102 protein-coding genes, 1 tRNA gene and 2 pseudogenes (2 of these 105 only partly in view) are annotated in these 113462 nt (G+C 66.0%); 61 read left to right on the top strand and 44 right to left on the bottom strand.

Annotated elements, in window-relative coordinates:
• Nucleotides 1–3817 carry the 5' portion of a DNA-directed RNA polymerase subunit beta' gene (gene rpoC / locus C8J44_RS08825; RefSeq protein WP_121904662.1) on the bottom strand. It extends 470 nt beyond the left edge of the window, so 3817 of the gene's 4287 nt are visible here — the first part of the coding sequence; it begins with the start codon at nucleotides 3815–3817; its stop codon lies beyond the left edge, outside the window.
• Nucleotides 3818–3948: 131 nt separating this feature from the next.
• A complete protein-coding gene (gene rpoB / locus C8J44_RS08820; RefSeq protein WP_056051380.1) occupies nucleotides 3949–8103 on the bottom strand; it encodes a DNA-directed RNA polymerase subunit beta in 4155 nt (1384 codons plus the stop codon).
• Between the two features lie 548 nt (nucleotides 8104–8651).
• Between rpoB and C8J44_RS18215 the strand changes: the two genes are divergently transcribed.
• Nucleotides 8652–8963, top strand: coding sequence for a hypothetical protein (locus C8J44_RS18215; RefSeq protein ID WP_133030371.1), 312 nt, complete (start codon nucleotides 8652–8654; stop codon nucleotides 8961–8963).
• A gap of 209 nt (nucleotides 8964–9172) precedes the next feature.
• Here C8J44_RS18215 and C8J44_RS08810 read toward each other — a convergent pair whose 3' ends face one another.
• Nucleotides 9173–9940, bottom strand: coding sequence for a M15 family metallopeptidase (locus tag C8J44_RS08810; protein ID WP_259466785.1), 768 nt, complete (start codon nucleotides 9938–9940; stop codon nucleotides 9173–9175).
• A 30-nt stretch (nucleotides 9941–9970) separates the two neighbouring features.
• Between C8J44_RS08810 and C8J44_RS08805 the strand changes: the two genes are divergently transcribed.
• The 4 genes from C8J44_RS08805 (at nucleotide 9971) to C8J44_RS08790 (ending at nucleotide 13144) form a co-directional block, all read left to right on the top strand.
• Entirely contained in the window at nucleotides 9971–10690 is a 720-nt protein-coding gene (locus tag C8J44_RS08805) for an RluA family pseudouridine synthase (protein WP_121904210.1), read from the top strand.
• Nucleotides 10691–10711: 21 nt separating this feature from the next.
• Complete coding sequence (arfB, locus tag C8J44_RS08800) at nucleotides 10712–11137, top strand: alternative ribosome rescue aminoacyl-tRNA hydrolase ArfB (protein ID WP_093399511.1); 426 nt, start codon at nucleotides 10712–10714, stop codon at nucleotides 11135–11137.
• A 320-nt stretch (nucleotides 11138–11457) separates the two neighbouring features.
• Complete coding sequence (locus tag C8J44_RS08795; RefSeq protein ID WP_121904661.1) at nucleotides 11458–11949, top strand: GAF domain-containing protein; 492 nt, start codon at nucleotides 11458–11460, stop codon at nucleotides 11947–11949.
• Between the two features lie 118 nt (nucleotides 11950–12067).
• On the top strand, nucleotides 12068–13144 hold the full coding sequence (locus tag C8J44_RS08790; RefSeq protein ID WP_121904660.1) for an RcnB family protein: 1077 nt from the start codon (nucleotides 12068–12070) through the stop codon (nucleotides 13142–13144).
• Between the two features lie 16 nt (nucleotides 13145–13160).
• Here the strand turns inward: C8J44_RS08790 and C8J44_RS08785 are convergent, their stop codons facing one another.
• From C8J44_RS08785 to C8J44_RS08765, 5 genes are all read right to left on the bottom strand, one after another.
• Nucleotides 13161–14585: a hypothetical protein gene (locus C8J44_RS08785; RefSeq protein WP_121904209.1), complete on the bottom strand. Its 1425-nt coding sequence runs from the start codon at nucleotides 14583–14585 to the stop codon at nucleotides 13161–13163.
• Nucleotides 14586–15029: 444 nt separating this feature from the next.
• On the bottom strand, nucleotides 15030–16424 hold the full coding sequence (gene lpdA, locus C8J44_RS08780) for a dihydrolipoyl dehydrogenase (RefSeq protein WP_056051366.1): 1395 nt from the start codon (nucleotides 16422–16424) through the stop codon (nucleotides 15030–15032).
• Nucleotides 16425–16439: 15 nt separating this feature from the next.
• Nucleotides 16440–16781, bottom strand: a complete 342-nt coding sequence (locus tag C8J44_RS08775; RefSeq protein WP_060526802.1) for an acyl-CoA thioesterase — start codon at nucleotides 16779–16781, stop codon at nucleotides 16440–16442.
• Between the two features lie 44 nt (nucleotides 16782–16825).
• A complete protein-coding gene (locus C8J44_RS08770) occupies nucleotides 16826–17038 on the bottom strand; it encodes a hypothetical protein (RefSeq protein ID WP_056052935.1) in 213 nt (70 codons plus the stop codon).
• A 116-nt stretch (nucleotides 17039–17154) separates the two neighbouring features.
• A complete protein-coding gene (locus C8J44_RS08765) occupies nucleotides 17155–18507 on the bottom strand; it encodes a pyruvate dehydrogenase complex dihydrolipoamide acetyltransferase (protein ID WP_121904208.1) in 1353 nt (450 codons plus the stop codon).
• Between the two features lie 122 nt (nucleotides 18508–18629).
• On the opposite strand from C8J44_RS08765, the gene C8J44_RS08760 reads away from it, so the two are divergent.
• Nucleotides 18630–19085, top strand: a complete 456-nt coding sequence (locus C8J44_RS08760; RefSeq protein WP_121904207.1) for a universal stress protein — start codon at nucleotides 18630–18632, stop codon at nucleotides 19083–19085.
• Here C8J44_RS08760 and C8J44_RS08755 read toward each other — a convergent pair.
• A complete protein-coding gene (locus C8J44_RS08755) occupies nucleotides 19078–19734 on the bottom strand; it encodes a PAS domain-containing protein (RefSeq protein WP_121904206.1) in 657 nt (218 codons plus the stop codon). The two genes, C8J44_RS08760 and C8J44_RS08755, sit on opposite strands and share 8 nt — an antisense overlap.
• A 211-nt stretch (nucleotides 19735–19945) precedes the next feature.
• On the opposite strand from C8J44_RS08755, the gene C8J44_RS08750 reads away from it, so the two are divergent.
• Nucleotides 19946–21262 carry a M20/M25/M40 family metallo-hydrolase gene (locus C8J44_RS08750; protein ID WP_121904205.1) on the top strand — a complete coding sequence of 439 codons (1317 nt, stop codon included), beginning with the start codon at nucleotides 19946–19948 and terminating at the stop codon, nucleotides 21260–21262.
• Between the two features lie 56 nt (nucleotides 21263–21318).
• Here the strand turns inward: C8J44_RS08750 and C8J44_RS08745 are convergent, their stop codons facing one another.
• Nucleotides 21319–23676 carry a bifunctional diguanylate cyclase/phosphodiesterase gene (locus C8J44_RS08745; protein WP_259466784.1) on the bottom strand — a complete coding sequence of 786 codons (2358 nt, stop codon included), beginning with the start codon at nucleotides 23674–23676 and terminating at the stop codon, nucleotides 21319–21321.
• Nucleotides 23677–23813: 137 nt separating this feature from the next.
• Entirely contained in the window at nucleotides 23814–25601 is a 1788-nt protein-coding gene (locus C8J44_RS08740; protein ID WP_121904204.1) for a fatty acyl-AMP ligase, read from the bottom strand.
• Between the two features lie 275 nt (nucleotides 25602–25876).
• Here C8J44_RS08740 and C8J44_RS18445 point away from each other — a divergent pair, with 275 nt between their 5' ends.
• The 5 genes and pseudogenes from C8J44_RS18445 to C8J44_RS18865 form a co-directional block, all read left to right on the top strand.
• Complete coding sequence (locus C8J44_RS18445) at nucleotides 25877–26377, top strand: regulatory protein RecX (protein WP_259466783.1); 501 nt, start codon at nucleotides 25877–25879, stop codon at nucleotides 26375–26377.
• A 94-nt stretch (nucleotides 26378–26471) separates the two neighbouring features.
• Nucleotides 26472–27056, top strand: coding sequence for a cold-shock protein (locus tag C8J44_RS08730; RefSeq protein WP_121904203.1), 585 nt, complete (start codon nucleotides 26472–26474; stop codon nucleotides 27054–27056).
• A gap of 71 nt (nucleotides 27057–27127) precedes the next feature.
• On the top strand, nucleotides 27128–27550 hold the full coding sequence (locus tag C8J44_RS08725; protein ID WP_404969208.1) for a DUF192 domain-containing protein: 423 nt from the start codon (nucleotides 27128–27130) through the stop codon (nucleotides 27548–27550).
• Nucleotides 27551–27828: 278 nt separating this feature from the next.
• Entirely contained in the window at nucleotides 27829–28221 is a 393-nt protein-coding gene (locus tag C8J44_RS08720) for an NADH:ubiquinone oxidoreductase subunit NDUFA12 (RefSeq protein ID WP_056051356.1), read from the top strand.
• Between the two features lie 119 nt (nucleotides 28222–28340).
• Nucleotides 28341–28652 (top strand): annotated as a pseudogene (locus tag C8J44_RS18865) (DUF2155 domain-containing protein); the annotation flags it as partial.
• A gap of 35 nt (nucleotides 28653–28687) precedes the next feature.
• Here the strand turns inward: C8J44_RS18865 and aat are convergent.
• From aat to C8J44_RS18440, 4 genes are all read right to left on the bottom strand, one after another.
• Nucleotides 28688–29434, bottom strand: a complete 747-nt coding sequence (aat, locus tag C8J44_RS08710) for a leucyl/phenylalanyl-tRNA--protein transferase (RefSeq protein WP_121904201.1) — start codon at nucleotides 29432–29434, stop codon at nucleotides 28688–28690.
• Nucleotides 29431–30141: a ParA family protein gene (locus tag C8J44_RS08705; protein WP_121904200.1), complete on the bottom strand. Its 711-nt coding sequence runs from the start codon at nucleotides 30139–30141 to the stop codon at nucleotides 29431–29433. The genes aat and C8J44_RS08705 overlap by 4 nt, the downstream gene beginning before the upstream one ends.
• A gap of 124 nt (nucleotides 30142–30265) precedes the next feature.
• Nucleotides 30266–30649, bottom strand: a complete 384-nt coding sequence (locus C8J44_RS08700) for a hypothetical protein (protein WP_056051347.1) — start codon at nucleotides 30647–30649, stop codon at nucleotides 30266–30268.
• A 139-nt stretch (nucleotides 30650–30788) separates the two neighbouring features.
• A complete protein-coding gene (locus C8J44_RS18440; RefSeq protein ID WP_156364198.1) occupies nucleotides 30789–30941 on the bottom strand; it encodes a hypothetical protein in 153 nt (50 codons plus the stop codon).
• A 190-nt stretch (nucleotides 30942–31131) separates the two neighbouring features.
• Here C8J44_RS18440 and C8J44_RS08695 point away from each other — a divergent pair, with 190 nt between their 5' ends.
• The 20 genes and pseudogenes from C8J44_RS08695 (at nucleotide 31132) to C8J44_RS08600 (ending at nucleotide 55462) form a co-directional block, all read left to right on the top strand.
• Nucleotides 31132–32100 (top strand): cysteine synthase A, encoded by a 969-nt coding sequence (locus C8J44_RS08695; protein WP_056052922.1) that lies wholly within the window; start codon nucleotides 31132–31134, stop codon nucleotides 32098–32100.
• A 58-nt stretch (nucleotides 32101–32158) separates the two neighbouring features.
• Nucleotides 32159–32428, top strand: coding sequence for a hypothetical protein (locus C8J44_RS08690; RefSeq protein ID WP_259466782.1), 270 nt, complete (start codon nucleotides 32159–32161; stop codon nucleotides 32426–32428).
• Between the two features lie 353 nt (nucleotides 32429–32781).
• Complete coding sequence (locus C8J44_RS08685) at nucleotides 32782–33309, top strand: division/cell wall cluster transcriptional repressor MraZ (protein WP_183128744.1); 528 nt, start codon at nucleotides 32782–32784, stop codon at nucleotides 33307–33309.
• A complete protein-coding gene (rsmH, locus tag C8J44_RS08680; RefSeq protein ID WP_121904198.1) occupies nucleotides 33306–34271 on the top strand; it encodes a 16S rRNA (cytosine(1402)-N(4))-methyltransferase RsmH in 966 nt (321 codons plus the stop codon). Before C8J44_RS08685 ends, rsmH begins: the two co-directional genes overlap by 4 nt.
• Nucleotides 34268–34957 carry a hypothetical protein gene (locus tag C8J44_RS08675; protein WP_121904197.1) on the top strand — a complete coding sequence of 230 codons (690 nt, stop codon included), beginning with the start codon at nucleotides 34268–34270 and terminating at the stop codon, nucleotides 34955–34957. The genes rsmH and C8J44_RS08675 overlap by 4 nt, the downstream gene beginning before the upstream one ends.
• A complete protein-coding gene (locus C8J44_RS08670) occupies nucleotides 34954–36672 on the top strand; it encodes a penicillin-binding protein 2 (protein ID WP_121904196.1) in 1719 nt (572 codons plus the stop codon). The genes C8J44_RS08675 and C8J44_RS08670 overlap by 4 nt, the downstream gene beginning before the upstream one ends.
• A 10-nt stretch (nucleotides 36673–36682) precedes the next feature.
• The gene (locus C8J44_RS08665; RefSeq protein ID WP_121904195.1) at nucleotides 36683–38098 is read left to right on the top strand and encodes a UDP-N-acetylmuramoyl-L-alanyl-D-glutamate--2,6-diaminopimelate ligase; all 1416 of its coding nucleotides are present in this window, start codon (nucleotides 36683–36685) and stop codon (nucleotides 38096–38098) included.
• Nucleotides 38099–38225: 127 nt separating this feature from the next.
• A complete protein-coding gene (gene murF / locus C8J44_RS08660) occupies nucleotides 38226–39617 on the top strand; it encodes a UDP-N-acetylmuramoyl-tripeptide--D-alanyl-D-alanine ligase (protein ID WP_121904194.1) in 1392 nt (463 codons plus the stop codon).
• The gene (gene mraY / locus C8J44_RS08655) at nucleotides 39618–40688 is read left to right on the top strand and encodes a phospho-N-acetylmuramoyl-pentapeptide-transferase (protein WP_056051331.1); all 1071 of its coding nucleotides are present in this window, start codon (nucleotides 39618–39620) and stop codon (nucleotides 40686–40688) included.
• On the top strand, nucleotides 40685–42085 hold the full coding sequence (murD, locus tag C8J44_RS08650; RefSeq protein WP_121904193.1) for a UDP-N-acetylmuramoyl-L-alanine--D-glutamate ligase: 1401 nt from the start codon (nucleotides 40685–40687) through the stop codon (nucleotides 42083–42085). The genes mraY and murD overlap by 4 nt, the downstream gene beginning before the upstream one ends.
• A gap of 59 nt (nucleotides 42086–42144) precedes the next feature.
• The gene (locus C8J44_RS08645) at nucleotides 42145–43326 is read left to right on the top strand and encodes an FtsW/RodA/SpoVE family cell cycle protein (RefSeq protein ID WP_060526809.1); all 1182 of its coding nucleotides are present in this window, start codon (nucleotides 42145–42147) and stop codon (nucleotides 43324–43326) included.
• Nucleotides 43323–44465, top strand: coding sequence for an undecaprenyldiphospho-muramoylpentapeptide beta-N-acetylglucosaminyltransferase (murG, locus tag C8J44_RS08640; protein WP_121904192.1), 1143 nt, complete (start codon nucleotides 43323–43325; stop codon nucleotides 44463–44465). The genes C8J44_RS08645 and murG overlap by 4 nt, the downstream gene beginning before the upstream one ends.
• Nucleotides 44462–45892, top strand: a complete 1431-nt coding sequence (gene murC, locus C8J44_RS08635; protein WP_121904191.1) for a UDP-N-acetylmuramate--L-alanine ligase — start codon at nucleotides 44462–44464, stop codon at nucleotides 45890–45892. The genes murG and murC overlap by 4 nt, the downstream gene beginning before the upstream one ends.
• A 50-nt stretch (nucleotides 45893–45942) precedes the next feature.
• A pseudogene (gene murB / locus C8J44_RS08630) lies at nucleotides 45943–46896 on the top strand (UDP-N-acetylmuramate dehydrogenase); the annotation flags it as partial.
• 137 nt (nucleotides 46897–47033) lie between these two features.
• Nucleotides 47034–47972 (top strand): D-alanine--D-alanine ligase, encoded by a 939-nt coding sequence (locus tag C8J44_RS08625; protein ID WP_121904190.1) that lies wholly within the window; start codon nucleotides 47034–47036, stop codon nucleotides 47970–47972.
• Nucleotides 47969–48943, top strand: a complete 975-nt coding sequence (locus tag C8J44_RS08620; protein ID WP_121904189.1) for a cell division protein FtsQ/DivIB — start codon at nucleotides 47969–47971, stop codon at nucleotides 48941–48943. Before C8J44_RS08625 ends, C8J44_RS08620 begins: the two co-directional genes overlap by 4 nt.
• 1 nt (nucleotide 48944) lies before the next feature.
• The gene (ftsA, locus tag C8J44_RS08615; RefSeq protein ID WP_056051322.1) at nucleotides 48945–50207 is read left to right on the top strand and encodes a cell division protein FtsA; all 1263 of its coding nucleotides are present in this window, start codon (nucleotides 48945–48947) and stop codon (nucleotides 50205–50207) included.
• A 113-nt stretch (nucleotides 50208–50320) separates the two neighbouring features.
• Nucleotides 50321–51892, top strand: coding sequence for a cell division protein FtsZ (ftsZ, locus tag C8J44_RS08610; RefSeq protein WP_121904188.1), 1572 nt, complete (start codon nucleotides 50321–50323; stop codon nucleotides 51890–51892).
• 235 nt (nucleotides 51893–52127) lie between these two features.
• The gene (locus C8J44_RS08605) at nucleotides 52128–54299 is read left to right on the top strand and encodes an SPOR domain-containing protein (RefSeq protein WP_121904187.1); all 2172 of its coding nucleotides are present in this window, start codon (nucleotides 52128–52130) and stop codon (nucleotides 54297–54299) included.
• The gene (locus C8J44_RS08600; protein WP_121904186.1) at nucleotides 54296–55462 is read left to right on the top strand and encodes a deoxyguanosinetriphosphate triphosphohydrolase; all 1167 of its coding nucleotides are present in this window, start codon (nucleotides 54296–54298) and stop codon (nucleotides 55460–55462) included. Before C8J44_RS08605 ends, C8J44_RS08600 begins: the two co-directional genes overlap by 4 nt.
• 216 nt (nucleotides 55463–55678) lie before the next feature.
• On the opposite strand, the gene C8J44_RS08590 is transcribed toward C8J44_RS08600, so the two are convergent.
• The gene (locus C8J44_RS08590; protein ID WP_121904655.1) at nucleotides 55679–55972 is read right to left on the bottom strand and encodes a hypothetical protein; all 294 of its coding nucleotides are present in this window, start codon (nucleotides 55970–55972) and stop codon (nucleotides 55679–55681) included.
• Between the two features lie 218 nt (nucleotides 55973–56190).
• Between C8J44_RS08590 and C8J44_RS08585 the strand changes: the two genes are divergently transcribed.
• The 4 genes from C8J44_RS08585 (at nucleotide 56191) to C8J44_RS08570 (ending at nucleotide 61734) form a co-directional block, all read left to right on the top strand.
• Entirely contained in the window at nucleotides 56191–57732 is a 1542-nt protein-coding gene (locus C8J44_RS08585) for a DUF1800 family protein (RefSeq protein ID WP_056051319.1), read from the top strand.
• 2 nt (nucleotides 57733–57734) lie between these two features.
• Nucleotides 57735–58889, top strand: a complete 1155-nt coding sequence (locus C8J44_RS08580) for a DUF1501 domain-containing protein (RefSeq protein WP_121904184.1) — start codon at nucleotides 57735–57737, stop codon at nucleotides 58887–58889.
• Between the two features lie 401 nt (nucleotides 58890–59290).
• Nucleotides 59291–61015: an arginine--tRNA ligase gene (gene argS / locus C8J44_RS08575; RefSeq protein WP_121904183.1), complete on the top strand. Its 1725-nt coding sequence runs from the start codon at nucleotides 59291–59293 to the stop codon at nucleotides 61013–61015.
• Nucleotides 61015–61734, top strand: coding sequence for an SPOR domain-containing protein (locus C8J44_RS08570; protein WP_121904182.1), 720 nt, complete (start codon nucleotides 61015–61017; stop codon nucleotides 61732–61734). Before argS ends, C8J44_RS08570 begins: the two co-directional genes overlap by 1 nt.
• A gap of 409 nt (nucleotides 61735–62143) precedes the next feature.
• Here the strand turns inward: C8J44_RS08570 and C8J44_RS08565 are convergent, their stop codons facing one another.
• Nucleotides 62144–62413 (bottom strand): hypothetical protein, encoded by a 270-nt coding sequence (locus tag C8J44_RS08565; RefSeq protein ID WP_121904181.1) that lies wholly within the window; start codon nucleotides 62411–62413, stop codon nucleotides 62144–62146.
• A gap of 285 nt (nucleotides 62414–62698) precedes the next feature.
• Between C8J44_RS08565 and rnr the strand changes: the two genes are divergently transcribed.
• The 3 genes from rnr to C8J44_RS08550 are packed head-to-tail and all read left to right on the top strand — an operon-like array spanning nucleotide 62699 to nucleotide 65607.
• Entirely contained in the window at nucleotides 62699–64930 is a 2232-nt protein-coding gene (rnr, locus tag C8J44_RS08560; protein ID WP_121904180.1) for a ribonuclease R, read from the top strand.
• Between the two features lie 49 nt (nucleotides 64931–64979).
• On the top strand, nucleotides 64980–65276 hold the full coding sequence (locus C8J44_RS18210; RefSeq protein ID WP_147453161.1) for a hypothetical protein: 297 nt from the start codon (nucleotides 64980–64982) through the stop codon (nucleotides 65274–65276).
• 31 nt (nucleotides 65277–65307) lie between these two features.
• The gene (locus tag C8J44_RS08550) at nucleotides 65308–65607 is read left to right on the top strand and encodes a hypothetical protein (protein ID WP_121904178.1); all 300 of its coding nucleotides are present in this window, start codon (nucleotides 65308–65310) and stop codon (nucleotides 65605–65607) included.
• Here C8J44_RS08550 and C8J44_RS08545 read toward each other — a convergent pair whose 3' ends face one another.
• Entirely contained in the window at nucleotides 65608–66765 is a 1158-nt protein-coding gene (locus C8J44_RS08545) for a trans-acting enoyl reductase family protein (protein WP_121904654.1), read from the bottom strand. It lies immediately after the preceding gene.
• A 111-nt stretch (nucleotides 66766–66876) separates the two neighbouring features.
• Between C8J44_RS08545 and C8J44_RS08540 the strand changes: the two genes are divergently transcribed.
• Nucleotides 66877–67215, top strand: a complete 339-nt coding sequence (locus C8J44_RS08540) for a TfoX/Sxy family protein (protein WP_121904653.1) — start codon at nucleotides 66877–66879, stop codon at nucleotides 67213–67215.
• Here C8J44_RS08540 and C8J44_RS08535 read toward each other — a convergent pair.
• A complete protein-coding gene (locus tag C8J44_RS08535) occupies nucleotides 67212–68987 on the bottom strand; it encodes an ABC transporter transmembrane domain-containing protein (RefSeq protein WP_121904177.1) in 1776 nt (591 codons plus the stop codon). The genes C8J44_RS08540 and C8J44_RS08535 overlap by 4 nt on opposite strands.
• A 162-nt stretch (nucleotides 68988–69149) precedes the next feature.
• On the opposite strand from C8J44_RS08535, the gene C8J44_RS08530 reads away from it, so the two are divergent.
• A complete protein-coding gene (locus C8J44_RS08530; RefSeq protein ID WP_121904176.1) occupies nucleotides 69150–70382 on the top strand; it encodes a polyhydroxyalkanoate depolymerase in 1233 nt (410 codons plus the stop codon).
• A gap of 38 nt (nucleotides 70383–70420) precedes the next feature.
• On the opposite strand, the gene C8J44_RS08525 is transcribed toward C8J44_RS08530, so the two are convergent.
• The 5 genes from C8J44_RS08525 to C8J44_RS08505 all read right to left on the bottom strand — a co-directional run bounded on the left by C8J44_RS08525 (nucleotide 70421) and on the right by C8J44_RS08505 (nucleotide 75335).
• Nucleotides 70421–70903 carry a pyridoxamine 5'-phosphate oxidase family protein gene (locus C8J44_RS08525; protein ID WP_121904652.1) on the bottom strand — a complete coding sequence of 161 codons (483 nt, stop codon included), beginning with the start codon at nucleotides 70901–70903 and terminating at the stop codon, nucleotides 70421–70423.
• A 397-nt stretch (nucleotides 70904–71300) separates the two neighbouring features.
• Complete coding sequence (locus C8J44_RS08520; protein ID WP_121904175.1) at nucleotides 71301–72479, bottom strand: acetyl-CoA C-acyltransferase; 1179 nt, start codon at nucleotides 72477–72479, stop codon at nucleotides 71301–71303.
• A 131-nt stretch (nucleotides 72480–72610) separates the two neighbouring features.
• Nucleotides 72611–73045 (bottom strand): MaoC family dehydratase, encoded by a 435-nt coding sequence (locus C8J44_RS08515; RefSeq protein ID WP_183128769.1) that lies wholly within the window; start codon nucleotides 73043–73045, stop codon nucleotides 72611–72613.
• A 155-nt stretch (nucleotides 73046–73200) separates the two neighbouring features.
• Complete coding sequence (locus C8J44_RS08510) at nucleotides 73201–74367, bottom strand: mechanosensitive ion channel family protein (protein WP_121904173.1); 1167 nt, start codon at nucleotides 74365–74367, stop codon at nucleotides 73201–73203.
• Nucleotides 74368–74378: 11 nt separating this feature from the next.
• The gene (locus tag C8J44_RS08505; protein WP_121904651.1) at nucleotides 74379–75335 is read right to left on the bottom strand and encodes a DNA topoisomerase IB; all 957 of its coding nucleotides are present in this window, start codon (nucleotides 75333–75335) and stop codon (nucleotides 74379–74381) included.
• 182 nt (nucleotides 75336–75517) lie between these two features.
• Here C8J44_RS08505 and C8J44_RS08500 point away from each other — a divergent pair, with 182 nt between their 5' ends.
• The gene (locus tag C8J44_RS08500) at nucleotides 75518–76081 is read left to right on the top strand and encodes a type 1 glutamine amidotransferase domain-containing protein (RefSeq protein ID WP_056065353.1); all 564 of its coding nucleotides are present in this window, start codon (nucleotides 75518–75520) and stop codon (nucleotides 76079–76081) included.
• A gap of 91 nt (nucleotides 76082–76172) precedes the next feature.
• Here the strand turns inward: C8J44_RS08500 and C8J44_RS08495 are convergent, their stop codons facing one another.
• The 3 genes from C8J44_RS08495 to C8J44_RS18435 are packed head-to-tail and all read right to left on the bottom strand — an operon-like array spanning nucleotide 76173 to nucleotide 78715.
• Complete coding sequence (locus C8J44_RS08495) at nucleotides 76173–77210, bottom strand: acyltransferase (protein WP_310886162.1); 1038 nt, start codon at nucleotides 77208–77210, stop codon at nucleotides 76173–76175.
• A gap of 10 nt (nucleotides 77211–77220) precedes the next feature.
• Nucleotides 77221–78576, bottom strand: a complete 1356-nt coding sequence (locus C8J44_RS08490; protein WP_121904171.1) for a putative O-glycosylation ligase, exosortase A system-associated — start codon at nucleotides 78574–78576, stop codon at nucleotides 77221–77223.
• Nucleotides 78569–78715 (bottom strand): hypothetical protein, encoded by a 147-nt coding sequence (locus C8J44_RS18435; protein ID WP_183128742.1) that lies wholly within the window; start codon nucleotides 78713–78715, stop codon nucleotides 78569–78571. Before C8J44_RS18435 ends, C8J44_RS08490 begins: the two co-directional genes overlap by 8 nt.
• A 97-nt stretch (nucleotides 78716–78812) precedes the next feature.
• Here C8J44_RS18435 and C8J44_RS08485 point away from each other — a divergent pair, with 97 nt between their 5' ends.
• The 3 genes from C8J44_RS08485 (at nucleotide 78813) to C8J44_RS08475 (ending at nucleotide 82522) form a co-directional block, all read left to right on the top strand.
• Nucleotides 78813–80033: a TIGR04063 family PEP-CTERM/XrtA system glycosyltransferase gene (locus tag C8J44_RS08485; protein ID WP_121904650.1), complete on the top strand. Its 1221-nt coding sequence runs from the start codon at nucleotides 78813–78815 to the stop codon at nucleotides 80031–80033.
• A complete protein-coding gene (locus C8J44_RS08480; protein ID WP_121904170.1) occupies nucleotides 80033–80833 on the top strand; it encodes a hypothetical protein in 801 nt (266 codons plus the stop codon). The genes C8J44_RS08485 and C8J44_RS08480 overlap by 1 nt, the downstream gene beginning before the upstream one ends.
• 87 nt (nucleotides 80834–80920) lie before the next feature.
• Nucleotides 80921–82522, top strand: coding sequence for an MFS transporter (locus C8J44_RS08475; protein ID WP_121904169.1), 1602 nt, complete (start codon nucleotides 80921–80923; stop codon nucleotides 82520–82522).
• Between the two features lie 249 nt (nucleotides 82523–82771).
• Here C8J44_RS08475 and C8J44_RS08470 read toward each other — a convergent pair whose 3' ends face one another.
• Nucleotides 82772–83308 (bottom strand): superoxide dismutase family protein, encoded by a 537-nt coding sequence (locus C8J44_RS08470; protein ID WP_056065335.1) that lies wholly within the window; start codon nucleotides 83306–83308, stop codon nucleotides 82772–82774.
• Nucleotides 83309–83352: 44 nt separating this feature from the next.
• Entirely contained in the window at nucleotides 83353–83910 is a 558-nt protein-coding gene (gene thpR, locus C8J44_RS08465) for an RNA 2',3'-cyclic phosphodiesterase (RefSeq protein WP_121904168.1), read from the bottom strand.
• 122 nt (nucleotides 83911–84032) lie between these two features.
• Here thpR and C8J44_RS08460 point away from each other — a divergent pair, with 122 nt between their 5' ends.
• The 4 genes from C8J44_RS08460 to C8J44_RS08445 all read left to right on the top strand — a co-directional run bounded on the left by C8J44_RS08460 (nucleotide 84033) and on the right by C8J44_RS08445 (nucleotide 86896).
• The gene (locus tag C8J44_RS08460) at nucleotides 84033–84782 is read left to right on the top strand and encodes a Bax inhibitor-1/YccA family protein (RefSeq protein WP_121904167.1); all 750 of its coding nucleotides are present in this window, start codon (nucleotides 84033–84035) and stop codon (nucleotides 84780–84782) included.
• A gap of 88 nt (nucleotides 84783–84870) precedes the next feature.
• A complete protein-coding gene (locus tag C8J44_RS08455) occupies nucleotides 84871–85662 on the top strand; it encodes a transglutaminase family protein (protein ID WP_121904166.1) in 792 nt (263 codons plus the stop codon).
• 143 nt (nucleotides 85663–85805) lie between these two features.
• A complete protein-coding gene (locus C8J44_RS08450) occupies nucleotides 85806–86105 on the top strand; it encodes a hypothetical protein (protein WP_056051272.1) in 300 nt (99 codons plus the stop codon).
• A gap of 236 nt (nucleotides 86106–86341) precedes the next feature.
• Nucleotides 86342–86896, top strand: coding sequence for a hypothetical protein (locus tag C8J44_RS08445; RefSeq protein ID WP_121904165.1), 555 nt, complete (start codon nucleotides 86342–86344; stop codon nucleotides 86894–86896).
• 8 nt (nucleotides 86897–86904) lie between these two features.
• Here the strand turns inward: C8J44_RS08445 and C8J44_RS08440 are convergent, their stop codons facing one another.
• From C8J44_RS08440 to C8J44_RS08430, 3 genes are all read right to left on the bottom strand, one after another.
• A complete protein-coding gene (locus tag C8J44_RS08440; protein WP_121904164.1) occupies nucleotides 86905–87654 on the bottom strand; it encodes an extensin family protein in 750 nt (249 codons plus the stop codon).
• Between the two features lie 4 nt (nucleotides 87655–87658).
• Nucleotides 87659–88423, bottom strand: a complete 765-nt coding sequence (locus tag C8J44_RS08435) for an NUDIX domain-containing protein (RefSeq protein ID WP_121904163.1) — start codon at nucleotides 88421–88423, stop codon at nucleotides 87659–87661.
• 271 nt (nucleotides 88424–88694) lie between these two features.
• The gene (locus tag C8J44_RS08430) at nucleotides 88695–89699 is read right to left on the bottom strand and encodes a LacI family DNA-binding transcriptional regulator (protein ID WP_121904162.1); all 1005 of its coding nucleotides are present in this window, start codon (nucleotides 89697–89699) and stop codon (nucleotides 88695–88697) included.
• Nucleotides 89700–89830: 131 nt separating this feature from the next.
• Here C8J44_RS08430 and C8J44_RS08425 point away from each other — a divergent pair, with 131 nt between their 5' ends.
• From C8J44_RS08425 to C8J44_RS08385, 9 genes are all read left to right on the top strand, one after another.
• The gene (locus C8J44_RS08425; RefSeq protein ID WP_121904161.1) at nucleotides 89831–91075 is read left to right on the top strand and encodes an MFS transporter; all 1245 of its coding nucleotides are present in this window, start codon (nucleotides 89831–89833) and stop codon (nucleotides 91073–91075) included.
• Nucleotides 91072–92136: a sugar phosphate isomerase/epimerase gene (locus C8J44_RS08420; RefSeq protein ID WP_121904160.1), complete on the top strand. Its 1065-nt coding sequence runs from the start codon at nucleotides 91072–91074 to the stop codon at nucleotides 92134–92136. Before C8J44_RS08425 ends, C8J44_RS08420 begins: the two co-directional genes overlap by 4 nt.
• A complete protein-coding gene (locus C8J44_RS08415) occupies nucleotides 92133–93278 on the top strand; it encodes a Gfo/Idh/MocA family protein (RefSeq protein ID WP_220683101.1) in 1146 nt (381 codons plus the stop codon). Before C8J44_RS08420 ends, C8J44_RS08415 begins: the two co-directional genes overlap by 4 nt.
• Nucleotides 93275–93661 (top strand): cytochrome c family protein, encoded by a 387-nt coding sequence (locus C8J44_RS08410; RefSeq protein WP_121904159.1) that lies wholly within the window; start codon nucleotides 93275–93277, stop codon nucleotides 93659–93661. Before C8J44_RS08415 ends, C8J44_RS08410 begins: the two co-directional genes overlap by 4 nt.
• Nucleotides 93662–93674: 13 nt before the next feature.
• Nucleotides 93675–94598, top strand: coding sequence for a hydroxypyruvate isomerase family protein (locus C8J44_RS08405; protein WP_121904158.1), 924 nt, complete (start codon nucleotides 93675–93677; stop codon nucleotides 94596–94598).
• Nucleotides 94599–94609: 11 nt separating this feature from the next.
• Nucleotides 94610–95428 carry a DUF1080 domain-containing protein gene (locus C8J44_RS08400; RefSeq protein WP_259466781.1) on the top strand — a complete coding sequence of 273 codons (819 nt, stop codon included), beginning with the start codon at nucleotides 94610–94612 and terminating at the stop codon, nucleotides 95426–95428.
• Nucleotides 95425–96006, top strand: coding sequence for a gluconate 2-dehydrogenase subunit 3 family protein (locus C8J44_RS08395; protein ID WP_121904157.1), 582 nt, complete (start codon nucleotides 95425–95427; stop codon nucleotides 96004–96006). Before C8J44_RS08400 ends, C8J44_RS08395 begins: the two co-directional genes overlap by 4 nt.
• A complete protein-coding gene (locus tag C8J44_RS08390) occupies nucleotides 96003–96836 on the top strand; it encodes a sugar phosphate isomerase/epimerase (RefSeq protein ID WP_121904156.1) in 834 nt (277 codons plus the stop codon). Before C8J44_RS08395 ends, C8J44_RS08390 begins: the two co-directional genes overlap by 4 nt.
• Nucleotides 96837–96903: 67 nt before the next feature.
• The gene (locus tag C8J44_RS08385) at nucleotides 96904–98583 is read left to right on the top strand and encodes a GMC family oxidoreductase (RefSeq protein WP_121904155.1); all 1680 of its coding nucleotides are present in this window, start codon (nucleotides 96904–96906) and stop codon (nucleotides 98581–98583) included.
• 139 nt (nucleotides 98584–98722) lie between these two features.
• Here C8J44_RS08385 and C8J44_RS08380 read toward each other — a convergent pair.
• The 4 genes from C8J44_RS08380 to cysS form a co-directional block, all read right to left on the bottom strand.
• Nucleotides 98723–98797, bottom strand: a tRNA-Glu gene (locus C8J44_RS08380).
• Nucleotides 98798–98896: 99 nt separating this feature from the next.
• On the bottom strand, nucleotides 98897–100270 hold the full coding sequence (locus tag C8J44_RS08375; RefSeq protein ID WP_121904154.1) for a class II 3-deoxy-7-phosphoheptulonate synthase: 1374 nt from the start codon (nucleotides 100268–100270) through the stop codon (nucleotides 98897–98899).
• A 97-nt stretch (nucleotides 100271–100367) separates the two neighbouring features.
• Nucleotides 100368–101306, bottom strand: a complete 939-nt coding sequence (locus C8J44_RS08370; RefSeq protein WP_121904153.1) for a D-2-hydroxyacid dehydrogenase — start codon at nucleotides 101304–101306, stop codon at nucleotides 100368–100370.
• 211 nt (nucleotides 101307–101517) lie between these two features.
• Nucleotides 101518–102951 (bottom strand): cysteine--tRNA ligase, encoded by a 1434-nt coding sequence (gene cysS / locus C8J44_RS08365; RefSeq protein WP_121904152.1) that lies wholly within the window; start codon nucleotides 102949–102951, stop codon nucleotides 101518–101520.
• A gap of 178 nt (nucleotides 102952–103129) precedes the next feature.
• Here cysS and rpsU point away from each other — a divergent pair, with 178 nt between their 5' ends.
• Together rpsU and C8J44_RS08355 are read left to right on the top strand one after the other, a co-directional pair.
• The gene (gene rpsU / locus C8J44_RS08360) at nucleotides 103130–103336 is read left to right on the top strand and encodes a 30S ribosomal protein S21 (protein ID WP_055878578.1); all 207 of its coding nucleotides are present in this window, start codon (nucleotides 103130–103132) and stop codon (nucleotides 103334–103336) included.
• Nucleotides 103337–103466: 130 nt separating this feature from the next.
• Nucleotides 103467–104063, top strand: coding sequence for an FKBP-type peptidyl-prolyl cis-trans isomerase (locus C8J44_RS08355; protein ID WP_121904151.1), 597 nt, complete (start codon nucleotides 103467–103469; stop codon nucleotides 104061–104063).
• A gap of 114 nt (nucleotides 104064–104177) precedes the next feature.
• On the opposite strand, the gene wecC is transcribed toward C8J44_RS08355, so the two are convergent.
• Complete coding sequence (wecC, locus tag C8J44_RS08350) at nucleotides 104178–105461, bottom strand: UDP-N-acetyl-D-mannosamine dehydrogenase (RefSeq protein WP_121904150.1); 1284 nt, start codon at nucleotides 105459–105461, stop codon at nucleotides 104178–104180.
• Nucleotides 105451–106611 (bottom strand): non-hydrolyzing UDP-N-acetylglucosamine 2-epimerase, encoded by a 1161-nt coding sequence (gene wecB, locus C8J44_RS08345; RefSeq protein WP_121904149.1) that lies wholly within the window; start codon nucleotides 106609–106611, stop codon nucleotides 105451–105453. The genes wecC and wecB overlap by 11 nt, the downstream gene beginning before the upstream one ends.
• 147 nt (nucleotides 106612–106758) lie before the next feature.
• On the opposite strand from wecB, the gene galU reads away from it, so the two are divergent.
• Nucleotides 106759–107631, top strand: a complete 873-nt coding sequence (galU, locus tag C8J44_RS08340) for a UTP--glucose-1-phosphate uridylyltransferase GalU (RefSeq protein WP_121904148.1) — start codon at nucleotides 106759–106761, stop codon at nucleotides 107629–107631.
• 308 nt (nucleotides 107632–107939) lie between these two features.
• Here the strand turns inward: galU and C8J44_RS08335 are convergent, their stop codons facing one another.
• The 6 genes in view from C8J44_RS08335 to ubiB are tightly spaced (at most 10 nt apart) and all read right to left on the bottom strand, a layout consistent with a single transcriptional unit that may run on beyond the window.
• Nucleotides 107940–108701, bottom strand: a complete 762-nt coding sequence (locus tag C8J44_RS08335) for a molybdopterin-synthase adenylyltransferase MoeB (protein ID WP_121904147.1) — start codon at nucleotides 108699–108701, stop codon at nucleotides 107940–107942.
• Nucleotides 108698–109162: a hypothetical protein gene (locus C8J44_RS08330; RefSeq protein WP_121904146.1), complete on the bottom strand. Its 465-nt coding sequence runs from the start codon at nucleotides 109160–109162 to the stop codon at nucleotides 108698–108700. Before C8J44_RS08330 ends, C8J44_RS08335 begins: the two co-directional genes overlap by 4 nt.
• A complete protein-coding gene (dut, locus tag C8J44_RS08325) occupies nucleotides 109159–109596 on the bottom strand; it encodes a dUTP diphosphatase (RefSeq protein WP_121904145.1) in 438 nt (145 codons plus the stop codon). The genes C8J44_RS08330 and dut overlap by 4 nt, the downstream gene beginning before the upstream one ends.
• Nucleotides 109593–110780 carry a bifunctional phosphopantothenoylcysteine decarboxylase/phosphopantothenate--cysteine ligase CoaBC gene (coaBC, locus tag C8J44_RS08320; RefSeq protein ID WP_056051232.1) on the bottom strand — a complete coding sequence of 396 codons (1188 nt, stop codon included), beginning with the start codon at nucleotides 110778–110780 and terminating at the stop codon, nucleotides 109593–109595. Before coaBC ends, dut begins: the two co-directional genes overlap by 4 nt.
• A gap of 10 nt (nucleotides 110781–110790) precedes the next feature.
• A complete protein-coding gene (locus C8J44_RS08315) occupies nucleotides 110791–111936 on the bottom strand; it encodes a hypothetical protein (protein ID WP_121904144.1) in 1146 nt (381 codons plus the stop codon).
• A 4-nt stretch (nucleotides 111937–111940) separates the two neighbouring features.
• A protein-coding gene (gene ubiB, locus C8J44_RS08310; protein WP_121904143.1) for a 2-polyprenylphenol 6-hydroxylase crosses the window boundary here: on the bottom strand, nucleotides 111941–113462 show its 3' portion. Its footprint extends 11 nt past the window's final position; 1522 of the gene's 1533 nt are visible here — the last part of the coding sequence; the start codon falls outside the window, past its right edge; the stop codon is at nucleotides 111941–111943.

Here is a 113462-nt window from a genome sequence, read left to right as displayed (position 1 = left end):
CCATTTCCTCGCGATCGACCTGCTCGCCCTTCAGCAGCGTGGTGTCGCCGCCGTCGGTGATCTCGACCTTCTGCAGCATCTGACGAACGATCGTCTCGATGTGCTTGTCGTTGATCTTCACGCCCTGGAGACGATAGACCTCCTGGATTTCCGACACGAGATACTCGGCGAGGGGTTCGATGCCCATCGTCTCGAGGATGTCGTGCGGATCGGGCGAACCGCCGATCAAATTGTCGCCGCGCTTGACGTAATCGCCTTCCTGCACGTCGATGACCTTCGACTTCGGCACCAGATACTCGACGACGTCACCGCCATCCTCGGGCTGGATGCCGATCTTGCGCTTCGCCTTGTAGTCCTTGCCGAACACCACGCGGCCCGAGATCTTGGCGATGATCGCCGAGTCCTTGGGGATGCGTGCCTCGAACAGCTCGGCAACACGCGGCAGACCACCGGTGATGTCGCGCGTCTTGGCGCTCTCGCGGCTGACACGGGCCACGACGTCGCCGCCGAACACCTGTGCGCCATCCTCGACCGACAACGTCGCGCCGATCGCCAGCATGTAACGACCGGTCTCGCCCGACGTCTCGTCGAGCAGGGTCATGCGCGGACGCAGATCCTCCTTCGACTTGGTCGCCGCACGATATTCGATCACGACGCGCTGGGCGATGCCCGTGGCTTCGTCGGTCTGCTCGGTAAGCGTCTTGCCCTCGATCAGGTCGACATACTTGATCGTGCCCGGGTTCTCCGTGATCACCGGCATGGTGAACGGATCCCACTCAGCCATCCGATCGCCGCGCGACACGATGTGACCATCGTCGAACAGCACGTATGCGCCGTAAGGGATGCGATCGACCGAGAGTTCGCGGCCGTCCATGTCGACGATCGCGATTTCGCCCGAGCGGCTGAGCACCACGCGACGGCCACGCTGGTCGACGATGATACGCAGATCGCGGAACTGCACCGTACCGTCGGCATGCGCCTCGAGGTTCGACGTTTCGTTGAGCTGCGCCGCGCCACCGATGTGGAACGTACGCATCGTCAGCTGCGTGCCCGGCTCACCGATCGACTGTGCGGCGATGACGCCGACAGCTTCACCGATGTTGACCGGCGTACCGCGGGCGAGATCGCGCCCGTAGCACTTGCCGCAGACGCCGATCTTCGACTCGCAGACCAGCGGGCTGCGGATCTTGCACGACTGCGTGCCGAGGCCTTCGATCGTCGTGATCATCGGCTCGTCGAGCAGCGTGCCCGACGGGATGACGACCTTGCCGGTCTTGGGATCGACGATGTCCTCCGCGGTCGTACGACCGAGGATGCGCTCGCCGAGGCTAGCGATCGTCGAACCACCCTGAAGAATGGCCTTCATCTCCAGCGCGCGGGTCGTGCCGCAATCCGGTTCGATGATGACGCAATCCTGCGACACGTCGACCAGACGACGCGTCAGGTAGCCCGAGTTGGCCGTCTTCAACGCCGTATCCGCGAGGCCCTTGCGAGCGCCATGGGTCGAGTTGAAGTACTCGAGGACGGTCAGGCCTTCCTTGAAGTTCGAGATGATCGGCGTTTCGATGATCTCGCCCGACGGCTTGGCCATCAGGCCGCGCATACCGGCAAGCTGCTTGATCTGCGCCTGCGAACCACGAGCACCCGAATGGGCCATCATGTAGATCGAGTTGATCGGCTTTTCACGGCCGGTCTCCTCGTCGACCTTCACCGCACGGATCTCGTCCATCATGGCGTTCGCGACCTGGTCGCCGCAACGGCTCCAGGCGTCGATCACCTTGTTGTACTTCTCCTGCTGCGTGATCAGACCGTCCTGATACTGCTGCTCGAAGTCCTTCACGAGCGCCTTGGTGTCGTCGACCAGACCAACCTTGGCGTCCGGAATGATCATGTCGTCCTTGCCGAACGAGATGCCGGCGCGGAACGCGTGGCGGAAGCCGAGCGACATGATCGCGTCGGCGAACAGCACGGTCTCCTTCTGGCCGGTGTGACGATAGACCTCGTCGATCACGTCGCCCACGTCCTTCTTGGTGAGCAGGCGGTTGACGGTGTCGAACGGCACCTTGTGGCTGTGCGGCAGGCACTCGCCCAGCAGCATACGGCCCGGGGTTGTCTCGTACCGCTTGAGGTACTGCTTGCCCTTCTCGTCGGTCTGCGGAACGCGGCTGATGACCTTGGTGTGCAACGTGACCGCCTGAGCGTTCAGCGCCTGGTGCACTTCGGCCATGTCACCGAGCAGCATCCCCTGGCCCGGCTCGTTCTCCTTCATCATCGACAGATAATAGAGACCGAGGACCATGTCCTGCGACGGCACGATGATCGGCTTGCCGTTGGCGGGCGACAGGATGTTGTTTGTCGACATCATCAGGACGCGCGCTTCGAGCTGGGCCTCGAGGCTCAGCGGAACGTGCACGGCCATCTGATCGCCGTCGAAATCGGCGTTGAACGCGGAGCAGACCAGCGGGTGAAGCTGGATCGCCTTGCCCTCGATCAGAACCGGCTCGAACGCCTGGATGCCGAGACGGTGAAGCGTCGGCGCACGGTTCAGCATGACCGGATGCTCGCGGATCACCTCGTCCAGGATATCCCAGACTTCCTTGCGCTCCTTCTCGACCCACTTCTTCGCCTGCTTCAGGGTCATCGACAGACCCTTCGCATCGAGACGTGCGTAGATGAACGGCTTGAACAGCTCGAGCGCCATCTTCTTTGGCAGGCCGCACTGGTGCAGCTTCAGCTCAGGACCGGTCACGATGACCGAACGACCCGAATAGTCGACGCGCTTGCCGAGCAGATTCTGGCGGAAGCGGCCCTGCTTGCCCTTGAGCATGTCGGACAGCGACTTCAGCGGACGCTTGTTGGCACCCGTGATCGTGCGACCGCGGCGGCCGTTGTCGAACAATGCGTCGACGGCCTCCTGAAGCATGCGCTTCTCGTTGCGGACGATGATGTCCGGCGCGCGGAGCTCCATCAAACGCTTGAGACGATTATTGCGGTTGATCACGCGGCGATACAGATCGTTCAGATCCGACGTCGCGAAACGACCACCGTCCAGCGGCACCAGCGGGCGCAGCTCGGGCGGGATGACCGGAACGACCTCGAGGATCATCCACTCGGGGCGGTTGCCCGAATCGATGAAGCTTTCGACGACCTTCAGGCGCTTGATGATCTTCTTGGGCTTCAGCTCGGACTTGGTGACCGCGAGCTCTTCGAGCAGCGCGGTGCGCTCGCCGACGAGATCGAGCGATTCGAGCATGATGCGGACCGCTTCGGCACCGATACCGGCCGAGAACGCGTCCTCGCCATACTGGTCCTGCGCGTCGAGGAGCTCGTCCTCGGTCATCAGCTGGTACTTCTCGAGCGGGGTCAGGCCCGGCTCGATGACGATGTACGCCTCGAAGTACAGCACGCGCTCGAGCTGCTTCAGCTGCATGTCGAGCAACAGGCCGATGCGCGACGGCAGCGACTTCAGGAACCAGATGTGCGCGACCGGGGCGGCTAGCTCGATATGGCCCATCCGCTCGCGGCGGACCTTCGAGACGGTAACCTCGACGCCGCACTTCTCGCAGACGATGCCCTTGTACTTCATGCGCTTGTACTTGCCGCACAGGCACTCGTAGTCCTTGATCGGACCGAAGATGCGCGCACAGAACAGGCCGTCACGCTCGGGCTTGAACGTGCGGTAGTTGATGGTCTCGGGCTTCTTGATCTCGCCGAACGACCACGAACGAATCTTGTCCGGGGACGCGATGCCGATCTGGATCTGGTCGAACGTCTCGGTCTTGGCGACCGGATTGGCGAAGGGGGTCATCTCGTTCATTTTATTCTCCATTCCCCTTCCGCATGGCGGGAGGGGCTAGGGGAGGGGATGTCGTAGCCTCTCGGGGTGGTGCCTGCGGGGACAGGCCCTCCCCCGACCCCTCCCGCAAGCGGGAGGGGAGGAGTTGAGGCTTACTCCGCCGCGATCTGGATGCCGTCGCTGTCGAAGCCGGGCTCCGACTGCTTCAGGTCCACATTCAGGCCGAGCGAGCGCATTTCCTTGACGAGCACGTTGAAGCTCTCCGGGATGCCGGCCTCGAACGTGTCGTCGCCCTTGACGATCGCCTCGTAGACCTTGGTGCGTCCGACCACGTCGTCCGACTTCACCGTCAGCATTTCCTGCAAGGTGTACGCCGCGCCGTAGGCCTGGAGTGCCCAGACCTCCATCTCGCCGAAGCGCTGCCCACCGAACTGCGCCTTACCACCCAGCGGCTGCTGCGTGACGAGGCTGTACGGCCCGATCGACCGTGCATGGATCTTGTCGTCGACCAGATGGTGGAGCTTCAGCATGTAGATGTAGCCCACCGTCACCTTGCGATCGAACTGATCGCCGGTGCGGCCGTCGAACAGGTCCGACTGACCCGACGTGTCGAGGCCCGCCAGCGCCAGCATCGCCGAGACGTCGGCTTCGCGGGCACCATCGAACACCGGCGTCGCCATCGGCACGCCACCCTTGAGGTTCTTGGCCAGCTCGACGATCTCGTCACCCGTGCGGGCGTCGATCTCGGCGTGATACTGCTCGCCGTACACCGTCTTGAGGCGATCCCGGACCGCCTCCGGCATCGCACCCGGCTTTGCGTCCGGATTCTCTTCACGCCACGTCTCGAGAGCCGCGGTGATCGACTGACCCAGGCCACGTGCGGCCCAGCCCAGATGCGTCTCGAAGATCTGCCCGACGTTCATGCGCGACGGCACGCCGAGCGGGTTGAGGACGATATCGACCGGCGTACCGTCAGCGAGGAACGGCATGTCCTCCGCCGGCAGGATGCGGCTGATGACGCCCTTGTTGCCGTGACGGCCGGCCATCTTGTCGCCCGGCTGCAGCTTGCGCTTCACCGCGACGAACACCTTGACCATCTTCAGCACGCCCGGCGACAGCTCGTCACCACGCTCCAGCTTCTCGCGACGATCGTGGAACTTGTCCGTGATCAGCTTGGCTGCATCGTCATACTGGATCTTGACCGCTTCCAGATCGCTCTGGACCTTGTCGTCGGCGACCGCGAACTTCCACCACTCGTGGCGGTCGACGCTGTCGAGCAGATCCATGTCGATCACGACGCCCTTCTTGACGCCCTTCGGCGCCGAGGTGGCGGTCTGGTCGAGCAGCATCTCGCGAAGACGCGACCAGGTCGCCCGGTTCAGGATCGAACGCTCGTCGTCCGAATCCTTCTTCAGGCGCTCGATCTCCTCGCGCTCGATCGCCATCGCGCGCTCGTCCTTGTCGATGCCGTGACGGTTGAAGACGCGAACGTCGACGACCGTACCCGACACGCCCGGCGGCAGGCGAAGCGACGTATCACGCACGTCGCTGGCCTTCTCACCGAAGATCGCACGGAGAAGCTTCTCCTCCGGCGTCATCGGCGATTCACCCTTCGGCGTGATCTTGCCGGCGAGAATATCGCCCGGCTCGACCTCTGCACCGATGTAGACGATGCCCGCCTCGTCGAGGTTGCGAAGTGCTTCCTCGCCGACGTTCGGGATGTCGCGCGTGATGTCCTCAGGCCCAAGCTTCGTATCGCGAGCCATCACCTCGAACTCGTCGATATGGATCGACGTGAACACGTCGTCCTTCACGATCCGCTCGGAGATCAGGATCGAATCCTCGTAGTTGTACCCGTTCCACGGCATGAACGCGACGAGGCTGTTGCGACCCAGCGCCAGCTCGCCGAACTCGGTCGACGGGCCGTCGGCGAGCACGTCGCCGGCACGAACCGCATCGCCCACCTTCACCAGCGGACGCTGGTTGATGCAGGTCGACTGGTTCGAGCGCTGGAACTTCATCAGCGTGTAGATGTCGACGCCTGACTTGCCGGCATCGATCTCGCCGGTTGCCCGGATCACGATACGCGCCGCGTCGACCTGGTCGACGATGCCCGCACGCTTTGCCGAGATTGCGGCGCCGGAGTCACGTGCCACGGTCTCTTCCATGCCGGTGCCGACGAACGGCGCCTCGGCCTGGACGAGCGGCACGGCCTGACGCTGCATGTTCGAACCCATCAGCGCGCGGTTGGCGTCATCGTTTTCCAGGAACGGAATGAGCGATGCGGCGACCGAGACGAGCTGCTTGGGGCTGACGTCCATCAACGTGATGTTGTCGGGCAGCGCCATCAGGAATTCGCCAGCCTGACGCGACGACACCAGCTCCTCGACGAAGCCGTTCGACGAATCGAGCTCGGCGTTGGCCTGCGCGATCGTGTGCTTGGCCTCTTCCATTGCGGACAGGTACACGACGTCGTCGGTCACCTTGTGGTCGACGACCTTGCGGTACGGGGTCTCGATGAAGCCGTACTTGTTGACGCGCGAGAATGACGCGAGGCTGTTGATCAGACCGATGTTCGGGCCTTCCGGCGTCTCGATCGGGCAGATGCGGCCGTAATGCGTCGGATGAACGTCGCGGACTTCGAAGCCAGCGCGCTCACGCGTCAGACCACCTGGTCCAAGTGCCGATACGCGACGCTTGTGGGTGACTTCCGACAGCGGGTTGGTCTGATCCATGAACTGCGACAGCTGCGACGAGCCGAAGAATTCGCGGACCGCGGCAACCGCAGGCTTCGCGTTGATCAGGTCGTTCGGCATGACGGTCGAGACGTCGACCGACGACATGCGCTCCTTCACGGCGCGCTCCATGCGGAGCAGGCCGACGCGGTACTGGTTCTCGAGCAGCTCGCCGACCGAACGGACACGACGGTTACCGAGGTTGTCGATATCGTCGATTTCGCCCTTGCCGTCCTTGAGGTTCACGAGAGTCTTGATGACCTCGAGAATGTCCTCGGTGCGCAGCGTCGTCACGGTGTCCTCGACGTCGAGGTCGAGACGCATGTTGAGCTTCACGCGACCGACGGCCGACAGGTCGTAGCGATCCGGATCGAAGAACAGGCCCGAGAACAATGCCTCGGCGGTCTCCAACGTCGGCGGCTCGCCGGGACGCATCACGCGGTAGATGTCGGACAGCGCCTGCTCGCGCTCTTCGGCCTTGTCGACCTTGAGCGTGTTGCGGATCCACGGACCCGTCGCGACGTGATCGATGTCGAGCAGGTCGAGACGCTCGATGCCTGCCTGGTCGAGCAGTTCGAGGTTCTCGGCGGTCACTTCGTCACCGGCTTCGATGTAGATGCGGCCGGTCGACTCGTCGATCAGATCATATGCCGAATAGCGGCCGAAGATTTCCTCGGTCGGGATCAGCAGGTCGGTGAGGCCGTCCTTGAACGCCTTGTTGGCAGCGCGTGGGCTGATCTTCTGGCCGTTCGGGAACACGACTTCGCCGGTCTTCGCATCGACGATGTCGAACATCGGCTTCTGGCCACGCCAGTTCTCGACCTGGAACGGAACGATCCAACCACCCTGGCCGCGGACGAACGTCACGCGGTTGTAGAAATAGTTGAGGATCTCTTCCGACGTCATGCCGAGCGCGTAGAGCAGCGCCGTGACGGGCAGCTTGCGCTTGCGATCGATGCGGACGTTGACGATGTCCTTCGCGTCGAACTCGAAATCGAGCCACGAACCGCGATACGGGATCACGCGTGCTGCGAAGAGGTACTTGCCCGATGCGTGCGTCTTGCCGCGATCGTGATCGAACAGCACGCCCGGCGAACGGTGCATCTGGCTGACGATGACGCGCTCGGTGCCGTTGATGAAGAACGTGCCGTTCTCGGTCATGAGCGGCATGTCGCCCATGTACACGTCCTGCTCCTTGATATCGATGACCGACTTGGCCTCGGTATCGGGATCGACCTCGAATGCGGTCAGGCGCAGCGTGACGCGCATCGGCGCGGCGTAGGTGATACCGCGCTGGCGGCATTCCTCGACGTCGAACTTCGGCGGCTCAAGGACGTAGTCGTCGAAATCGAGATAGGCGGTGCCGGCGAAATCCTGGATCGGGAACACGCTGCGCAGCGTCTTCTCAAGACCCGAAACGTGGCCGATCGACTTGTCCGAGCGCAGGAACTGCTCGTAGCTCTCGCGCTGGACTTCGATCAGGTTCGGCATCTGCACGACTTCGTGGATGTTGCCGAAAACCTTGCGGATACGGCGCTTTGCAGTGCCGTGTTCGATCGCCTTGGAAGCCATAGGTTTTGTTTCGCCCTATAAAAACTGACGGATCAGTCGTAATTTCGTGCTTGGGAACCCCCAAGCGGGACGCACGTTCACGCAAAAAGGCCGCGCGCATCAGGTGCGGCGGCTCTCAGCGTATGAAACCTCGGTATCCAATACGATCGACACGCTGCGCGACGGCATGTCATTTCCCGGATACTGTGGTGAGATGCGGATATAGGCGCGCCGCGGCGTCATGTCAAAGGGTGGACGCGATACGGTCGTTTCGACACGGCCGCACTGCCGGAAATACTATAGCTATGGTCAAACGCCTGACGCTATTGCATCTTTGGTAATATTTGACGCGTATATTCAGTGTTACCGTTTGGCATTCGCAGGGGAGTAGCGACGTCATGAACGCGAAGATCGCAGAGCGAGAAGTATCCGATCAGGACCGTGCGAATTGGATTCGGTTGATCGAAGATCACGAGAAGATTGCCCGGCAATGTTCGGAACTCGTTAATTTATCACGAGAATCTAATACGCAAAGCGCGATCGCGTCGCGCAAGCTGATCGAGCTGGCAGTGACCGTCGCCGATCATCTGGGCGTCGAGGACGAGGTCATCGATCGCACCGTCGTGGCGATGGAAGCGCGCTGCTCGGCCGATACGATCGCGATGATGGAAGAGGATCTCGACATCCTCCGCTCGGACTGGAAGGCGTTCATCGGCCACTGGCTGCCGACGATTTCCCCCGACGACTGGGCCGCGTTCGGCGTGCAGGCGGAGTCGATGCTCGACCGGCTGTCGCTCCAGGTGAAGCTCGAGACCGAATTGCTGTACGACCACGCGTTACAGGACGGCGTCGTGCGTACGGGCGGGCTCGTGCTGCACTGATTGCGTAAAGTGGGGCATCCAATCGGCTCGTAATTCAAAGGTGCCCCCCAAAAAAACTACCACCCCGGCGAAGGCCGGGGCCCAGTTGGAAAGGTGGCAGTAACGAAGCGCTGGCTGTCGTCAGCAGCGTTCCCCAACTGGGCCCCGGCCTCCGCCGGGGTGGTACCGCTCTCAGGGACACATAGCCCCGATCAAACCAGTCTTTACTTCTACCGCCGCTTCTTCTTCGACGGCACTACCACCACCGGCACCGGCACCGGCACCGGCGGTTGCGCCGACACCTTCACCACCAGCGGCAGCACGGCGGGGTCCGCCGGATACAACCGCCGCGCCCGCGCAAACACGAACCGCGCCTTCGCCGCCCCGGGCGCACTGCCGCTCGTGCCCACCCAGCGCCAGTGCCAGGGCTCCCATTTCACGTTCTGCTTGTTGCCGCCGGGAAAGCTCTGCTCGAACCCGAACCGGGGCGCGTTCAGCCGCAGCCAGCGCGCGGCAGGCGTCGCGGCCATGCACGCCTCCGCATCGGGGCACCCGTTCGCAGGGCGCACCGCGAAATCGAGCGCATAGCCGGTCGAATGCTCGCTATATCCAGGCGGCGCGACCGAGATCGCCCGGTCGGCCGCGGTGCTGATTTCGCCGCGGCAGAACACGCTGCGCTGGCGCGCGATCGACCGCTGACACGAGAGCGCGCGGAGCTGGCCCATCACCGAGGGATCGCCCTGCGCCGCTGCGAACAGCCGCAACAGATCGGGCAGGATATCGGCGCGTACGACGCATGGATTGCCGACCGAGTATTCGGACGGCAGCGTGACCAGTTCGGTTTCGGCGGCGTCGCCGTACGGCAGATGCCCGAACGCGCGACCGTCGGGCGAGATCGCCGCGCTCTGGCCTTCGCACAATTGGGCCTCCGCGATCGTGGGGGTGAAGAGGAGCGCGAGGGCCAGCGTGCGGTGCAACATCGACGCGGGCTCTGGCACGCAGGCGCTAATGATGGCAAGGGCGGCGCCATGCATGGTGAACGCGTACTCTTCCTCGACGGCGAGGCCCTGGTGATCGACAAGCCCGCAGGGCTGCCGGTCGATCCGCCCCGCGATGGCTCGCTGAGCCTCGAAAATCATCTCGAAAGCCTGAAGTTCGGCTTCCAGCGCTGGCCGAAGGCGGTGCACCGGCTCGACCGCGACACGAGCGGCTGCCTGCTTTTGTCGCGCAACCCCAAGGCGCATGCCCGGTTGCAGCAGGCGTTCGAGCAGGGCCTCGTCTCGAAACGCTACGTCGCCCTCCTCGACGGTGAGGTTAACGGTGAATCGGGCCTAATCGAAATGCCCCTCGGCAAAGTCAGCACGGCCGAGACCGGTTGGCGGATGGTCGAGGATCCCGAGGGCAAGAAGTCGCGTACAAAATGGCGCGTGCTGGAGATTAAGGACGGCCGCTCGCTGGTCGAATTCCTTCCCGAAACTGGCCGCACGCACCAGATCCGCGTCCACGCCGCCAGCGGCCTTGGTGCGCCGGTGGTCGGTGACGGCGTGTACGGCAAAGCGGATGGGTTCGGCATGATGCTTCACGCTCAGCGGCTGATCGTCCCGCGCCCGGGCAAGCCCGACGTGCTCGCCGAAGCGCCGCTGCCCGAGCGCTTCGCCAAGGCGGGTTTTGCCGACGAGGCTGTTCCGGTTGCCGACGTTGCTCCGACTGCCGACGCGGTAACGACGCTCGACTCTACCGGCGACTGATCGAGCCGAGGGCAGGGGCTGATGGTCGCGATCCCGATCACCCGATCGATCTCGATCGACGACAGCGAACTGATCGAGAGCACCACGCGATCGGGCGGTCCGGGTGGTCAGCATGTCAACACCACCGACAGCGCGGTGATCCTGCGCTTCGACGTCGGCCTCTCGCCCGGCCTCCCACTGGCGGTGAAGAACCGCATCGCCGTGCTGGCCGGATCGCGGCTGACGCGCGATGGCGTGCTGGTGCTCCGCAGTGAGGGATCGCGGTCGCAGCTGCTCAACCGGCAGGAAGTCCGCGAACGCCTCGTCGCGCTGATCAAGGAGGCGACGATCGTCCCGAAAGCGCGCCGCGCGACCAAGCCGTCCAAGGCGGCGAAGGCGCGGCGGGTCGATACGAAGAAGGTGCGGAGCGGCGTGAAGGCGGGCCGGGGAAAAGTGCGCGACGACTGAGCGGGCGTGAGCGGGGGGGGCAAGCTCGCCCAATTTCAGCGAACCCTGGGTGGACTCGGCGAAAACCTGATCCGTCGAGCGCCTCTCTACCGTTCCCCCGCGCAGGCGGGGGGCCAGGATCTCAAAGAGCAGCGCTTGCGACCCTCGCCGCACGTTTGGTTTTTCGAGGTTGCACGTCATAAGTCCCATCCGTCACCCCGGCGAAAGCTGGGGTGTGCTTGAGGAACGGGCTTTCGAAGCCAATATGGCAGACCTCAGTTTGCGTTAGGATGACGGACGGGATTCCCAGCCTATCGCCGCCGACGACCAAGGACGATCACATGTACCAGTTCGATATCTCCGCCGGCACCAAGGCCGACCTCTACCGCGACCTGCTCGCCGCGCTAGACGCGCTGACCGCGGACGAGACCGATCCGATCGCCAACATGGCGAATGCGTCGGCGCTGGTCTGGGAGTATCTGCCCGATCTCAATTGGGCAGGCTTCTACCGACTAGTACCCGAAGCGCAGGGTGGTGAGCTTGTACTTGGGCCATTCCAGGGCAAGGTCGCGTGCATCCGTATCCCGGTCGGCAAGGGCGTCTGCGGGGCCGCTGCCGCGACGCTAACCACGCAGTTGGTCGAGGACGTGCACGCATTCCCAGGACACATCGCCTGCGACGCGGCAAGCCGGTCGGAACTGGTGGTACCAGTGATCAAGGACGGCACGCTGATCGCCGTGCTCGATCTCGACAGCCCGGAGCCGGCGCGGTTCGACGCGGAGGATGCGGCAGGGTGCGAGGCGCTCGCCGCATTGTTGGCCCGGCGGCTGTAGGCGCTGCTCCGTTTCGGGACGGTACGCTTGCTGGTGACTCGCCCCCGGCTTTGGTAAGCAACCCCTCAAGACATCCGGCGTTTGCGCGGGATAGGGTGGCGGAACCAGGGAGATGAACATGCGGAGCCTTATTCTCGCGAGCGCAGGGCTCGCCTTGGTCGGCGGCGGCCCGGCGCACGCGCAGCAGCGGCCCGGTGCCAGCTACGGCATGCCGGGCGCGACGATGCAGGCACCGATGGCAAATCCCCGCCGGCCCGGTCCGATCGCCGCCAATGCTCCCATCGTGCAGACCGCGTCGCGACAGGCGGGACAGCACCGCCAGCCGCGCTGGGGCAGCAAGATCGGCGGTCGCTGGTGGGCCGGTGCGAACGCGCCGGGCGGTTGGACCGGCTACCGCCGCCCGCATCGCGGCTGGGCGGTTCCCGGCTATTGGAATGCGCCGCGCTTCTACGTGGGCGACTGGTCGACCTACGGTCTTCCGCAACCGCCGCAGGGGTATAACTGGACGCGCTACTACGACGACGCCGTGCTGATCGACCCGCGAGGATCGGTTTACGACACCGTCGGTGACGTCGATTGGGACCGCTATGACTCGGTCAGTTCGGTAACGATAAGTCCTCGGGATTATGCGGCAAACGACACGGTGTACGCCGGGCCTAGCGAACGCGGGTATGCGCCGCCTTATGATGATGGTCGCGCGCCGCGGTCGGACGATGGTCGCTACGGTCGGCGCGACACGGGTCTGGGCGGTGCCGCGATCGGTGCTGTAGCCGGTGGCGTCGCGGGCAACGTCATCGCCGGACGTGGCAACCGTCTCGGCGGTACGCTGATCGGTGCCGGCGTCGGCGCAGCGGCGGGCTACGCGATCGACAAGGCCGAGGATCGTGGCCGTCGCACGCCGCCACCACTCCGTGCGGGATACGGCGCAGGCTATCCGCCGCCCGCGCCGTATGCGGAAGACTACGCGCCACCCTATGGCGCCGGCTATCAGCCGCCGCGTACCTACGCGAGCGAGCCGGGCGAAACCTGGGTTTCGCGCGATGGCGCAACGACGGTCACGACCACCAGCGGCCCTGCCTATCCGGCAGGCTCGACGACGGTGGTCGTTCAGTCCGTCCCGGTGACGACGACCACGACGACCACCGAATATTACGAGACGGTGCCCTATCCGCGGCGCAAGCTACGCCGGCGCTAGGGGCGCTGCCGGTGGCTTACCCCAGCATGCCCGCATAAGACTGGGGCGGGAGGGGTAGCGTCATGCGCGCCGCCAACCCGCTGCAGATCACGATGGTCAGCGCGGTTGCGCCGATCATCACGACACGCAGCGGCGGCGCGCGGTCCGCGAGCAGGACGACGGAAACCGCTGTCGCGATCATCGACCACAGGTGATAGCGCAGGTCGGACGCGATGCTCAGCGCCGCGAAGCTGACCTCCAGCGCTAGGGCGGATACCAGCAACGCGGTGGCGAGTTCGCGGACAGGATCGCGCGGGCGCGACAGGCTTGCGGCAAGCGCGGTGATCGCGACGACGATCCAGGCGATCGGCCAGCCGAACGGGGTCTCGACGATCATCGCGGTCAGCACCTCCCACGCGCTCGCTCCTGCACTGGGGTTGGCGAGCCCGATCGTGTTCGGCTCCGACGCGACGGGCGGCGCGGCGCTGGGCCAGTGGAACGGGACCAGCCACCGGTCGGTCGAGTTCAGATGCGCGAAGCGGTGCCCGGCATAGGCGATCGGATGATGCAGCGCTGCCGACGCCAGCGTGACGTACAGCGTCGCGGTCGGCAGCGCGCGCAGCCGCGCCATCGTCGTCCCGCAATGCGCATCGTCGCCGAGAGGATCCCAGAAGAACGGCTTCGCGCACCGCCGCTGGATCACGGTTGCTGTCTCTTGCCGGGTAAGGCCGATGGTTTTGCCGTCCGGTGTCCGCGCGGCGATCCCCGCTATGTCGTAGAGCGCTTGGGTCGCCTCGACTCCACTGGGCTGCGCGCGAAGCAGCTGGTGGTTCACGATCGGCGCGACGCCGAGCACGGCGACCACCGCGACGAGACCGGCGACGAGCTTGGCCAGGGGGTGTGCCGGGCGCGGGGCGAGCGTCACGATCAGCGGAACGACGATGAACACGGCGTTGGCGCGGACCAGCACGGCATAGGCGAGCAGCAGCGCGACCGGGATGTACATCGCGCGGGGCAGCGGACGCCGCGCGAGCCGCCACCAGCCTATGATGCCGATTGCGGCGAGAAGCGCGCCAGCGAGTTGCGCGTCCTTGAGCACGACGCCCTGCCAGCCGAGAAAGGGTGGGAGCAGGCCGATCGCGAGGATCGCGGCGGCGCCACGGGTGCGACCGATCCGGGCTAGCGCGGTGGCGATCAAACCGAGCCCGAGCCAATAGGTGACGAGTTGCAGGACCAGCATCGGCGTCGCACCGGGCCCGAGCGGCGCAAGCAGCGCCCAGACTCGCGCCATCGCCGGCGGGTGCCAATCGTCGTACACGCCCGACAGGACCTGCTGATATTGCGTGACGGTGTCGTACATCGCGGTGCCCGGCCAGAAGAGCGCGAGCGAGGCGATGCATAGTGCGACCGCCGTTATCGTGATGTGGCGGTGCGTGAGGCGGGAGTTTGGTTCGATCGACATTCGCGGTTCCCGCACCGGTGGCTTATGCGCCGCGAAATCCTGAAAGCAGGACGTCGTGGCCGGCGCGACCCTTTGACGCGTCCCGCGCGAGGGTCAAGAGAGATAGGGCCGAAACGGGATGGTTCGCTCGGATCGGTCGGTCAGACGGATATCAGACTGGTCTCGACTTCGTGCCTGACAACAAAAGGACAACCGACCCGACCGCCTCCGTCATCCTGACGAAAGTCAGGATCCAGAGCCACAAGGGCGGCGGCTGGCGTCCTGGATCCCGACTTTCATCAGGATGGCGGAGGCAAATGGAGTACCAACCTCAAATCGTCCCCGCCAGGGGGAGGTGGCTGGCGCTTGCCAGACGGAGGGGGCGGAACGGATAACCTCGGTTCCGTGTCCTCCCCCTCAGTCACCTTTGGCGACACCTCCCCTTGGCGGGAGAGGATCATTGGGTCAGTAGTGGATTGCCCGGCCGTACGCAGCCAGCACGCTCTCGTGCATCATCTCGGACAGCGTCGGATGCGCGAACACCGTCTCCATCAGCTCGGCTTCGGTCGTCTCGAGCTGCCGCGCGACGACATAGCCTTGGATCAGCTCGGTGACTTCCGCGCCGACCATGTGCGCGCCGAGCAGTTCGCCGGTCTTCGCGTCGAACACCGTCTTCACGAAACCCTCGGCCTCACCCAGAGCAATCGCTTTGCCGTTGCCGATGAAGGGGAATTTGCCGACCTTCAGCTCGTAGCCGGCTTCCTTCGCCTTCGCCTCGGTCATGCCGACCGACGCCACCTGCGGGCGCGAATAGGTGCAGCCGGGGATGTTGGCCTTGTCCATCTGGTGCGGCGAGCCGCCGGCGATCTTCTCGACCGCGATGATGCCCTCATGGCTGGCCTTGTGCGCGAGCCACGGCGCGCCGGTGACGTCGCCGATCGCCCAGATGCCGTCGACGTTGGTGCGGCCGTATCCGTCGGTCTTGATGTGGCCGCGGTCCGTCTCGACGCCCAAAGCCTCCAGCCCGATATTCTCGGTGTTCGGGACGATGCCGATCGCGATGATCGCGTGGCTGAATGTCTCTTCCGAAACCTTGCCGTCCTTCGCCTTGATCTTGGCCGTGACGCCGTTCGCCGAGGGCGCGAGACCCTCCAGACCGGTCTGGGTCAGCAGCTTGATGCCCTGCTTTGTCAGCGCCTTGTCCATGAACGCGGAGACTTCCTCGTCCTCGACGGGGAGGATCCGCGGGAGCATCTCGACGATCGTCACGTCGGCGCCCATGTCGTTGTAGAAGCTGGCGAACTCGACGCCGATCGCACCCGAGCCGATGACCAGCAGCTTGGTCGGCATCTCGGTCGGGACCATCGCGTGTCGGTAAGTCCAGATCCGCTCGCCGTCAGCCTTGGCGAACGGCAGGTCGCGCGCGCGGGCGCCGGTCGCGACGATGATGTTCTTGGCTTCGAGCTCGACGGTCTTGTCGCCCTGCTTGACGCTGAGCTTGCCCTTCGCCGTCACGGTGCCGACGCCTTCGACGACGGTCACCTTGTTCTTCTTCATCAGGCCCTTGACGCCCGCGTTAAGCTGGCCCGCGACCTTGCGCGAACGATCGACGATCTTGGCGAGGTCGAAGCCGACATTGTCCGCCTTGAGGCCGTAGCTCTCGGCATTCTGCATGTAATGATAGATTTCCGACGTCCGCAGCAGCGCCTTGGTCGGGATGCAGCCCCAGTTGAGGCAGATGCCGCCCAAGCGTTCACGCTCGACGATCGCGACCTTTAGGCCGAGTTGCGACGCGCGGATCGCGGCGACGTAGCCGCCGGGGCCCGAGCCGAGGATGACGAGATCATAGGTATCAGCCACGGTAAATCCTTCGATTCAATTGGTTTCGGGCGGCACGGGCCGCGGTTTGCGATCGTCGCCGACCGCTACGAAGATAAAGCGCGCCTGGGTCACCTTGCAGCTGTCGTTGCTGTGACGCGCGCGCCGCCAGGCCTCGACCTCGATCGTCATGGAGGTGCGACCGACCGCGCTCAGCTCGGCGTAGACCGAGACCTCGTCACCGACGACGACCGGCATGTGAAACTTCATCGCGTCCGCTGCGATCGTGACGGCACGGCCGCCGCTACGCCTGGATGCAACCGATCCCGCCGCGAGATCCATCTGACCCATCAGCCAGCCGCCGAAGATGTCGCCATACGGGTTGGCGTCGGCAGGCATCGCGGTGACGCGGATCGTCGGCGCCTTGTTGGGAGGCAGGTCGGTCACGCTTCACTCCTGCGGGTCGTTTGGTCGAGACGGCGGGCGCGGCGCAGCGGTCCCACGCCCATCAGCATGGTCGCCACCATCGCCGCGGCACCGCACGACCAGATCACGTCCTGCCCAAGCGGGTAGGACCATGCCGCCGCCCAGGTGATCGCGATTGCGACGACGAGGCCTGCGAGGATGTGCAGGATCTCAATGGTCGTCTTCTTCATGTCGAACACCCCCCTAAACCGTTCGTGCCGAGCGAAGTCGAGGTACATGAGTCTCATGCCCTTCGACTTCGCTCAGGGCGAACGGGGTTGGGGAGGCGGTGTTCATGTCTCTCAGCTTACGCCAGCATGCCCAGAGGGTTCTCGACGAGGTGCTTGAACGCCTTCATGAACTGCGCGCCGTCCGCGCCGTCGATCGCGCGGTGATCGAAGCTGCCGGTCGCCGACATCACGGTCGCGACGGTCAGCTCGTCACCGACTACGTACGGACGCTTCTCGCCAGCACCGACCGCGAGGATCATCGCCTGCGGTGGGTTGATGACCGCATCGAACTGCGTGATGCCGAACATGCCCATGTTGCTGATCGAGGCGGTACCGCCCTGATATTCCTCGGGCTTCAGCTTGCCGTCGCGGGCGCGGCCGGCGAGGTCCTTCATCTGCGTCGAGATCGACGACAGCGAGGCGGTGTCCGCCCCGACGATGATCGGCGTGATCAGCCCCGACGGCGTGCTCACCGCGACCGAGATGTCGGCACGCTGGAAGGTGATCAACTGGTCGGGCGTGAACATCACGTTGCAGGTCGGCACCTGCATGAGCGCGACGGCCTGCGCCTTGATCAGCAGGTCGTTGACCGACAGCTTCACGCCGCGCGATTCGAGACTCTTGTTCAGCTCGCCACGCAGCTTGAGCAGCGCGTCGAGGCGGATGTTCACGGTCAGGTAGATGTGCGGGACGGTCTGCTTCGACTCGGTCAGGCGACGTGCAATCGTCTTGCGCACGTTGCTGAGCTTGGTCGCCTCGTGCGGGATGTCCGGCACGGTAGCCGGCTTTGCGGCAGGCGCGGGGGCTGCAGCGGCAGTCGGCGCAGCAGCTTCGGTCTTCGCGGCAGCGGGAGCCGCACCCGGCTTCGCGCTCTCGACGTCGGCCTTGACGATACGACCCTTTGGCCCCGAACCCGACACGGCGCCGAGATCGATACCCTTGTCGGCGGCGAGACGACGCGCGAGTGGGCTCGCCTTGACGCGATCACCGCTGGCGGCAGGCTTGGAGGCACCGGCGTCGTCGGGACGACCGTGATCCTCGGCGGACGCCTCGGTCCGCTCGACTGGCTTGGCCTCGGTCCCGGTCTTGTTCGGATCCGTCGGGTCGGGCTTGGCTTCCGATTCCTTCGCGGCCGGTGCAGGCGTCTCGCTCTTCACAGGCGCGGACGAGACCGACGACGCGTCCTCGCCCTCTTCGGCGATGATGGCGATGACCGTGCCGACCTTTACGTTGTCGGTACCCTCGGCGACGAGGATCTTGACCACGGTGCCTTCGTCGACGGCTTCGAATTCCATCGTCGCCTTGTCGGTCTCGATCTCGGCCATCAGGTCGCCGGATTTCACGACGTCGCCCTCCTTGATCAACCATTTGGCGAGGGTACCCTCCTCCATGGTCGGGGACAGCGCAGGCATCTTGATCTCGATCGACATGGATTTCCCCAGGGCGTGACGTAACGGCATGCCTACTCGCGCCCTCGTCCGCTCGGGTCAACCCCGGCGCACTTGCGTATCGACCCGCTGCGGCCCAATTACCGGTAATAACGGGGGCTAAAATGCGCATTTATCTAGTGGTTATCGACGATAGTCCGGAAGCTGGCATCGCGCTGCGGTTCGCGGCCCGGCGCGCGGTAAAGACCGGCGGCGGCGTCGAGATCCTCACCGTCATCCCGCCGCAGGAGTTCATCGCGTTCGGCGGCGTCCAGGCGACGATCGAGGAGGAAGCGCGATTGCATGCCGAGGGGCTGGTCGCCGGCGCCGCGGGTACGTTGCTGGAGGAATCCGGCCTTCGTCCGTCGATTACCGTCCGCGAAGGCGAAGCACCGAAGATCATCCGCGAGATGATCGCGGCGAACCCAGAGATCGCCGCACTGGTGCTCGGCGCGGCCGCGATCGGCGCGCCGGGCGATTTGATCGCGCATTTCTCGGGAACCGACGCGGGGGCGCTGCCGGTCCCCGTCATGATCATCCCCGGGTCGCTGACGCGCGAGGCGATCGATCGTCTTAGCTGACGTCCACCAGCGATCGGGTCGACAACAGCCGTTCGACATCGTCGATGCCGGAGCGTGTCAGCTGGAGTGCTTGGCGCATGCTATCGGGCGGATCGACCAGCGATTTGGCCTCCAGCACACGAATCCAGCGATCCAAGGTCGCGCGATTCAGACCAAGCTGGCTGGCGACCGAGTCGACCGTTGCGATCCGACTCTCGGCCTCCGCCACATAGACGCTCAACAGCAGTGCCCAGGCATGATCGGCGAACAGATCGCCGCCCAGCGTCTTATCGCGTGCCTGCATGACCGCGAGCAGATCCTTTGCGCGGCGCCAAAGACTATGTGGCAGGCGATCGTCGTGACGCGGACCTGCAATCATCGAGCCGAGTGGGGCGGCGGCCGACATCGTACCGACGAGATGGCCGCTCTCGCCGCTGCCGATACGCAAAACCTGGACAGTGAGCGTGATGATACTGCCATCGCCGCCAAGATATCGCTTGCGGATTGATTGCGACTGACCATTCGGACGAAGAGCCTGGACCTGCGATACGTTGCGAGCGATATCCTCAGGGTGCGTGATTGACGTATACGACATGCCGATCAGCTCTGTACGCGTACGTTTCAGCACACGAGCCACCGGTTCATCGATGGCTTGTATGATACCGTCCATATTCGAGATTGAATGGCCTATAATCACTATCGGTCCCGGATTTCGATAAGTACCTCTACGCATTTGATTAAAAAGTATCAAATCTGAATCATGTTCGTGCGATTTATCGATTTGGCCGAAAGTGATCTTCAGCTGAATTCCAGTTTCAGTTGGTTCGTCTCGGAGATATTAAACACTTGAGGCGTGCCTGCGATCCGGGCACGATCATTCCATGTCGACCCTTATCGTTCCACTGCTTCTCGCAGCCGCCGCCCCGCTCGCGCCCCCACCCGCGACCCAATCCGCTACCTCGGCGAAGCCCTCTGCGACCCGATTGAAGGCGGACGTCGCAACGATGGTCGATTTCGGCACACGCCACACGGCGTCGACCACGACCGACCCCAAACGCGGTATCGGCGCCGCCCGGACTTGGGCAGCGCGCCGCTTTACGGAGATCGGTGCATCGTGCGGCGGGTGCATCACGGTTGACCGGATTTCGCGACGTTTCACCGGCCCGCGGGCACCGACCGGCGTGGTGGTAGAAGACGTCCTGGGGATCCAGAAGGGCCGCGATCCGAACCGGGTGGTGATCGTCGGTGCGCATATCGACAGCCGCGTGACCGATGTCATGAACGCGACCTCCGATGCGCCGGGCGCGAACGACAATGCCTCGGGCGTGGCGCTGGTCCTGGAGGCCGCGCGCTTGCTGTCGCAACGTCAGTTCGACGCGACGATCGTCTACGCGGTGTTCTCGGGCGAGGAACAGGGCTTGTGGGGCGCCGAACTGCTCGCCGATACCGCGAAGGCGCGAGGCTGGCAGGTCTCGGCGATGCTCAACAACGACATCGTCGGCAATACGGTCGGTCAGGGCGGCGTCCGGGTCGCGGACAAGGTGCGCGTGTTTTCGGAAGGCATTCGCACATCGGAAGACATGGTCGCGCAACAGGGACGGCGTGCGGAGGGCGGCGAGGACGATGGCCCGAGTCGCGCGCTGGCCAAGGCGATCGATGGGATCGCCGGCGGCATTCCGGGCGGGCTCGACGTGATGATCGATCGGCGGCCGGATCGGTTCGGTCGCGGTGGCGATCACGAACCGTTTCTCAAGCTCGGCTATCCCGCGGTACGGTTCTCGGTCGCGGCCGAGAACTGGGATCGCCAGCATCAGGATCTGCGCACCGAAAAAGGTGTCGTCTATGGCGACACGATTGAGGGCATGGACTTTCCGTATCTGGCCAAGGTGACGGCGATCAACGTGGCGACGATCGCGCAGATTGCCGCCGCGCCGGCGGCGCCCGAAGACGTATCGATCGCGGGTGCCTTGTCGCGCGATACGACGGTCAAATGGACTGTCGTGCCGGGTGCCGCACGCTACCGCGTCCGGTGGCGCCGCGACGATTCGCAGGGCTGGACGGACGTCCGCGACGTGACGGATACGCAAACGGTTCTGGTTCAGGTGCCGGTCGACGACACGTTCGTCGGCGTGTCGGCGCTGTCGACGGATGGCGCCGAGAGCCTGGTCAGTTTCGGTGGGCGGGAGCGCCGCCGGTAAGCGCGGTTGGAGATTACGGTCGGTATCGGGGTTGGCAGTCGATGGCGGCTGTCGGATCAGGCGGCCGCCGACTTTTGCCAACCGCGGTTGGCCAGCGCGCGGGCTTCCTCGACCGGAAGCGGGCGACCGAAATAATAGCCCTGAACCTTGGTGCAGCCGAATTGCCGGACCATCCGGTGTTCGGCCTCCGTCTCGACGCCCTCCGCGGTGGTCGCCATGCCGAGGCTCTCGGCCAGCGCGACGACCGCACGGATGATCGCGATCGCCTCGCGCATCCCCTTGGCCGCGTCCTGGACGAAGCTGCGATCGATCTTGATCGACGAGAACCGCGTCCGGCTGAGATAGCCGAGCGACGAATAGCCGGTGCCGAAATCATCGAGGCTGAGCCGCACGCCGAGATCGAGGACGCGTTCGAGGACCTTGGCGACGCCCAGCCCCTCGTGCATGAACACGCTCTCGGTTACTTCGAGTTCGAGCCGTTCGGCGGACAGGCCGGAGCTGGCGAGCGCGCCGGTGACGGTCGTCACGAACCCGGGGTTCTGCAGCTGGTCGGGCGATACGTTGACCGCGATCCGGATCACCGACGGCCAGCGAGCAGCCTCCTCGCACGCCGTGCGCAATACCCAGGCGCCGATGTTGGCGATCAGCCGGGTTTCCTCGGCGAGAGGGATGAACTTGTCGGGCGACACGATGCCGAATTCCGGACTGTTCCAGCGCAGCAACGCCTCGAAACCCAGCAGGACGCCGGTTTCGGCGTCGACGACGGGCTGGTAGACGAGATGCATCTCGCCATTCTCGACCGCGGTGCGCAGCGCGATCTCGAGGACGCGACGCTCTTCGGCTTGAACATGAAGCGCGGGTTCGTAGCTACGGTAGACGCCGCGGCCGGCATCCTTGGCGCGGTACAGGGCGAGATCGGCCGAACGGATGAGCATTTCCGCGGTCCGCCCATCGCGCGGACCGACCGCGAGGCCGATGCTCGCACCGATATAGAGCGTGTGCGCATCCATTTCATAGGGGAGCGACAGCGAGTCGATGATCCGCTGGGCGAGCGATTCGAGCGCGACCTGATCGCTGGCGTCGCGGACGATGACCGCGAACTCGTCGCCGCCGAGCCGACCGCACAGTTCGTTGTCGGTCATCAACTGGCTCAGCCGTTCGGAGACGCGGCTCAGCAGGCGATCGCCGAACGGATGGCCAAGCGTGTCGTTGACCGCCTTGAACCGGTCGAGGTCGAGCATCATGAACGCGTACCGGCCGCCCCATTGGCCGGCGTCGCCGATCGTCCGGACCAGTGTTTCGTTGACCATCAGCCGGTTGGGCAGCCCGGTGAGCGTGTCGAAGCGCGCCATCCGGTTGATCTTGTCGACCGACTTGCGCTGTTCGGTGATGTCGGAGCCGACCCCGCGGAACCCGCTGAACACGCCGCGATCGTCGAACCGCGGCGAGGCAGCGATCTCCCACCAGCGATCTTCGCCCTTGATCTGCACGGGCAGACGCAGATCGCGAAAGCTCTCGCGTTTCTTCATCTTGTCGGCGAGCGTGCGCAATCCGGTGGCGAAATCACCGGTCTCCCAGGTCGGCCCGGCGAGCAGCTGGAGCAACGGCATGCCGTCGATGCTGGCCGGATCGAGCCCGGCGGCGAACGCGAAACGCGGCGATGCGCGGACGATGCGGCGTGCGGCATCGGTCTCCCACAGCCAGTCGGCGCCAGTCTCCTCGAACTCGCGCAGCAGCAGGCTGACGGTCTCGTCGCGCTCGTCGAGCGCCATCTCGCTGGCGTGGAGCAGCATCAGCGTCCGCGCGCGGCTGAAGCAGACCAGCATCAGCAGCAGGGTGAAGACGAATACGCCGACCGAGGCCGCGATCGTGCCTGCCATCGCTAGCTGGAGCGTGACAGCAGTGCCAAGGTACCCAAGGAAGACCAGGGTTCCGAGCGTCAGCGGCGCCATCGCGAACGCCGCGCCGGTCATCAGTGCGCACAGGGTCAGCCCGAGACCCGCGGTCGTCCCGGACGGCGCATGGGTACAGAACAGCACGGGGACGGTCGACCATGCCAGCGCCAGCAGCAAGCCTTCCCAGCCGGTGTTGCGGACATCGCGCAGCGCGATCTGGCTATCGCCGAGTTGGGGTGCCCTGAGGCGCCGGGCTGCGATGCCGCCGACGACGAGCAGCAGCACGCCGATCCAGCTGGCGATCTGCCATTGCGGCGACGTGTCGTCGACCAGCAGCGCCGTGGCGGTTGCGGCGATACCGTTCGCCGCGAGCATCACCAGCGCCATCCTGCGCCCGCCGTGCAGTTGCGCAGTCCGGATCCGGCTCCATTCGACCGGATCGGAGCCGTCGCGCAGACCTAACAACAAGGGAAGCGTGACTGCGATCCCGCGCAACGGTGAAGGGGTTTTGATGCTCACGGAGCGAACCCTAATAAGCTTTAGTTAGCAGACTGTTGGCGTACCGTCGCCGATATCACAATTCATCGCGGATCTCTGTCCTACCGGCGCGTTCTGCCCAACTAAGAACCGCAGAGCATCGCAATCGAGGCGCTATCTCAGGCTGCGATATCGTATGGTTTGATATCGCCGCTGAGATACAGGTTGCGAGCCTTAGCCCGGCTGAGCTTGCCCGACGAGGTGCGTGGTAGCGTCCGCGGCGGGATCAGTTCGATCAGGCAGTTCATACCCGTCACCGAACGGACGCGCTCGCGGATCTCGTCGCGCAGGCGCAGGCGTTCGGCTTCGTCGGAGCTGCGGCACTGGACCAATACGGCGGGGGTTTCCTCGCCGCCGGGCGTCGTGATCGCGAACGCGGCGATGTCACCGGCCTTGAAGCCCGGGAGCTGTTCCACCGCCCATTCGATGTCCTGCGGCCAGTGGTTCTTGCCGTTGACGATGATCATGTCCTTGGCCCGGCCGACGATGTAGATGTAGCCGTCCGACATATAGCCCATGTCGCCGGTATCGAGCCAACCATCCGCCATGCACGCTTCGGTCGCCGCGTCGTCGCGGAAATAGCCGACCATCACCGACTTGCCGCTGCACCACACCTTGCCGATCGCGCGATCCGGGAGCGGCGTGCCGTCCTCTTCGCGGATCTCGATTCGCATGTCGCGGACCGGCTTGCCGCAATTGACGATCGCCCGGTAGCGCTGGGGACGGTCCCCGCCGCGCGAGCCGCCCGAAAGCTGCGTTTCCTCGACCAGCTCGACCCGAATGCCTTCGCCCGGCGGCATCAGCGATACCGCTAGCGTCGCCTCGGCAAGGCCGTAGCTCGGCAGGAACGCGCTGGCCTTGAAGCCCGCATCGGCGAACGCGTCGACGAACGATTGCATCACGTCGGGGCGGATCATGTCGGCGCCGTTGCCCGCCACGCGCCAGCGCGAGAGGTCGAAGCGATCGCTCGCCTTGGTCTGCGACGACATCCGGCGCGCACAGATGTCATAGCCGAAGGTCGGCGAATAGCTGAGAGTCGTGCCTTCGTTGCGGCTGATGAGATCGAGCCAGGCGAGCGGACGGCGCGCGAAATCCTCGGTCTTGAGGTAGTCGGTCGAGACCTGGTTGGCGATCGGCGACAGGAAGCAGCCGACCAGCCCCATGTCGTGATACCAGGGCAGCCACGAGACGCAGCGATCGGTGTCGCAAACCTCCATTCCGTGGCTATGCGCGGCGAGATTGTTGAGCAACGCCGCGTGCGTGATGATGACGCCGTGCGGGAAGCGCGTCGAGCCGCTCGAATATTGCAGGTATGCGATGTCGTCCGGCTTGGCCTCGGGCAGCGTTGCCTCGGGCGCCTCGCGCGTCGCGAACTCGGACCAGTCGATCCCGACGGTGCCCGACAGGCGCGCGGCCTCGCCCGCCATCTGCGCGAGTTCGGGCGGGAAGATCAGCATTTTCGGGTCGCAGCTCTCGAGCTGGACGCGAAGCTGTTCGATGTACGAATCGCGGCCGCCGAACGAGGTCGGCAGCGGCAACGGCACTGGCCAGGCGCCGGCATAGACCACGCCGAAGAACAGCGCGGCAAACTCGGGACCGGTCTCCGCGACCAGCGCGATGCGATCGGCGGGGGCAACACCGGCGGCGATCAGGCGATCGGCCATCGCGCGCGCGTCGGTACGGAGCTGGCTGTAGGGATAGGGCTGAGCTAGAGTGCCGCGCGCGTCGTGAAAATTAAGACCACGGTTACCGCTTGCCGCGTAGTCGAGGGCTTCGCCCAGCGTGCCGAAGTTGGCGAAGCGGCGCGGCAGGGCGTCTGCGGTCGGCGTGGCGACAGGGGCCGCTACGGTCTGGCCGTGCTTGCCATCGGTGGTGGCCGTGTCGGTCGTTGCCGTTTCGGTCGTCATCGCAGTTCCTGCCTTGCTCCGTCGCGGCGATCGAACACACCACGCCTATCTCTAGTCTAGCCGTTCAACTTCGGGTGTCAGTGTGGCACAATGATGGCGTGGACGACGATGACGATGCCCTCGACCCGCAACGGGATGCTAGCGACTCCGACAGTAGTCGCTCGACGGATGGTCGTGGCACGGCGAAACACGGCGGATGGGGCAAAGGCCAGGACAGGAGCCGATCGCGCGAACGGCCTGCGCCCAAACCACTTGATGCCGCCGCGCTTGAACGTTTGGCGCTCCGCTACGTCGAACGGTTCGCGACGACGCGGGGACGACTGACCGATTACCTCAACCGCAAGATCCGCGAACGCGGCTGGGCCGACGAGGCTGCCGGCGCCGCCGCCGACCCTGCCGAGTTGGCGCACCGTATGGCCGAGCTCGGCTATGTCGACGACCGGGCCTTTGCCGAGCAGCGCGCGGCGGCGATGCAGCGGCGGGGACTGGGGGCGCGACGTGTCGCGGGCGCATTTCGCGAAGCGGGCATCGACGAAAACGATGCGGACTCGGTCGCGCCGGCGATTGCCGACCGGGCGGTCGAATCGGCGCTGGCGTTCGCACGTCGCAAACGGATCGGCCCATACGGCAGCGGGGACAGCGATGGGCACGGGGACCGAAAACTGCACGAGAAGCAACTTGCGGCAATGCTTCGCGCCGGTCACCGTTTCGATCTGGCACGGCGGATCGTCGCCGCCCCGCCGTCGGCTGTTGTAGACGCATCCGATTTCGAGTGATGTCCGTCATGGATTCGTTGCGATTGCGACGAAGCGTGCTAGCTAGGCGGCTAGGGGTGTAATGATGCGTATAGTGACGCAAACAGGGGCGGAAATGCCGATCGAAGCTGCGATCGAAGCCACCATCGACAACGGGGGACTATTGGCCGGACTTGTCGGCGGCGTCGATGTGCGTGCGATAGGCGGCGTCATCAAGTGGTTCGACGTGACCCGTGGGTTCGGCTTCGCCGTCGCTGACGACGACAGCGTTGGCGATATCCTCGTCCATTTCTCCGTCCTGCAGCCTCATGGCCGCCGCAGTCTGCCCGAGGGCGCACGAATCGAGACTCTGTCAGTTCAGCGCGGTCGAGGGTTCCAGGCGCGCGAGATCGTCTCGATAGACATGACCAACGCCGTCGCCGAGGTGGAGCGGACGTCGACATCGTCGCCGGACCGGGTCGATCCGATCGCGATGATCGATGCCGCTGGGCCGTTCGAGCCGGTCGTCGTCAAATGGTTCAACCGCCTCAAGGGCTATGGCTTTCTCGTCCGTAGCGCAGACGGCAGCGATATATTCGTCCATATGGAGACGCTGCGTCGCGCCGGGATCGAATCGGTCGAGCCCGACCAACCGCTCCGCGCGCGGGTCGTCGCAGGACGGAAGGGGCCGCTGGCGGTCGTGGTCGAAGAGGGTTTGTAATGAGCGTACTTGCCAAGGCCGGTCTGGCCGCGGTTCTGATTGGCGGGGCGGGAGCGGGCGGGATCGCGTACATGCATGCGGACACCACGACCGAGAATGCCGCGGTGGTCACACTCACGATCAGAAGCGCGAACGGCCCGCATGTGTTCGTCGTCGAGCGCGCGAAGACGGCGGCCGAACAGGAACGCGGGCTGATGTACCGGACCGATCTTAAACCCGATGGCGGGATGTTGTTCTGGCCCTATCCGGCGGACGGCGGCGCGCCGGTGAACGCGAACTTCTGGATGAAGAACACGCCGAGCCCGCTCGACATTCTCTACATCCGTGCAGACCGGACGATCGCCCGGATCGCGGAAAACACCGTGCCGTTTTCCGAGGCGCCGATCCCGTCGGGCGAACCGGTCGGCGCGGTGCTGGAGCTGATGGGTGGACGGTCTGCGGAATTGGGGATCGCTGAGGGTGATCGCGTAACCTGGGACGAGAGCGCGAAGTAGCGCGGCGGGGGCTGCCGAACCGGCGAGACCGGCTTTGATGGGGACGGCGTCCTCTCTACACAGGGTAGCGTGTTTCCCCGCAAAGGCGGGAACCCAGACTGGGCTCCGTCTTCGCGGGAGAACAAAGAGGAGCGGCATGTCGGTCGAACGCGGGCACATCCTTGTTGCGAAGGGTAAGCACCGGCACGCCTCTCGAATTACACAGGAAGCGAGGCTTCGCCTGACCTCGGCCATCATCATGGTTGAAGCCCGCCCTCACTCGGGTTAAGCGCACCGGCATGGGCTTTCTTGCATCGACTTTCACGTGGTGGAACGGCGCCACCCTCGGCACCAAATTCGGCTTGCGCAGCATGGCGAAGAAGGGCGAGGACGCGCTTGGCAACGTCTATTACGAGGGCGGCAAGGATACTGCCGGCAATCCGCGTCGTTGGGTGATCTATCAGGGCGCGACGGACGCCAGCCGAGTCCCGCCCGCGTGGTTCAGCTGGTTGCATCATCAGGTCGACGACGTTCCCGAGCGCGCCTTGCCGCCGGTTCGCGCCTGGCAAAAGCCGGCGATCCCCAACATGACCGGCACCGCACTCGCCTATCGGCCTTCGGGGGCGCTCGAAAAGGGCGGAACGCGTGCGGCGGCCACCGGTGACTACGAAGCCTGGGTCCCCGAAGGGTGAATTTGCGCTGGCTTGCCGCGGCCTTGCTGGTCGTGTTGCTGGGGGTAGGCGGCTGGTTCGGCTATCGCGCGTTGCAGACGCCGAATAAGCCTGCTGGGGTCGTCCAGCAGGATCTGCCGATGGCGGACGAGTCGGCGAGTTCCTCCGTCGAAACGATCGATACCGGGGCGGCGGCGATCGCGAATGGCGGAACGCCGATGGCGCAACGCGTTGCGGTGATCGGCATCCTGAACAAGCGAAATGGCGAAACGCACGACGTTACGCTGAAGCCCGGTCAGGCGACGCGGATGGGCGATGTGGTGCTGCGGCTGCGCGCCTGCGAACAGACTGCGCCGTGGGAGCAGGAGCAACTGACCGGCGCGTTCGTCCAGGTGCTGGTGCGCGGCGTCGACACGCACTGGCGCCGGACGTTTTCAGGTTGGCTCTACAAGGAACGCCCCGCGCTGAACGCGGTGCAGAACCCGGTCTACGACGTCTGGACCAAGAGTTGCGCGATGACGTTCCCCGCGACCGGGCCCGATACCGCGTCCGATGCCGAGGCCTTGCCCGCCAAGCGATCGAGCGCGCGGAAGTCGCCGGCCGACGCCCCGCCCGCAGCCGCCGATGCGCCGAGCGCACCGTCGAGTGACGCGGCCAGCAGCGCAACGTAATCCGCGCGATCGATTTCGACCGCGCCGAGCGAGGCGAGGTGCGAGGTCTGAAACTGACAGTCGAGCAGCGTGAACCCACCGACGCGCAGCCGTGCGACCAGATGCGCGAGCGCGACCTTCGAGGCATCGGTCGCGCGGCTGACCATGCTTTCGCCGAAGAATGCGCGGCCCAGAGCTAGACCATAGAGCCCGCCGACCAGCTTGCCGCCGTCCCAGCATTCGACCGAATGTGCGAAGCCCATCGTGTGCAGCGTCGTGAAGACGCGTTCGATACTCGCGTTGATCCAGGTTTCGGGCCGGCCAGCGACGCTTTCGGCGCAGAGCCGGAGAATTGGCTCGAATGCGGTATCGACGGTGACCTGAAACCGATCCGCGACGATCGTCTTGCGCAGCGACCGTGATAGCCGGAACGAATCGAGCGGCAGCACGGCGCGGCGACGCGGCTCGACCCAGTAGACGCTGGCGGCATCGCGGCTGTCGGCCATCGGAAAGACGCCGACCGAGTAGGCGCCGAGGACCAGCTGCGGGTCGAGTCCATTTTTCGGATCGAGGGCGTTGCTCATGCGGCCAGCCGCTTTTCGATCCGCCGCCAGAGATCGGCGAACGCGCGCGCCGCTGAGGATCTGGGCAGGAATACGCCGACCGGTGCGCGCCGCGATGCCATCGCCTCGATCCCGCTTGCCATCGGAATCACCGGCCAGTCGGGATGCATGGCCAGCGCCTCGGCATGCAGCGCGCGGCGCTTGTCGACCATGACATGGACCGGCAGCAGCGGCGTCCGGCCGCCGAGATGCGCGACGACGGCATCATAGGCACGAGTCGACAGCGGCGAGGGGATGACCGGGATAACGATCAGGTCGGCGGCGCGCATGACCTGATCGGCGGTCTCGGTCAGACCCGGCGGGCAGTCGAGGACGACGCGGTCGTAGCCGGCGAGGTCGGACACCAGTTTGGCGAGGCGCTTCTTCTTGTCGAGATCGTGGAACAGCTGGTCGAGCCCGCGGAGCGATGCATCGGCGGCGATCAGGTCGAGCTGCGGATATGCGGTCGGCCGTGCCTGCTTGGCGACTGCGATATCCTTCGAGAACATCGCCTGCGCCTGGTCGACCTTGCCCGGCCCCCCGAGCACCCAGGTCGCCGCGGCCTGCGGGTCGAGATCCCAAAGCAGCGTACGTCTTGCCGACAGCGCGGCGGCGCACCAGGCGAGGTTCACGGCGAGCGTCGTCTTACCGACGCCGCCCTTCAGGCTGTATATCGCTAGTGTTGCCATGGATCATACGGTGCCGGCCCGGCGGCGTCCGGGCAAGGGTGCACGACACAAAGAAAAACGGCCGGCGGAAAGACCGCCAGCCGTTTCTGAAACCGTTCACGCCAAAATATTGGCCGATCGAGCCTTATGCGTGGCAGATCTGCGCCGACTTGCCCGGACGAGTCAGCGTGACGCTGTCCTCGTTGCCGGTCATCGACCAGCCGCCCTCTGCGGTCTTCGGCGAACCGGCGACGTCCGACTTCAGCGTGGTTGGCGTGCCGTCCTGCTTGGTGCGGACCACGGCCTGCTTGTCGCCCTGGAAGAACGTCACGTACAACAGGCTGTTGTCCTTGCAACGCAACGTCTTTTCTGACTTGATCGCGGGCGGCAGTTCGACCGGCGCGGCGTTCGCAAGCGTGTTCGCCATCGGATCGGGATTGGTGTCGACCACCTCTGGCGAGGCTGGCTTGGAGTTGCAGGCAGCCAGCACGAGCAGCGCGGCAACGGCGGTGATGGGGATGATCTTCATAGCGGAACCTCGCTTCGCGCATGCAGCATAGGGCGTCAAGGTTTAAGCGCTACCATCGCATCCCCGGACGACGAACAGGTCAGCCTTGCTGACGGGCTGATCAAGGCGCGCGGCATGTCGAGCGCGCGTCGGACGGGGGTCAGGGCTTCTGCATGCCGCGCAATGCGGTGAGACGCGTTTCAATGACGTCGATCGGTGTCGCGATGTGCGCGGCGACCAGCGTGTCGCCGACAGCGAGCATGATCCGCGTTGCTTCCTCCAGCAACGACAGCGCATGTTCGTAGTTTTTCATCACCGATAGCCCTTTTCCTGGCCGCGACTTGGACAGGTGGCGAGGCTAACATGGATCAATCCACCCTGGAAGCACGTTATGGGTTTGCGCGAGAGGCGTTCGGCACGACCTGTCGGCTTGGCGTATCGTGTTTAGCACGCAAAACTTTCGATGGGTTGCCCGCGGCGGATGGCAGCGCCATTTGTCGGCGATGCACACGACATCTGATACGCTCGCCCTGATCGGCAACACACCGCTCGTTCGACTGAAAGGGCCGAGCGACGCAACGGGCTGCGATATCTTCGGAAAGTGCGAATTCGCCAACCCCGGCGCGTCGGTCAAGGATCGCGCGGCGCTGTTCATCGTCGAGGATGCGGAGGAGCGGGGTCTGCTCCAGCCCGGCGGCACGATCGTCGAGGGGACCGCGGGCAACACCGGTATCGGTCTCGCGCTGGTCGCCAACGCCAAGGGCTACAAGACGATCATCGTCATGCCCGAGACGCAGAGCCGCGAGAAGATGGACACGCTCAGGGCTCTGGGCGCCGAACTGGTGCTGGTGCCTGCGGCGGCGTTCTCGTCGCCGTGCCATTTCGTCCATACCTCGCGCCGGATCGCCGACGAGACGCCGGGCGCGATCTGGGCGAACCAGTTCGACAATATCGCCAACCGTCGCGCCCACATCGTCGGCACCGCCGAGGAAATCTGGGCGCAGATGGAGGGCCGGGTCGATGGCTTCACGTGCGCGGCCGGTACCGGCGGGACGATCGCCGGCGTCGGGCTGGGGCTGAAGGCCAAGGACGAGGCGGTCTGCATCGCACTTAGCGACCCGCACGGCGCCGCGCTCTACAACTATTATGCGCACGGCGAACTGAAGTCCGAGGGATCGTCGGTCGCCGAGGGGATCGGGCAGGGGCGAATCACCGCCAACCTCGAAGGCGCGCCGATCGACACCCAGTTCCGGATCTCGGACCAGGAGGGGTATGCCTGGGTTCGCCGGCTGCTCGACGACGAAGGACTCTGCCTCGGCTTGTCGTCGGGTATCAACGTCGCGGGAGCGGTCGCGCTGGCGCGGCATCTGGGTCCGGGAAAGCGCATCGCGACGATTCTGTGCGATACCGGATTCCGATATCTGTCGACGCTGTACGATCCCGAATGGCGCGCAGCCAAGGGCCTGACTTGAGCCGCCCTGCGTCGAGAATCGACAGCGGGACGATGGTCGGGTATCGGAACGCGACAAGATGAAGTCACCCAACGATCCCTATCAGCGCATGCAGCGCATTAAGGTCGGCCTGATCGGCCTTGCGGCCGTGGTGCTTTTGATCGGGCTGGCCAGCGCGATCATCGGCTCTGCAAGCCGCGAGCGGCCGGTTGCGGCGGTAGGGGCCGCCCAGCCAGACGTGGTGGCCAACATGGGCGTGACGAATAGCGTGGACGCTGCCGATCCCACCGAACCCCTGGCCGAAATGGGCGTCGCTCCCAGTGCAAATGGTCAAGGCCCGACTCGCTGAGGCCGATTGCTGCCCTTGATTGGACATCGATGATTGCACATCGCCGGACACGATCCATGGCGCGTTGAACATTCGCGCGTGCCCATCGAGGCTGCCCGTTCGAACCGCCGATTGTGCCTGATCCCCGGAATTCCCCAGCCGAACGTCCCTAACGGCGCGTTAATCCGCGGTGTGGGGTGCAATTTTCCCCGATTTGGTCGACGAAACCTGTCATGGATTCCGTCCAATCCCCAAAAATCCCGTTGCGTCCCCAGTCCGCTATGGTAGATGGAGATTAATACAGGGGCATGTTTCACCGTCGGCGATTGCTGCGGTCGAGGCGCGACGAGGGTCGCGGCTCGGGACGGTGAATCATGTGCGCCATTTCGAAGGGTTTTGGCGTGTCGGTGCGTGGTCGCTATCAAGGAGACGGTATCGGCCTTGTCGACGACAAGGGCCGGGTAGCCATCCCCTCGGCGCTCCGCACCACGCTTTCGGCAAATGCGCCCAAGGCGAACGGCAAGGACGGCGGGACCATCATCATCGGCGCGCATCAGAAGAATCGCTGCCTGGTCGCGTACGATCCCGGTTACGTCGACATCCTCGCCGAGCGCCTCGATCGTCGCGAATCCGAGAACACGTCCGAGAACGGCGAATACGACTACAACATCAAGCGCGCCGCCGCGTCGGGCGAAGCGGTGCCGTTCGACGGCTCCGGTCGCTTCATCATGCCTGCGTTCCCGCGCTTCTATGCGGGCATCAAGGGTCATGCGTTCTTCTACGGCGTGCTCGATTATATCGAGATCTGGGACCCCGCGACGCTGATCGTCACCGACGGCATGCCCACCGTCGTCAAGGAGATGGCGCGCTTCTACATGGCCGAGAAGGGGGTGCAGCTGTGAGCAGTCCCCCCGTTCTCGATACATCCGCGCCACACATCCCGGTACTCCTCGACGAAGTCCTGGCCGCGCTTTCCCCCGAGCCCGGCGAGACGATGGTCGACGGCACGTTCGGTGCGGGCGGCTATACGCTGGCGCTGCTCAAGTCGGGTGCGCGGATCGTCGCGTTCGATCGCGATCCCGACGCGATCGCCAATGGTCGCGCGATGGAAGAAGCCGAAGAAGGTCTGACGCTGATCGCTGCGGACTTCTCGGCGATGGCGTCCGAACTCGAAGCGCGCGGCCTCGCGCCGGTCGATGGTGTGACGCTCGACATCGGCGTGTCGTCGATGCAGCTCGACCAGGCCGAGCGCGGCTTCTCGTTCCAGTCGGATGGCCCGCTCGACATGCGGATGGCGCAGGCCGGCATGTCTGCGGCCGATTTCGTCAACGAGGCGGACGAGAACGAGATCGCCGACGTGCTGTACCAGTACGGCGACGAGCCCAAGTCGCGGCGTGTCGCGCGCGCGATCGTCGCGGCGCGTCCGCTGACGCGGACCGGCGAGCTGGCGCACATCGTCCGCCGTGCGCTCGGCTACAAGGCACACGACAAGAAGGACCCCGCGACCCGCGCGTTCCAGGCGATCCGGATCCATGTGAACCGCGAGCTTGGCGAACTCGCCGACGGGTTGCTGGCGGCCGAACGCGTGTTGAAGCCCGGTGGCCGCCTGGCCATCGTGACGTTTCACAGCCTCGAGGACCGGATGGTGAAGCGCTTCCTGCGCACGCGGTCTGGGGGCTCTCCTTCAGGTTCGCGTCATCTTCCGCAGGTGAAAGCCGTTGCGGAACCTAGTTTTTCTCATGTCGGCCGCGGCGTTCGCGCCGGCGAGGCCGAGATCGCACGCAACCCGCGTGCGCGCTCGGCGACATTACGGACGGCGCGGCGGACCTCCGCGCAACCCTGGACGGAAGAGGTGACGACATGACGGCGGCGTATCGGATGAAGGGTGTGGGCTGGTTCGGGGGCTGCGTGGCCGTCGTGCTCGGTTTCTACCTCGTGTCGCTGCAGGTCGCCGCCGAGCGCAAGAAGCTGGAGGCGGTCAATGGTCAGATCCGCTCCGCGCAGCGCGACATCCGCGCGCTGGAAACCGAGTTCGACACGCGGGGCAACCTGGCCCAGCTCGAGCGCTGGAACGGCGACACGCTGGCGCTGTCGGCGCCGACTGCCGGCCAGTTCGTCGTGAGCGAGGCCGCGCTCGCGGCGCTCGACGTCAACAGCCTGCGCGCGGACGGGGTCCAGACCGCCGCGTTGCTGGTGCCGTCGGGGGCGGGGTCCGTCGTCTCCACGTCGATCGTGCCGGTCACCGCTGCTCCTGCCGTGGTGAAGCTTGCTCCAGTGCAGATGGCGCAGGTTAGCGCACCGCGCGCGATGAACGTTGCGATCCAGGCTGCGTCCAAGACTGCGCTCAAGCCGGTCGTGATCCGCGCGTCGGTGTCGACGCCGCGGTCCGCCGAGGTCGCACTCGTCCGCGCCGCCAAGACAGAGCGCCTCGCCGCCGTCGCGAAGGTCCGTCCGCAGGCGGTCGCGATGCTCGACCGCAAGCTCCTGTCCGACACGACGCTGGGTGACATCATGAGCGGCGCCCGCTCCGAGAGCCGTAAGCGGCGGTGACCGCCTTGGTCGCCCGGCCCGTCTCGCAGCAACGTAGCGCCAACCAGCGTCATGCACTGGTGGCGACGGCGCACACGCGCCTGATGATGCTGATGTTCCTGTTCGGGGCGGCGGTGTTGGTGGTGGTCGGGCGGCTCGGAATGCTGGCGGTGCAGGCGTCGCTCGCCGATCCGCAGGCGCGCTCGGCGGTGATCGCGGCGCGCGGCGACATCGTCGATCGCAACGGCGCGCCGCTCGCGCGGACGATCGATGCGTGGACGATCGCGGTGCACCCGAAGAAGCTGATCGGCGATCCGACCGAGATCGCCAGCAAGCTTGCCGCGCTGATGCCGGAAGCGGGCGACCAGGCGCATTATTATGCGCTGCTGACGTCGGGCAAGAGCTTCATCTATCTCCAGCGGCGCGCGTCGCCGGCTTTGGTCGAGCAGGTCAATGCGATCGGCGAGCCCGCGATCGTGTTCGACCGCGATACGCAGCGGCTCTACCCGCAATCGACGATGGCGGCGCATGCGCTCGGCTTCCTGTCGACCGCGGGCCACGGCATGAGCGGGATGGAGCGCGTGCTCGACGAGCGGCTGACCAATCCTGCACTCAACGGCACGCCCGTCGCGCTGTCGCTCGACAACCGCGTCCAGGCGGCGATGGAGAGCGAACTCGGCCGCGCGATGACGACGTTTTCCGCGCGAGGGGCTGGCGGCATCGTCCTCGACGTGGCGACCGGCGAAGTGATCGCGATGGTCTCGTTGCCGACCTTCAACCCCAACCGCGTCGGCATGTCGGGCAGCGAACAGCTTCGCAACATCACGACGCAGAGCGTGTTCGAGCTCGGCTCGACGTTCAAGCCGATCACGATGGCGACCGCGATGGACACGGGTGTCGTCACATCGTTCGCGCGGCGCTTCGATGCGACGCATCCGCTCCAGGTCGGGCGCTTCACGATCCATGACGAGCGCGGCGATCCCAAGCGCTGGCTGAACATGGCCGAGACACTGATCTACTCGTCCAACATCGCCACCGCACGTGTGGCCGACGAGGTCGGGCCCGCGAAGATGCAGGCGATGTTCAAGAAACTTGGCTTCGATACCAAGCCCGATATCGAACTGCGCGAAAAGGGCCGTCCGTTGTGGCCAAAATACTGGGCGCGGACGACGACGATGACCACCGCCTATGGCCACGGCATCGCGGTGACCCCGCTGCATCTGGCGAGCGCGTACGCCGCACTGGTCAATGGCGGGATCTGGCGGCCGGCGACGTTGCTGAAGGTTGCGCCGGGTCATGCGGTTGCCGGTCGCCGGGTGATCAGCGAGCAGACCAGCGCGCGGATGCGGCAGATGCTGCGGCTGATCGTGCAGCGCGGCACGGGTCGCAAGGGCGATGCGCCGGGCTACCGCGTCGGTGGCAAGACCGGGACGGCCGAGGCTGCCGTCTCGGGCGGCTACGATCATTCGCGCAACGTGGCGACCTTTGCCGCGGCATTCCCGATGGATGCGCCGCGTTATGTCGTACTGGCGATGCTCGATTCGCCGCTCGGCACGAAGGAAACCGCCGGGTGGAAGACCGCGGCGTGGAATACCGCGCCGGTGGTCGGCCGGACGATCTCGCGCGTCGGTGCGATCCTGGGCGTGGTGCCGGACGCGCACCGCGACATCGACGTGTCTGACATCCTGCCGACTTTGTGGCAGGACCCGTCGCGTACACAGCCGACCGGGCAATGAGGACTATTGCATGAAACTCGCAGCGCTGACCGACGGGACGGAAGAGGCGCAGGTGACGGGGTTCGCGATCGATCACCGCAAGGTCGCGCCGGGCACGGTGTTCGGCGCGTTCGAAGGCGCGCGCGTCAACGGCGAGGATTTCGTGGCGGATGCGATCCGGTCTGGTGCGATCGCGGTGGTTGCGCGACCGGGGCTGACGGTCGAGGGCGCCACCTACATCGCCGATGACAATCCCCGCGAGCGGTTCGCGCAACTGGCCGCGAAGTTCTTCGCGCCATTTCCTGAGACGTCGGTGGCGATCACTGGGACCAACGGCAAGACGTCGTGTGTCGAGATGACTCGGCAGCTCTGGCGGATGGCGGGGTTTCATGCGGCGTCGATCGGGACGCTGGGGGTTACGACGGCCGACGAGCGGGTGACGACCGGGCTGACGACGCCGGACGTGGTGACGTTCCTGTCGAACGTGGCGGGGCTTGCACGTGAGGGTGTTACGCATCTGGCGTTCGAGGCTTCCAGCCACGGGCTGACGCAGTACCGCACGGAGGGGCTGAAAGTGGCTGCCGCGGCGTTCACGAACCTCAGCCGCGACCATCTCGACTATCACGGCGACATGGCGGCGTATTTCACTGCCAAGATCCGGTTGTTCTCCGAAGTGCTGTCGACCGACGGGGCCGCGGTGGTGTGGGCGGACGATCCACAATCGGCGCGGGTGATCGACCTGGCCCGCGAACGCGGCAATCGGCTCATTACGGTCGGGACGCAGGGCGAGACGTTGCGGCTGGTAGGGCGCGATCCGACGTTGCTTGGGCAGGGGCTGACGATCGAGGCGGAGGGCCAGACGTACAAGGTCACCTTGCCGCTGATCGGCGCATACCAGGCAGCGAACGCGCTGGTCTCGGCGGGACTGGTGATCGCGACCGGCGGCGATGTGGCCGCGACGATCGCCAATCTCGCGCGGTTGCAGCCGGTCCGCGGGCGGCTGGAACGCGCCGTGATCGCGAAGTCGGGTGCGCCGGTGTATGTCGACTACGCGCATACGCCGGACGCGCTCGAAGCAGCAATCGCTGCGCTCAAACCGCACGCTGGTGGTAAACTGATCGTGGTGTTTGGCGCTGGCGGCGACCGCGACACCGGCAAGCGTGAGACGATGGGGCAGGTCGCGGTGCAACACGCCGACCGCGTTATCGTGACCGACGACAATCCCCGGACCGAGGACGCTCGGGCGATCCGCTGCGACGTGTTGAAGGGCGCGCGCGGGGCTGAGGAAATCGGCGACCGGCGGGCGGCGATCGGGGCCGCTGTGCGCGAGGCTGGGCCCGAGGATATCGTGCTGATCGCCGGCAAGGGGCATGAGCAGGGGCAGATCGTCGGCGACATGGTGCTGCCGTTCGATGATGTGACCGTCGCGCGGGAGTGCGCGGCGTGAAGGGCACGGCATCGTCATTCCCCTCCCGCTTGCGGGAGGGGCTAGGGGAGGGCGCGACGTACGTACTGGCGTCCGCTTTGTTTGGTCAGCCCCTCCCCCGACCCCTCCCGCAGGCGGGAGGGGGGCAGTGAGTCTGTGGACTTCGGCCGAGATCGCAGCGGCTACCGGTGGTGTGGCGTCTGGTGACTTCGCCGTCAGTGGCGTCGCGTTCGACTCGCGGGAGGTTGGCCCCGGCGACCTCTTTATTGCGATGAAGGGCGAGGCCAGCGACGGGCACCTGTTCCTCGATCAGGCCTTCGCACAGGGCGCGGCGGGGGCGATCGTGTCGGAGCCTTGCTATCATCCGCACGTCCTCGTCGAGGACAGCTTTATCGCGTTGCAGGCGCTTGGGCGGGCGAGCCGGGCTCGGAGCGGTGCGAAGATCATCGGTGTCACCGGGTCGGTTGGGAAGACCAGTGCCAAGGAAGCGCTGTTCGCCTGCCTCGACCGCGCGGCGCCCGGCGAGGTGCATCGCTCGGTCAAGAGCTACAACAACCATACCGGCGTCCCGCTCAGCCTCGCCCGCATGCCGCGCGACGCTAAGTTTGGCGTGTTCGAGATGGGGATGAACCATGCGGGCGAACTCGCCGAGCTGACGCTGCTCGTGCGGCCGCATATCGCGATGATCACCGCGATCGCGCCGGCGCATACCGCGTTCTTTGCCGACGAAAGCGCGATCGCCGACGCAAAGGGCGAGATTTTCGCTGGCCTCGAACCGGACGGGACTGCGATCGTGCCCTATGACAGCCCGCACCGCGACCGGCTGCTCGGACACGCCGCGCCGCATGCCGCGCACATCGTCACGTTGGGCAGCGAGAAAGGCGCCGACGTCCGCGCGATCGAGGCGATGCGGCTGCCGACCGGCGGGACGTTCGTCACCGCGCGGATGGGGCAGGGGGCGGAGCATGAGCTGAGCTTCACGATCGCGCAGCCCGGCGCGCATTGGGTGTCTAATGCGCTTGGCGTGCTGGCGTGCGTGCAGGCGGCCGGCAGTGATCTCGGGCTGGCTGGGCTCGCGCTGGCTGAGCTTGGTGGGCTGCAAGGTCGTGGCGCACGGTCGCTGGTTACCGTTGGCGAAGGCCAGGCGCTTGTGATCGACGAAAGCTACAACGCCAACCCAGCCTCGATGCGCGCGACGCTCAGCGTCCTCAGCCACGAGCCGGGCCGCCACATCGCGGTACTCGGCGAAATGCGCGAACTGGGTGAGGGCTCCGACGACTATCACGCCGGCCTCGCCGAGCCCATTCTCGCCGCTCGCGTCGAAATGGCGCTGTTGGTCGGTGAAGCGATGGCGCCGTTAGCGCAGGTGCTTGAGGGACAGATCGAAACCGTCCATGTGGGCGACGCTGCGGCCGCGCTCGCGTCGTTACGGACGATCCTGGCGCCGGGCGATGTCGTGCTCGTCAAGGGATCGAACGGGGTTGGCCTCGCGCGCGTCGTGGCGGGTCTCCAGGCTGGCCTCAAAGGCGGGATTAACTGAATGTTGTACTGGCTCGCCGAGCATCTGGGGTTTCCCGGCCTGCTGAACCTCATCCGTTACCAGACGGTGCGGACCGGTGGCGCGGTCGCGACCGCGCTGATCATCGGCCTGATCATCGGGCCGAAGTTCATCGGCTGGCTGCGCGTGCGGCAGGGCAAGGGCCAGCCGATCCGCGCCGACGGCCCGCAGTCGCATCTGTCGAAGCGCGGGACGCCGACGATGGGCGGGCTGATGATCCTGACCTCGATGTGCCTCGCGATCTTCCTGTGGATGGACCTGAGCAATCCGTATGTCTGGGCGTGCCTGTTCGTGACGCTCGGGTTCGGGACGATCGGGTTTCTCGACGACTATGACAAGGTGCGCAAGGCGAGCACCGCGGGGATCAGCGGGCGCACGCGGTTGCTGCTCGAGTTCATCATTGCCGGTGTCGCCGCGACGATCATCATGTCGCAGAACGGCCCGCATCTGTATCTGCCGTTCACGTCGCGCATGTACCTCGATCTTGGCTGGTTCTTCCCGGTGTTTGCGGCGTTCACGATCGTGTCGTTCGGTAATGCGGTGAACCTGACGGACGGCCTCGATGGGCTGGCGACGATGCCGGTGATCATCGCCAGCGTCGCGTTCATGGTGATCGTGTACCTGGTCGGAAACGTGAAGTTCGCGGACTATCTTGGTATCCCGCACGTCCCTCGCGCGGGTGAGCTGGCGATATTCTGCGGGGCGATCGTCGGCGCGGGGCTCGCATTCCTGTGGTTCAATGCGCCGCCGGCTGCGGTGTTCATGGGCGATACCGGGTCGCTGGCTTTGGGCGGCGCGCTGGGGACGATCGCGGTCGTCGCGCATCACGAGATCGTGCTGGGGATCATCGGCGGGCTGTTCGTGATCGAGGCGCTGTCGGTGATCATCCAGGTGTTCTTCTACAAGCGCACCGGGAAGCGCGTGTTCCGGATGGCGCCGATCCACCATCATTTCGAACAGCTCGGCTGGGCCGAGGCGACGGTGGTGATCCGCTTCTGGATCATTGCGTTGGTGCTGGCGCTGGTCGGCCTTTCGACGTTGAAGCTGCGGTGATTGTTGCTGAGGCCTGGCGCGGGAAACGCTATGCGGTGTTGGGGTTGGCGCGGTCTGGGGCTGCGACGGTGCGGGCGCTTGTTGCTGGTGGGGCGAGCGTTGTCGCTTGGGACTCCGACGAGGTGAAGCGTGACGCAATCCTCCCCGGTACGGGGAGGGGGACCAGCTCTGCTGGTGGAGGGGGGGCTGTTCCAGGCGTTTCGCTTGCGGATGCCCCCCTCCACCACCAGCCTGCGGCTGGCGGTCCCCCTCCCCGTGCCGGGGAGGATTTGATCGTCGCTCCGTTGGATGATCTCTCGGCCTTCGACGCGTTTGTCGTCTCGCCGGGCGTACCGCTGAACACGCATCCTCTCGCCGCCGCCGCGCGTGCGGCAGGCGTCCCCGTCATCGGCGACATCGAACTCTTCGCCCAAGCCCGAGCCGACCTCCCTCCGCACAGAGTCGTCGGCATCACCGGCACCAACGGCAAGTCGACCACCACCGCGCTCGTCCACCACATCCTCAAGACAGCCGGCGTCCCCACGCTGATGGGCGGCAATATCGGCCTGCCGATCCTCGAGCAGCAAGCGCTCCCCGAGGGCGGCGTCTACGTGCTCGAACTGTCGAGCTACCAGATCGACCTGACGCAGACGCTCGATTGCGACGTCGCGGTGCTGCTCAACATCACGCCCGATCATCTCGATCGCTACGACGGCTTCGAAGGCTATGCCGCTTCCAAGGCGCGGCTGTTCGCGATGCAGTCGGCCGAGCATGACGCGGTCATCGGCATCGGCGACACGCTGTCCGCCGAGATCGCGCGCGGGCTGTCGGCGAAGGGCGAGCACCTGACCAAGATCGCCCCGGGCGTGTGCATGGATCAGAGCAACTGGCCGACGCTCCAGGGCCCGCACAACGCCCAGAACGCACTCGCCGCGATTGCCGTGGTCAAGGCGCTGGGCGTGAGCGAAGTGGATATCGACCGCGGCCTGACGAGCTTCACGGGCCTGCCGCATCGTATGGAGCAGATCGCCTCGTACGGCGGCGTCGCCTATGTCGACGACAGCAAGGCGACCAATCCCGAGAGCACCGCGCCGGCGCTGGCCGCGTTCAACCGGGTCCACTGGATCGTCGGCGGCCGCGCGAAAGGCGACGACCTCGACGCGTGCAAACCTGCCTTCGGTCACGTCGTTCGCGCCTACACGATCGGCGAGGCTGGCCCGAAATTCGCTGAAATCCTGAAAGACTTCATGGCTGTCGAGAACGTCGGTACGTTGGACGCAGCGGTCCGCACTGCTGCCGCAAACGCCAAGCCGGGCGACACTGTTTTGTTGTCCCCCGCCTGTGCTAGCTTCGACCAGTTTCGCGATTACGAAGCGCGCGGGGCCGCGTTCCGCGCTGCGGTGGAGTCGCTGGCATGACCGATATCCGCGCTGGAACCATTGACATGGGCACACCGAAGACCAGCATCGTCGCGAAGATGAAGCGGCGCGGCGGGCGGGGCGATCAGTCGCCGCTCGGCACGTGGTTCTGGGATATCGACCGGATGCTGCTGCTGCTGACGCTGTTCCTGATCGCGATCGGGCTGATTGCGGTGGCGGCGGCGTCGCCGGCGAGCGCAGTCCGCTATTCGGGCGAGCACCACAAGATCGCGCCGCTCTACTATTTCTGGCGGCAGTTGATGTGGGTCGGCGTGTCGCTCCCCGTGCTGTTCGGCGTGTCGATGATGCCCGTCTCGATGGCGCGGCGGATGGCGATTGGCGGGTGTGCGCTGTTCGTGCTGATGCTGATGGTGACGCCGTTCATCGGGGTCGAGGCGAATGGCGCACGCCGCTGGCTCGGCGTCGGGTTCGCACAGTTCCAGCCTTCCGAGTTCCTGAAACCGCTGTTCATCGTCACGGTCGCGTGGCTGTTGTCGTTGCGGGCGAAGGATGCCGAGCTGCCGACGGTGCTGATCACCGGCGCGATGACCGCGGGCGTGGCTGTGCTGCTGATGCTCCAGCCCGATTTCGGCCAGACGATCATCTTCTGCTCGGTCTGGATGGCGCTGCTGATGATCGCGGGGACGCCGGCCAAGGTGATGCTCGGCCTCGTCGCGATGGCGCCGGCCGGGCTGATCGCCGCCTATGTGTTCTACGGCGTGGCGCGGTCGCGGATCGATGCGTTCCTGTTTCCGGGTGTCGAGGGCGAGGGCGCAGGCGACCATTTCCAGACGAATGCCGCACATAACACGCTGACCGCGGGTGGCTGGACCGGGACCGGGCCGGGCGCAGGCGCGGCGAAGTTCGGGCTGCCCGAGGCGCATACCGACTATATCTTCTCGGTGATCGGCGAGGAATTCGGCTTGATCGCGTGCTCGGTGATCGCCGTGATCTTCCTTGCGATCGTGGTGCGCGTGTTCGTCAAGCTGCTGGACGAGCAGGATGAATTCAAATTGCTGGCCTCCGCCGGCCTCGCCACGCAGTTCGGTGCGCAGGCGCTGGTCAGCATGGCGGTCAACACCGGCCTCGCGCCCTCTAAGGGTATGACGCTGCCGTTCATCAGCTATGGCGGGTCGTCGATGATTGCGTTGTCGGTCGGCATGGGGTTGCTGCTGGCGTTTACCCGGCGCAATCCGTTTCTCACGCGGAGCCCCTATGTCGTCCGCTGGAGTGGTGAATGAGTAAGCATTACGTCCTCGCAGCCGGTGGCACGGGTGGACACATGGTCCCGGCAGCGGCGCTCGCGGCTGAACTGACCAAGCGCGGCCACCGTGTCGCGCTCGTCAGCGATGCGCGCGGCGTGCGGTTTCCGGGGCTGTTCGAGGATATCCAGACGCATGTCCTGCCAGCGGGACGCTTTACCGGCGGGCCGCTTGGCTGGGCTCGGGCCACGCGCGAGATGTGGCGCGGGCGGGCAATGGCGCGCGAGCTGTACCGGACGTTCAAGCCCGCCGCGGTGATCGGCTTTGGCGGATACCCTGCATTGCCAGCGTTGTTGGCGGCGTTCGCGGACAAGATTCCGACTGCGGTGCACGAGCAGAACGCGGTGCTGGGGCGCGTGAACCGCTTCGTCGCGGGGCGCGTGGACGCGATCGCGACGTCGTCCGAGCCGACCGAACGCCTCGCGCCGAAGCTGCTGGGGAAGGCGCATCTGGTCGGCAATCCGGTGCGGGAGGCGGTGCTGGCGCTGCGCTCGCGGCCGTATCCGTTGCTGGAGGAGGACGGCATCTTCCGTGTGCTCGTGACCGGCGGCAGCCAAGGGGCGAGCATCCTGTCGCAGGTCGTGCCAGATGGTCTGGCGATGCTGCCGGTGACGTTCCGGCGGCGGTTGCAGGTGACTCATCAGGCGCGGATCGAGGATATCGACGCGGTGCGTACCAAGTACGCCGAGCATCATATTCCGGCCGAGCTGGCGACGTATCTGCCGGATATGCCCGAGCAACTGGCCTGGGCGCATCTGGTAATTGCACGCGCGGGCGCTTCGACGATTTCGGAACTGACCGCGGCAGGCCGGCCGGCTATTTTAGTGCCGCTGCCGGGTGCGACCGACGACCACCAGACCGTGAACGCGCGCGAGATCACGCGGGCGGGCGGCGCGCGGACGATCGCGCAGGGAGACTTTACCGCAGTGGAACTGGCCAAGCAGATGCAGAAACTCGGGCTCGATCCGGCGGCGTTGCAGAACGCGGCGGGACGCGCGCGGAGTTGCGGACGGCCGAACGCGGCGAGCGATCTGGCCGATCTGGTCGAGAGCCTGGATGCACCGTTGTCGCGGATTCCGGTCGGTGCGCCCTCCAAGCCCAAGGCGCAGTTCGCATGAAGGGCGTCGCAACGGATATCGGCACGATCCACTTCGTCGGGATCGGCGGGATCGGCATGTCGGGCATCGCCGAGGTGATGAAGAACCTCGGCTACCGCGTGCAGGGCTCGGACGTCGCCGAGGGTTATGTCGTGCAGGGGTTGCGCGACAAGGGCATTCCGGTGGCGATCGGCCATGCCGCGTCGAACATCGGCGACGCCGCGGTGGTGGTCGTCTCGACCGCGATCGTGCGCTCCAACCCGGAGGTCGAGGCGGCTTTGAACGCACGCGTGCCGGTCGTGCGGCGAGCGGAAATGCTGGCGGAACTGATGCGGCTGAAGTCGACCGTCGCGATTGCCGGCACACATGGCAAGACGACGACGACATCGATGGTGGCGGCGTTGCTCGACGCGGGTGGCGTTGATCCGACGGTCATCAATGGCGGGATCATCAACAGCTACGGGTCGAATGCGCGATTGGGCGCGAGCGACTGGATGGTCGTGGAAGCGGACGAGAGCGACGGCAGTTTCCTGCGGCTCGACGGCACCATCGCGGTCGTCACTAACATCGATCCCGAGCATCTCGATCATTACGGTTCGTTCGACGCGGTGAAGGATGCGTTCGTCGAGTTCGTGGAGAACGTGCCCTTCTACGGCGCGGCGCTGCTGTGCCTCGATCATCCGGAGGTGCAGGGAATCCTGCCGCGGGTGCGCGATCGTCGGGTCGTGACCTATGGTTTCTCGGCGCAGGCGGACGTGCGTGGCGTGGAAGTCACGCCGATCCCTGGCGGCAACCGCTTCGACTGCGTGGTGCGCGAGCGCGACGGTGCGACGCGGACGATCTCGGGAATCGAGATGCCGATGCCGGGTCGTCACAATGTGCAGAACGCGCTGGCGGCGATCGGCGTGGCGCTGGAGCTCGGGATCGCGGATGCGACGATCCAGCAGGGGTTCGCCAAGTTCGGCGGCGTGAAGCGGCGGTTTACTAAGGTTGGCGAAGTGGCCGTCGAAGGCGGGGGCGTGACGATCATCGACGATTACGGGCATCACCCGGTCGAAATTCGGGCGGTGTTGGCGGCGGCTCGCGAGGGCGTGAAGGGGCGCGTGATCGCGGTGGTGCAGCCGCATCGCTATTCGCGGCTTGGCAATCTGATGGAGGATTTTCAGACGGCCTTCAACGACGCGGATCGGGTGTTGGTGACGCCTGTCTATGCTGCGGGCGAAGCGCCGGTCGAAGGTGTCGATGCGGCGGCTTTGGTCGAGGGGTTGAAGCGGCGCGGGCACCGGTTTGCGGGTGTTGTTGCTGATGCGGACGCGCTCGCGGTGGAGCTGGCGGCGACGATCGAGGCTGATGACATGGTCGTGTGTCTTGGCGCTGGCGACATTACGAAGTGGGCGGCCGGTCTGGCCGATGCGATCGCGGCCGAGCGCGCTAAGGTGCTGGCGTGAGTGGCGCGTCGCAAATCCTCCCCGGTACGGGGAGGGGGACCATGCAGGGCATGGTGGAGGGGGCTGTCCGCGAGCGTAACGCTCCTGGCAGTGCCCCCTCCACCGCCTTTGGCGGTCCCCCTCCCCGTGCCGGGGAGGATCTGCGTGGTACTCTGACGGCTAATGGCAGCCTGGCAGACTTTATCTGGTTTCGTACCGGTGGCCCGGCGGAGTGGTTGGTGCGGCCTTCGGATGTCGAGGATCTGGCGGGGTTGCTCAAGACCCTAGACCCTTCGACGCCAGTGCTTCCGGTTGGCGTAGGTTCGAACCTGATCGTGCGGGACGGTGGCGTGCCGGGGGTCGTCGTGCGGCTTCCCAAGGCTATGGCTAAGGTTTCGGTGCAGGATGGCCGTGTTCGGGCAGGCGCGGGGGCGATGGGGATTACCGTGGCCAGTGCTGCGCGGGACGCTGGGATTGCGGGGCTTGAGTTTCTGCGTGGGATACCGGGTACTGTTGGTGGTGCGGTTCGGATGAACGCAGGGGCTTATGGTCGCGATGTCAGCGATATTCTGGTCGAGGCTACCGTTGTCACGCGGGACGGTACGGTCGAGACCTGGTCCGCTGAGAAGCTTGGTTTCACCTATCGGCATTCTGACCTCCCCGCGGGAGCCGTCGTGGTCGAAGCCGTGTTCTCCGGCACGCCCGGCGAGCCGGCTGTGATCGGTGCGGAGATGGACCGGATTGCCGCCGAGCGCGAGGCTTCGCAGCCTCTCCGTTCGCGCACCGGGGGTTCGACGTTCAAGAACCCCGAGGGGCACAAGGCTTGGGCGTTGATCGACGCGGCCGGCTGTCGGGGGCTGACTCGCGGGGACGCGCAGGTCAGTGAGAAACATTGTAATTTCCTGCTGAACCTCGGGTCCGCGTCGAGCGCGGAGATCGAGGCGCTGGGTGAAGAGGTACGCGACAAGGTGAAGGCGCATTCGGGGGTGACGTTGGAATGGGAAATCCAGCGGGTCGGCATCGCTGCTCCCTCTCCCCTGCGGGGAGAGGGTCGGGGTGAGGGGCTGCCAAACAGTGCTGCGCCTGCGCGTTCCACCAGCGATGCGGCTGGTGATGGCGGGCGCCCACCCCTCGGTCCCCTCCCGCATGCGGGAGGGGAGGCATGACGGGTCCACTTCACATCGCAGTCCTCATGGGTGGCTGGTCGGCGGAGCGTGAGGTTTCGCTGATGTCGGGTAATGGCTGTGCCGATGCGCTGGAGTCGCTGGGGCACCGGGTTACGCGGATCGATATGGGGCGGGATGTTGCTGCCAAGCTCGCCGAGGCCGAGCCTGACCTGGTGTTCAATGCGCTGCATGGGACGCCCGGCGAGGACGGTTCGGTGCAGGGGCTGCTCGACCTGATGGGTCTGCGATACACGCACTCCGGCCTCGCGACGTCGGTGATCGCGATCGACAAGGTGCTGACCAAGCTGCTCCTCGTCCCCGCGGGCGTGCCGATGCCGGGTGGGCGGATCGTCAAGTCGGCGGATTTGTTCGAGAGCGATCCGATGGCGCGGCCCTACGTGCTGAAGCCGGTCAACGAGGGCTCCTCGGTTGGCGTGGCGATCGTCACGGACAGCGGCAATTACGGAAATCCGATCGCGCGCGATAGCGTTGGGCCGTGGGGCGAGTTCGAGGAATTGCTCGCCGAGCCCTATATCCGTGGGCGTGAACTGACGACCGCTGTGCTCGGCGGCAAGGCACTTGGCGTTACAGAGTTGAAGCCGAAGAGCGGCTGGTACGATTACGACGCGAAATACACCGATGGGATGACGGTGCACGTCTGCCCGGCGGAGATTCCCGACGAGATTACCGACGCCTGCAAAAGCCTCGCGCTCGAAGCGCACCGGTTGCTCGGCTGCAAGGGCGCGTCGCGGTCGGACTTCCGCTGGGATGACGAGCGCGGTGTCGACGGGCTTTTCCTTCTCGAGGTGAACACGCAGCCGGGGATGACTCCCTTAAGCCTCGTGCCCGAACAGGCGCGGCACATTGGCATGAGCTATGCCGAGCTAGTGCAGGCGATCGTCGACGAGGCGCTTCAGGACCATCCTTCTCCATGAGCCGCACGATCAAGCGCGGTCCGCCGCCCAAGCGGCCCGCCCCGCGCCGGAAGGTCGCGGTCAAGAAGGTGTCGGTGATGGACCGGCTGGTCGGGATGCTCCCGGTCAACGAGGACACGCTGCGCAAGATCGCGACGTGGTCGATCCTCGGCGCGGGTGGTGCGGTCGCGATCGCGGCGGCGACGTGGGTCGGCATTCCCGGCATGATCGGCGCGGCGGTGGCCGAGGGTGCCGGGCGTGCGGGCTTCAAGGTCGAGCAGATCGAGGTGACCGGCCTCAAGCGGATGGATCGGATGTCGGTCTACGCGGTCGCGCTGGAGGACAAGCAGAACCAGACGTCGATGCTGTCGGTCGATCTGGAGGCGGTGCGGCAAAAATTGCTGCGCTATGGCTGGATCGCGGACGCGCACGTGTCGCGGCGGCTGCCGAACACGATGCTGGTCGATATCGTCGAGCGGACCCCAGCCGCGGTGTGGCAGGACAATGGCCAGCTGACGCTGATCGACTCATCCGGCGTGCTGCTGGAGCCGGTGCAGCCGGATGCGATCCCGAATCTGCCACTGGTGATCGGGCCGGGCGCGGATCGGCAGGAGGCGTCGTACCAGACGCTGCTCGCCGCCGCGCCCGCGCTGAAGCCGCGCGTGAAGGCAGCGACCTGGGTCGGCAATCGACGCTGGGACCTGACGTTCGAGAGCGGCGAGACGTTGGCGCTCCCCGAAGACGGGGCGCCTCGTGCGCTGGTGAAGTTCGCCGAACTGGATGGGGCAAGGCCGCTGCTGGGGCGCGGCTGGATCCGGTTCGACATGCGCGATCCGACCAAGCTGGTCGCGCGCAAACCGGGCGCGAGCCTGGCGCACAGCGTCGACGTGCCGGCACCAGCCAGCGCAGGGGCAAGCGCGCCGGCGGCAGGCGAAACTACGAATATTCCGTCGCAAACGGCGGGCGCGAACGTAACGGGCGGGGAGGGATGACATGGCGAAGGTGGCACCGGAAGGGCTGATCACGGCGCTCGATATCGGGTCGTCGAAGGTATCGGCGATGATCGCGCAGAAGGGGGACGGCGGCGAGCTGATCGTGCTCGGCACCGGCCAGCGCGAGAGCCGTGGCGTCAAGCGCGGCTATATCGCCGACATGGCGACGACCGAGGCGGCAGTGCGCGAGGCGGTCGAGCAGGCGGAGCGGATCGCCGGGATCAACATCGAGAACGTCTGGGTCGGCTTCTCGGCCGGCGGGCTCGTGTCCGACGTCGCCGAAGTCGAGTTCGAGCTTGGCGGTCACCGCGTCGAGCAGCAGGATATCGATGCGTTGCTCGCCGCCGGGCGCAACTCGATCGATCCGCAGGGACGCATGGTGCTCCACGCGCAGCCGGCGTTGTATACGCTGGACGGGCTGACGGGGGTGAAGACGCCGCTCGGTCTGCACGCGGATCGGCTCGGCGTGCATATCCATGTCGTCGCCGCGGACGGTTCGCCGGTGCGCAACCTCGATCTCTGCGTGCGGTCGGCGCATCTCGAAGTGAAGTCGATCATCGCCTCGCCGGTCGCGACCGGGCTCGCCTGCCTCAGCGACGAAGAGCGTGAGCTCGGCGTCGCGCTGGTCGAGATGGGGGCGGGAATCACCAACGTGTCGCTGTTCGCAGGGGGCATGCTGGTCGGGCTGACCTCGATCCCGATCGGCGCGCAGGACATTACGGACGACATCGCCAGCGCATTCGGCACGCGGCGGCAGAATGCCGAGCGGATGAAGTGCTTCCACGGATCGGCCAACGCCAGTCCCCGCGACAATCACGACATGATCCCGGTCATGCCGATCTCCGCCGAGGACGGCGCGGGCGAGGGGGCTCAGATCACCAAGGCGCAGCTGATCGGCGTGATCCGCCAGCGGCTCGAGCATCAGATGGGCGAAGTGCGCAACGCGCTCACCAAGCTGAAGTTCGAGGGGCCGGTCGGGCGTCAGGTCGTGCTGACCGGCGGCGGCGCGGAGCTCAAGGGCATCGCCGACTATGCGCAACAGGCGCTCGGGCGGTCGGTGCGGATCGGTCGACCGCGTGGTCTGACCGCGCTGCCGGAAGCGCATGGCGGACCGGCGTTCGCGACGCTAGCGGGGTTGGCCTTCTATGCGGCGACCAACCCGATCGACCTTCGCGGGCTCGCGCCGCAGCGGACGACGGTGCATCGGCCAAAGGGTATGGGCATGATGCGCAAGTTGATTCAGGCGGCACGCGCGAATTATTAAGAGTTTCGAGGGCGCTGGCGTTATTTCGGCTGGAACAGGCCGTGACGTTGGTGCACACAGATTAATCAGGGGCCCGGCCGTAGCGTATCTACCGGGTTGTGCGGAGAACGGCGATGAGCATCGAATTCCTTAGTCCCGAAGTGGACGATCTGGCCCCCCGCATCGCGGTGATCGGCGTCGGCGGCGCGGGCGGCAACGCGATCGCCAACATGATGCGGGCCGACGTCCAGGGCGTCGACTTCCTCGTGGCGAACACCGACGCGCAGGCGTTGAAGCAGTCGACCGCACCGCAGCGGATCCAGCTCGGCACCAAGATCACGCAGGGTCTCGGCGCCGGCTCGCGTCCCGAGATCGGTCGCGCGGCCGCCGAAGAGACGATCGACCAGCTCGCCAAGATGCTCGAAGGCGCGCACATGTGCTTCATCACCGCCGGCATGGGCGGCGGCACGGGCACGGGCGCAGCGCCGGTCATCGCCAAGGCGGCGCGCGACATGGGCATCCTGACCGTCGGCGTCGTGACCAAGCCGTTCGCGTTCGAGGGCAATCGTCGCGCCAAGTCGGCCGAGGGCGGCATCGACGAGCTGCAGAAGTATGTCGACACGCTGATCGTCATCCCGAACCAGAACCTGTTCCTCATCGCCAACGCGAACACGACCTTCAAGGAAGCGTTCACGATGGCGGACGAGGTGCTCCAGCAGGGCGTCCGCAGCATCACCGACCTGATGGTGATGCCGGGCCTCATCAACCTCGATTTCGCCGACGTTCGCTCGGTGATGCAGGAGATGGGCAAGGCCATGATGGGCACTGGCGAGGCAAGTGGCGACAACCGCGCGCTCGAAGCCGCGCAGAAGGCGATCTCGAACCCGCTGCTCGAAGGCGTCAGCATGCGTGGCGCGAAGGGTGTCATCATCTCGATCACCGGCGGCGACGACATGCGCCTGCTCGAGGTCGACGAAGCCGCGAATCACATCCGCGACCTGGTCGATCCCGATGCGAACATCATCTGGGGCTCGGCATTCAACCAGGAGCTGGAGGGCAAGATCCGTGTCTCGGTCGTCGCGACCGGGATCGACGCCGATGCACGTCCTCCGGAAGTTGCACCTGAGCCGACCCGCTCGTTCAGCTTCGGATCGCGCAAGACCGACGAGAATACCTCGTTCCGTCCGAGCGAGCCCGCCGCTTCGTCGGCCGCGCCTGCTGCGTCCTCCGCTGACGAAGAGCCGCTGGACCTGAACGCGTCGTCGGAAGTCGAGCCGTCGGCGTCGAAGTCGGATGACGAGCTGGTGCTCGGTGCCGAGACGATCGTGCCACAGGCCGCGCCTGCGCCGGTTGCTCCTGCACCGCAGCCCGCGCCGCGCACGTATAGCGAAGAGCCTTACGGTCGTGGTCCGATCGCGCGTCCGGCTTCGGCATCGTCGGTGCCGCCCGCTCGCGCACCGATCGCGCTGGCTATTCCAGTGCCGACGCCGGCAGCGGACGAGGGTGGTGCACGTCGCCGCTGGCTCGCTCCGGGTGCCGAGGCTGCCCCCGAGGCGGTGCCGGCCGCGCCGCGCGTGAAGCTTGGCGGTACGTTGTTCGAACGCATGTCGAACGCGGCCCGTGGCGCAGCGAAGGAAGACGGCGAAGCGGCTCCCCAGGATCCGCTCGATATCCCGCGCTTCCTGCATCGCCAGAACAACCAGTAGGCCGGGAATAGCCGAAGCTTCTCAATATCTTGCACGATCCAGCCCGGACCTCCCCTCTCCCACCGGGAGAGGGAGAGACGCCAAAGGCGGCGAAGGGTGAGGGCACGCCAGGCAGGGCTTTCGCGCTTGCGTACGCGAAACCCTGCATTCGTCGCCGCCCCAGCCCAGTTCGCCGCGCGCATGCGTGCGAGACATTGCCGGTTCGGTCGGGCTGGCGTCTAGACAGTTGAACCTCATGACCCGGTCCTCCCATCATCTCCTGACCGCCGCGCTGGCCCTCGTGCTCGCGGCCGTGCCAGCCGCCGCGTCTGCGCAAGCCGTCGTGCAGGCGATCCCCGGCACCACCGACGCCGACAAGCTCGGCGACGTGATGCGCCAGCTTGCGAGCAACCCGCGCAACATCGACGCGCTGATCAAGGCGGGCGACCTGTCGATGGGCCTCGGCGATCTCAGCGGTGCGGCAGCATTGTTCGCGCGCGCCGAAAAGGTGAACCCGCGCGATGGTCGCGCCAAGGCGGGGATGGCGTCGATCCTCGTCCGGTCCGAGCGTCCCGGCGAAGCGCTACGCTATTACGCGCAGGCGGAGGGCCTCGGTCTCGACCCGCGCAACTTCGCCGCCGATCGCGGGCTCGCCTACGACCTGATCGGCCAGCAGGATCGGGCGCAGCGCGACTACCGCGTGGCACTCCGCGACGCCCCGGACGACGAGACGACGCGGCGCTATGCGCTGTCGCTCGGTATCTCGGGCAAGCCCGAGCTCGCGGTCCAGCAGCTCAATCCGCTCCTGCTCAAGAGCGATCGCGGCGCATGGCGATCCCGCGCCTTCATCCTCGCCATGAACGGCGACGTCGCCGGGGCCGAGAAGATCGCCACCACGATGATGCCCGCAGGCACCGCGCAAGGCCTGCAACCCTTCTTTCAGCGTCTCCCGAACCTCCCCGCAAGCGATCGCGCCTTCGCGGTGCATTTCGGCGAAGTCCACGCGACGCCCGCCCGCCTGGCCGATGCACGGATGGCGCCACCCTTGGGCATACTCGCCGCAGATCCGACCGCGCCGGTAATGATGGCAGCCGTAACGCCGCAGCCTGCGGTCACGACAAAGACCGGCAAGAAGGACAAACGCGATCGTCGCTCGAACCGCGACCGTGTCCAGATGGCCGCGGTGACGCGACCGTCCTCAACACCAGTACCTGTGACAACGTCGGCACCGGTCCCGCCGGTCGCCACTCCACCACGTACGCTGACGACGGTCCCCGCGCCCGGCACCTATGCCGCCCCCGTCCAGCTCGCAGCAGCGCCGATGCAAATGGTCCAGCCATTGCCGGCCCGCACGGTGCAGCCTGTGCCGCGGCCAAGCTATTCCGCGCCGACCGTGACGCTTCCGGGCGCGCGTACCAACCCGGCCGCGGAAACGAACTCCGTCGTCTCAGCGACCATTCAGCCGAGCGCGTCGCCGGTTATCCGTACGGTCCCGACGCCGTCGCCAGCAGGAACTCTCCCCCCACGCGTGGCCACGCAGATGGCGGCGATCCCGGTAGGGCAAACACGCGCCGATCCGACCCGTACGGCGAATGCGCTCGCAGCATCGGCAGCGGCGGCGCCGTCGGTTTCGCCGCTACCAACTCCGATACAGCAGGCGCCCGTTCAGCAGGTCGCCCCAACCCAGAGTGCCAGCGCCGAGACGCCGACACCCGGCTTCACCAGTTCGTCCACGCCCGCACCGGTAGCCGCGACCTTGCCACCACGGACTCACGCAGTCGCCGCTAGTGAGGACTCTATCCTCGCGCGGATCGTCGCGGGCCTGTCGATCCCCGCGTCCGAGCTCGACGTCGCGCCGATGCATCCCGCGCCGGTCGTAACGCCCGCCACCATCCCGGTTTCCGATGATTCCGAGCGCGTGCTCGCCGAGGCGAAGGCCAAGACCGAACGCGACGCAGCGGCCAAGGCGGTCGCTGCCAAAACGCTGGCTGCGGACAAGCTCGCCGCCGACAAGAAGGCGGCGCTCGACAAGAAGGCCGCGGCGAAAAAGGCCATCGCCGACAAGAAGGCGCTCGCCGAGAAGAAGGCCGCCGCCGCCGAGAAGCTTGCCGCCGACAAGGCTGCGGCCGAGGAAAAGCGGATTGCGCGCGCCAATCCGGCGCGGACCTGGGTGCAGGTGTCGACCGGCGCGACCGAGGGCGACCTGCCCAAGGCGTGGAAGAAGGCGAAGGCCAAGGCACCGACCGTGTTCGGCGCTCGCGGCGGCTGGACCGCACCGTGGAAGGCGACCAACCGCGTGCTCGCCGGCCCGTTCAAGACCGATGCGGAGGCGCGGACCTTCGTCAATCAGCTTGCCAAGGAAGGCGTCCCGACGTTCACCTTCACCAGCGATCCGGGCGAGATCATCACGAAGTTGCCGGCCAAGTGAGTTACCGCGCGCCCTGGGCATCGGACCCGGCGCGCAGCAAGGGACGACTTCACGAGGAACAGAACGGGTCCGTCCGTGGCCCACGCGATGCCTTCCAACGCGACCGCGACCGGATTATCCACTCGATCAGCTTCCGTCGGCTTCGTCACAAGACGCAGGTGTTCATGGCGCCCGACGGCGACCATTTCCGCGTTCGCCTGACGCACAGCCTCGAGGTCGCGCAGATCGGCCGGACGATCGCGCGGACGCTCGCACTGAACGAGGACCTGACAGAGGCGCTTTGTCTCGCGCACGATATCGGCCATCCTCCGTTCGGCCATGCCGGCGAGGATGCGCTGAAGGCGGCACTGAAGGCGCAGGGCGGGTTCGATCACAACGGCCACACGCTACGCACGCTGATGACGATCGAGCGGCCGTATCCGTTGTGGAACGGGCTGAACCTGACGTGGGAAACACTCGAGGGCCTCGCCAAGCATAACGGCCCGGTGCGGCATCCGGGATGGGCTCTGGCCGCGGCGGATGCCGAGTTCGGCCTCGCGCTCACCAGTTTTTCTTCGCTCGAAGCGCAGGTCGCAGCGATCGCCGACGATATCGCCTACGACAATCACGATATCGACGATGGCCTGCGCGCAGGATTGCTGACGCTCGACCAGATGCTCGCGGTGCCGCTGGTGGCGCGCGGCTGGGACGATGTGCGCCGCCGCTTTCCCGACATCGAGCCGAAGCGGCTGGTCGGCGAGCTCGTGCGCACGCAGATCGGGACGATGGTCAACGACCTGATCGCCGAGACGCGCCAGCGGATCGCGGCGAGCGGCGTGACCAGCGTCGACGACGTCCGCGATGCAGGCCAATGCCTGGTCGGATTCTCTCCCGACATGCGCGAGGCGGAGCGCGACCTGAAGCGCTTCATGTACGCCAATCTTTATCACCACCCGCGCCAGCTTGCCGCGGCGGATGCGGCACACGGAATCGTCTCAGGCCTGTTCGCGGTCTATCGCGACGATCCGATGACCATGCCCGAGGAATGGCGCGACCGCCTGCCTGCGGACGATCCCGATCGCAGCCGGCATATCGCCGACTTCATCGCCGGCATGACCGACCGCTACGCCGTGTCGCGCTACCGCGAACTGGTCGGCCCGATCGACCTGCCCGAAGGATTCTGACTTCTGCTCCCCTCCCTGGAAGGGAGGGGCTGGGGGTGGGTAGGCGAGCTTGTGCCGCGTCCGTTCCGCGCTCCGGGAACCGACCCACCCCCAACCCCTCCCTTCCAGGGAGGGGAGTCAAAGGTGCGGAGGTTCATTCAAACGCGAACCTCAAACGCGAAACGGCGGCCGGACCGAAGTCCTACCGCCGTCATGTCGTCCTAGGACAAACTCAGCTCAGCGCGCAACCGCGGCGATGCCACCAGCCGCGCCATTCGCCTCCGCGGTCTTGAACGCGACCGGAACGCCGCCCGACACACCCGATACGCGATCGCCGTGGACGATCAGGTGAAACTTCTGACCCGACGGATAGCGACGGCCATCGATGACCTGGCGGCTGCCGTCCTGCGTCGAGGTATATACATACGTGCTGCCCTCGTGGACGAAGCTCTGCTTTGCGTCGGCGGCCATGCCGATCGTCGAGGTGAGGGCTGCCGCTGCTGCTGCGATGATCTTGATAGCGTTGCGCATGATCGTGTCTCCCGCGTGGTGCATCGAGCCGGATCAAGTCTCCACCCAACTCTCGATCCAATGAAATATTGCGGTGCAGCATCAGTTGCAATTGCAAACCTATCCGTCGCGATTGCGTACCGTGCAACGATGAATTGCCGCCCGGATGCGACGAGCGGCGTGCGTGACATACTTGCACGACATTTGACGCGTACGCCGGGTGACGAAGGAGAAGCGTCGTGTCTGCTTCCAGTATCGCGCTCAATCGGTTTGGCCTCGGCGCACGGCCCGGTGATACCATTGCCGGCGATCCGGCGAAGTGGGTGTTGGCACAGTGCGAAGGGTTCGAGCCGCGGCCGGCGGTGATTGCAACCGCGCCCTCGACTGCCGGGATTTCGGTCGGGCTCGTCGCCTATTATGCGCAGGAAAAGGCGATCAAGGCGCAGTTCGGACCCCGCACGCCGAAAGCTGCGATCGGCATGGATGGGAAGTCTGCGGTTTCCGGTCCCACAATGCCCGGTGCGATGAGTCCCGCCCCCGTGTCCCTGGGCGTTGCCCTCCCCGCGACGGCGCAGCCTCCTGCCATGCCGGGCGCGCTCGATCCCGGAGCGGCCGCGCGGCAGGAGGCGCGACAGGTTATCGGCAAGCAGAGCCGCAACGATTACGGCGCGGCGGTCGCGGCGCGGACGATGGCCGCGCTGACCGGCGAGGCACCGTTCGTCGAGCGCCTCGTGCATTTCTGGGCGAACCATTTCGCGGTCTCGACCGAGAAGTTCGAGGTGATGGCGCTCGCCGGGCCGATGGAGTTCGACGCGATCCGTCCGCATGTGCTCGGCAGTTTCGCCGACATGCTGAACGCGGTCGAGCGGCATCCGGCGATGCTGCTGTATCTCGACCAGGCGGTTTCGATCGGCCCGGACAGTCCATTCGCGGTACGGAAGACCCGGCGTCGCACCGGGCTGAACGAAAATCTAGCGCGCGAGATCATGGAGTTGCACACGCTCGGCGTCCGCAGCGGCTACAGCCAGGCCGACGTCACCGAGTTTGCGCGCGCGATGACCGGCTGGACGGTCGCGGGCATCGGGCGCGGTCCCGGTGCGCGCGTCCAGGACGATTCGCGCGCGGGCGCCTTCCTTTTCCTCGACGACGTTCATCAGCCCGGCGATCGAACCGTCATGGGCAAGCTCTATCCCGCGGCGGGGGAAACGCAGGCACAGGCGGTGCTGTCCGATCTCGCGGTCCACCCCGCGACGGCGACGCACATCGCGACGAAGCTTGCACGGCATTTTGCCGGCGATACGCCGCCGCCTGCGATGGTCGCACGGCTGAAGACGGCCTTCCTGAAGTCGGGCGGCGACCTGCCGACGGTCTATCGCGCGCTTGTCGCGTCGCCCGAGGCGTGGGTGCCGCAGCGGATCAAGTTCAAGTCGCCCTGGGAATGGTATCTCTCCACGCAGCGCGCGCTCGGCACGACTGTTGTCCAGCCCGGCGTCACGGTCGGAATGATGAACCAGCTCGGCCAGCCGATATGGCAGCCGGGGCAGCCGATCGGATATGATGACGTCGCCGCAGCCTGGGCCGGTCCCGACGCGATCCTGCGGCGCGTAGAGGCAGCGGAGCGGTTCGCGGCACGTGCCGGGCCGGTCGATGCGCGGGCGTTGGCGCCGACGCTGTACCCCGCCTCGCTCAGTCCCACCACTGCGCAGGGCCTGTCGCGCGCGGAAAGCCCCGCGCAGGCGCTCGCACTGTTGCTCGTTGCCCCCGAATCGCTGCGGAGATAGTCATGCTTGACCGTCGTTCCTTCCTCACCACCGGGACGCTTGGCGTGCTGGCGTCCGCCTTCGCGCCTCGCATCGCCTTTGCGCGCGCGGCGACCGACAAGCGGTTCGTCTTCATCATCCAGCGTGGCGCGGCCGATGGTCTCGGCACGATCGGCGCGGTCGGCGATCCGGCGTTTGCGGGCGCACGGGGCGATCTCGCGGCGGACTTCGCCACGGGCGCCAAGCTCGACGGCATGTTCACGCTGCACCCGGCGATGACCGCGAGTGCCGGGCTTTACAAACAAGGTCAGGCGCTGTTCGCGCATGCGATCGCCTCGCCCTACCGCGATCGCTCGCATTTCGATGGCCAGAACGTCCTCGAGACCGGCGGCGCGAGCGCATACCAGGTCCGCGACGGCTGGCTCAACCGGCTGCTCGGCGTGCTGCCGGCCGACGAGGCACGCGCGATCGCGGTCGCGGCGACCGTGCCGATGGCGCTGCGGGGGCGGCGCGAGGTGGCATCCTATGCGCCGTCGAGCTTGCCGGACGCGTCCGACGATCTGCTGCAACGCGTCGCGATGCTGTACGAGGGCGATCAGCAACTTCACGGCCTGTGGAGCGAGGCGATGGCCACGCGGCAACTCACCAGCGATCTCGCGCAGGATGGCGGGCGCAATGCAGCGGCGACCGGCGCGCTCGCCGCGCGCTTGCTCAAGCCCGACACCGGCGCGCGGATCGCGATGATCGAGACCGGCGGCTGGGATACGCACACCGGCCAACGCGGCCGACTGACCGCGCAATTGAAGGGCCTCGACGCGATGGTCGCTTCGCTACAGGCGGGGCTGGGACCGTTATGGGCCGACACGATGGTGCTGGTCGCGACAGAGTTCGGGCGGACCGTCGCGGTCAACGGCACCGGCGGAACCGATCACGGCACGGGGACGTCTGCGATGCTGTTCGGCGGCGGCGTGAAAGGGGGCAGGGTAGTGTCCGACTGGCCGGGCCTCGCGCCCACCGCGCTGTACGAGGCGCGCGATCTGAAACCGACGATGCAACTCGACGCGTTCATCGGCGGCGCAGTGTCGTCGCATTTCGACGTCGAGCCGGTCCGCGCGATGGCCGCGTTGTTTCCTGCGAGCGCAAGGACGGCGGTGGTTGAGGGGCTGGTGCGGGTCTGAGTGTTGGGGGGCTGTAGATGCGCCCGACCGAGTCGCCGCTCGCCCGCGCTTCTTTACCGGAAGAGCCGCAACCTTCACCAAGTCCGTCATCCTGACGAAAGTCAGGACCCAGAGCACTACTACGTCGCCCCTTTTAACCCTGGGTCCTGACTTTCGTCAGGATGACGGGGGTGGTCGCCTAAAAATGTGCCTCATCCTATCTGTCATCCCCGCGGAGGCGGGGACCCATATTCTCGGACGGCAGCTACACCTCGCACGGCCAGCCAGTATGGGTTCCCGCCTTCGCGGGAATGACGGTGAGACTGGTCGACACGTATCACGCCGCCCCCCGGCGGGATTAAAATTGAGCGCAAAGCCGCGATGGTCTAGAGCGCGCGTTTCCTTGACGTACCGGGACTGCCATGACGCTCTACACCCGTTTCGCCGCGCATATCGATGCGGCGCTCGACACCCTGACCGACGCGGGAACGCTGCCGGCTGGGCTCGACCGCAAGAACGTCACGGTCGAGCCGCCGCGCGACACGAGCCACGGCGATCTCGCAACCAACGCTGCGATGGTTCTGGCCAAGCCCGCCAAGACCAATCCTCGCGTGCTCGCCGATGCGCTGGTCGTCGAACTGTCGAAGCTCGAGGACGTCGCCTCGGCGAGCGTCGCGGGACCGGGCTTCATCAACATGAAGCTCACGGACGACGCCTGGCGCGCCGAACTGGCCGCGATCCCCGAGGCGGGCGCCGACTACGGCCGGTCGAAGCAGGGCGACGGGATCACCGTCAACATCGAGTATGTCTCGGCAAACCCGACCGGTCCGATGCACATGGGGCATTGCCGCGGTGCGGTCGTCGGCGATGCGCTCGCCAGCCTGCTCGAATTCGCCGGCCACAAGGTGATCCGCGAATATTACGTCAACGATGCCGGTGGTCAGGTCGACGTGCTCGCGCGCTCGGTCCACCTCCGCTACCGCGAGGCGCTCGGCGAAACCGTCGAGATCCCCGAGGGGCTGTACCCCGGCGACTATCTCGTCCCCGTCGGCCAGTCGCTCGCGAAGGAGTTCGGCGACCGCTATGTCGGCGCGCCCGAGAGCGAATGGCTGGTCATCTTCCGCACGCAGGCAGTCGCCGCGATGATGGTGATGATCCGTGCCGATCTGGCCTTGCTCGGGATCGAGCACGAGGTGTTCGCGTCGGAGGCCGAACTTCAGGCTGCGAAGAAGCCTGAGGCAGCCGAGGCGGAATTGCGGTCGCGCGATCTGGTCTATGACGGCGTGCTCGAAGCGCCGAAGGGCGAGACGCCCGACGATTGGGAGCCGGTCGAGCTGCCGCTGTTCCGCTCGTCGCAGTTCGGCGACGACCAGGATCGCCCGATCAAAAAGTCGAACGGGTCGTGGACCTATTTCGGCGCCGATCTCGCCTATCATTTCCAGAAGAGCCAGAGCGCCGATCAGCTCATCGACATCTGGGGCGCGGATCATGGCGGCACAGTCAAGCGGATCGTCGCGGCAGTGGCGGCGCTGACCGGCGGCAAGACGCGGTTTGACGTCAAGCTCGTCCAGATGGTCCGGCTCCTGCGCAACGGCGAGCCGGTCAAGATGTCTAAGCGGTCGGGCAATTTCGTCACGCTGGCGGATGTCGTGCGCGAGGTCGGCAAGGATGTCGTGCGCTTCACGATGCTGACGCGGCGGTCGGATGCGCAGATGGATTTCGACTTCGCCAAGGTGGTCGAGGCGTCGAAGGACAACCCGGTTTTCTACGTCCAGTACGCGCATGCTCGTATCGCATCGCTGCATCGGCGTGCGGAAGAGGCGGGAATCACACCTATTTCTGCGGATTTGTCCCGGCTTGATACGGACGAACTTGCTCTCGTACAGCTTGCAGCGCAGTTTCCGCGGCTCGTCGAGATCGCCTCGACCGCGCGCGAACCACACAGAATTGCGTTTTATCTCTACGACTTGGCGGCAGCGTTCCACGCGCTATGGAATGTCGGAAACGACCGTCCCGATCGCCGCTTCCTGGTGGTCGAGGATCCACAGGCGACCGCGGCACGGCTTTTCTTGGCGTCCGCTATAGGGCAGATTATTCATAACGGCCTCGCCATCATGGGTGTCGAAGCGGTTTCGGAGATGAAGTGATGGCCGAAGACATGGATCTGCGCGAGGAAGACCGGCTCCCCTGGCTCGAAACCGTCGAGCCGGACGAGCAGGACACGGTGGGCATCGGCCGCGTGATCGCGCTGGTCGTGCTCGGCCTGGCGGTGCTCGCCGCAATCATCTTCGGAATCTACAAGCTGCAACAGCGCGCGCCGACCGGCGATGGTCAGCTGATCGCCGCGCAGGAAGGCGACTACAAGGTCAAGCCGGACGACGCCGGCGGCCTGAAGGTCAAGGGCGAGGGCGACTCGGCGATCGCGACCAGCGCTGGCAAGTCGGGCAACGGCGCGATCGATCTGCGCGGCGTCCCCGAAACACCGGTCGCCGGCAAGCGCGCTGTCGCTGCCAAGGCGGACGACGCAGCGGGTCGCAACGCGGTCGCACAGGTTCCTGCATCGGGGGGGCGGCTGGTCGCCACGGCACCGCTGTCAGCGTCGAAGCCGAGTGGCGCTGGCGCGGCTACCGGCGGTTCGCTGGTCCAGCTCGGCGCGTATCCAAGCGAGGCGGTCGCCAACGCGGCCTGGACGAACTTCTCGAAGCGGTTTGCATATGTCGGTGCCCTGGGTAAGTCGGTCCAGCCGGTCGCGACGGGTGGCCGCACGCTGTATCGCCTGCGGGTGAATGCGGGCAGCGCGAATCAGGCGGCGGATATCTGCGGCCGGTTGCGCGTCGCGGGCGAGACGTGCTTCGTCGCGAGCTGAGTATGATGGCTAGCCGGGCGGGAGCCGCCCGGTTGGTGACGGTGAAATGACCTAATCAAGCCGACGTTGGATGATTTGACAGAATATGTCTGTCATGCCGGATTGGTTCGATGTGGATGTGTACGCCTGAAGGCGACGTAAGCATGGTTCCCCGCAAAGGCGGGGACCAGACTGGGCTCACGCTTTTGCGAGCGAACAAGGAAGCGCGGACCGATGCGAAATGGGTTCTTGTCTTTGTCGCGCTGAAACAAGCGTCGACGGCTACGGCTTTCGTCGCGCTACAACCTATGCATCGTCTATCGTGTGCTTCGGTGCAGCCGCTTACGACTATGCATGCCGATCTCTAACCGCCGGCCTTTTCAAGTGCACCCTACGCACGATGCAATGACCGATCTTCGCCCTCTAAGATCTAGAGCGAACGCCGATGCTTCCCGCCGTATTTGCGGCCGATATAGTCGCCGATCTGCGCGACTTCGGTCGCTGCGGCGCGCGCTCCATCCATCTGGCAGGGTAGCGGATCGCTGTCGTGATTGGCGACCCGCGCCTGGACCTTGTCGCACAGCTCTTCGATATCCGCGCGCGAAAGGACGTTCTTCTCGCGCAACAGGCAGATCAGGCTCTGCAGGATGACGAGGTTTTTGTCCTCGGGATCCGCCTCGAGCTTCAGGGACGTTGCCATGATCTCTCTCCTTATGTGTTTCTCACAGACTATGCCGATCCGGATGCGTTGCAAGCGATAAACGCCCTTAGGCATACCTATTGCTCAAATGAATGGCAGTCGGTCTTCGTACTCAAGCCATTCTCATCAGACTCGCAGCAGACGTCTGCATACCCAATTGGGGATATGTCTCTGGCCTGGCTGTTTGGCCGTCGCGCCTGCTCCGCCAGGGTCGGCGCGAAATGAGGACTCCGGGGCGACCGGTTGCGGGGTGACGGAACGGGCCGGCGTGCTTATCTCTGTGCCATGTACAAACCAAAAGCCGGTCTTCCGACGCGCGAGCAGATCCTCGACTTCATCGCCACGTCCGACGTGCCCGCGGGCAAACGCGAGATCGCCAAGGGCTTCGGGCTCAGCGCGCAGGACAAGATCGGGCTCAAAGCGCTGTTGAAGGACATGGCCGACGAAGGCCTGATCGACAGCGCGCCCGGTCGGGCCTTTCACAAGATGGGCGGCATCCCGAAGGTGACGGTGCTGCGGATCGCCGATGTCGATGACGGCGGCAACGTCTGGGCGGTCCCGGAGCGCTGGGAGGCGGAGGGCGTGCCGCCGCCGCGTCTACGCGTGCGCGAACGGAAACGCGGGGCACTGGGCGTTGGCGAGCGGATCCTCGCGCGCACCGAGGAGGCCGGGAATGGCTGGATAGCGCATCCGATGAAGGTGCTCGCGCCGGCGTCCGAGCAGGTCCTGGGCGTGTTGCGCGAAGAGGCCGGGCGGCTCTGGCTGACGGGCGTCGACAAGCGCGAGCGGCGTGAGTTCGCGGTCGCGGACGCAGGCGGCGCGGCGCCGGGCGATCTGGTGTTGGCGGAACTCGCGGGCAAGCCGCCGAAGATTGCCGCACGTGTGGTGTCGAAGCTCGGCGATCCGTTTGCGGCGCGGAGTTTCTCGCTGATCGCGATCCACAAGCTCGGCATTCCGGACGTCTTCTCGCAGGAGGCGCTCGACGAGGCGGAGCGGGTGTCGAAGCTGCCGTTGGGTGAGGGGCGTGAGGATCTGCGCGACCTGCCGATCGTCGCGATCGATCCTGAGGATGCGCGCGATCACGACGATGCGGTGTGGGCGGAGGCGGATGACGATCCCTCCAACGCCGGCGGCTGGAAGGCGATCGTCGCGATCGCCGATGTCAGCTTTTACGTGCGGCCGAAGTCCGAGGTCGACCGCGAGGCGCGGCGGCGCGGGAACTCGGTGTATTTCCCCGACCGCGTCGTGCCGATGCTGCCCGAGATCCTGTCGGCGGAGGTGTGTTCGCTGAAGGAAGGTGCCGACCGTGCCGCGCTCGCGTGCCATTTGCGGATCGGCAAGGATGGCTCGCTCAAGTCGTGGCGCTTTACGCGCGCGGTGGTGCGGATCGCGGCGAACCTGGCGTATGAGGAGGCGCAGGCGATCATCGACGGCGCATCGTCGGTGGTGGACGACCGCGGCGATATGCTGAGCGTATTGCAGCCGCTCTGGGCCTGCTGGCATGCGCTGGCCAAGGCGCGGGATGCGCGGGCGCCGCTCGATCTCGATTTGCCGGAGCGTCGCGTGGTGCTCGACGAGCAGGGACGGATCATGTCGGTGTCGCCGCGCGAACGGCTCGATGCGCACCGGCTGATCGAGGATTACATGATCGCCGCCAATGTCGCCGCCGCCAAGGCGCTGGAGGCGAAGAAGGCGCCGGTCATGTACCGCATCCACGAGCCGCCGAGCCGCGAGAAACTGGCGGCGCTCAAGGAGTATCTGGAGACGTTCGACGTGCCGTTCGCGCTCGGGCAGGTCGTGCGGCCGGCGACGTTTAACCATATCATCGAGCGGATCGGCGACGCGGATTTCCGGCCGCAGGTGATGGAGCAGATCCTCCGCACCCAGACCCAGGCCTATTACGCGCCCGGCAATCACGGGCATTTCGGCCTCAGTCTCGGCAGCTACGCGCATTTCACCTCGCCGATCCGGCGCTATGCCGATCTGATCGTCCACCGCTCGCTGGTCTCTGCCTATGGGCTGGGCGAGGGCGGACTGCCGGCGGACGATGCGGCCAACATGGAGTCGGTCGGCGAGATCATCAGCCGGCTGGAGCGCCGCGCGATGGAGGCGGAGCGCGATACCACCGATCGCTATGTCGCGGCGTTCCTGTCGGAGCGCGTCGGCCAGGTGATGGACGTGCGGATCACCGGCGTGACCAATTTCGGCTTCTTCGCGACGGTCGAGGGGATCGGTGGCGACGGCCTGATGCCGGTGCGTGATCTCGGCGGCGAATATTTCCGCTTCGACGAGGGCGCGCGGACGCTGACCGGCGAGCATAGCGGCGATGTCTTCGCGCAGGGGCAGACACTGGAGCTGCGGCTGGCAGAGGCGAACCCGGTGTCGGGTGCCCTCCGCTTCGAGATGCCCGAGGGAAAGGGGGCCGCACAGCCCCCACGGGGCGGACGCAAACCGGTGCGCGAGATCAAGCGGCGTGGTCGCCCGGCGAACATCCGCCACCAAGGCAAGCGACGTTAGGATTTGCGCAAACCCTCCGCGTTATGCGAGATCGGCGCGGGGGGAGAGTATGCGGGGACTTATACTAGGCCGATCGCGTCGACGGATCGTCAAGGATTTCGTTGCGGCACGGGCCACGTCGGCTGATCGTGCGATCCCCTATGTCGCGAACGACGCGCGGATATTTCGCCAACTTCGAGTCTATGGCGCGATCGTCGACGACGGGGTCGGGCGTTACCATCTCGACGCCCGCAAACTTGGCGCATTTCGCGCTTCGGTACGACTTCGAGCCGCAGCGATCGTCGGCGTATCGGGCGTCGCTGCAAGCGTTGCGGCGGCGGCGACGGTCTTCGCGCTTGCCGAATAAGCTCTTGCCGGTAAATCCGAGCCCATCCGGCATGCCGATGGCGTTGCGTCCGCATCGGATCCGCGGCGTCATCCCGGCGCTGTTTCTGGCGCGACACGCGATCGGACCTGACGATGCGATCGCGTTCCAACCTCGTGATGCTCGGGAGCAGGCGGCGTTCGATCGGCTGCGCGCCAACGGCATCGTCCGCGAAACCGCACCAGGCCGCTTTTATTTCGATCTCGACGCGCATTATGCTGCGATCGAGCGACGCCGACGTCTCGCCGTACCGATCGCCATCATCGTGTCGGTGCTGATCGCCTGGATCGCCACGCGGTTCTTCCGCGGTTGATCACCCGACCGTGAAAGTAAGCCCCGCCTTCGCCACCAGCCGATCGCGCAACTTCGCCCCCATCAGCGCACCCGGTGTCCAGATCCCGCCATCGCCCTCCACGTCCTGAACGAGGCACAACGCCGCCTCGGCGATCATCTTGCTGGTCGAGCCATAGCCGGGATCGCGGTCGCCTGTGACGACCGCGTCGATCCGTTCGCCGCCTGGCATGATGCCGGCGAACAACAGGTCGTAATGCCCGGCGTCGCGCTCTTCCTTCGATGGTCCTTCACCTGGCTTCGGCCCCTTGTCGCCCGAGAATGGATTGAACTTCGCGATCGCCTCCGCCGCGACCTTGCCGATATCGCCCAGCCCCGCGACCATCATTTCGTCATAGACGAAGTCCGCGCCATAGGCCTCGCCGAGCAGGAAATTGGTGCGGTGGACGTTCTTGGTGTTGATAGGCGCCATCACGAACGGCGCGACCCAGGCCGAGAGGGTCGTGTCGTATTCGGGGAGCAGCCCGGTCGGCTGGTGCGGTCCGCTAAAGCCAGGCGTCAGTGCGAACGGGCTGGTCAGCAGCTTGACGATGCCGGGACCGCGCGCGGCGGCCGCGAGCGTCGCCTTGAGGCTGGCCGCGGTGCCGCCCGAGAACGTCCCCTGCATTTTGCGCACGCGGCCTTTTACGCGGGGGGCGGGGATGCCGTATTTGGCCTTTGCCGCATCCTGCAATGTCAGCACGCCGAGATCGAACGGGATCGAGTCGAACCCGCAGGAGAACACGATCCGCGCACCGGTCCGCGTGGCTTCGCCTTCATGTGCGTCGATCATGTGGCGCATCCATGCGGGCTCGCCGCACAGGTCGACATAACCGGTGCCGGTCGCGGCGCAGGCGGCGACGAGATTGGAGCCGTACAGCTGGTACGGTCCGACCGTCGAGATGACCACGGTGGCGCGTTCGGCCATCGCGCGGAGGCTGGCGGGATCGTCGGAGTCGGCAGCGATCAGCGCCGTCTCGGCAGGCGCTCCGATCAGGTCGCGGACCTCCTGCAGCTTCGTGAGCGAGCGCCCCGCCATCGCCCATCTAACGCCGGTCGGGTAGGTCTGGACGAGATACTCCGCCACGAGCCGGCCGGTGAACCCGGTCGCGCCGTAGATGACGATGTCGAAGTCGCGCATATCCATCTCCTGTCTGGTGGCAGTTTTGCGCGCGTGCGGGCGCCGTCGCAAGCGAAACGCCATCGCGACATGCGGCTCGCCAGGAGCGCGCCGATCTGCGAGGATCGCCCGATGGCATCCGATCGCAAGACCGTCGCGTTCATCGTCGACCAGCTCGCCGCGGCGGGGGAGGTCTCGGCAAAGCCGATGTTCGGCGAATACGGCGTTTATTGCGATGGCAGGATGGTGGCGCTGATCTGCGACGACCAACTGTTCGTGAAGCCGACTCCGGGTGGCCGCGCGTTCGCGGGGGCGATCGACGAAGCGCCGCCCTATCCCGGCGCTAAACCGTGCCTGCTGGTCGACGCCGATCGCTGGGACGATGCGGAGTGGCTGGCCGAACTCGTGCGTATCTCGACCGCGGAATTGCCGATGCCGAAACCGAAAAAGCCCAAGCCCAAGAAAGTCTAGGCTGCCTCGTTGAACTGCAGGCTGGCGAGCCGCGCGTAGAGCCCGCTGTTGGTCATCAGCGACGCGTGCGAGCCTTCCTCGACGATCTGACCATCGCTCATCACGATGATCCGTTCCGCTGCGCGCACCGTGGCGAGGCGGTGCGCGATGACGAGCGTGGTGCGGTTCGTCATCAGCCGCTCGAGCGCCTCCTGCACGAGCCGCTCGCTTTCGGCATCGAGCGCGCTTGTGGCCTCGTCGAGCAGCAGGATCGGCGCATCGCGGATGAGCGCGCGGGCGATCGTGACGCGCTGGCGCTGGCCACCCGACAGCCGCGCGCCGCCTTCGCCGAGGAACGTGTCGAGGCCTTCGGGGAGCTTGCGCAGGAATTCGGCGGCGTTGGCGGCTTCGGCGGCGGCCCAGAGCTGTTCGTCGGTTGCGGACCAGTCGCCGTAGCGGAGATTGTCGCGGGCCGAGGCCCCGAAGATGATCGTCTCCTGTGGGACCATCGCGATGCGGGCGCGGACTTCAGCCGGGTCGGCGTCGCGCAGGTCGATGCCGTCTAGCGTCACGCGCCCGGCGTCGGGGTCGTAGAAGCGCTGGACCAGCTGGAAGAGGGTCGTCTTGCCCGCGCCCGAGGGGCCGACGACGGCGACCGTCTCGCCCGGCTTCACGTCGAGCGAGAAGCCGTTGAGCGCGGCGACGTCGCGCCGCGTCGGGTAGTGGAACTGCACCCCCTCGAACGCGAGCGCGCCGCGCGGCGGCTGGGGCAGGGCGACCGGGTTGGTGGGCGCGGCGATCTCGGGCTTTTCGCGTAGGAGTTCGGACAGGCGCCCGGCCGCACCGGCGCCGCGCAACAGGTCGCCATATACTTCGGTGAGTGCGCCGAACGCGCCCGCGACGATCCCTCCGGTCAGCACGAACGCAGCGATGGCACCGCCGCTGATGCGGCCCGCCCCGACGTCGATTGCGCCTTCCCACAGGACCAATGTGATCGACCCGAAGACGAGGCCGATGACGATCGCGGTCATCACCGCACGCAGCATGATCCGCGCGCGCGCTGCAGCAAACGTCGCGGCAACCGCGTCTCCAAACCGGATCGCCTCGCGGTCTTCCTGCCCGAACGCCTGCACCACCTTCATCGCGCCAAGCGTCTCGGTGGCGATCGAGCCGACGTCGGCGACGCGGTCCTGCGAGGTGCGCGAATAGTTGCGCACGCGTTTGCCGAGCAGCGCGATCGGCAGGATGATCAGCGGGATGCCGATCATCAGCATGCCCGCGAGCTTCGGCGAGATCGCGAACAGGTAGATCAGCCCGCCGATGCCGGTGAAGGTGTTGCGCAGCGCGATCGACACCGTGCTGCCGACGACCTGTTCGATCAGCGCCGTATCCGAGGTCAGGCGCGAGGCGATTTCGGACGGGCGGTTCTCCTCGAAGAAGCGCGGTGTCAGGCGGAGGAGATGGCGTTGCACGTTGGTGCGGATATCCGCGACGACGCGCTCTCCTAGCCACGACACGTAATAGAAGCGCACAGCGGTCGCGAGCGCGAGCACCACGACGATCATCAGCAAATAGTGGAACGAGTTGGCGACCGATCCGCCCGCACCGGGGCCGAAGCCGCGGTCGATGACGCGCTTGAATCCGTACGGAATGCCGATCGTCGCCGCCGAGGTCATCATCAGCGCGAGCCCCGCGAACGCGATCTGGCGAGGGTATTGGGAGGCGTGACGCCACACCATCGCGAGATCGCCGATCCGGCGGGACGTCTTCTCTTCGGGTATCGGCTTGGCCATGCGCGGTGCCTAGCAGTGGCGGGGGTGGCGCTCAACGAGAACCGGGCGTCGCCGAGAGCGGTGATCCAGTCGCGCGGGACGGAGCGGCCGTCGATCGCGCGTTGCACTGCGGCAAAATTGCGTTACCACCGTGCAAAGCCCGATGAGGCGAGAGGATACCGCATGCTCTACGATGCCTATGAATTCCAGCGTTCGATGATGGCCGGCGCCAGCAAGATGGCGAGCTTCGGCGCGGATATGCTCAACAATCCGGCAAACCCGTTCGCCTATTTGGGCGGCGGTACGGTAGTCGCCTCGGCGCTCGAAGTGTTCGCACACGCGAATGCAACGCGGGGCAAGCCGGCGTTCGGGCTCGATACGACGACGATCGACGGTCGTGAGGTCGCGGTGCGTGAGGAGATCGTGCTGCGGAAGGACTTCGGGCAGCTGAAGCGCTTCGTGCGCGAGGGCGTCGAGGGCGGTCCGAAGCTGCTGATCGTCGCGCCGATGTCCGGCCATTACGCGACCTTGCTGCGCGGGACGGTCGAGCGGATGCTGCCGTTCGCGGACGTCGACATCACCGACTGGCGTGATGCGCGCAGCGTGCCGGTGTCGGCGGGGCGGTTCGATCTCGATGATTACATCGATTATCTGATCGAATATCTGGAGACGATCGGCGCGAATGAGGGGCAGGGGGGCACGCACATGCTGGCCGTCTGCCAACCCTCGGTGCCGTGTTATGCGGCCGTCGCGCTGATGAGCGCGGACAAGAACCCGTGCCGTCCGAAAACGCTGACGATGATGGGTGGTCCCGTCGATACGCGCGAGGCACCGACCGCGGTCAACACGCTGGCGACCGAGCGGCCGCATGCGTGGTTCGAGCAGAACGTCATCGCGACCGTGCCGGGCAATTATCCGGGTGCGGGGCGGAAGGTATATCCTGGCTTCCTGCAACTCGCCGGATTCATGTCGATGAATCTGGGCAACCACATGGTCTCGCACTGGGAAATGTATAAGCATCTCGTCCAGGGCGACGGCGAGAGCGCGTCGCAGAGTCAGGATTTCTACGAGGAATACCGCTCGGTCTGCGACATGACCGCGGAATTCTATCTCCAGACGATCGATGTGGTATTCCAGAACCATGCGCTGCCGCGGGGGATCATGACGCATCGCGGCCGGCTGGTCGATCCGGCGGCGATCACCGACATTGGGTTGCTCGCGGTCGAGGGTGAGCGCGATGATATTTCGGGGTTGGGGCAGACCAAGGCGGCACTGACGCTGGCGACTGCGCTACCCGACGATAAGAAGCGCTATTTGATGGCGGAAGGGGCCGGTCATTACGGCATCTTCAACGGCACGTGCTGGCGGGAGAAGATCGCACCGGTAGTGGAAGAGTTCATCACCGCGAACGGGTAAGAAAAATGGGCAGCCAATACGGGCTGCCCATAATTAGCTTAGGCGATCGAGTTAACCACCGCGTGGCTGCTCGACTCGTCTGAGCGGATCGTGCCGCCGAACAGCATCTTCAGGCGGCCGCCGATCGAGATGTCGGTTTCCCACAGCTCGGCGCTGTCGATGTCGAAGCGCAACAGCGTCAGGTTGGGGTCTTCCTTGCCGCCCGGAAACCATGCCTCGACCTGGTTGTTCCAGAGCTTGTCGATCTGCATGCGGTCGTTCGACGTCGAGACGTCGCCGGCCATGCACGCGAAGAAATCATGGCCCTTGCCGACGAACTGCGCCATCGCCGCGCCGCCCTTGGCGATACGGTTGTCGCGGCCGGCGAAGAAGAACAGCGTGTTGGGCTGATCGTCGTCGATCTGCGCGGTCATCGGCTCGGAATGCTGACCGTCGTTGAGGCCGATCATCACGAACGGGCTGGCCTTCAGCTTCTCGATGAACTTCGCTGCGACTTCCTGCGGGGTATCCTTGTCGGCCATCGTCATTCTCCTATTGGCTTGGATTGCCACTGAGAACGGGCGGGGCGGAGGTTGGTTGCGCGGGGGCGGCCGGATCGGCGTATGCAATCCAGCTTGGTGAAAGCGCATGCGACGCGTCATGGTGGCGGCGGCAGCAGTTCTGCTGTCGACCAGAAAGGATCGAGAATGTCTCTCACCGATCTGTGTCTGATACTAGGCGTGCTCTTCGCCTTTGCGACCTTGGTCGTGAAGATCATCGAAGTGGCACGTCGAGGATAAGCACACGGGCGGGGTTTGGCCTGCAAGCCAAGCCCCAAACGTATTAGAGCCCCGACCGCTGCAACGGTCGAGGCTCCCAGAAAGGCGAGAATGTCCTTCGCCGAACTCTAAATATCCCTTTGCCGGATACCTTGCAAGGTCACAGCACTTCGAACAACCCGGCAGCGCCCATGCCGCCGCCGACGCACATCGTGACCACGACATACTTTGCGCCGCGACGCTTGCCTTCGATCAGCGCGTGGCCGGTCGCGCGGGCGCCGGTCATGCCGTAGGGGTGGCCGATCGAGATCGCGCCGCCGCTGACGTTTAGCAGCTCGTCGGGAATGCCGAGGTTGTCGCGGCAGTACAGGACCTGCACCGCGAACGCCTCGTTCAGCTCCCACAGGCCGATATCGTCCATCTTTAGGCCGAAGCGCTTGAGCAGCTTGGGGATTGCTACCACCGGGCCGATGCCCATCTCATCGGGCTCGGTGCCGCCGACTGCCATGCCGACATAGCGGCCGAGCGGCTGTAGACCGCGCTGCGACGCGATCTTCTCTTCCATCAGTACCGACGACGACGAGCCGTCCGATAGCTGCGATGCGTTGCCCGCGGTGATCGTGAAGTCGGGACCCATGACTGGCTTGAGCGACTGGAGCCCTTCCAGTGTGGTGTCGGCGCGGTTGCCCTCGTCCTTGGTGATCGTCACGTCCTTGTACGTGACTTCCTTCGTCTCCTTGTTGACGATGGCCATGTTGGCATCGACGGGCACGATCTCGGCGTCGAAATAGCCGGCGGCCTGCGCGGCGGCGGTGCGCTGCTGCGACTGGAGCGCGTAGGCGTCCATCGCGTCGCGACTGATGCCGTAGCGCTTGGCGACGACCTCGGCCGTCTGCAGCATCGGCATGTAGACGTCCTTGTGCATCGCGATCAGCTGGGGATCGGGCGCGACGCGCATCTGCGGAGTCTGGACGAGGCTGATGCTCTCGACGCCGCCGCCGATCGTGATGTCCATGTTGTCGGTGATGATCTGCTTGGCGGCGGTGGCGATTGCCATGAGGCCGGACGCGCACTGGCGGTCGACCGACATGCCCGAGACGGTGACGGGGAGGCCGGCGCGGAGCAGCGAGGTGCGGGCGATGTTGCCGGCCTGGTGGCCCTGCTGGAGGGCGCAGCCGAAGACTACATCGTCAACTTCGGCGCCGTCGATGCCGGCACGCTCGACCGCGGCCTTGATCGAATGCGCGGCCAGCGTGGGGGCGGGGGTGTTGTTGAAGCCGCCGCGATAGGCGCGGCCGATGGGGGTGCGGGCGGTGGAGACGATGACGGCTGAGCGCATGGTTTTATCCTTATCTGCTGCCTTCCCGCTTGCGGGAGGGGTTGGGGGAGCGGGTGGCCAAAGCAGCCGGCGCAATCGCGGCTATCTCGGACCCTCCCCTGACCCCTCCCGCAAGCGGGAGGGGAATTAGTTTAGACGAAGACCTGACTGATCCATTCGGCGATCAGGGCGGGCTTTTCCTGGCCTTCGATTTCGACCGAGAAGGCGTTGGTCTGCTGCCATTGGCCGGGTCGCTTTTCGTCGAACGAGAGCAACTTGAAGCGACCGCGTACCTTCGAGCCTGAGCGGACGGGCGTCAGGAAACGGACCGAGTTGCCGCCGTAATTGACGCCCATCTTCGCACCTTCGATCGCTGGCGCATCGGGGACCTTCGACGACAGCAGCGGCATCAGCGACAGCGTCAAGAAACCATGCGCGATCGTGCCGCCGAACGGGGTCTGCGCCGCGCGTGCGGGATCGATGTGGATGAACTGGTGGTCGCCCGTCGCATCGGCGAACTTGTCGATCATGGCCTGCGTGACCTCGACCCAGTCGGAGACCGTCTCGGTGCCGATGCGGGCCTGCATTTCGGCAGTGGTGATCGTGGCCACGGCATTTCCCTCATGGTTGGCGCTGAACGCTGGTGCGTCTCTAGGCATGTCGGTAAGGCTCCTGCAAGCCTCGACCAACCTAAAAGAGGAAAAACTCGTATTCGCTCAGGCGGAAGCGCGAACCCGATGTTCTAAACTTCGTCGCGGGCCGCTTTGCGTTCGGGATAGGGCATGACCACCGATCCATCGGGCGCCGCCATCATGTTCACCTGCGTCGGGAAGGCGATCTCGATCTTCTCATCGTTGAACCGCTTCAGGATTGCGATGCCGACCGCCGTCCGACCGTCGTAAAAGCTCGCATAATCGGGCCCCTTGCTGTCGAACTGGACCTCGAAATCAAGGCTCGACGCGCCGAAGCCGGTGAAGCCGGCGCGGGTGAAGATCTTGTCGTTGGCCTCGACAATCTCTTTCAGCATCGCGGGAATGCGCGAGCAGACTTCGGGGGGCGTCGAATAGGTGACGCCGATGACGAACTTCGCGCGGCGGTGGTTGCGCTGCGTGTTGTTGAGGATCTCCTTGTTGAGGAGGTTCTTGTTCGAGATCACGCGCTCCTCGCCGTCGATGCCGCGGATGCGCGTCGATTTGAGGCCGATCGCCTCGACGCTGCCCGAGGCGGTGTCGTAGCTGATCGAATCGCCGCGGCGGAACGGGCGGTCGAAGATGATCGCGAGCGCGGCGAACAGGTCGGCGAAGATGCCTTGTGCCGCCAGGCCGATCGCGATGCCGCCCACGCCGAGACCTGCGACGAGGCCGGTGACGTTCACCCCGAGATTGTCGAGCACGACGACCAGCGCGACCGCGAACACCACGAAGGTGACGAGCAGGCGGATCAGGCCCATCGCGGAAAGCAGCGCCTCGCCCGAATAATGTTCGGATTGCGTGCGGTGCTCGATCGCGCCGAGGATGATCTCGCGGACCCAGACGGCCGCCTGGAACACCGCGGCGACGGTAAACAGGAAGTTGATCGTCGTCGCGACTTCGCCGGGGGCGGCGGAGTATCCCGCGACCAGCTTGGCGGCGAGCATGACGATAAAGAAATTGCCGGTGCGTGCGATCGCCTTGCCGACGACGATGCCCCAGCCGTTGAGCGCGCGCGGGCGTTCGCAGAGTTTGCTGCCGAAGCGGCGCGCGGTGTGGAGTGCGACGACGATCACCGCGCCGATCCCGAACGCGATCAGGATCTGGAGCCAATAGGCCTGGACCCAGGCGAAGCTGGCGGTGACGAAGCCCTGCGCCTGGTCGCCGACGTCGCCCGCGTCGAAGATCGGTTGCTTGGCGGCGGCAATGGTATTGGTCATGGAAATACTCGTCAGGCCGCTTTGGCCAGTGTCGCAACAGCGGGCGTCCCGGCTTGGAGGAAGGTAATCAGGCCACATTCCTCGCGGCTCAGGTAGCGCTTGGCGCGGGGGAGGCGGAGCGCCTTGCGGAAGGTCGACTGACCGGTCTTCACCAGCGCGATGAGCGACGGGTGGACGTAGCTCTTCCGGGCGATCGCGTGGGTGTTGCCGAGCCGCGCTACGACCGGTTCAAGCATCGTCTTGAGGCTGAGGTCGCGCTCGGCGGATGCCAGCGCCTCGAACGCGGCAACGCTGGCGGCCCAGGTCCGAAAATTCTTGGCGGTGAAATCGGTGCCGGTGACGTCGCGGATGTAGCAGTTGACGTCGGTCGAGGTGACCGGATGCGCGACGCCGGCATCGTCGAGCCATGCGAACAGATGCTGCTCGTCGAGGTCCTGGCATTTCTTGACGAAGCTGCTGAGCGATCGGTCGGTGATCCTGAGCGTCCGCATCTTGCCCGACTTGCCCTTGTACTGGAGCTTCAGCGTCGAGCCCTTCACCTCGCCGTGGCGCTTGCGCAGCGTCGTGGCGCCGAAGCTTTCGTTCGCTTCGGCATAGGCTTCGTTGCCGATGCGGATGTGGCCGCCGTCGAGCAGGCGGATGACCGCGGCGACCGCGCGTTCGCGGGTCAGCGAGCGTTTGCGAAGGTCTGCCTCGACCGCCTTGCGGATCTTGGGGAGGGCGTGGCCGAAATCGGCGCAGCGTTCGTACTTGGCGGCCTCCTGCGCTTCGCGGAAGCCGAGATGATAGCGGTATTGTTTGCGCCCTTTCTCGTCCCAGCCGACCGCCTGGATATGGCCGTTGGGCTTGGGGCAGAACCAGGCGTCGCGGTAGGCGGGGGGCAAGCCGACCGCGTTCAGCCGGTCGATCTCGTCGCGGTCGGTGATGCGTTCGCCCTTGGCATCCCAATAGCCCCAGCCGTTCCGCATCTTCTTGCGGGTAATGCCGGGCTTGGAGTCGTCGGAATACACGATCTTGATGGGCAATGCGGTGGTCCCTTGGGGGCGTCTGATTCTGACTATCTCTGCAAATGTTCGGGAAGGCGCATCGTTCCGGAACGAGGCGGGCTGCGCTTGGTTGAGGGGGCACGGGATTTCACTGGAGACATGACATGGCCGATCTTTCCCAAGCTCGCGTATTGATGCTCGCTGCCGATGGTTTCGAGACTGTCGAACTGTTCGAACCGCGCAAAGCGCTGGAGGCGGCGGGCGCGAAAGTGACGCTCGCCTCGATCAAGACCGACCCGATTCAGGGCATGAAGGGCGACATCAACAAGGCCGAGACGGCGACGCCCGACCTGACGCTCGACGAGGTCGATACCGACGACTACGACGCGCTGGTGCTGCCAGGCGGCGTCGCCAACCCGGACACGATGCGTCAGGAAGAGCGCGCGATCGAGATCATCACCGAGTTCATGGAGGACGGCAAGATCATCGCCGCGATCTGCCATGCCCCGTGGCTGCTCGCCGAGGCGGACGTGATCGACGGACGCCGCGTGACGAGCTTCCCGTCGATCCGGACGGACCTGGAGAATGCGGGCGCGGACGTGGTGGACGAAGAGGTCGTCGTCGACGGCAATTTGATCACGAGCCGCAAGCCGGACGATATCCCCGCGTTCAACAAGGCGATCATCGACGCGCTTGAGGAAGAGCTGGCCGACGAGCCGGTCGACTGATCCGAAAAGTCTGCGCGCGCCTCCTTGTTATCCCGCAAAGGCGGGAGCCCAGACTGGGTCCCCGCCTTCGCGGGGAAACAAGGGGGTCGGTCTAGCGGGCGTTGAGCCAGCGTTGCGCTGGGCGTTCTATCAGGTGGTAGAGGGCGATCGAGGCCAGCAGTACCAGGCTGAGGTACAGCGCGATCAATATCGGCGGGACGGCCGCCGCGTTGCTGACGAACAGCAGCTTGAACACCACCCACAGCATGAAATGGCCGAGATACGTGGCATAGCTGATCTCGCCAAGATAGTGGATCGCCCGGCTGGAGAGCGGATTGTGATTTGCCGCGGTTGTGAGCGCCAATACGAGTAGCAGGCAAGCGAACGCAGCCGGGACCATCAGTGTTTCGGGTGCCCCAGTCGCCCAAGCCGCGAGAAGCGCGATGCCTGCGGTCGACGCAGCGATAACGATCGGCCCTTTCCTAACATCCCGCCACCGCAGCCAGAGCGCGCTCACGATCGTACCGGTCGCGAACTCGGTCAGGCATCGCAGCAATCCGTAGCGCGGGATATCGGTACCGAGCGTCGGGGCGGCCGTCGTGAGGTAGAGCAGCACGAGGATCGCCAGTGCGATGACCAGCAAGACCGGGCTGGCTAGCCGCCGCCAGTCGACCTTCGCAATCAGCAGCGGAAACAGCAGATAGGCGCCGAGTTCGGCGCTGATCGACCAACTCGGATCGTTCCAGGCCAGGCGGTCCGTGAATCCCCAGTTCTGCAAGAGCAGTATGTCGAGCGGGAGTCGTGCGAAGGGATAATCGACCGGGTCGGCGCGGCCGGTCGCGACGAACACCAGCGCTAGCGCCACCGCACCCGCCAGCACAACGATGTGCAGCGGCCAGATCCGCGCGATCCGCTTGCGCAGGAACGGGCCGATCCCGGCGACGCCCTGCACACGCAGGCGTTCATGCCAGGTCAGCCAGATCACGAAACCGGACAACAAGAAGAAGAAGTCGACCGCGAGATAGCCCTTGGCGATGATGACGAGCGCCGCCTGCGGAAGCCCGGCGATCGACAGCCTGATGTGGTAGAGGACGACCAGCCACGCGGCGAGACCGCGCGCGCCGGTCAGCGCCCGAAGCTCGGTCTTCACGCGCAAGTCTTCACAGGGGGGCGGGTCGCGATTGCGGTACGCGGCGCATCGGCCGGAACGTCTGCTCGCTGCGCTTGCGGCCGAGATACGTGTCGAGGCCGATCTGCGCCCCGATCAGCATGTAGATGAACGGCTGGAACGCGATCGCGATGAACGCGGCGCCCAGCAGATAGACGATATGCGCGCTCTGCAACGCGGCGGCGAGCGGTCCGGCCCAGGCGAGTTCGTCGTCGGGATCGCGGTAGCGGCGACGCAGTACCTCCATCCGAACGATGCCGATCAGGTTGATCGCCAGCCAGAGCGCCAGTCCCGGATAGCCCTGTTCGCCGAGCATCTCGAAATAGGCGCTATGATACGCGCGCGCCTTGTCGACCTCGACCTTCGACCCGCCGGTGATCGCGCCACCCTCGGCGGTCTTCAGGTCGTAGCGGATCCGGTTGCCGAGAAAGGCGTTGAACCCGCCGCCGAACGGATGATCCTTCGCATAGTCGATCGTCCATTTCCACACCGCCAGCCGGGTCGAGGCGGATTCGTCCGCCTGATAGGTCTTGATGGTGTTCATCCGGTTGGTGAAGGTCGACGGGAGGAACGGCACGGCGGCAACCCCGAGCGCGGCGATCGCCGCCAGATACAGACCCTTGCGCTTGACCGCGCGCAACGACAGCAGCGCCAGCAGGCCGATGCACAACAGCCCGGTACGGGTCGATGTGCCGACCGGGATCAGCAGGCACGCGAAGACCAGCGCGAGGCAGAAGCCCTTCAGCCGCCAGTCGCGCTTGAAGATCGTGCCATACCCCATGAACCAGAAGATCACCGGGATGATCGCGATCGCGACGGTGCTGATCGTGCTGCCCTCGTATAGGCCGGAATTATTGTCGACCATCAGGTTCAACTGACCATAGCCGCCGCCGCCGCTGGCGATCGTCTTGATCCCGCCGACGATAATGATCGACGAGGCGGACAGGACCATGAAGACCAGCAGCGCCTCGATCCGCAACCGCGTCCGCAGCGTCAGCGGCAGGAACGCGGCGAAGATCAGCGCCTTCCACACCCAGTCCCACTTTTCGAGTGCCTCGACCGGGAAGTCGGCGGCGAGCGTGGTAGCCCAGCAATAGAGCATCAGCACGACGATCAGGATCGACCGCGCACCGACCCGCGTATCGCGCTTGTCGTCGGCGAGCACCCAGCCGCCGACCGCGAGCGCGACCGCGATCAACGAAATCGGGATGGTGTTGAGCAGCAGGTAGGTGAGGCGCTGCGGCGAGACGATATCGATATAGACGTAGACGAGTACCAGCAGGAACGGCCGCCGGAAGCCCATCCCGAAAAACGCCAGCAGGAACGCGATGAAGGCGAGATCACGCACCGGGACGGGTCTTCGTGTCGGGTTTGTCGGGCGTATCGTGTGGGCTCGGCTCGCGATCGAGGTCGGGGCGCTTGAGCAACAGGAACGCGGCGAGCATCATCAGCCCGTGGCTGAGGCCGAGCGCGAGGTTGTCGATCATGATGCGGCCTCCTTCCGGCAACGATGCTAGGACCGACAGCTTTAGGTCGGGTCGGTTGACGCGCCGTTAAGCGATGTGGTGGCAAGCGGATAGCACGATGCGCATTCTTCATATCCTCGATCACGGCCTGCCTTTGCAGAGCGGCTATACGTTCCGCACGCGGGCGATCCTCAAGGCGCAGGAGGGGCTGGGGTGGACCGTCGCGGCGGTGACCGGGCCGCGGCACGGCGACGCGCCGGCGTCGGTCGAGTCGGTCGACGGGTTGACCTTTCATCGCACGCCAGCGGCGCTGACGTCCGGCCCGATCGGCGAGGTCGCTGGGATCGCCGCATTTGCCCGGCGCATCGAGGCCGCGGTCGATGCCTTCAAGCCCGACATCCTCCACGCGCATTCGCCGGTGATCGATGCGCTCGCCGCGCTGATCGTCGCGCGCAAGCGGAAACTGCCGCTGGTGTATGAGATCCGTGCGTTCTGGGAGGATGCGGCGGTCGGCAACGGAACCGGTACGGCGACGTCGCTGCGCTACCGGGCGACGCGCGCGCTCGAGACGTGGGCGGTGCGGCGCGCGGATGCGGTGGCGGTGATCTGCGAGGGTCTGCGCGGCGACCTGGTCGAGCGCGGGATCGCGGCGGACAAGATCATCGTGTCGCCCAATGGCGTCGATCTCGACCTGTTCGGGACCGCCCCGCCACGCGACGATGCGCTCGGCGCGGAACTGGGGCTCGATGGCGCGGACGTGATTGGGTTCATCGGCAGCTTCTACGATTACGAGGGACTGGACGACCTGATCGCGGCGATGCCGATGCTGGTCGCGCGGCGTCCGAGCGCACGCCTGTTGATGGTCGGCGGTGGCCCGATGGAGGCGGCGTTGCGCGCGCAGGCGGGGGCATCGCCGGTGGCGGACGCGATCCGCTTCATCGGCCGCGTCCCGCACGACGCGGTCGAGCGCTATTACGGGCTGGTCGACATCCTCGCCTATCCGCGCAAACGGATGCGGCTGACCGACCTGGTCACGCCGCTGAAACCGCTCGAGGCGATGGCGCAAGGGCGGCTCGTGGCGGCGTCGGACGTTGGCGGTCACCGCGAACTGATCCGCGCCGAGGGCAAGGCGAGCGATACCGGCACACTGTTCGCGCCCGACGATCCCGCCGCGATCGCCGCGGCACTGGGTGCGATGTTCGACGATCGCACGGGTTGGGACGCGCGGCGGGCACAGGGCCGCGCCTTCGTGCAGGCGGAGCGTAACTGGTCGTCAAACATTCTACGCTATGCACCTGTCTATCAGCGGCTCGTTTCAGCCGCGGCACGGGAAAATTGATGGTCGCATTCCTCCGCCAACGCCTGATCCGTTCGGTCCCCGTCTACGGCGCGGTCGTCGGCGCGGTGATCGTCGCGGGCGGCGTCTTCCTGTCGCCGACCACCACCCTCGAAGGCCTGGTTTGGACCACCGGGGTTGCGTCGTTGATCCCGGCCGCCGCACCGCCGCTCGGCATGACGGCGCGCCTGTTGCTGGCCTTGGGCGGTGGCATGCTGGCCGCGGCACTGCTGTGGTCGTCGCTGTTCCTGTTGGTCGGGCCTGGCGGTCTGCTCGTCCGGCGGCCGCGACGCGACGATGATCTGCCCGTGGTTCGTCGCGCCGATGCGCATCCCGACGCACCGCCGCGCAAACCGATGTCGGCCGCCGATCTCGGCACGCCGATGATGGAGGTCGGCGTCGGCGCTGCCCGCAACGAGCGCGGCATTCCGGTCGATCTCGACCTTCCACTGGCGGCGTTCGATCCGACGGCGATCTTGCCTACACCGATGGCGCCGGCTCGACGGGTGTCGTCGCTGATCCATATCTCATTGAACGCGACGGAGGGCGTCACTCCGAGCAGAAGGGCTGTAGCCGGCAGCAGCGATCCTGTGACGACGATCGAGCCGTCGGACGCGCCTGTAGCGAAAGCGCACGCCGATACCGAACTGCCAACGCCGGAGCCGACCGTCGTCGCGCCGGCGACGGCCCCGGCCGAGCCGACCGCGTCCCCCAACGAGGCGGCGCAGCCGCAAACGATCGAGACCTTGTTGCGCCGCCTGGAGCAGGGCGCCAGCCGTCGGCGGCGGCTCGGCGCGCACTGAGGGCTGGGCGTACCCTATATATTCGAAACCGCTTTTTCTATCTGGTGAGCTCTGATACCCAAGCTTCGAAAACATCGAGGAGGGATCATGGCAGCGACTATAGACGAGCTTGCTGACCGATCGGGCGATAGCTCGGGCGTCGTCCCGTCCTCCGAACAGGGCGCATCGCGCTACGCCTGGTATGTGCTGTCGGTCCTGTTCCTGGTCTATGTGCTGAACTTCGTCGACCGGCAGATCATCTCGATCCTGGCGGAGGACATCAAGCGCGACCTGGGGCTGAAGGATCAGGATCTGGGATTCCTGTACGGCACCGCATTCGGCGTGTTCTATTCGCTGTTCGGAATCCCGCTCGGGCGGTTGGCGGACAATTGGCACCGTGTCCGGCTGATGACGATCGGGTTGTCGCTGTGGTCGGTGATGACCGCGCTGTCGGGCTTTTCGAAGACCGGCGGGCATCTTGCCGCCGCGCGGATTGGCGTCGGGATCGGCGAGGCTACCGCTAGTCCTTCGGCGTATTCGATCATCTCCGATTATTTCCCGAAGCGGCTGCGGGCTACCGCGTTGTCGATCTATTCTGCGGGGCTGTACGTCGGCGGCGGCTGTTCGTTGTTCATCGGCGGGCTGATCGTGCAGGGCTGGAACAAGGCCTATCCCGGCGGCGGGCCGCTCGGGCTGGTCGGCTGGCAGGCGGCGTTCATGGCGGTCGGCGTGCCTGGGCTGTTGCTCGCCGTCTGGATCGCGACGTTGAAAGAGCCGATCCGCGGGCTGGTCGAGGGGCTGCCCGAGCCGGAGAAGCATCCGGCGCCGTTTCGCGCGTTCGGGGCCGAACTGGTGACGATCGTGCCGCCGCTGACGTTGATCGGCGCGGCGATGGGGGGAGCGCGGGCGCTCGGGTATAATCTGGTTGCGCTTGCGGCGGTGGTCGCGGCGGTGTCGGGGCTGGTCGCGGCGGGCGAGCCCTGGCCGCAATGGGTGGCGATCGGGATCGGCGTATATGCGGTGTTCTCTTGGGCGTCAGCGCTGAAGCGGCGCGATCCGCCGACCTTCGCGCTGATCGTCGGGACGCCGGCGTTCCTGTGTACGGTCGTGGCGTATGGGCTGAACGCGTTCCTGAGCTATGCGGCGAGTTTCTGGGCGGCGCCCTATGCGTTGCGCGAACTGGGTGCGACGCCGGCGTCGGCGGGGTTCATGATCGGCAGCCTTGGCGCGACCGCTGGGTTCCTGGGGCTGACGATCGGCGGCGTGGTGTCGGATCGGTTGCGGCAGGGTAATCCGGCGGGGCGGTTGTGGGTGGTGATCTTCGGCGCGGTAGTGCCGGTGCCGTTCCTGATCCTCGCCTTCACCGCGTCGTCGCCGGTCGCGTTCTATGCGGGGATCTTCCTGGCGCAGTTGACGGCATCGTGTGCGCTGGGGGCGGCGGCGGCGACCACGCAGGACATGGTGTTGCCGCGGATGCGGGGGACGGCTACGGCGACGTTCTTCATTGGGACGACGCTGATCGGGTTGGCGCTGGGGCCGTATATGGCGGGGCGGGTGTCGACGCTGACCGGGAGCCTGTCGATCGGGATGCTGTCGTTGCTGGTGGTGACGCCGATCACGCTGGCGTGTGCGGTTGCTGCGTACCGGCTGGCGCCTCGGGCCGAGGCTACGCGAGAGGCTAGGGCTCGGGCGGCGGGGGAGACGGTTTAACCGCTCCTGTTGACCCTATCCCGGCCACCCTATTCCGTTCGTGCTGAGCGATGTCGAAGTACCTACGCTTGGGGCATGCCCTTCGACTTCGCTCAGGGCGAACGGGGAGTAGGTAGGTCGGTGCGCAAGAAATGTGCTTCGATACGAGCCCTCGATACGCTTCTTTTAAGTTACTCGGTCTCTACTCAGCACGAACGGACGTTGTGCAGGCGAATGCGCCCCTCCCGACACGTAGGAGGGGCCACGCACTCACCCCGCCTGGAACACCCCGCAGGCGATCCGCCCGCCGCTGTTGCCGGCCGGGTCGGTCATCATGTCGTCGGGACCCGCATGCACCACGAACGCCGAGCCGTCCGTGTCCATCAGCCCCGCCATCGTCGCGCCGGGGATCGTGATGCCGATCGTGCCGCGTCCATCGGTGCCGATGATGAGGTTGGGCAGGTCGCCTTCGTGAGGACCCTGCGGGTTCATGCTGCCGTGCTTCATGCCGGTCGGGTTCCAGTGGCCGCCCGCGGTCGTGAAGTCGGGGGCGTCGCAGCGGCCGACCATATGGATGTGCGCGCCGTGCGTGCCAGGGGGCATCGCCTTGGCGTCGAGCGTGAAGCGGAGGCCGCCCGCGACTTCGGTGGCGGTAGCGCGGCCGACGTCGGTGCCGGTCGCGGTCTGGAGCGTCGCGGTGGCGCGCTGGCCCCCTGCGACTGGTGCGCCGGTCTCCATTCCAGTCTTCTCGCAGGCGGTCAGCCCGATCGTCGCCGCGCCTAGCAGTGCCAGTGTCGCAATCCGCATAGTGTCTCTCCCTGTTGATCTCTTGGCGAACCCTTCGCCGTGCCTCAGGTTCCACCCCCGGTATCGAGCGCCCAGCGCGCGACTGGTTCGTACGTTGCGCCGTCGCGGCCGAGATGGCTCTGGTACAGCACGAGATGGGGTAGCGGGAAGGGCGCGCTCGACAGTGCGGCATGCGTCGCGAGCCAGTCCTCGATCGCGAACCCGACCCCGGCCGACCGCGCCAGCCGCGCGACCGTGATGTGCGGGAGATACGCGCGGTGTTCGGGCGGGAGGCCGGCCCGAACACATGCCTGGTCGACCTTACGGTGAAGCGCGGCGAGCGCGTCGTGCGGCGTCACGCCGGCCCAGAGCGTGTCGGTTCGTCCGCGCTTCTCGAAGCGGCCGACTCCGGTGAGCGCAACGCTCGGGACCGGCGCGACGATCTGGCTCAAAGCGACCGCGACGTCCTCGGCGACCGGTCGTTCGACCTCGCCGATGAAGCGGAGCGTCACGTGCAGCTGTTCCTCGTCCTGCCAGCGCGCGGACGGCACGCCCTCCATAATGTCGAGCAAGCTCTGACGGATAGCGGGTGGCGGGCGAAGGGCGACGAAAAGGCGGATCATGGATTGCGGCAGGTTAACCGCGAACCACCATGCCGATGCAACCACTCTGCTTGAAAAGCGTCCTGTAAAAGACGATATTCACCGTAACCGGCACCATGCCGGACAAAGGAGCTGATTTCACAATGGCTAATTGGTCTGACCCCCGGCCCCGCGCCGCGCCGTTCGGAACGACGGCCACGGGCCAGCGTACCGAGGCCTATGACGCTGGTCTCCGGTCGTACATGCTGTCCGTGTATAACTACATGGGCTCGGCTGTCCTGCTGACGGGCATCGTCGCGATGCTGTTCGCGATGGGCGGCGCAGAGTCGCCTGCTGCACAGGTGTTCATGAGCGGAGGCATCCTGAAGTACGTCATCATGTTCTCGCCGCTCGCGATCGTGTTCGGCATGAGCTACGGCCAGAACAAGATGTCGACCGGCACGATGCAGATGCTCTTCTGGGGCTTTGCCGTCCTGATGGGCTTGTCGATGTCGACCATCTTCCTGGTCTATAGCGGCACGTCGATCGCGGGTGCGTTCTTCGCCACCGCAGCCGGTTTCGCTGGTCTCAGCCTGTACGGCTACACCACCAAGCGCGACCTGTCGGCGTTCGGGACGTTCCTGATCATCGGTGTCGTCGGCCTGCTGGTCGCGAGCCTGATCAACATGTTCCTGCAGTCGGGCGTGATGCAGCTGGTCATCAGCGGCGTCGGCGTGCTGCTGTTCGCGGGCCTCACCGCCTACGACACGCAGCGTACCAAGAGCCTGTATGCGCAGGTTGCCGGCACCGACATGGTCGGCAAGGTCGTAATCATGGCCGCGCTGAGCCTGTACCTCGACTTCATCAACATGTTCATGTTCGTGCTGCGTCTGTTTGGTAGCAGCCGCAACTAACGCCCGCTAAGGGTGTGACGAACGCAGGGCTCGGCGGGACACCGCCGGGCCCTTTTCTTTTGGCCTCGGGACAGGAATGGGACGCGCAATGCGGCTCTCGATCGACGTGCGTCTGGATTACGGGATCACCGGGGACGCCGACGTGCTCCTCCAGATCGAAGCGGCGGCGATGGCCGACCAGACAATCGAGTCCGAATCGCTGACGCTGTGGTCCGACAGTCCGATCCGGGCCGTGCGCGGCGAAGACGGGATCGGCCAGCGTTGTTGGTCGCGCGGGCATGGGCGGTTCACGGCGGAATATAGGGCGATCGTGGCGGTCAAGCGCGAACGCGTCCAGCTCGAGCTGTATCCGGCAACCCCGCCACGGATGCTCGACGGGGAACTGACGCCGTATCTGATGCCGAGCCGCTATTGCCCCTCCGACCGGTTCGAAGGCTTCGTCGCGCGCGAGTTCGGCGGGCTGGAGGGCGGTCCGCTGGCGGCGGCGTTGACCGAATGGGTGTACCAGTCGCTCGATTATCGCTGTGGATCGAGCAGCGGCGAGACGACCGCGCTCGATACCTTCGCATCGCGCTCGGGCGTGTGCCGGGATTATTCGCACCTGCTGGTGTCGCTTGCGCGGGCGGGCGGAATCCCGGCGCGGTGCGTGTCCGCCTATGCGCCGGGTGTCGATCCGCCGGACTTCCATGCGGTCGCGGAGTTGTGGCTGGCGGGCGACTGGCGGCTGATCGATGCGACCAGGATGGCGACGTGCAGCGATATCGCACGGGTCTGCGTAGGGCGCGATGCGACCGATATCGCGTTTATGACGGTGTTCGGGCAGGCGTATCTGTGGGAGCAGACGGTCAAGGTGACACCGCTCGACTCTCCGTCATCCTGACGAAAGTCAGGACCCAGAGCCACAAGCGCTTCCCCCGTTACCGTGGGTCCTGACTTTCGTCAGGATGACGGTTGTGGGCCTGGGCAGGAACGCTCCGCCACTTCGACCGTTGGTCATCGCCAAGATTAAAAAGGGACGTCGCAATGACCGACATAGACAAGAGCGCGCTGGATAGCCTGTCCGTAGCGCCCGACGACAAGGATGCCGAGGGCAAGAGTTCGGGTCGCGATCCGCGCCAGGAAGCGGGCCAGGACAAGTCGATAGGCAAGCGCCTGCAGAAAAACCCCGACAGCGCCGACGCGCGTCTCGACAACGGGCTCGACGAGTCGATGGACGGCAGCGATCCGATTTCGGCGACGCAGCCGGGGTCTGGCACCGAGCCGGCAAAGTCGTCGGGCTATGACGAGGATGCCGAGCGGGCGCTGCGCGAAAAGCAGGCGTAACCCTGGCATCTGCTCAACGAACGGGCGTCGGTCGGCAACGACCGGCGCTTTTTTGTTGCCCAAACGCCTCGCAAGACGATCAAATCGCTTAGTTTCGTTCGGTTCGTCGCAGCCTTGTTGCAGCGCAACAGCTTTCATGGTCGCTTGGTGTTACGGAAAGATGACGCGCGATAGGGTCGTTGTTAACCATCCGAGCGCATAGTCTGCCGGTTCCTTGACGAGAGCGGGGTGACGACATGGCTTCCAGAATGAAACCGGCACAGGGGTCGATGACCCTCGCCGAGATGAAGGAATTCGCGGCTTTTCCGAGCGCTGCGCAGCGCTACATCCGACGGTCTCTGGATGTCGGGCTGGACCGCGACGACGCGACCGAGCGGTGGTCGCGCGATGTCGTCGAGGCGGCAAGCATCCGCGCCCAGGCGAGACTCTACAATGCGCTGCCCGATCTTCGCATCATGGTGCCCGACGACAGCGGTCTCGACGCGATCGAGCCTTTCCTCGCTCCGCTGATGACCCTCGTCGCGTTCGATCTGGGGCAGGGGCGGTTGACAAGCTTTTCCGCGTTGCGCTTCCTGTACGAGCGGCTGATTGGGGCGGAGGTTCGGCCGTGGCTGCCGTCCGCGTTCTGCGCTGCCGCCGCGCTGCCGCATCTGCATCCCGAACTCCGGCGAAAATTGCTCCAGTCGATCAGCGAAGCCGCGGCGACCGCGTCGGGCTGGTCGAACCGTCAACCCGCGTTCTTTCCATATTGGGTGGAGAAGGTCGATTCGGGGACGACGCTGGCAAACTGATCGCAGGTCTAACGACACGCGCGCCAGCCGATCGATCCGCGTTCGGCCTGGTCGAGGTGGAGATGGTCGGCATGTGCGGGATTGTAATCGGGGGATAATGTCGTCGCGAACAGCGTGCATGCGCCGTCGCGTACGTCGTGGAGAAACGCCGCTTTCGCCGTGTCGCCCCGCCAATCGCGCGCGATCGTGATGCGCGTGCCGTTGCTGAGCCGAAACCCCGCGATGTCGACGGCGTCCGCGGTCGAATGCTCGCTCCAGCCGGTCGCGCCGCTGCCCAAGATGCGGCGGCAACTATAGCTGCCGAGATGATCGATCCGCGCGACTTGGGCGCCAAAATGCCGCTGTGCGGCAGGCTGCACGACATTCCACTCCCACATCGCTAGCGCCGCCGCGACCGGGCAGGATAGGCGCAATCCCGCCGGGATGAACGCGATCCGCCGAACATTGCCATCTGCCGTGCGGGGATCTTCGACTAGGCGAACCCCATTGGCATAGCCGCATCGGTCCCCATCCCGACGGGGCGGCAGGACCGCATAGGACACGCCGGCCTGGTCGAGGAGCGCCCGGCACGCCGGAAAATCTCGGGTCAGCGCCGTCAGCTTGCCGCCGGTGAAAGCGCCGATCGGTTGGCCGAGATCGAGCGGGGTCCACGGCAGATCCTCCGGTCGCCCACGCAGATTGGCCCACAGCACGAGGCTGAGCGCGACCAGCAATGCGAGCCCCGTAAGCCCGCCGATCGTGCGACGAAGCGCGCGCATGCGATCAGCCGCGGACCGCGTCGCTGAGCCGCTCCACGGTCACGGGATAGCCGAGATCGTCGGGAATGCAGAGATGATCGACGCCGTCGCGCGTCTCGATCCACGGCGTGATCGTGCGAACCGGGTGCCTCCGCGCCTGCGCAATTGCCGCCTCGACATCGGCGAATTGCGCCAGCCGTTCGAGATTGCGACGAGTCGGGAAGATGATCGTGGTCCGGCCTGCATCGGCGTCCGCCAACACGTCGGCGGCGGTGGACCAAAACAGGCGGACATTCTCTGTTGCGTCGACGCGGGGTGCGGGCGCACCGGCTGGCAGGCGGGAAAAATAGAAGCGCGTGTCGAAGATCCGCACGGCGGCGTGCGCGGGCAGCCATCGCGCGAAATACTCGAGCGCATCGACGTCGACCCGCGTCTCCTCCTCCGCTAGCACCTGCGCGAAGGGGAACCCCGCGTGCAAGGCGGCCCTGAGCGTCGCGAGCGTCGATGCCGATGGTGCCGGCGACAGGCCGATCGCCAGTCCGACTTCCTCGATTGTCTCGCGGATCGCGGCGATCCGCGCGGCAGTATCGGCGTCGGGACGCCCCAGCAACCTCGCCAGCGCATGATCGCCGGGATCGACCCGCCCGCCCGGAAACACGAGCGCGCCGCCCGCGAACGCCATCGCCTTCGCGCGCTCGACCATCAGGATCTGGGGTGGCCCTACCAATGCTTCGCGGAACACGATCAACGTCGCTGCAGGGATCGGGGGCGTCGGGTTTGATTCGCGCATGGCCCGCGATACCTCGCGAACGGCCGGTCCGGTAGCGCATGCGCAAAGTTGGCCGATCGGTCTCGATCGGCGGGGTTCAGGACACCGAAGGCTCGAACGTTTGTAAATCTCGGGCGGATCTACGCTCAGCCGGGGCGCCCCTAGCGTTGGCGGAGCCACAGCCGATAGCCCGAGCCGGTTCGGTCGAGCTTTGATTTAGGGACGCAGCGGGCGTCACGCGAAGGAGAAAGTGACGGTCAGTCTCTGGCATACAATCTGTCGTCGGTTTCGGTCATCGAGGGCGAAGTGCCGCGGTGCTTTTCCTCACCACGAGTTCGTGATGGAGCGTGACTTGCTGCGGAGGGCCGTCGACGCCGCGCAGGATGTCGACGAGCAGTTCGACCGTGCGGCGCCCGATCATGCCCTTGGGCTGGGCGATGGTGGTCAGCGGCGGCTGGAAGTAGCGCGCGAGCGGCAGGTCGTCGAAGCCGATGACCGAGACGTCATTCGGGCAGGATAGACCCGCGTCGCTGATCACGCTGAGCGCGCCCATCGCCATCTCGTCGCTGAAGCAGAAGATCGCGGTTACGTCCTGCGCGAGCAGATCGCGGGTCTGGTCGACCGCCGACCCGGCGGAATAGTCGCCGATGCGGACGTGCAGGCTGTCGCGCAGGTCCGCGCGGGTTGCAGCATCGATCGCGCCGGCGAGGCGGTCGCGGCTGATCGGGCTGATCTCCGGGCCGGTGACGACGCCGATCCTGCGGTGGCCGAGGCGGATCAGATGCTCGATCGCGTCGGCGCTCGCTGCCGCGTTGTCGATATGGACGCTGGGGACGCCGAGATCGGGGCTGTATTCGCAGCCGTTGACGATCGGCGCAGCGGTCCCCTTACGCGCCAGCAGCGGGGCAAGGCTGGCGGGCAGGCGGTGGCCGAGGAAGATCAGCCCGTCGACTTCGCGGCGCGAGAGCATATCGGCGTACTGATCCTCGACGTCTGGATCGTGCCGCGTGTCGCCGACGACGACCGAATACCCCGCGTCTCGCGCCGCCTCCTCCGCGCCGCGGATGACGCTGGCGAAGAACGCGTTCGAGATGTCGGGGACGGTCAGCAGGATCTTTGCCGCGCGCAACGTGCGCAGGCTGCGCGCGGCGACATTGGGCGCGTACCCCGACTCGCGGACGACCGCGAGCACCCGCCGCCGCGTTTCCTCGGACACCTGTTCGGGGCGGCTCAGCACGCGCGACACGGTGGCGGTGGAGACGCCCGCGAGTGCGGCCACTTCGATGATCGTCGGCATCGGTTCGTCATGGATCCGGTTTGGGGCAGTGTCGATATATATATATATCCGATGTAATCCTTTACATTCGTTTCACGCCTCCGTAGCCTCGTGTCCGACAAGCAGGAAAACTGCGATCGGAGAGGTGGCGAATGGCCGTGACGAACGATGGATTTCAGGCCGCGCCCGCCGTCGGTGGGATGCTGACCGGCCGCCTGAGCGCGATGATGTTCATGCAGTTCTTCGTCTGGGGCGCCTGGACCGTAACCCTCGGCCTCGTCATGCAGACGGTCGGCATCGGCAACCTCATCGGCAACGCCTTTTCGGTCGGCCCGATCGCGTCGATCGTCGGCTCGTTCCTGCTCGGCATGGCGGCGGCGCGCTACGTCGCCCCGCGGATGCTGATGGTGATCCTGCACCTGATCGGCGGCGTGCTGCTGTTCCTGCTCCCGGCGCTGGTCACACCCGAGAATGGCCGGACCTTCGTCTGGCTGCTGCTCTGCTACATGATCCTCTACATGCCGACGGTCGGCCTCGCGAACACAATCGCGCTGAAGAGCTTCGGCGAGCGGACCGACAAGTTCCCGTTCGTCCGCGCGTTTGGCACGCTCGGCTGGATCACCGCCGGGCTGATCATCGGCTGGGCAGGGCTGTCCGCAAGCCCCGAGATCTTCCGCGTTGCGGCGGTCGTCTCGATCGCGCTGGGCCTCTACAGTTTCACGTTGCCGAATGTGACGGCAGACGCGCCGCGCGACGAGAGCGTGCTTCGCCAGGTGTTGTGCGTCGAGGCGTTCGGGTTGCTCAAGCAGCGCTCGTTCCTGATCTTCATGACCTGCGCGACGCTGATCTCGATCCCGCTGGCGATGTATTACGCCTATGCCTCGCCCTATGTCGGCGCGACCGGGATCAGCAACGTCGGCGGCACGCTCGCGATCGGGCAGATGTCCGAGCTGGTGTTCATGTTCTCGATGCCGTGGCTGTACCGCCGGTTCGGCGTGAAGCCGTTGCTGCTGGTCGGCATGGCGGCATGGGCGCTGCGGTATGCGCTGTTCGCGATCGGCGATGGCGGTTCGTCGATCTGGGCGGTGTATCTCGGCGTCGCGCTGCACGGCGTATGCTATGATTTCTTCTTCGTCGCCGGCGCGATCTACACCGGCACGATCGCCACGCCGAAGGGTGTGAACGCGCAGGCGCAGGGCATGCTGACGCTGTTCACCTACGGCGTCGGGATGCTGCTCGGGTCGCAGATCGGCGCGCTCTTGTACGCGCAGCTGCCCGCATCGCCGACCATCGCCGACTGGCAGCATATGTGGTGGTATCCCGCCATCGCGGCCGCGGTGATCGCGCTGCTGTTCCAGTTCACCTTCCGCGACGACACCAGAAAGAGTGCAGCATGACCGGTATGAAGGGCCCCGGGATATTCCTCGCCCAGTTCCTTGGCGACGAAGCCCCTTTCGACACGCTAGACGGTCTGGCGGAATGGGCGGCGGGGCTCGGCTATGTCGGCGTCCAGATCCCCTGCAACGCGCAACTGATCGACCTTAAGCTCGCCGCCGAGAGCAAGACCTATTGCGACGACCTTCGCGGTAGCCTTGCCAAGCGCGGCATCGAGGTCACCGAACTGTCGACGCATCTGCAAGGCCAGCTGGTCGCGGTTCACCCGGCGTACGACACGCTGTTCGACGGCTTCGCGCCCCCCGAGGTCCACGGCAAGCCCGCCGAGCGCCAGCTCTGGGCGGTCGAACAGGTCAAGCTCGCCGCGCGCGCCAGCGCCAATCTGGGCCTGTCCGCGCACGCCACCTTCTCCGGCGCACTGGCATGGCCGTACGTGTATCCGTGGCCGCAACGTCCCGCCGGACTGATCGAGGAAGCGTTCGCCGAACTCGCGCGGCGCTGGACTCCGATCCTCGACGTGTTCGAAGAGGTGGGCGTCGATTGCGCGTTCGAGGTCCATCCAGGCGAGGACGTCCATGACGGCGCGACCTGGGAGCGGTTCCTGGCGGCCGTCGACAACCATTCGCGCGCGCGCCTTCTGTTCGATCCGTCGCATTTCGTGTTGCAGCAGCTCGACTATCTCGACTTCATCGACCGCTATCACGACCGGATCTCGTGCTTTCACGTCAAGGATGCCGAGTTCAACCCGAACGGGCGGACCGGCGTCTATGGCGGCTACGAGAACTGGGTCGACCGCGCCGGCCGGTTCCGCTCGCTCGGCGACGGGCAGGTCGATTTCTCGTCCATCTTCAGCAAGATGGCGCAATATGGCTATGACGGTTGGGCAGTACTCGAATGGGAGTGCGCGCTGAAGCGGTCCGACGACGGCGCCCGCGAAGGCGCGCCGTTCATCCGCGACCACATCATCCGCCTGACCGAACGCCCGTTCGACGATTTCGCCGCCAGCGGCATCGATCGCAGCGCGATTCGCAAGCTGCTCGGACTGTCCGAGGGGCAGGTATGAGCCGGCTTCGTCTCGGCATGGTCGGCGGCGGGGAGGGGGCCTTTATCGGCGCCGTCCACCGGATGGCGGCGGCGCTCGACGGCGACTGGGACCTGGTGGCGGGGGCGTTCAGCACCGATGGTGGGCGCAACACGCGCACCGGCGCGCTGCTCGGCCTGGATCCGCAACGGGTCTATCCATCGATCGATGCACTGATCGCGCACGAAGTTACGCTGCCCGCGGACCAGCGCATCGACGCGCTCGCGGTCGTTACGCCGAACCATCTCCACGCGCCGATGGCGATCGCCGCACTCGATGCTGGCTTCCACGTCTTCTGCGAAAAGCCGATGGCGATGAGCGTCGTCGAGGCCGAGGCAATCGCCGCCGCCGCCAAGGTCAGCGGCCGCCACTTCGCGCTGGCGTTCACCTATAGCGGCTACCCGATGATCGAAGAGGCGCGCGCACGGATAGAACGCGGCGATCTTGGTACGATCCGGTTGGTCCAGGTCGAATACCTGCAAGGCTGGCTCAGCCAACCGATCGATACTGGCGGCAACAAGCAGGCCGAATGGCGCACCGATCCCGCCCGCGCGGGACTCGGCGGCTGTCTCGGCGACATCGGCACGCATGCGTTCCAGCTCGCCGAGCATGTCTCCGGCCTGTCGGTGCAATCGGTCTCGGCGGACCTCACGACGCATGTCGAGGGCCGGCGGCTCGACGACGATGTCAGCGCGCTGCTCCGGTTCGAGGGCGGCGCGCGAGGCGTGCTCAAGGCGAGCCAGGTCGCGGCGGGCGAGGAGAACGGGTTGCGACTGCGCATCCACGGCGAACGCGGCGGGCTGGACTGGTCGCAGATGGAGCCCAACACGCTGACGCTGCGCTGGCTCGACCGCCCCGCGGAGAGCGTGCGGACCGGCGGTCCGGGCATGCTCGACGCCACCGCCACGCTGGTGCGGACTCCGGCGGGGCATCCCGAGGGCTATATCGAGGCCTTCGCCAACCTCTACCGCGCATTCGCCTCAGCGATCCGCGGCGATGGCAACGACCGTTGGTTTCCGGGCGTGGTCGATGGCCTGCGGACGATGCGCTTCATCGAAGCGGTGATCGCCAACGCTGCGTCGGACCAGAAATGGACTTCAGTAAATCCGGGAGAGAATGAATGAAGTTGCTCATGGCCCTGGTCGCGGGGAGCATCGCGGCGGTTGCGGCGGTCACCATATCCGTGCCGACCACGGCACAGTCGACCGTGGCCTCGCCGCCAGCGTTCGCCGCCTGCCGCGCCTGTCATACCGTCGTTAAGGGCGGCCGCAACGGCATCGGCCCGAACCTGTACGGCGTGGTCGGCCGCGCTGCCGCGGCAACGCCCGGCTTCAATTACTCTGCCGCGATGAAGGCGTCGAAACTGCGCTGGGACGAGCAGACGCTCAACGAATATCTCGCGGCCCCTCAGAAGAAGGTGCCAGGCACGCGGATGCCGATTGCGACGCCCGATGCCGCCAAGCGCGCGGCGATCATCGCGTACCTCAAGGCGGAGGGCGCGAAATGATGGTGATAGTCGCATGACGCTCTCCCGCAGAAATCTGCTCGGGGCTGGGCTCGCGGCAGGCGCCGCCGCATCGCTTGTCCCCGGCATGGCCGCCGGGCAACGCCGCAGCTCGAACGCCGCGCGCTTTTCGCTCGGCTACGCCCCCCACGAGGGCAGCTTCGCCAGCCGCGGCGGACGGATCGAGCAGATCGCCTACGCCGCCGATCAGGGCTTCACCGCTTGGGAGGACAACGAGGCGGCGACGCGGTCGGTGGCCGAGCAGGAGCAGATGGCCAAGGCGCTGGCGCAGCGCGGCATGACGATGGGCGTGTTCGTCGCCAGCATGCCCAAATGGTCCCAGTCGCGGCCGTTGCTCGGCGCCAATGACGGCGCCGAGCGCGAGGCGTTTCTCACCGACATCCGCGCGTCGCTCGACGTCGCCAAGCGGCTGAATGCGACGCGGATGACCGTCGTCACCGGGTTCATGGACCCGAAGGTTCCGGTGGATATCCAGACCGCCCGCGTCATCGACGTGATGCGCCGCGCGGGCGATATCGTCGCGCCATCGGGCGTGGCGATGGTGATGGAGCCGCTCAACACGCGGACCAACCATCCCGGCGTCTACATGCAGACGATCTCGCAGGGCTATGCGGTCTCGCGCGGCGCCAACAGCCCGGCGGTGAAGATTCTCGCCGACCTGTATCACGAGCAGATCCAGTCGGGGAATCTGATCCCGACGCTGGCGACCTGCTGGAGCGAGATCGGCTATATCCAGTTCGGCGACAATCCGGGCCGCAACGAGCCCTCGACTGGCGAGATCAACTTCGCCTCGGTCGTGAAGTGGCTGAAGGCGCAACGCTACACCGGCGTGATCGGCATGGAACACGGCAATTCGATCGCAGGCCGCGCAGGCGAAGATCGCCTGATCGCTGCCTATCGCGAGATCGACGCAGCATGAAGGGGATGGGGATGAAGACGGTGCTATTGGCGAGCATCATCGTGGCGCTGGCGGGGCCGGTCGCGGCACAGGACAAGCCCGGCTTCAAGGACACGCCGATGCTGCCCGGCGGCCAGTGGCGCGTCCACGACGCCGACCGCCCCGCACCGACCGTGGTCGCGCCGGCCGCCACCCCCGGCGGTGCGCCCGCCGACGCGGTCGTGCTGTTCGACGGCCGCTCGCTCGACGCGTGGAAGCCCGATCGCATCGCATGGCCGATCGCAAACGGTGCGCTGACGATCCCCTCGCGCGCGAAAAGCGGCGGCGAGAACAACCTCGTCTCGAAGCAGAGTTTTGGCGACGTGCAGATGCACCTCGAATTCCGCTCGCCCAACCCGCCGACGAAAAGCTCGCAGGATCGCGGCAACAGCGGCATCTGGTTCATGCAGCGCTACGAACTGCAGATCCTCGATGGCTCGCAGAATCCGACCTACGCCGATGGCACCGTCGGCGCGGTCTATGGCTGGAAGCCGCCACTGGTGAACGCCGCGCGGCGTCCCGGCGAGTGGCAGACCTACGACATCGTGTTCGAGCGGCCCCGCTTCGCCGCCGACGGCAGCCTGCTCCGCCCTGCTTACGTCACCGCGTTGCTCAACGGCGTGCTCGTCCAGAATCACCAGGCGATGCTCGGCACCACGATCTGGCGCAAGGTGGCCAGCTACACCGCGCACGCCGATGCCGCACCGATCCAGCTCCAGGATCACGATTCACCGGTGTCGTTCCGCAACATCTGGGTCCGCCCGCTGACCGAAGCGGCGATCGCGCAGGACCTTGGAAAGGACGGTAAATGATCGACCGCAGAACTGCCCTCGCTGGCGTCGTCGCAATGTTCGGCACGGCTTTGTATGCGCCGATCGCACGCGCCGCCGGGATCGCGGCAACACCGGGCGCCGCGGCCGGCATCCCTGTCATCAGCGAAGGCCCGCCCAGCGCCGCGGTCTTCACCGCCCCCCAGCGCGCACTCATGACCGCGCTCAGCGAACGCGTGCTGCCGACCACCGATACGCCAGGGGCGATCGCCGCAGGGGTCCCGGCCTATATCGAAAAGCTGCTCGCCGACTGGGCCGCACCCGTCGACCGCGTCCCGATCCTTGCCGGGCTCGACGCGATCGAGGCGCGCAGCCTCAAGGAGTACAGGGTCCCCGCCGCCAAGGCGACTGCGGCACAGCACGACGCGCTCCTCACGCTGGCGATGAACGACCAGATCCCGTCCGGCGGCGTCTTCTTCGAGGCGTTCCGCCAGCTCGTCATCACCGGTTACTACACGTCGGAAATCGGCATGACGCAGGAGCGCGAATATCTGCCGGTGCCGGGCGAGTATAACGGCGCATTCCCCTATTCTCAGGTCAACAAGGTGTATTCCGCATGATCCTCAGCCGTAGAAACCTGCTTGCCGGCTCCGGCGCGGTCGCCGCGCTCGCATTCGTGCCGACCGCCTCCGCGGCACAGTTGAAGGCGATCGGCCTGCAACTCTACACGATCCGCGACATCTTCTCGAAGGACCCCGTCGGTACACTCGGGCAGGTTGCCAAGATCGGCTACCGCGAGGTCGAGTTCGGCGGTGGCGGCTATGACGGCATGGATCACGCGATGCTGCGCCGGACGATGGACAAGCTCGGCCTGACCGCGCCGTCGGTGCATATCGGCTATGACGCGCTGCTCCAGCGGTTCGACCAGTCGGTGACGATGGCCAAGACGCTCGGCGCCACCACGGTCGTGCTGCCGTACATGACCGACGAGCATCGTAACGAGGCGGGCTGGACCGCGGCGCTGCCGAACTTCAACCGGTTCGCGACCGACCTGAAGAAGGCCGGGCTGGGTTTCGCCTATCACAACCACGATTTCGAGTTCACCACCAAGCCGGGCGGCGTCAGCCTCTACGATCGGCTGCTCAAGGAAACCGACCCCACGCTCGTGAAGCTCGAGCTCGATCTCTACTGGGCGCTGCACGCTGGTGAAAACCTGGCGACTCTGATCGAGCGCTTGTCGCAGCGGATCTACGCCTACCACGTCAAGGACATGCGTCCCGATCGGAGCATGACCGCGGTCGGGCAGGGCACGATCGATTTTGCCGCGCTGTTCAAGCTGAAGGGCAGCGCCGGCGTCCGGCATTTCTACGTCGAGAACGACGAGGCCCCCGCGCCCTATCTGCCCGACATCACCACGAGTTTCCGGACGTTGCGCGCGCTTCGTTTCTGACCGACCGCGCTTCTGACCGGCAGCGTTTCTAATTGGGTGCGTTTCTAAGTAGTAGGAGAGGAAGATCATGGCCGAGACCAACAGGTTCGACGCGATCGTCATAGGGTCTGGCGTAAGTGGTGGCTTTGCCGCCAAGGAATTGACCGAGAAGGGCCTGCGCGTCCTGATGCTCGACCGAGGCAAGATGGTAGAGCATGGCGAGGGCTACACCTATGACGGCAAGCCCGCCTACGAGGTGCCCGCGCGCAACATCATGCCCAAGGCGTTGATGGAGAGCGATTATTTCATCGGCAAGCATGGCTATGTCCAGCCCAGCAACCGCGAGTTCCACAATGACGACCGGCTGAACCCTTATGCTTATGACGAAGGCAGCAAGTTCTACTGGATCCGGCCGGGCGCGGTCGGCGGCAAGTCGCTGATCTGGGGCCGCTGGTGCTTCCGCTGGAGCCCTGAGGATTTCGAGGCAAACAAGCGCGACGGCATCGATGGCGATTGGCCGATCCGCTATGACGATGTCGCGCCGTGGTACAGCTATGTCGAGAAATACATCGGCGTATCGGGCTCGCGCGAGAACCTCGCGCATCTCCCCGACAGCGAATTTCAGCCGCCGATGCCGATGAACGTCGCCGAGAAATGGCTGAAGCAAGGTCTCGAAACCAAATTCCCGGGCCGGAAGCTGATCAACACGCGGCTGTCCAACATGACCGAGGACAAGCCCGACCAGAACCGGACCAAGTGCCAGTTCCGCAACCAGTGCGGCAATGGCTGTTCGTTCGGCGCCTATTTCTCGACCCAGGCAGTGACGTTGCCGGCCGCACGCGCTACCGGACGGTTGACGCTCAAATCGGACTCGGTCGTCACCAACCTTGTCTACGACGCGGCGCGGAAAAAGGTTACCGGCGTCCGCTACATCGATGCGAAGACCGGCCAGGCGGAGACGGCCAACGCCGATCTTGTCTTCCTCTGCGCCTCGGCGATCGCATCCACGCAGATCCTGCTCAACTCGCGCGCGCCGGGCAGCGACCGCAGCTATTTCGACGATAGCGGCACGCTCGGGCGCTATGTGATGGACCACATCTTCCGCGTCGGGATCGAGGGCGACATCCCCGGCATGGAGGAGTTCATCGAATTCGGTCGCCGTCCGGGCGGCGTCTACGTGCCCCGCTTTCGCAATATCGGCGGCGACGAGGGTGTCGGCTTCAAGCGTGGCTATGGTTATCAGGGCAGCGCCTATCGCAACCCCGCCGCGCCGGTCGGCTTTGGCGCATCTATGAAACAGGGCATGCGCAAATACGCGCCGTGGCGGTTCAGCATGGGCGCGTTCGGCGAATGTCTGCCCTATGCCGACAACAAGGTTTCGCTGCATGCGAACAAGGTCGACCGGTACGGCGTCCCCCTGATGCGCTTCGACGTCCGCTTCCGCGAGAACGAACTGAAGATGATGACCGACGCACGGACGCAGGGCGAGGCGATGCTGAAGGCGGCGGGCCTGACCAACGTCAAGAGTTCGGAAAGCGAGCACGTCCCCGGCGACGCGATCCACGAGATGGGTGGCGCCCGCATGGGTCGAGACCCGCGCACCTCGGTGCTCAACGAATGGAGCCAGGCACACGCCGCGTCAAACCTCTATGTGACCGACGGGGCACAGATGGCCTCGATCGCCTGTGTGAACCCGTCGCTGACGTTCATGGCGCTGACCGCCCGCGCTGCGGATCATGCGGTTCGCCAGAAAAAATTGAACGCCTAGCGATGGTGGGTTACGCAGCTGACCGGAAAATAGGCGGACCGGCATGCGTTATGCTGCGGAAGTCTTGGCCCGCTAATTATATACTTTGGGATGTTGAACGATGGCGCATATTCCAGCGCTACGTGTTCTCAAGAACAGCTGGTGACCCCTACGAGAATCGAACTCGTGCTTACGCCGTGAGAGGGCGTCGTCCTAACCGCTAGACGAAGGGGCCGTTAGCAGATGCGGGCGTCTACGGAATGGGGCGGCAGGCGTCAAGACACCTGCCGACTTTTCGTGCGACGCCCACCTGTTTTGTTACACACCCGTTTTATCAGGCAGCGGCCTTCTTGCGCTCGGCCATTTCCTCGTTGAGCATCTCGGCCAGTAGGAAGGCCAGCTCCAGGCTCTGGCTGGCGTTGAGGCGGGGGTCGCAATGGGTGTGATAGCGGTCGGCTAGCGACTGCTCGGTCACGTCGATCGCGCCGCCGGTGCATTCGGTCACGTTCTGCCCGGTCATCTCGGCATGGATGCCGCCGGCGTGCGTGCCTTCCGCGCGGTGGACCGCGAAAAAGCCGCGGACTTCTGCGAGAATGCGATCGAACGGCCGCGTCTTGTAGCCATTGGCGGCCTTGACGACGTTGCCGTGCATCGGGTCGCAGCTCCACACCACCGGATGGCCCTCGCGCGTGACGGCACGGACCAGACGGGGCAGGTTCGCCTCGATCTTGTCATAGCCATAGCGCGTGATCAGCGTCATCCGGCCAGGGATGCGGCCGGGGTTGAGCGTGTCGAGCATCCGCAGCAACGCATCGGGCTCAAGACTCGGGCCGCACTTGATGCCGATCGGGTTGCCGATGCCGCGCAGGTATTCGACGTGGCTGGAGCCCTCGAAACGCGTGCGATCGCCGATCCACAGGAAGTGCGCGCTGGTGTCGTACCAGTCGCCGGTCAGCGAATCCTGCCGGGTCAGTGCCTGCTCGTACTGGAGCAGCAACGCCTCGTGGCTGGTGTAGAAATGCGTCTGCGCGAGCTGCGGCACGGTCTCGGGATCGATCCCGCAGGCGGCCATGAACTCGAGCGCCTCGCCGATCCGGTCAGCGGTCTCGGCGTATTTCCTCGACCAAGGGCTGCGACCCATGAAGTCGTGGGTCCAGCGGTGGACCTGATGCAGGTTCGCGTAGCCGCCTTGCGCAAAGGCGCGGAGCAGGTTGAGCGTCGCCGCCGACTGCGAATAGGCGCGGATCATCCGCTGCGGATCTGGCGCACGCGATTCCGCGGTGAAGGCGATGTCGTTGACGTTGTCGCCGCGGTACGACGGCAGCTCGACGCCGCCGATCGTCTCGGTGTCGGTCGAGCGCGGCTTGGCGAACTGACCCGCCATGCGGCCGAGCTTCACGACCGGCAGCTTCGACGCGTAGGTGAGCACGACGGCCATCTGGAGGATGACGCGGAACGTGTCGCGGATGTTGTTCGCGCTATGCTCCGCGAAGCTCTCGGCGCAGTCGCCACCCTGGAGCAGGAATGCCTTGCCGGCGGCGACTTCGGCGAGCTGCGCGGTCAGGTTGCGCGCTTCGCCGGCGAAGACGAGCGGCGGAAACGTGGCCAGCTGGTCGGTCGCGGCGGTCAGCGCTGCGGCGTCGGGATAGGTGGGGAGCTGTCGTGCTTCGTGACGCGTCCAGCTGTCGGGGGCCCAGTTCGCGGCCATATCATGTCGTCCGATCGATGAATTGTGGGGCTGGCCATGCGGGAAAATGCCTTTTCGCGCAATGAAGTAAAGCTTTGGGGCGGGTGTGGCGGCTCGTTCAATAACCCGCGTCGAGGTCGGCGACGTTCTTCATCGGGCGGCCGGCGAGGAACGCAGCGAGGTTTTCGAGAAACAGTGTCGCGCCGCGCGCGAACATCGTTGTCTGGCTGCGACCGGACAGATGCATCGTGATGATCGCGTTGGGCGTCGACCAGAGCGGGTGCTCGGGGGGCAGGGGTTCGGGATTGGTCGGGTCGAGAACCGCACCGGCAATGCCGCCGTCGGTGAGTGCGGCGATCAGCGCATCGTCGTCGATCATGTCGCCGCGGGCGATATTGATCAGCCATGCGGACGGTTTCATCGCCGCGAGTTCGTCGCGGCCGATCATCGCGTGCGTGGCGCCGGTCGAGGGGGCGGCCAGGATGATCCAGTCGAAGTCTCCGAGCCGATCGCGCCACGCGTCGGGTGTGAGCGTGCCGCCGCGGCCGGTGCGCGTGACGCCGGTGACGTCGACGCCGAACGCGCTCAGGCGATCGCCGATCATCTTGCCGATCGTGCCGTAGCCGATGACGAGGGCCTTGGTGCCGGCGAGTTCGATCTTGCCGGGCGCGTCCTTCAGCCATTCGTGGCGGTCCTGCGCGCGAACGACGGTGTCGAAGCGCTTGGCGGCGACGAGCACGGCCATCACGGCGTATTCGGCGACCGCGACGGCGTTGATGCCCGCACCGTTGGTCAGCGTGACGCCGTTCTCGCGCAGCGTGCCGAGCGGGAACGCGTCGAGCCCGGCGTAGATCGTCGAGACCCATCTGAGGGTCGGCCCGGCGTGGCGGATCGCATCGGCGACGAGCTCGGCCGGCTGCATGTCGACCCAGGCGATGTCCGCATCGGCGATCATTGCGTTCGCCTCGGCGGGCTTGGTGAACCAGACGATGTCGAGGTCCGCGGGGAGGTGCGGTTCGAGGAGCGGGCGGGCGGCGGCGGGGAGGACGGCTTTCATGTGCAGAGCATCGGCGCGCGGCGGGGCATGTCAAGTTGTGCCGGGGCTAGCGAGGGGGTGGATCGGTCCGCGTGTTTCACTGTGTTACCATCCTCCCGTTATGATCCGTCATCCCCGCGCAGGCGGGGATCCATATGCTGACGATACGCGATCTAGTCGTGAGGCTTGCCAGTATGGGTTCCCGCCTCCGCGGGAATGACGACCGAAACGCTTACGCCACCGCGATCTTCCAGTCCCAGCCGAGCGGGTCGCCGTCCATCACCTCGACTCCGGCGGCGGCGAGTTCGTCGCGGATCGCATCCGACCGTCCGAAATCCTTCGCGGCGCGGGCGTCGCGGCGATCCGACAGTTGCGCGGCAATGGTCTCTTCGTCGATTGCCGCCGTTACCGGGCGGATCCGCAGGTCCTCGCGGCTGATCGTCGCGAGATCGAGTCCCAGCACGGCGTCGAAATCGTCCAGCGCGGCGATCCGGTCCGCCGGCGCGACTCGCTTGTCCGCTAGCAGTTCGTCGAGGATCGGCAGCGCGCGAGGAGTTGCGAGATCGTCCGACACGGCCTCTTCCAGCCGATCGGCATAGGCATGCGCGCTGCCCGACGGACCGCCGGGCTCGCGGGCACGCAATGTCTCGACCGCCTGCACCATCCGCTTCAGGCGGATCGCTGCCGCCGCGAGGTTCTCCCAGGAGAACTCAAGCTCGCTGCGATAGTGCGCCTGGAGGCACATCAACCGGTAGGCGAGGGGGTGGAAGCCGCGGTCGATGATAGTCTGCATCGTCGTGAACTGGCCGGTCGACTTCGACATCTTGCCCGCGCGTTCAACCAGGAAGTTGTTGTGCATCCAGACGCTCGCACCGGTATCGGCGCACTCGCAATGCGCCTGGTTCTGCGCGATCTCGTTGGGATGGTGAATCTCGCGGTGATCGATCCCGCCGGTGTGGATGTCGAAATGCGCGCCGAGGTAATGCTTGCTCATCACCGAGCATTCGAGATGCCAGCCCGGCGCGCCGCGGCCCCAGGGTGAATCCCATTCCATCTGGCGGTTCTCGCCCGGAGTCGAGGTGCGCCAGATCGCGAAGTCCTGCGGGTTGCGCTTGCCGGCGACGGGTTCGATTCGGCTTTCGATGTCGTCGTTCCCGGCACGTGCGAGGCGGCCATAGTCCGGGACCGTCGCCACATCGAAATACAGCCCGCTGTCGAGCATATAGCAGTGCTTCGGTGCGATCTGTTCGGCGAACGCGATCATCTCGGCGATATGATCCGTCGCGACCGCCCAGCGTGCTGGCGAAACGATGTTGAGGCGCGCGACATCGCGCTTGAACACGTCGGTATAATAGGCCGCGATCTCCCAGATCGAACGTCCTTGTGCGGCGGCGGCCTTCTCCATCTTGTCGTCGCCGACATCGGCGTCGGACGTCAGGTGCCCGACATCGGTGATGTTGATGATGTGAGTCGTCGGCCATCCCTTCCACCGCAGCACGCGGCCCAGCGTGTCGGCGAACAGGAAGGCACGCATGTTGCCGATATGCTGGTAATTATAGACGGTCGGCCCGCAGGTGTAGAGCCCGACATCGGTCGGGTCGATCGGCTGGAACGTCTCGAGCTGGCGCGTGAGGCTGTTATACAGGGTCAGGGGAATGCGGGTCATGCGGCTGCTCTTAGCGATGCATTGGTCCTGCCGCAAAGCCGGCAAAGTGGCGTGTCGACGTCCCGGCACGCGCGGTTTGGCTTGAAACCCCCGCACTCCCCTGATAGGGGCCCCAGTTCATGCGGCGCGGACCTATTCGCGACGGCAAAAATCTATTCGACCGGAGCTTAACGGGTTTATGCAGATCATCGTACGCGACAACAACGTCGACCAGGCCCTTCGCGCGCTCAAGAAGAAGCTGCAGCGCGAAGGCGTGTATCGCGAGATGAAGCTGCGCCGGCACTATGAGAAGCCGTCGGAGAAGCGTGCACGCGAGCGCGCGGCAGCGATTCGTCGTTCGCGCAAGCTCGACCGCAAGCGCGCAGAGCGCGACGGCGCACGATAAGATTTGATCGGCCACGCCCGGCGAACGGGCAGGCCGATAGTTTCGGGGGGTGTCGTGATCGGCGCCCCCGTTTGCTTTCCAACGGCACGCGCGGCGCTCCGGCGTGACCAGATGACCGGGGCCTGATCCGATGTCGACCGTCACCGCAGTGCCGCTGCAGCCTACAAAGCGCAGCTACCTCGTCTACCTCTGGGTCGGTATCGCGCTTGCGCTGATCGCAGCGGTCGCGCTTGCACGCCAGGGCGACGACCCGCTGGCGCGCAATGCGCGTGCGCGCGGCGTGGTCGTGACCGCGTCCGGGTTGCAGTACAAGGTGATCGCGCCCGGCAAGCCTGGTGCGGCCAAGCCCACCGATGCGGACGTCGCGCTGGTCAACTACGAGGGCAAGCTGCTCAACGGCACGACCTTCGACAAGTCGCAGCAGCCGATGCCGATGCCGGTGACCGGCGTCGTCCCAGGCTTCTCCGAAGCGCTGAAGCTGATGCCCAAGGGGTCGAAGTACCGGTTCTGGATGAAGCCGTCGCTTGGTTATGGCGACAAGGCCGCCGGCCCGATCCCGGCCAACTCGACGCTGGTGTTCGATGTCGAGCTGCTCGACTTCCTGCCGCAGAGCGTCGTGCAGCAGATGCAGGCACAGGCGCAGATGGGTCGTGGCGCTCCGGGTGGCATGCCAGGCGGCGCGCAGATGCAGCCCCAGGGTCAGCCTCAGGGTCAGCCTCAGCCGTAATCGTCGTCAGCCGGACGATGGTCCGGCTGCATTCGGCACGGCCGAGATACTAAAACGCGCCCGCGGCCTTGCCGTCGGGCGCGTTTTAGTATGCGCGAAGATTAGTGATAGCGATCAGCGGTGGGGCGGAAGGACCGGACGGGGCTGGTCCGGCCAGATGCCGCGCGTATCGAGTACGGTCTTGTCGGCACGCTCTTCCAGCGGGATCGACTTGAAGACGTCGTGATCGACCAGCACGACCATGATCGCGCACGTCTCGATCGCGCTATCGACGTCGATCAGTGTCGCCCCCGTCTCGGCGAGCGCGATCGGCAGCGACTTGGCATAGGGCTCGACGATTCGAACACGGTCGCCGAACGCGTCCGCCACCGCCTGTGCGACCTTCAGCGCGGGGCTCTCGCGGAAGTCGTCGATGTTCGCCTTGAACGCCAGGCCGAGGCAGGCGACGACCGCATCGGGCATCGAGTCGACCAGCGCCGAGACCTGCGCGATGACATGGTCGGTCTTGCCGTCGTTCACTTCGCGCGCGGTCCGGATCAGCGGGGTCTGGTCGGGCGCGGCGTGGACCAGGAACCACGGGTCGACGGCGATGCAATGCCCGCCGACGCCGGGGCCGGGCTGGAGGATGTTCACGCGCGGATGGCGGTTGGCGAGGCGGATCACCTCCCACACGTCGACGCCCATCGTGTCGGCGATCAGCGACAGTTCGTTGGCAAAGGCGATGTTCACGTCGCGAAACGCGTTCTCGGTGAGCTTGGTCATCTCCGCGGCGCGCGCGGTCGTGGTGACGCAGGCGCCGCGGACGAAGCGGCGATAGAAGGTCAGCGCTTTCCGCGCACACCTAGGTGTGATTCCGCCAATCACGCGGTCGTTGTCGATCAGCTCGACCAGGATTCGGCCGGGCAGCACGCGTTCGGGGCAATAGGCGATCGCGATGTCGGCCTGTTCGCCGGCGCGTCCGGGCACCCGTATGTCTGGACGCAGCCTGGCCAGCACGTCGCGCACCTGTTCGGTGGTGCCGACGGGGGACGTCGATTCGAGGATGATCGTATCGCCGGCTTTAAGCACCGTCGCGATCGTCGTCGCGGCGTCGAGGACATAGCCGATGTTGGGCGCGTGGTCGGCGTCGAACGGCGTCGGGACGGCGATCACGAAGACGTCGGCGGGCTCGATCGTCATCGATGCACGTAACGTACCGCGCGCGACGACGCCCGAGACGAGGCCGTCGAGATCGACCTCCTCGATGTGGACGCGACCCGAGTTCACCGTCTCGACCACTGATTCGGTAACATCGACGCCGAGCACGCGCGCGCCGGTGCGGGCGATCACCGCCGCGGTCGGGAGGCCGATATAGCCTAGGCCCATGACGACGACGGAGAGTTCGGGATCAGAGAGCATGCGCGGCGGCGTCCTTCGGGGCGGGGGTTCGGGCGAGAGTTCGGGCAATGACGTCGGCGATCCGTGCGGCGGCGTGACCGTCGCCGAACGGATTGTGCGCGCGCGCCATTGCGGCATGGGCGGTGGGGTCGTCGAGCAGTGTAAAGATCTCGGTTACGATGCGGTCCTCGTCTGTGCCGATCAGCTTGGCGGTGCCGGCGGCGATTCCTTCGGGCCGCTCGGTCGTCTCGCGCATTACCAGGACGGGTTTGCCGAGCGCGGGCGCTTCCTCCTGCACGCCGCCCGAATCGGTCAGGACGATGTCGGCCATCCCGAGCGCGCGGACGAAATGCGGGTAATCGAGCGGCTCTATCCGCGCGACGTTGGCGCGGTCGCCGAGCACCGAGTCCATGACCGAGACGACGTTGGGGTTGGGATGGACCGGGAACAGGACCGCGACATCCTCGCGCGCCGCGATCCGCCCGATCGCGCGCGCGATCGCAGCCATGCCGTCGCCGAAATTCTCGCGGCGATGAGTCGTCACCAGGATCAGGCGTTTCCCCGCGAACCGCAGCGCGATGTCGTCGAGCCCGGCAGCCAGCGACGGATCGGCGGCGACCCGGTCGGCGGTCCAGTGGAGCGCGTCGATGACGGTGTTGCCGGTGACGTGAATCGTGTCGGCGGCGATCGTCTCGCGGCGCAGCGCCTCGGCCGCGGTGTCGGTCGGCGCGAAGTGGAGCGCGGCGATCGGCGCGACGATCCGGCGGTTCACCTCCTCGGGCCAGGGTTGGTAGATATCGCCCGAGCGCAGCCCGGCCTCGACATGCGCCACGGGCACCTTGCGGTAATAGGCGGCGAGCGCGCCGGTCATCGCGGTGGCGGTGTCGCCCTGGACGACGACCAGATCGGGACGTTCGGCATCCATCACCTCGCCGAGTCCCGTCAGCAGGCGCGCGGTCAGGCGATCGAGCGTCTGGCCCGGCTCCATCAGGTCGAGATCGATGTCGGGGGCGAGGTCGGCGATCGCGAGCACCTGATCGAGCAACCCGCGATGTTGGGCGGTCACGCAGGTTCGCACCGTGAGCCCAGATATCGCCGCCAGCGCGCGGATCACCGGAAAGAGTTTGATCGCTTCGGGGCGCGTTCCGAAAATGACGAGGATCTTGGACATGGAACCTCTCTAGCCCAGGATATTTAAGGACGCGCTAACCGGTTACAGCGTTTCTTTGGTCGGCTGTTCGGAATTGCGCGGGTGCGTAACGATCGGTAAATGGTGCACCGCAACTAAACGACCTCGACGACATAATTGGAGCTCCGAATGACGATCAAGCCGCTTCGCAAGGCCGTATTCCCCGTCGCCGGACTCGGCACGCGCTTCCTGCCGGCGACCAAGTCGATGCCCAAGGAAATGCTGACCGTCGTCGACAAGCCGCTGATCCAGTACGCGGTCGAGGAAGCGCTGGAAGCGGGGATCGAGCAGATCATCTTCGTCACCGGCCGCGGCAAGGGCGCGCTCGAGGATCATTTCGATATCTCGTACGAGCTCGAAGCAACGATGAAGGCACGCGGCAAGTCGTTGGATGCGATCAGCCATATCCGGATGAAGCCGGGCTCGCCCGTCTATGTCCGCCAGCAGGAGCCGCTCGGCCTCGGCCATGCCGTATGGTGCGCGCGCGAGATCGTCGGCGACGAGCCGTTCGCGGTGCTGCTGCCCGACGAGCTGATGGTCGGCAAGCCGGGCTTCATGAAGCAGATGGTCGAGGCGTATAACAAGGTCGGCGGCAACGTGATCGGTGCGCTCGAAGTGGCCGATTCGGAGACGGACAAGTACGGCATCATCTCGCCCGGCGCGATCGACGGCCGGCTGACCGAAGTGAAGGCGCTCGTCGAAAAGCCCAAGCAGGGTTCGGCACCGTCGAACCTGATGATCCCCGGCCGCTACATCCTCCAGCCCGACGTGATGCGGATCCTCGAGACGCAGGAAAAGGGTGCGGGCGGCGAGATCCAGCTGACCGACGCGATGGCGCAGCTGATCGGCAACCAGCCGTTCCACGGCTTCACGTTCGACGGTCAGCGCTACGACTGCGGCGACAAGGCCGGGTACATCCAGGCCAATCTCGCGATCGCACTGTCGCGCGCCGATATCGGTCCGGCGGTTCGCGACTTCGCCAAGGGCCTGCTTCAGGGCTGAGCCGGGTTTACCGGCTCTCCGTCACCGCGGACGGGTTCGCCGCGTATCCTGTCAGACATGTACAGTCATTCCCGCGCAGGCGGGAACCCATATTGGCAAACCTCGCGACCTGATCGCCACCGTTTGAGCATCTGGGTCCCCGCCTCCGCGGGGATGACGGAGAAGTACATGGAAAGGGATATCTGCCCACTGGTCGGGCATCCACCGTTCGACAAATCTAGATCTCTCGATTTTGCAGAACGGTGGATGCTGGAACCAGTCGGCATGACGGGAACCGGGCCATCACGCCCAACATAGCGCGGTACGCCCTAAAAACTTTGCCCAGAGCAGCCGCGGCATCCGGGATCCTTGGGCAGACGGATCGTGCGGAAACGCAGTCCCAGCAAGTCGATCAGCAGCAACTTGCCCGCTTGATCGTCGCCGAACGGTGCGATCGAGCGCAGGACTTCGAGCGCGGCGAGACTGCCCAGCACGCCGGTGACCGGGCCGAGCACGCCGTCCTCCGCGCAGCTCGTCTCGGCGCGCTCGGGATCGTCGCCGACGAAACAGCGGTAACACGGCTTGTCGAGTTCCCACCCCCGATAGGTCGCGAGCTGTCCTTCGAACTGGCCGACGGCTGCCGACACGAGCGGGATGCGTAGCGCGTAGGCGGCATCCGCGACGCAAAACCGGGTCGCGAAATTGTCGCATCCGTCGAGCACGACGTCGGCACCCGCCAACAGTGCAGCGGCATTGGTCGGGTCGATGCGTGTGCGGTGGACGTCGACTGTCACGTAAGGATTGATTCGCCCGACCGCCGCCGCCGCCGCCCCCACCTTGGCGACGCCGGTGTCCGCGGTCGTGAAGATCGTCTGGCGCTGCAGGTTCGACGGTTCGACCGAGTCGTCGTCGATCAGGATCAGCCGACCGACTCCGGCAGCCCCAAGATATTGGAGCGCGGGCGAGCCGATCCCGCCTGCGCCGACGATCGCGACGGTCGCGGCCTTCAGTCGCGCCTGACCGGTGCCGCCGAATTCCTTGAGGACGATATGTCGCGCATACCGGGTGAGTTCGTCGTCGGAGAGGATCATGCGCCCCAGGCGAACGTCAGGCTGGTGCGATACCAGGTGTCGGTATCGGTATCGACCACGTCGATCGCATCGCGCGCGCCGAGGATGACGCCGGCCGCATATTGCTCCACGGTCGGGCAGTCGATCGCACGCGGGGTGATCCGCCGGACGCGGCCGTCGGGGGTCATCAGCACCGCAAGGTCGATGCTGAGCGTCCAGCCCTGTGTCGTCCGGATCGCCCTGGCGCACCGCCCGGCCACGACTTCGCCGTGCACATAGGCCGAGGTGTTGGCCAGCGTGGTCGAGCGTTGGCGGATGCGCAGGACCGGCAAGGCACTCCAATCCTGCGGCGCCAGCGGTACGCCGGCAGAGGCCCCGCCGCCCGACGGCATGCTAGGCGATGTCTGGGCAGCCGGAGGCGTGGGTAGGATCGCACCGGGGGGGGCGACGACCTGGAGGAGGGCGAACAGGGCGCCGATCATCGTCCGGTCGATCCGAAGCCGCCCGCGCCACGCGTCGTGTCGTCGAGCGTCGCGACTTCGATCAGCGTCGCACGCAGGACGATCGCGGGAACGAGCTGCGCGATGCGGTCGCCGCGCGCGATCGCGAACGGCTCGCGGCCGAGATTGGCGAGGATCACCTTCACTTCGCCGCGATAGTCGCTGTCGATCGTGCCGGGGGTGTTGAGGCAGGTGACGCCGTGCTTCAGTGCGAGGCCCGAGCGCGGGCGGACCTGGACTTCGTGACCTGGCGGGATCGCGATCGCGAAGCCTGTCGCGACCGCGGCGCGCTCGCCGGGGGCGAGCGTCAGCGCTTCGGCGGCGACCACGTCCATCCCGGCGGCCCCATCCGTCGCATAAGCAGGCAGCGGCAGGCCTTCGCCGTGCGGCAGGCGTTTGAGTTCGATCCCGATCATGACTCGGGTTCTAGCGCATCGGCGATGCGGTCCGCCAGTCGGGCCGCGACCGTATCCTTCGGCAGCCGCTCCCAGCTTTCGACGCCGGTCGCGGTGACCAGGTGGACGCTGTTGTCGGCGCCGCCCATCACGTCGCCCGATACGTCGTTCGCGACGATCCAGTCGGCCGACTTGCGGAGGCGCTTGGCGGTCGCGTGTTCGATCACGTTTTCGGTCTCCGCGGCAAAGCCGATCACCAGACGCGGGCGCTGTGGGCTGTGGGCAAGCGTGGCGAGGATGTCCGGGTTCTCCGCGAGCGAGAGCAGCGGGGTCGCACCGTTTTTCTTGATCTTCTGCGGGGCGGCGTCGACGTGCCAGTCGGCGACCGCCGCGACCATCACGGCGGCGTCGACGGGCAACGCTGTGTCGACCGCGCTCGCCATCTGCCGCGCGGTCTCGACGTCGATCCGGTCGACTCCGGCAGGCGTGGGAAGCGTGACCGGGCCTGCGACCAGCGTGACGCGCGCGCCGAGATCCGCCAGCGCCGCAGCGATCGCGAACCCCTGTTTGCCTGAGGATCGGTTGGCGATGTAGCGAACCGGGTCGATCGGCTCATGCGTCGGGCCGGCGGTGACGAGGATACGACGACCGCTCAGTCTCAGGGGGCGGGGCGGCGCCAGCATCGCCTGAACCGCGGCGGCGATTGCCGGCGGTTCTGGCAGGCGGCCGGGGCCGAATTCCCCGCACGCCATCATCCCCTCGTCGGGTTGCAGGACGGTAATCCCGTCGGCCCGAAGCTGCGCCACGTTGCGGACGGTCGCGGCGTGCTGCCACATGCGGACGTTCATCGCCGGCGCGACCAGCACCGGCGTGTCGGTCGCCAGCAGGAGCGTCGTCGCGAGATCGTTCGCCATGCCGGTCGCCATACGTGCGATCAGATCCGCGGTCGCGGGGGCCACGACGATCAGGTCGGCCTCGCGGCTGAGCTGGATATGGCCCATCTCCGCCTCGTCCTTCAGGTCCCAGAGCGTCGTGTAGACCTTGTCCTCGCTGAGCGCGGCGAGTGTCATCGGCGTCACGAAATGATGCGCCGCCTCGGTCATCACGCAGCGTACCGCGTGGCCGCTGGTCTTGAGCAGGCGGATGAGTTCGGCGGCCTTGTAGGCCGCGATCCCGCCCCCGACGATCAGGAGGATACGTTTCATCGGCGCAGTTCTAGCGGATAACGCGCGTCACCGTAATGCGTCGCGTATCGCGTGCGGCGGCGATCATGTCGCGCAGGCCGTCGACCGCGAACACCAGCCCGACCAGCAGCACCGGCGTGGTCATCAGCGCCCAGTAGAAATTGTCGCTGCGCGCGAACAGCGAGATCAGCGCGGCATAGGCGGCGAACACGACCAGCGCGCGCGTCGCGACCGCATCGCGCCACGCGAGCCAGCCGAACAGCGCCATGCCGAGGACCAGCGAAGCGAGCCATTGCGGCAGGATGTCGAGGCCCGACGAGATGGTCGCGAGCCGGACGTAGAACCCGAACCCTTCGAGCCCGCTCCAGCCTTGCGACACGCGGTCGAGCGGCCCGCTGACCAGCGACACCGCGTGCGCGTGGGCGGCAAGGACGACCGCGAAGATGGCGATCGCGCCGAGCCAGCCCAGCGTCTCGCGCCGTTCGCCTTCGAGCCACGCGAAGACGGCCATGATCGCCACGTACAGCAACGCGGTCTCGCGGATCAGCATCGCCGACAGCCCGAACGCGACCGCGGGCAACCAGTGGCCGGGACGGCGCAGCGCGAGCGACACTGCGATCAGCGGGCCCGCCCACACCTCGTGGAACACCACGAAACTCGGATCGAGGTTTACGAAGAGCCCCGCGACGCCGAGCAAGCCCGCCGCACCGAGTGGCACCAAGCCGGTCATCGTCGGACGAAGCCGCGCGACCCAGGCGAGGATCGTTCCGACGCACAACCCCAGCAGCAACAGGTTCACCAGCATCGGGGGCAGCGCCGCCTCGACGACCGCCAGCGTCGGCAGGCGGACCGCGAAGAAGGGTTTCAGGGGGTAATGCCCCATGCGCTGCGCCTCGGCGGCGGCCGTGTAGTAGGGCGAGCCGCCGCGGATTCCGGCAACGATCGACTGGTACAGCAGGAGGTCGGTCTGGCCCGGCGGCGGCGGGTCGGCAGCCACCGAACCGGCGGCGATCCCGGACGCGCTGCTCGGTCGCGGACCGGGTGAGGTGATCGCGCCGAGGCACGCCGCCAGGAACACCAGCAACACCACGATACCGATCCGCGCGTGCGCCGACGGCATGCCCGCGAACCGGGTCGCGCCGGTCGTCCACAACGGGGCGCCGCGGCGCGTCTTCATGCCCTCAACCAAGAAGCAGCGTCGTCGCGACCCCGGCAGCGGCAGCGAGCACCGCGACCAGACCGTAACGCCAGCCGCCACCGATCCGGATCACCTCGATCTCGCGCAGCGGCATCGTCGGGGGAGCGCCACCGGGGGCGGGGTAGTGCGCCTCGATGCGGCGGACCAGTTCGGGAAGCCGGGTCAGCGTCTGGACGTCGGCGATCAGGCGTTCGGCGATCATCGCCTCGGGGCCGAGCTCGCCGCGGATCCAGTCGCGGACGAACGGCTCGGCGGTTTCCCACAGGTTGATGTCGGGGTCGAGGCTGGTCGCGACGCCCTCGACCATCACCATCGTCTTCTGGAGCAGCAGCAGGTGCGGCTGCGTCACCATGTCGAAATCGCGCGTGATCGAGAACAGGCTGTCGAGCATCATGCCGATCGACATGTCCTTGACCGGCAACCCGCGCATCGGCTCGCCGACCGCGCGCAACGCCGTCGCGAACTCGGCGACGTCGTGGTGCGCGGGGACGTAGCCTGCCTCGAAATGGATCTCGGCGACGCGTTTGTAGTTGCCGGTGATCAGGCCGTAGAGAATTTCCGCGAGCCAGACGCGCGCGCGCCGGTCGATCCGGCCCATGATGCCGAAATCGATCGCGGCGATGCGGTTGCCGGGGAGCGCGAACAGGTTTCCCTGGTGCATGTCGGCATGAAAGAATCCGTCGGCGATCGCCTGTCGCAGGAACGCGCGGACCAATGTCTGCGCGAGCGCGGGGAGGTCGTAGCCGGCGGCGACGAGCGCGGGGCGATCGGACAGCTTGATGCCGTCGATCCACTCGATCGTCATGACCTTCGCGGTCGATCGCGCCCAGTCGATCGCGGGGATGACGAAATCGGGTTCGGCGGTCATGCCCTCCGCGAGTTCGGAGGCGGACGCAGCTTCGCGGCGGAAGTTGAGTTCGCGCAGCGTCCAGCGCTTGAACGTCTCGATCGTGAGACGGGGGCGCAGGCGCATTGCTTCGGGGCTGAGCGCCTCGAGTTGCGCCGCGGCCCAGCTGTAGGTGTCGATCGCGCGCGCGAAATCGTCCTCGACGCCGGGGCGGAGGACTTTCACCGCGACCTGGCGGCCGTCGGTGGTGACGGCGCGGTGGACCTGCGCGATCGACGCCGCGCCGACCGGGATCGGTTCGATGCGCGAGAACAACGTCTCTAGCGGCTTGCCGAAGCTCGCCAGCATCGCCGCTTCGATCGTCTCGTAGGGGACGGGGGAGAGCTGGTCCTGAAGCCTGAGCAGGTCTTGCGCCGCCTCTTCGCCGACGAGATCCGGCCGCGTGGCGAGCGTCTGCCCGAGCTTGATCGCTGCCGGCCCGATCGCCTGGAACGCATCCGCATAGCGCGGCACTGCCGGCACGCGCGCTCCGAACCGCGCGATCCGCGCGAGGCGGCGGACAGGGGCGGGGGTGTTCGGGTCGCGCTCGATCCCGCGCAGGGCGCCGTGACGGGCGAGAATGCGGCCCCATTTGAGGAGGCGCCAGACGTGGGTTGTG

It is taken from the genome of Sphingomonas sp. PP-CE-3A-406, assembly GCF_003688625.1.
GTDB lineage: Bacteria > Pseudomonadota > Alphaproteobacteria > Sphingomonadales > Sphingomonadaceae > Sphingomonas.
This window is presented reverse-complemented; position numbering and strand designations above follow the sequence as displayed.

What these genes read in the sequence shown, in the direction of transcription:
- C8J44_RS08795 (WP_121904661.1), top strand. Translation starts at nt 11,458, where the DNA reads ATGTACCAGTTCGATATCTCCGCCGGCACCAAGGCCGACCTCTACCGC.
- C8J44_RS08645 (WP_060526809.1), top strand. Translation starts at nt 42,145, where the DNA reads ATGAAGCGGCGCGGCGGGCGGGGCGATCAGTCGCCGCTCGGCACGTGG.
- C8J44_RS08665 (WP_121904195.1), top strand. Translation starts at nt 36,683, where the DNA reads ATGAAACTCGCAGCGCTGACCGACGGGACGGAAGAGGCGCAGGTGACG.
- C8J44_RS08540 (WP_121904653.1), top strand. Translation starts at nt 66,877, where the DNA reads ATGGCATCCGATCGCAAGACCGTCGCGTTCATCGTCGACCAGCTCGCC.
- murG (WP_121904192.1), top strand. Translation starts at nt 43,323, where the DNA reads ATGAGTAAGCATTACGTCCTCGCAGCCGGTGGCACGGGTGGACACATG.
- rpsU (WP_055878578.1), top strand. Translation starts at nt 103,130, where the DNA reads ATGCAGATCATCGTACGCGACAACAACGTCGACCAGGCCCTTCGCGCG.
- C8J44_RS08405 (WP_121904158.1), top strand. Translation starts at nt 93,675, where the DNA reads ATGACGCTCTCCCGCAGAAATCTGCTCGGGGCTGGGCTCGCGGCAGGC.
- coaBC (WP_056051232.1), bottom strand. Translation starts at nt 110,780, where the DNA reads ATGAAACGTATCCTCCTGATCGTCGGGGGCGGGATCGCGGCCTACAAG.
- C8J44_RS08510 (WP_121904173.1), bottom strand. Translation starts at nt 74,367, where the DNA reads ATGACCAATACCATTGCCGCCGCCAAGCAACCGATCTTCGACGCGGGC.
- C8J44_RS08500 (WP_056065353.1), top strand. Translation starts at nt 75,518, where the DNA reads ATGGCCGATCTTTCCCAAGCTCGCGTATTGATGCTCGCTGCCGATGGT.
- arfB (WP_093399511.1), top strand. Translation starts at nt 10,712, where the DNA reads ATGGTCGCGATCCCGATCACCCGATCGATCTCGATCGACGACAGCGAA.
- C8J44_RS08705 (WP_121904200.1), bottom strand. Translation starts at nt 30,141, where the DNA reads ATGGCAACACTAGCGATATACAGCCTGAAGGGCGGCGTCGGTAAGACG.
- C8J44_RS08420 (WP_121904160.1), top strand. Translation starts at nt 91,072, where the DNA reads ATGACCGGTATGAAGGGCCCCGGGATATTCCTCGCCCAGTTCCTTGGC.
- C8J44_RS08590 (WP_121904655.1), bottom strand. Translation starts at nt 55,972, where the DNA reads ATGCGCAACGCTATCAAGATCATCGCAGCAGCAGCGGCAGCCCTCACC.
- aat (WP_121904201.1), bottom strand. Translation starts at nt 29,434, where the DNA reads ATGAGCAACGCCCTCGATCCGAAAAATGGACTCGACCCGCAGCTGGTC.
- C8J44_RS08425 (WP_121904161.1), top strand. Translation starts at nt 89,831, where the DNA reads ATGGCCGTGACGAACGATGGATTTCAGGCCGCGCCCGCCGTCGGTGGG.
- C8J44_RS08330 (WP_121904146.1), bottom strand. Translation starts at nt 109,162, where the DNA reads ATGATCGGCGCCCTGTTCGCCCTCCTCCAGGTCGTCGCCCCCCCCGGT.
- thpR (WP_121904168.1), bottom strand. Translation starts at nt 83,910, where the DNA reads ATGATCCGCCTTTTCGTCGCCCTTCGCCCGCCACCCGCTATCCGTCAG.
- argS (WP_121904183.1), top strand. Translation starts at nt 59,291, where the DNA reads ATGACGCTCTACACCCGTTTCGCCGCGCATATCGATGCGGCGCTCGAC.
- C8J44_RS08730 (WP_121904203.1), top strand. Translation starts at nt 26,472, where the DNA reads ATGCCGATCGAAGCTGCGATCGAAGCCACCATCGACAACGGGGGACTA.
- C8J44_RS08805 (WP_121904210.1), top strand. Translation starts at nt 9,971, where the DNA reads ATGCATGGTGAACGCGTACTCTTCCTCGACGGCGAGGCCCTGGTGATC.
- C8J44_RS08395 (WP_121904157.1), top strand. Translation starts at nt 95,425, where the DNA reads ATGATCGACCGCAGAACTGCCCTCGCTGGCGTCGTCGCAATGTTCGGC.
- ftsZ (WP_121904188.1), top strand. Translation starts at nt 50,321, where the DNA reads ATGAGCATCGAATTCCTTAGTCCCGAAGTGGACGATCTGGCCCCCCGC.
- C8J44_RS08415 (WP_220683101.1), top strand. Translation starts at nt 92,133, where the DNA reads ATGAGCCGGCTTCGTCTCGGCATGGTCGGCGGCGGGGAGGGGGCCTTT.
- C8J44_RS08570 (WP_121904182.1), top strand. Translation starts at nt 61,015, where the DNA reads ATGGCCGAAGACATGGATCTGCGCGAGGAAGACCGGCTCCCCTGGCTC.
- C8J44_RS08605 (WP_121904187.1), top strand. Translation starts at nt 52,128, where the DNA reads ATGACCCGGTCCTCCCATCATCTCCTGACCGCCGCGCTGGCCCTCGTG.
- C8J44_RS08435 (WP_121904163.1), bottom strand. Translation starts at nt 88,423, where the DNA reads ATGCGCGAATCAAACCCGACGCCCCCGATCCCTGCAGCGACGTTGATC.
- C8J44_RS08480 (WP_121904170.1), top strand. Translation starts at nt 80,033, where the DNA reads ATGGTCGCATTCCTCCGCCAACGCCTGATCCGTTCGGTCCCCGTCTAC.
- C8J44_RS08530 (WP_121904176.1), top strand. Translation starts at nt 69,150, where the DNA reads ATGCTCTACGATGCCTATGAATTCCAGCGTTCGATGATGGCCGGCGCC.
- C8J44_RS08760 (WP_121904207.1), top strand. Translation starts at nt 18,630, where the DNA reads ATGCGCATTTATCTAGTGGTTATCGACGATAGTCCGGAAGCTGGCATC.
- ftsA (WP_056051322.1), top strand. Translation starts at nt 48,945, where the DNA reads ATGGCGAAGGTGGCACCGGAAGGGCTGATCACGGCGCTCGATATCGGG.
- C8J44_RS08550 (WP_121904178.1), top strand. Translation starts at nt 65,308, where the DNA reads ATGCCGATGGCGTTGCGTCCGCATCGGATCCGCGGCGTCATCCCGGCG.
- C8J44_RS08315 (WP_121904144.1), bottom strand. Translation starts at nt 111,936, where the DNA reads ATGAAGACGCGCCGCGGCGCCCCGTTGTGGACGACCGGCGCGACCCGG.
- C8J44_RS18210 (WP_147453161.1), top strand. Translation starts at nt 64,980, where the DNA reads ATGCGGGGACTTATACTAGGCCGATCGCGTCGACGGATCGTCAAGGAT.
- C8J44_RS08535 (WP_121904177.1), bottom strand. Translation starts at nt 68,987, where the DNA reads ATGGCCAAGCCGATACCCGAAGAGAAGACGTCCCGCCGGATCGGCGAT.
- C8J44_RS08525 (WP_121904652.1), bottom strand. Translation starts at nt 70,903, where the DNA reads ATGGCCGACAAGGATACCCCGCAGGAAGTCGCAGCGAAGTTCATCGAG.
- C8J44_RS08335 (WP_121904147.1), bottom strand. Translation starts at nt 108,701, where the DNA reads ATGATCCTCTCCGACGACGAACTCACCCGGTATGCGCGACATATCGTC.
- rnr (WP_121904180.1), top strand. Translation starts at nt 62,699, where the DNA reads ATGTACAAACCAAAAGCCGGTCTTCCGACGCGCGAGCAGATCCTCGAC.
- C8J44_RS08430 (WP_121904162.1), bottom strand. Translation starts at nt 89,699, where the DNA reads ATGCCGACGATCATCGAAGTGGCCGCACTCGCGGGCGTCTCCACCGCC.
- rpoB (WP_056051380.1), bottom strand. Translation starts at nt 8,103, where the DNA reads ATGGCTTCCAAGGCGATCGAACACGGCACTGCAAAGCGCCGTATCCGC.
- C8J44_RS08700 (WP_056051347.1), bottom strand. Translation starts at nt 30,649, where the DNA reads ATGAAGATCATCCCCATCACCGCCGTTGCCGCGCTGCTCGTGCTGGCT.
- C8J44_RS18435 (WP_183128742.1), bottom strand. Translation starts at nt 78,715, where the DNA reads ATGATCGACAACCTCGCGCTCGGCCTCAGCCACGGGCTGATGATGCTC.
- C8J44_RS08675 (WP_121904197.1), top strand. Translation starts at nt 34,268, where the DNA reads ATGACGGCGGCGTATCGGATGAAGGGTGTGGGCTGGTTCGGGGGCTGC.
- C8J44_RS08375 (WP_121904154.1), bottom strand. Translation starts at nt 100,270, where the DNA reads ATGGCCGCGAACTGGGCCCCCGACAGCTGGACGCGTCACGAAGCACGA.
- wecB (WP_121904149.1), bottom strand. Translation starts at nt 106,611, where the DNA reads ATGTCCAAGATCCTCGTCATTTTCGGAACGCGCCCCGAAGCGATCAAA.
- C8J44_RS08400 (WP_259466781.1), top strand. Translation starts at nt 94,610, where the DNA reads ATGAAGACGGTGCTATTGGCGAGCATCATCGTGGCGCTGGCGGGGCCG.
- C8J44_RS08785 (WP_121904209.1), bottom strand. Translation starts at nt 14,585, where the DNA reads ATGTCGATCGAACCAAACTCCCGCCTCACGCACCGCCACATCACGATA.
- C8J44_RS08770 (WP_056052935.1), bottom strand. Translation starts at nt 17,038, where the DNA reads ATGAAGAAGACGACCATTGAGATCCTGCACATCCTCGCAGGCCTCGTC.
- C8J44_RS08565 (WP_121904181.1), bottom strand. Translation starts at nt 62,413, where the DNA reads ATGGCAACGTCCCTGAAGCTCGAGGCGGATCCCGAGGACAAAAACCTC.
- C8J44_RS08455 (WP_121904166.1), top strand. Translation starts at nt 84,871, where the DNA reads ATGCGGCTCTCGATCGACGTGCGTCTGGATTACGGGATCACCGGGGAC.
- C8J44_RS08445 (WP_121904165.1), top strand. Translation starts at nt 86,342, where the DNA reads ATGGCTTCCAGAATGAAACCGGCACAGGGGTCGATGACCCTCGCCGAG.
- C8J44_RS08485 (WP_121904650.1), top strand. Translation starts at nt 78,813, where the DNA reads ATGCGCATTCTTCATATCCTCGATCACGGCCTGCCTTTGCAGAGCGGC.
- galU (WP_121904148.1), top strand. Translation starts at nt 106,759, where the DNA reads ATGACGATCAAGCCGCTTCGCAAGGCCGTATTCCCCGTCGCCGGACTC.
- C8J44_RS08355 (WP_121904151.1), top strand. Translation starts at nt 103,467, where the DNA reads ATGTCGACCGTCACCGCAGTGCCGCTGCAGCCTACAAAGCGCAGCTAC.
- C8J44_RS08520 (WP_121904175.1), bottom strand. Translation starts at nt 72,479, where the DNA reads ATGCGCTCAGCCGTCATCGTCTCCACCGCCCGCACCCCCATCGGCCGC.
- C8J44_RS08720 (WP_056051356.1), top strand. Translation starts at nt 27,829, where the DNA reads ATGGGCTTTCTTGCATCGACTTTCACGTGGTGGAACGGCGCCACCCTC.
- wecC (WP_121904150.1), bottom strand. Translation starts at nt 105,461, where the DNA reads ATGCTCTCTGATCCCGAACTCTCCGTCGTCGTCATGGGCCTAGGCTAT.
- C8J44_RS08790 (WP_121904660.1), top strand. Translation starts at nt 12,068, where the DNA reads ATGCGGAGCCTTATTCTCGCGAGCGCAGGGCTCGCCTTGGTCGGCGGC.
- C8J44_RS08620 (WP_121904189.1), top strand. Translation starts at nt 47,969, where the DNA reads ATGAGCCGCACGATCAAGCGCGGTCCGCCGCCCAAGCGGCCCGCCCCG.
- C8J44_RS08740 (WP_121904204.1), bottom strand. Translation starts at nt 25,601, where the DNA reads ATGACGACCGAAACGGCAACGACCGACACGGCCACCACCGATGGCAAG.
- C8J44_RS08475 (WP_121904169.1), top strand. Translation starts at nt 80,921, where the DNA reads ATGGCAGCGACTATAGACGAGCTTGCTGACCGATCGGGCGATAGCTCG.
- C8J44_RS08545 (WP_121904654.1), bottom strand. Translation starts at nt 66,765, where the DNA reads ATGCGCGACTTCGACATCGTCATCTACGGCGCGACCGGGTTCACCGGC.
- C8J44_RS08410 (WP_121904159.1), top strand. Translation starts at nt 93,275, where the DNA reads ATGAAGTTGCTCATGGCCCTGGTCGCGGGGAGCATCGCGGCGGTTGCG.
- C8J44_RS08755 (WP_121904206.1), bottom strand. Translation starts at nt 19,734, where the DNA reads ATGGACGGTATCATACAAGCCATCGATGAACCGGTGGCTCGTGTGCTG.
- C8J44_RS08515 (WP_183128769.1), bottom strand. Translation starts at nt 73,045, where the DNA reads ATGCAGGCCCGCATCGGCACCGAGACGGTCTCCGACTGGGTCGAGGTC.
- C8J44_RS08440 (WP_121904164.1), bottom strand. Translation starts at nt 87,654, where the DNA reads ATGCGCGCGCTTCGTCGCACGATCGGCGGGCTTACGGGGCTCGCATTG.
- C8J44_RS08385 (WP_121904155.1), top strand. Translation starts at nt 96,904, where the DNA reads ATGGCCGAGACCAACAGGTTCGACGCGATCGTCATAGGGTCTGGCGTA.
- murC (WP_121904191.1), top strand. Translation starts at nt 44,462, where the DNA reads ATGAAGGGCGTCGCAACGGATATCGGCACGATCCACTTCGTCGGGATC.
- C8J44_RS08725 (WP_404969208.1), top strand. Translation starts at nt 27,128, where the DNA reads ATGCATGCGGACACCACGACCGAGAATGCCGCGGTGGTCACACTCACG.
- C8J44_RS08460 (WP_121904167.1), top strand. Translation starts at nt 84,033, where the DNA reads ATGGCTAATTGGTCTGACCCCCGGCCCCGCGCCGCGCCGTTCGGAACG.
- C8J44_RS08450 (WP_056051272.1), top strand. Translation starts at nt 85,806, where the DNA reads ATGACCGACATAGACAAGAGCGCGCTGGATAGCCTGTCCGTAGCGCCC.
- C8J44_RS08765 (WP_121904208.1), bottom strand. Translation starts at nt 18,507, where the DNA reads ATGTCGATCGAGATCAAGATGCCTGCGCTGTCCCCGACCATGGAGGAG.
- cysS (WP_121904152.1), bottom strand. Translation starts at nt 102,951, where the DNA reads ATGACCCGCATTCCCCTGACCCTGTATAACAGCCTCACGCGCCAGCTC.
- C8J44_RS08690 (WP_259466782.1), top strand. Translation starts at nt 32,159, where the DNA reads ATGAAGTCACCCAACGATCCCTATCAGCGCATGCAGCGCATTAAGGTC.
- C8J44_RS08685 (WP_183128744.1), top strand. Translation starts at nt 32,782, where the DNA reads ATGTGCGCCATTTCGAAGGGTTTTGGCGTGTCGGTGCGTGGTCGCTAT.
- mraY (WP_056051331.1), top strand. Translation starts at nt 39,618, where the DNA reads ATGTTGTACTGGCTCGCCGAGCATCTGGGGTTTCCCGGCCTGCTGAAC.
- C8J44_RS08505 (WP_121904651.1), bottom strand. Translation starts at nt 75,335, where the DNA reads ATGCGGAACGGCTGGGGCTATTGGGATGCCAAGGGCGAACGCATCACC.
- C8J44_RS08625 (WP_121904190.1), top strand. Translation starts at nt 47,034, where the DNA reads ATGACGGGTCCACTTCACATCGCAGTCCTCATGGGTGGCTGGTCGGCG.
- C8J44_RS08750 (WP_121904205.1), top strand. Translation starts at nt 19,946, where the DNA reads ATGTCGACCCTTATCGTTCCACTGCTTCTCGCAGCCGCCGCCCCGCTC.
- C8J44_RS08390 (WP_121904156.1), top strand. Translation starts at nt 96,003, where the DNA reads ATGATCCTCAGCCGTAGAAACCTGCTTGCCGGCTCCGGCGCGGTCGCC.
- C8J44_RS08775 (WP_060526802.1), bottom strand. Translation starts at nt 16,781, where the DNA reads ATGCCTGCCGACGCCAACCCGTATGGCGACATCTTCGGCGGCTGGCTG.
- C8J44_RS08370 (WP_121904153.1), bottom strand. Translation starts at nt 101,306, where the DNA reads ATGAAAGCCGTCCTCCCCGCCGCCGCCCGCCCGCTCCTCGAACCGCAC.
- C8J44_RS08470 (WP_056065335.1), bottom strand. Translation starts at nt 83,308, where the DNA reads ATGCGGATTGCGACACTGGCACTGCTAGGCGCGGCGACGATCGGGCTG.
- dut (WP_121904145.1), bottom strand. Translation starts at nt 109,596, where the DNA reads ATGATCGGGATCGAACTCAAACGCCTGCCGCACGGCGAAGGCCTGCCG.
- C8J44_RS18440 (WP_156364198.1), bottom strand. Translation starts at nt 30,941, where the DNA reads ATGAAAAACTACGAACATGCGCTGTCGTTGCTGGAGGAAGCAACGCGG.
- C8J44_RS08695 (WP_056052922.1), top strand. Translation starts at nt 31,132, where the DNA reads ATGCACACGACATCTGATACGCTCGCCCTGATCGGCAACACACCGCTC.
- C8J44_RS08580 (WP_121904184.1), top strand. Translation starts at nt 57,735, where the DNA reads ATGCTTGACCGTCGTTCCTTCCTCACCACCGGGACGCTTGGCGTGCTG.